This window comes from Flavisphingopyxis soli (genome assembly GCF_007995095.1).
Lineage (GTDB): Bacteria > Pseudomonadota > Alphaproteobacteria > Sphingomonadales > Sphingomonadaceae > Flavisphingopyxis > Flavisphingopyxis soli.
In genome coordinates this window covers 559898-675240 of record NZ_VOPY01000002.1, presented here as the reverse complement: position 1 = coordinate 675240, position 115343 = coordinate 559898, and the positions used below count along the sequence as shown (strand labels likewise).

Genomic DNA, 115343 nt, shown 5'->3' with positions numbered 1-115343 from the left:
GCCTCGTCTTCGTCCTCGCCGGCCTGGCCTTCAAGATCAGCGCGGTGCCGTTCCACATGTGGACGCCCGACGTTTACGAAGGCGCGCCGACGCCGGTCACTGCCTTCTTCGCCAGCGCGCCCAAGGTCGCGGCGATGGCGCTGACCGTGCGCGTCTGCATCGAGGCGTTCGGACCGACGACGCTCGACTGGCAGCAGATCATCATTTTCCTCGCGCTCGCATCGACGATCCTCGGCGCGGTCGGCGCGATCGGCCAGCGCAACATCAAGCGACTGCTCGCATATTCGTCGATCAACAATGTCGGCTTTGCATTGATCGGCCTCGCCGCCGGTAGCGAAGCGGGTGTCGCGGCAACGATGAGCTACATGGCGGTCTATGTCGTGATGACGCTCGGCAGCTTCCTGTGCATCCTGCAACTGCGCGATGCGGGCGGCGCCTATGTCGAGGATATCGCGCGGATGGCGGGTCTCGGCAAGGCGCGGCCGTGGCTCGTCGGGGCCATCGCGCTGTTCATGTTCAGCCTAGCGGGCATTCCGCCGCTGTTCGGTTTCTGGCCCAAGTTCCTCGTCTTCGATGCCGCGGTTCGCGCGGGGCTGTTGCCGCTGGCGATCATCGGCGCACTGAGCTCGGTGATCAGCGCCTTCTATTATCTCAAGGTGATCAAGACGATGGCTTTCGATGAAGCGCCCGCCGACGCGCCGCAGTGGACCGCCGAGGGCAATGCGGTCGAGACCGGGCTGATCGGCTTTACCGCCACCGCGATTTCGCCGCTCGGCTATCTTGCCATCGCGCCGCTCGCCTATCTCTCGGGCAACGCCGCGCTCGCGCTGTTTCGTTGATCGAACACCTCGCCGAGACAGATTCGACGAACCGCCTGCTGGCCGATCGTGCCGCCGAAGGTGTGCCCGAAGGCAGCTGGGTCCGCGCCGATCGACAGACCGGGGGCAAGGGGCGCCAGGGGCGTCGCTGGGAAAGCCCGCCGGGCAATCTCTATGCTTCGACGCTCGTGCGCCTGCGCGATGGCGACCCGCCCGCGCCGACGCTCGCGCTCGTCGCGGGCATCGCGATGTGGGAGGCGGTCGCGCTATCGCTTCCCGATCACGAGAGCCTCAGGATCAAGTGGCCCAACGACCTGCTGCTCGATCGGGCCAAGCTCGCGGGCATATTGCTCGAACGCCATAATGATGCGGTGATCGTCGGCATCGGGGGCAATCTCATGCAGGCGCCAGCGATCGAGGGCCGAGCGACTGCCGCGCTCGCCGATCTTGGTCCGGCGCCCGAGGCGACCACCTTTTGCGAAACGCTGGCCGACACCTTCGCGCGCGAACTTGCGACCTGGCGCGATGCCGGGTTGGCCGAAACGCGTCGCCGCTGGCTGGCGCGCGCGCTGGCGCCGGGATCGCCGCTCGGCTATCATGGCGAGGACGGCCGCCGGCACGACGGACTGTTCGAAACGCTCGACGAAAGCGGTGCGCTCGTCCTGCGGCTGGCGGATGGGAGCCGGATGACGGTGACCGCCGGCGATGTCGACCTGCTGACCGAAGGATAATTTATGCTGCTTGCCGTCGATGTCGGTAACACCAACGTCGTTTTTGCGCTGTTCGACGGCGATGCGATCAAGGCGCGCTGGCGGATCACGAGCGATCCGCGCCGGACCGGCGACGAATATGCCGTCTGGCTGCTCCAGCTGATGGAGCTCGAAGGCTTTGACCGCGCCGATGTCGGATCGGTCATCCTCGGCAGCGTCGTCCCGCGCGCGATGCACAACCTCACCGTCCTCGCCGAGAAGTATTTCGGCACAACGCCGATCGTGGCGGGGCAGGGCAGGGCCGACTGGGGCTTCCTCGTCGATGTCGACGAGCCCGCCAGCCTCGGCGCCGACCGCGCGCTCAACGCCATCGCGGTCCATGCGCAGCATCCCGGCGACGCGATCGTCGTCGATTTCGGCACCGCGACGACGTTCGATTTCATCGATTATTCGGGCAGCTACAAGGGCGGCATCATCGCGCCGGGGCTCAATCTGTCGCTCGACGCGCTGGTCGGCGCGACCGCCAAGCTGCCGCGCATCGCGATCGAGGCGCCCGCGGGCAAGAGCGTCCTAGGCCGCAATACCGAGGACCAGATGCTGATCGGCGTCTTCTGGGGCTATGTCGCGATGATGGAAGGGTTGATCGTGCGGATGCGCGCCGAAATCGGCCGCCCTGCAAAGGTCATCGCCACGGGGGGGCTTGCCGTGCTATTCGACGGAAAGACCGACCTGTTCGATCAGGTCGAGCCCGACCTCACGCTCCACGGCCTTCGGCTGCTGGCGCAGCGGGCGAGCGACTGAATTATCCCATACCCCCCGCGCTCGCAGACCGAGCGCCAGAAGGAAATATCATGACTCCCGGCAAGGAACTGCTCTTCGTCGCACTCGGCGGATCGGGCGAAATCGGCATGAACGTCAACCTCTATGGTTGCGACGGCCAATGGCTGATGGTCGATCTCGGCATCAGCTTCGGCACGCCCGAATATCCCGGCATCGACATCGTCCTGCCCGACATCCAGTTCATCGAGGACAACAAGCATTTGCTCGCCGGCATCGTCCTGACGCATGGTCATGAAGACCATATCGGTGCGCTGCCCTATCTCGCCGCCGATTTGGGCGTGCCGCTGTACGCCAACCGCTTCACCGCGGGCCTGATCGCGACCAAGCTTGCCGAGGAAGGGCTGACCAAGAAGGTCAAGGTTCACGTCCAGGACCTCGACGCCGATTTCACCGTCGGCAATTTCGGCATCCGCTTCGTCCCGTTGGCGCATTCGATCCCCGACATGTGTGCAGCATTGATCCGCACGCCCTATGGCAACGTCTTTCATTCGGGCGACTGGAAGCTCGACGAGGACCCGCAGATGGGCGAGCCGTCCTCCGAGGGCGAATTGCGCGAGATTGGTGATGAGGGCGTCCTCGCGCTCGTCTGCGATTCGACCAACGTGTTCAACGAGGATGTCTCGGGCAGCGAGGGCGACGTTCGCGACAATCTGCTCAAGGTGATCAAGGAAGCGCCCAACCGCGTCCTCGTCACGACCTTTGCCTCGAACGCCGCGCGACTGCGCACGCTCGGCTGGGTCGCCAAGCAGACCGGGCGGCAATTGTGCGTCGCCGGGCGCAGCCTCGACCGGATCATCGGCATCGCGCAGGAAAACGACTATCTTGGCGAGTTTCCCGACACGGTCGATTTCCAGACCGCGATGAAGCTGCCGCGCGACAAGGTGATGATCGTCGCCACTGGCGGGCAGGGCGAATCGCGCGCCGCGCTGGCTCGCATTGCCGAGGGCAACCACCAGCTCGCGCTCGCCGAGGACGACTGGGTCGTCTTCTCGTCGAAACAGATCCCGGGCAACGAAATGGCGATCGGCCGGATCCAGAACCGGCTCGCCGAACGCGGCATCGTCATGGTCACCGAACGCCAGGCGCATATCCATGTCTCGGGCCATCCCGGCCGCCCCGAACTGGCTGCGATGTACGAATGGATCCGGCCCGAAATCCTTGTCCCCGTCCATGGCGAGATCCGCCACATGAAGGAGCATGAGCGCTTTGGCCTGTCGCAGGGCATCCCCAAGGCGGTGTTCCAGAAGAACGGCGACGTCATTCGCCTTGCGCCCGGCAAGCCGAAGAAGATCGACGAAGTCACGGTCGGGCGCCTCGTCCTCGATGGCGACGTCATCCTCGCCGCCGACGGCCCGGTGATGAACGAGCGGCGCAAATTGTCGCTGAGCGGGCATATCTCGGCCGCAGTCGCACGCGATTCGGACGGCAATCTGGCAGGAACGCCCGAATTTCGCATGCTCGGCGTGCCCGTCGAGGACGAGCGCGAACAGTTCGTTGCCGATCTCGGCAGCGCGGTCGAGCAGGTCTTCAACCAGCGCCACAAGGCCAAAAGCAAGGGCGACGACGCGTTCCGCGAAGCGCTACGCCTCGCCGTCCGCCGCGTCGCAACCGACTGGACAGGCAACAAGCCGATCGTCGACGTCCTGCTCGTCGAGATCTGAGGCGCGATGCGACTGTAAGCGATCCTGATTTCGGCCCCTTCGCCATGGTGGCCAAGTAGAGAGAGAACACGATGCCCTGGTATTCCGCACTCGCCATTTACATCCTGTTTTGGGTTGTCTGCGCCTTCATGGTCCTGCCGATCGGGGTGCGAACTTCGGACGAGCTCGGCGAAGAGAAGGTGCCGGGACAGGCCGACAGCGCGCCAGCCAACTTTCGCCCCGGCCGCGTTATCCTGTTGACCACGGCGCTATCGGGACTGTTGTTCGGCCTGTTCTATCTCAACTTCGTCTATCGCTGGATCGAAGTGCTGGCGTTCAGCCGGACCTGACAGTAACCGCACCCGATCGGCAATCGAGCCGGTAGGTCATACCAAAGGCCCGGCTTTGTCGGCCGAGACGGGCTAGGGAAAGCCTGCCGCCTAATGAGCGGACAGGCCGGGGGTGAGTATCAGTCGCGCAGGCGTTCGATTGCCTGGGCCAGTGCGACATAGAGTTTACCCATGTCCGACGACAGCAGCGTAACGCTGAGCGCCTGGCCATCGCGCGTGCCGAGCAGCGTGCGCAGCATTGCCTCGAAATCGTGGATGTAGCGATTGACATACTCGCGGAAATCCGCGTCGTTTTCGTAATAAGCGAGGATTTCGCGCGCGTCGGTCGCATCGAGCAGGCGGACCGCGCGGCGGGTGAAAACGCCGCGATCGCCCTTCAGATATGCCGCCCAGGCGGTGTCGGTGACCTCATTCGACAGGATCTTGGTGACATCGATCGCGGTCGATTTGAGCGATTCGGTCAGCAAGGTGACGTGGCGGCTGAGACTTTCGTGATCGGCATCGCTGACCGCGGCGCGGGCATCGGCGACGCGCGCCTCGATGGCCGAGCTGGCATCCGAGATCGTGGTCATCTGCTGCATCAGCAGTTCGGTTGCCGCACGCGCCGCCTCGACCGCGCGCTGCGACCCCTGGGTGATCTCTCTCATCCGGTCGGCGACACCGGCCTCGAGCGTTTCGCTGAGGCCCTTCATCGTCGCTTCGCGCATCGTGTCGGCGGCATCGGCGACGACGCTGGCGAGCGCGGTGCGCGCGTGCGCGATCGCCTGGCCGGCGGTTTCCTTGACGCGCACCATCGCCTCGACAAGCTGCGGCGCGGCGCTGTCGGCGACCGACTGCGATCCGCTTTCGATGTCGGCGATCAGCGTTTTCATGTCGCGCAGGGCGTTGCCGTTGGCGGTCGCGAGCTCTCCCAATATGTCGCGCTGGCGTTCGGTTTCCTCGCTCTGGTTGGCAAGCAGCGCCTGCGCTTCCTTGAGCCGTTCGAGGGCGGCGTTGCCGACCGCTTCCATCGTTTCGACCGCGGGGGCGATATCGTTCATCAGCGTGCGGCTCTGGCCGATCGTGCCATCGAGTCGTGCAAGCGCGCGCGGCAGCGTCTCGTCGATCTCGCGCGCCACCGAATCGAGCGCGAGCATCAGGTCCTCCGAGCGCGACAGCAACCGTTGGGCAATGGTTTCGCTGTCCGACAGCCGGGCCGCCATCGTTTCTGTCTTGCCGCTCAGCGTCTCGATTGCCGCACCGAGCCCCCCGAGCGTGGCGGTCCAGTCCGAATCGAGCGTCGCCATCGCCTCGCGCGATTGTTCGATGCCTTGGGCAAAGCCTTCGACGATGCTGTCGGCCTGGTCGGTCTGCTCGTTCAACCGATCGCCGATCGCCGCGACGACGTCGTCGCATTCGGCAAGCCGTTCGCGGGTCGTTTCGGCCAAGCCGTCGCCCGCCGCAACGAGCCGGTCCCGCGCGCTTTCGGCTTCGCGAACCATCGCCTCGATCTCAGCGCGCGCAGAGTCGCGCGCACTCGTCAGCGCCTGCTCGATATTGGTCAACGAGGCGCCGATCGTCGCCAGCAATTCGCCCTGCGTCGCATCGAGCCGTTTGGTCAGGCCATCGCTCTGCTCGCCGAGTTCCTCGATTTGGGCGGCCAGCGCGACGGTACTGGCGGACAGCCCCTGTTCGGACTGCGCCGCAGTTTCCTCCAAGGTTGCGATCTGCGCCTGCAGCGCCGATCCGTGCTGGTGAGCGGCCAGTCCGGCCTGGCGCAGGTTCTCGGTCAGGCGCGCGGCAACCGCGTCGACCCGCGGCAGGCCCGCAAGCAGTCCCTCGACCTGATCGAATGCGCTTTTCGCGCGCTGCGCCATGGTGTCGCTGGCGCCCAGCGTTGCGGTCATTTCGCCGCGAATGCGTTCGCTTGCCTCGACGATCCGGCCGCCGACATCGATGCCCAATGCGCTCAGCCGCTCGCCGTCGTCGCGCATCTGGCGGTGGGCGAGCGCGAGCGACGCGTTGACCGCCTCGAGCTTGCTGTTCAGTGCGCCGGTTTGGCTATCGAGGTCGCGGATCAACCGGCCATAGCGGTTGGTCTCGGCAGCGCTCGACCGCTGGAAAATGAGATAGAGCGCAGCGAGCAGGATCAGCGGGATGCTCGCCGTCGCCAGTGCGCTGGCCCAGGCGGCCGCGTCGGTGAGGGCGATGTCGCCCCGCACCAGCAGCCATGCGTAGAAGCCCGTCCAACCCGCCGCCGCGACGCCGATCAGGATCGCGGCCCACGGCGTTCCAGCCCCGGTTTCCGGGGAATCGGCGTCGTCCCAGGCGGAATCGGTCCACGGCTGGCTGTCCGGTTCGGCTGGCGCTGTGGCAAAGCCTTCGTCGGATGCCGTCATGGTCGCAAGGGCGTCGCCATTGTCGCCTAGCGGAGCCGGCGCCTCGTCAATTGTGGCCGGATCGTCCATGTCGGACCCGGTCTGGTTGGAACGCGGCCATATGCCGATGATTTTGGATTCCCCTGCCATGGGCGCACTGTATCGCCTTTTGACCGGGGGCGAAACGCTAAGTTAACCACGAAACTGCTAAGGGCACGGACATGGCAGTCGAATCCACCCCGTTTAATGCCCTGCTTGCCGCAGCGGCAGGTGACGATGCCGCGTTGGCGGATGAGCTGCGCGGCTCGGTGATTGCCAGTGCGCAGGGCCATGTCGATCTGCTCCGGCGATCGCGCTGCGATGCCAACTGGATCATGTCGGCCCGACGGCTAAAGAGCCTGGCCGAGACCTTTGGTCTCGACGATCTCGTTGCGCTAGCCGATACCGCGCTCGACGGTGCCCCCGGCGACCCGCGCGTGCTGATGGACCTGACGCGGCACCTCGATCAATTATAACGCGGCGGATTGATCGGCGACACCGCCGGTAAAGTTGGGCTTGTCGATCCCATTCAAAAATGGTTCATGCCGCCCCTCATATAACAGGGGCAATCGGCTAGCCCGCGATCATTCGCACCCGCCGGACCGTTTATCGCAATTGTGCGTTAGTTGTTGGAATTCGCGTGCAGATGCGACGCGAGAGAATTTTTCAGGAGATGATTATGCGACGTATTTCTGGACGCCTGCTGGCCTGCACGATGATGGTCGGAAGTCTGGCGCTAGTGGCCACCCCTGCGATGGCCAAGGACAAGAAGAGCAATGAGGTTAAAGCGCCCGAGATCAGCACCGCATTCCGTGCCGCCGGCGAGCCGGTTGAAAAGGCGATTGCCGCCAAGGATTTCGCCACTGCTAATGCCGGGATCGGTGCGCTTGAGGCCGCTGCGGTTACGCCATATGAGAAATATGTCGCGGCCCATTTCCGCCTTCAGATCGCAGCCAGCCTCGGCGATACTGCGCAGCAGTTCAAAGCTGTCGAAACGATTCTTTCGACCGGTCAGGCCGATCCCGCCGAGCTGCCCGCGATGTATTTCTACGCAGGCAATTTTGCCTTTGCCGACGGCAAGTATGAGCTCGCCACCGAACGCCTGACCAAGGCGCTTGAACTCGGCTACACCAAGAACAACGCGCAGCTGATGCTGGCCGAATCCTACCTCAAGACGAACCGTCTCGACGAGGCGTTTGCGATTGCTCGCAAGGCGATCGCTACGGCGCGTGCGGCGGGCGAGCAGGTCCCCGTCGACTGGTTCAACCGTCCCGCAAGCGCGGCGCAGAAAGCCGGGCGTTCGGCCGATTTCATCGATTTCCTCGCGTTGCGCAACCAGTCGTATCCGACACCGGAAAACTGGCGCAATTCGACGATCCTGTATCTCCAGGCGTTCAAGCCTGAAAAGGGCACGACGCTGGATGCGCTGCGGCTGCTTGATGCCACGGGCGCGATGCAGACGCGTCAGGAGTTCTACGAATGGGCGACCGTAGCGGCCGATTCCGGCCTGCCAGGCGAATCGGTGAAGGCCTATGAGGCTGGATTGAAAGCCGGCGCGATTGCAAAATCGGATGCCGAATTCGCCAAATTGTCGAAAGACCAGGCCAGCGAAATCGCGAAGGACAAGGGCGAACTCGGCGAAGCGGAGCGTGCTGCAGCAGCGTCGGCAACCGGCAAGATTGCCAGTGCGACCGGCGATGCGTGGCTCGGTTATGGCGATTACGCAAAGGCTGTCGCAATGTATCGCCTGGCGTTGCAGAAGGGCGGTGTCGATTTGGAGGCTACCAATACGCGTCTCGGCATCGCGTTGGCGCAGTCGGGCGACGACGTTGGCGCCCAGCAGGCTTTCGCAGCGGTTACCGGCCCGCGTGCCAGCCTCGCGCGACTGTGGTCGGCCTATGTCGCCCAGAAGCTTGCTGCGTCCGCCGCGGCTACCGCGACGACTCCGGCGAGCTAAGAAACAGCAATATCCTAACGAAACGGGGCGCAGCGATGCGCCCCGTTTTGCGTTCGGCCGCGCCCGTGATCAATCGATCGGGAAGCCCGGATCGTATTTTGAACGGCGGATCGTCAGCGAGGTTTTGACGCTCGCGACATGCGGTGCGGACGTCAGCTTCGAGGTCAACAACTCCTGGAAGCTCCTCAGGTCCTGCGCGACGATCTTGATCAGGTAATCGATCTCGCCATTCAGCATATGGCATTCGCGGACCTCGGGGATCGCCGCGATATGCGCTTCGAAGGCCTTGAGCGCGGCGTCGGACTGCGACGACAGGCTGATCATTGCAAACACGGTGATCGAGTATCCGAGCGCGGTGCCATTGAGATCGGCGTGATACCCCTCGATGACACCAGCCTTTTCGAGACTGCGGACACGGCGCAGGCACGGCGGCGCTGTCAGGCCGACGCGCTGGGCGAGTTCGACGTTGGTCATGCGACCGTCGGCTTGCAGTTCACGCAGGATGGCGAGGTCGATATCGTCGAACTTTACGAAAGCCATAGGTAATTATCCCATCAAATAAGGACCCACGTAATAATTTAATTTCTGGCTTTTGCAATTGTGCCACATTGCTACGTGCGCGACGGCCCCCTATCGCAAGCAGGGCAAGCGGCCTAGAGATTATCCATTCGCTAACCAATCGGCATAGGCATAGGCAATGCGGTTCGACGACATGCTGGCGACCGTGATCGCAAGTGACCCCGCGTCACCCTTTCTGCGCCGGAACAGATGGCGCCAGATCGCCGACATAGTTGCGCAAAAAGGCGCCCTGATTGAACGCAGGATAACGGCGCGTGCGCTTGCCGAACTGGCGCGCGAACGCGAGTCGATCCCGCTTGCGGACCGCATCGCGACCGCGCACGCGCTCGCGTCGCATGCGCGATTCGCGCCGATCGTCGCGCTGTTCGCGCACGATGCTCCTGATGTTGCGCGCGCGATGTTGCGCTCGGTCAGCCTGCCAGACGCCGACTGGACGATCGTGATCCCCGCGCTCGGACCCAGCGGGCGAGCGACTTTGCGCGCGCGCGACGACCTGTCGGCAGCCGCCCGACGCGCCCTCGACGCGATGGGGCCGAGCGACATGCGGCTGACCGATACCAGCGTCGTTGCAGAGGTCGCGGTTGCCAAGGAAATCGAAGAGCCGCAGGATCAACCCGCACCCGAAAGCGACCAGATTCGCGAGCTGGTCCGCCGCATCGACGCGTTTCGCGAATCGCGCGAAAGCGTTGCCGCGCGCCGCGTCGACGAACCGCTTGGCATTCATGCCTTTCAATTCACCACCGGCCCCGATGGCGCGATCAACTGGGTCGCCGGCGCGCCACGCGGCGCGCTGATCGGCCTCGATATCGCGACCCCGGCAAGCGGCGGGCTAAGTGGGCCGGATGCCGGCGCGGTCGGCGCATTCCGTCATCGGGGCCAGATCCACGATGCGCGAATCGTGCTCCCCCCGCTTCCCGGTTTCGCCGGCAGCTGGCGCTTTTCGGCGATTCCGATGTTCGATCCCACGAGCGGACGGTTCGAGGGGTATCGCGGAACGGTCCGGCGAGCGGCCCCCGGCGAAGATGCGCGCATCGCGGTCGTCGAAGCGGCGATCGATCGCGGCGACGCCATGCGCCAGCTCGTCCACGAACTGCGGACGCCGCTCAATGCCATCTCGGGCTTCGCGCAGATGATCGAGGCTCAGATGATGGGGCCCGCGAGCGACCGCTATCGAAATATCGCCGACCGCATTGCCAGCGATGCCGCCGCCTCGCTGGCGATGATCGACAGCCTCGATCTCGCGCTGGCACCGCATGACGCGCCGGTGGACAACAATGGCGGCAAATGCACGATCGGCGAAGTTGCGTCGGCAGCGATCGGCGACCTTGCCGGTGCGGCAAGCGAACGCGATGTCGAGATCGACCTCGCCCGGGAGAATCGCGACGCGGTCGTCGGGATTGCCGCAGATATGGCACATCGTCCGCTGGTGCGGCTGGTCAGCGTGCTGATCCAGGCAGCAGATCCGGGTTCGAAGATCGCGATGGCAATCGGTGAAGGACAACAGGGGCAGGGGGCGGTGCTGGCCATCGCGCTGCCGATGCCGCTGGCGGGGCTGTCATCCGATGCCTTGCGCGATCCGCCCCATGAAGACGAGTCGGGTGCTGCGCCCGCGCGACTTGCGCTCGCCTTCGTCCTGCGGCTGGTCGATCGCGCGCTCGATCAGGTGGGCGGCACGCTGATGATGGTTGAAGATAAGCTGATTTTAAGACTGCCCGGCGATACTGCAGCCCGACGCGTCGACCAGACAATCGGCTGACAAGCGAGGGGCCACGGGTCCGAAGGGGGAACGGGTGCGGCCACAGCCAGTCTATCGCCAGGGACCCGCGATCGGTTTCGATCCCGCGCTGGGCCGTCGCTTCCTCGTTACGATCGACACCGAAGAGGATTTCGACTGGGGAGCGCCGTTTTCGCGCACCGCGCACTCGCTCGCCTCGACCGCGGCGCTGGCCGAGGGACAGACCTATTTTCATGGCGCAGGGGTCAATCCGCTTTATCTCGTCGATTATCCCGTCGCCTTTGATACGACCGCGCGCGATATCCTCGGCCGCGCCGCTGCCGATGGCGAGGCCGAAATCGGTCTCCAGCTCCATCCATGGGTAACGCCGCCGTTCGAAGAGGCAGTCAACGCGCACAACAGCTACACCGGGAACCTTCCCGCCGCGCTCGAACGCGCCAAGCTGCGCGCACTGTACGATGCGGCGGTCGAGGGTTTCGCGGTCCAGCCACGATCGTATCGTGCCGGGCGTTATGGGTTGGGGAGCGAGACGATGGCGATACTCGCAGAGCTTGGCGTTGCCTGCGACACGTCGGTGCGCGCGCATTACGATTATCGCGCTGCCGGCGGCCCCGATTACAGCACCGCGCCGCTGCGACCGTTCTGGACGGGCCCCGATAACAGCATCGCTGAACTGCCTCTGACAAGCCCGTATGTCGGCCTGTTACGGCGTTTCGGCGGTCCGCTTTTCCACAGTGTGACGGATCGTTCGCGTGTGCGATCGCTGCTGTCGCGATTGCGGCTGGTCGAACGCGTCCCGCTGACGCCCGAGGGCACGACTGCAGCCGAGGCCGTGGCGGCAATCGCCGAATGCGCCGCGCTCGATCTGCCTGTCCTCGTCCTGTCGTTCCATTCGCCGTCGCTCGCGCCGGGCAATACGCCCTATGTTCGCGACGCGGCCGATCTCGCGAAATTCTATGGCTGGTGGGACAAGGTGCTGCGCGCGTTGAGCGATCACGGCTATGCCGCCGCGTCGCTCGATCAGATCCTGTCGGCGATATGCCCGGACGGGGAAAGCTCACCGCTTGCCAAGCGCTCGCGGGCTCCGCTATCGCCGTGAGCGTTCGGGGGCGGTAAAAGTCTCTCGAACATGGGCCTGTAGCTCAGTTGGTTAGAGCTGGCCGCTCATAACGGCTAGGTCGGGGGTTCGAGTCCCTCCGGGCCCACCATAGAAATCCAGTCCGGGGGACTGGATTTCTATGGTCCGAGAAACGCATGTTTCGAGGCTCAAAGGATCCAGTCCGGGGGACTGGATTTCTATGGTCCGAGAAACGCATGTTTCGAATGCGTTGCGTAACGAACTTGAAAAGGATTGCCATGCCCGGTCTGTGGTTCGACGAAATGACGGTCGGGACCGTCATCCAGCATCCCATCCGCCGGACGATCACCGAGGCGGACAACGTATTCTTTTCGGCGATGACGCATAATCCTGCAGCTCTCCATCTCGACGAGGAATATTGCCGGACGCAGACCGAATATGGCCAGCGGCTCGTCAACAGCTGCCTGACCCTGTCGTTCATGGTCGGCATTTCGGTCGGTGAAACGACAATGGGCACCGCGGTCGCCAATCTCGGCTGGGATGAGGTGCGCTTTCCCAAGCCGCTGTTCCACGGCGATACGATCCATATCGAGACCGAGATCCTCGAAACGCGGCCCTCCAAATCGCGCCCGGGGCAGGGGATTGTCGTGTTCGAACACCGCGCCTTCAACCAGCGCGACGAGCTCGTCGGCATCTGCAAGCGCAGCGGCCTGATCCATTGCACGCCGGCCGCCTGACGATGGCGTCAACGCGCCGCCCCGAACCGCGCAGCTGGTTGTTCATTCCTGGCGACAGCGCGAAGAAGCTCGGCAAGGCCGACGACTGCGGCGCCGACGCGGTGATCATCGATCTCGAGGATTCGGTTGCCGCCGCGGCACGGCCCGCTGCGCGCGCACTGACCGCCGATTTCCTCACGCAGCGCCCGAGTGGCGTGCGCGCAAGCCAGCTATGGGTGCGGATCAATCCGCTCGACGGCGATGACTGGAAGGTCGATCTGGCCGCCGTCGTCGGTGCTCGCCCCGACGGCTACATGCTGCCCAAATGTGCCGGACCCGCCGACGTTGCCACTTTGGCCGAGGCGCTCGGTGACACGCCCGGCGCCATCCTTCCGGTTGCAACCGAGACGCCAGCCGCGGTGTTCGCGCTGGGCGATTATGCAGGTGATGCCGATCCGCGCCTCGCGGGCCTGACCTGGGGAGCCGAAGACCTCGGCGCGGCGATCGGTGCCTCGGGCAACCGCTGGCCCGACGGCAGGTTTCACGAGACGTTTCGTATGGTTCGATCGCTGACGTTGCTTGCCGCGCATGCGGCAGGCGTCCAGGCGATCGACACGCTCTACGCCGACTTCCGCGACAGCGACGGCCTGCGCGCCGATTCCGAACGCAGCGCGATCGAAGGCTTTACCGGCCGGCTCGCGATCCACCCGGCGCAGGTCGCGGTCATCAACGCTGCCTATCTCCCGTCGCCCGCCTCCATCGATGCCGCGCGGCGTATTGTCGAGGCGTTCGCCGCCCAGCCCGATGCCGGGACGATCGGCCTGGACGGCAAGATGATCGACCGTCCGCATCTCGTCCAGGCAGAGCGCCTGATCGCGCGCGCCGAGGCGTTTGCCGGGCGGTAAGGCCCGGCAAGCCCTGGCGCCGGAAAACCCGGCCCCTATTTTTTCGGCCAGGTTACCGGGAATTGCTGCTGTGGATTGAACGATCCGCCCTGGTCGGCGCGTTCGGCCGCGGCGATTTCGCTCGCCGAGAGGAACTCGCTCGGCTCGAGCGCGAAGACGTCGAGCCCGCGCGCGATCTCGGTCGCGTAAATCCGGCCCTTGTACCAATAGGCCGACCAGTATCCGCCTGTGACGAGTTGATCCTTGTCGATAGGTCCGCGATCGAAATAGGCGATTTCAAACGGATTTTTTGGATCGGTGAAATCCATCACCGATATTCCGCCCTGATACCAGGCCTGAACGAAGATATTACGTCCCGGAACCGGGATGATCGATCCGTTGTGCGCGACGCAGTTTTCCTTGTCGCCCTGCGGCGCCGAGAGTTTGTAGGTGCTGCGAAATTCGAGTTTGCCGTCGACGATTTCGTAGATCGCGTCGGCGCCCCAGTTCTGCGGATCCGATGCTCGGCAGCGCGGTCGCCCGCCGCCGCCCCACTCGTCGGTGAACAGGACCAGCGTGCCGTCGTTGTTGAATGTCGCCGAATGCCAATAGGCGAACCCCTTGTCGACGACCTCGTCGATCCGTTTGGGTTTGCGCGGATCGGAGATGTCGAAGATCACGCCATTGCCCGAACAGGCGCCCGCGGCGATGTTCTTGGTCGGGAACACCGTGATGTCGTGGCACTGGTCGGTGCGGCTGGTTTGCTGTGTATCGTCGCCATGGTCACCGCCTTGCCAGAGGCCGGCAAGGCGACCGGTCTTGGGATCGGCAAATACCGCAGGACTGTCAACGATCCGTGCCTGCGATGGATCGGCCAGCGGAATTTCGATGACGTCGATGCGGAACAACGCAGTCCGATCATCGCCGGGTACGTCGCCGATGCAGCCCGCCAGTTCGGCTTCGTCGCGCACGCGCGAGGTGCCAGAATTATAGACGATCAGCGAAGTCGCGGTTTTCTTGACGACCGAATGGGTATGCGATCCGCGACAGGTCTGGACCTGGCCGACCTGGACCGGGCGAGTGATGTCCGAAATGTCGAAAATGCGCAGTCCGCGGAAGCGCTCCTTGCTGACCTTCTCGTTGACGCCCTGCAGGCCGCAATCGGTCCGCGCGCGATTGTCCTGAACGCTCATCAAGAGCAGGTTGCCGACGATCGACACGTCGCCCTGGCCGCCGGGGCAGACGACCGAGCTGACGAGGCGCGGAACGCCGTCCTTGCCCAGGCGATAGGCATTGAAGCCATGGTAATTGCCCGCGACGAGCAGGTCGCCCGAAAAGGCCATGTCGGTGTTGGCGAACGAGAGCAGCGGGGAGCGTTCGCCGAATTCGGGTTTGTCGTCGGGTTTGGCATCTTCGGTCGGCTTGCGCGGTTGCAGTCCGCCGGGATTGGCGGGGTCGAAAAAGCCCGCCGGCTTGCCAAGCGCCGCGACGAGACGCAGGTGGCTGATCGCCTGGCCGGCATCGGTCAGCCCTGCGGCCAGCGTCGCGCGCGGGTCGTCCGACAGGCTTTCGAGCAAGGCGGTCATCCGCTCGATTTCGGCATTCTGGTCGTTCTTGACGTCGTCGGTAAATTCGAGCGTGACGGGATCATAAGCGGTCCCCGCATGGCCGAGCAGCGCATCGACCATGTCGACTGCGCCCTGGTGGTGAGCGATCATCAGCGTCAGGAACTGCCGGTCGAAGGCGGCGCCGCGCGCAGCGGCGAGGCGCGCGAGACCTTCGGCGCTGGCCATGCCCTTCATGCCCGAATGGTCGGCGTGACCCATGCCCGCCATCGCCGTCGGTTCGCCGCGATCGGCCAGCCATTTCTCCATGAATGCCATTTCATCGGCCTGGCCCTTGTCGATGCGACCGGCGACTGCGACGATTTCCGCGCGACTGGTGCGGTCACCGACCAGCGCGGCCATTTCGACCGCCTGGCGGTGATGGACGATCATCTGCTGCATGAAATCGACGTCGGCGGCGGTATATTGCTGACCGGCCAGCTTAAGCGCCTGTTCCTTGGTCACGACGCGCGGCGCCTCGCCGAGCGCGCCGGGCTGCACGATCGGTGCGCTCTGGGCAAGCAAGGGGGATGCCGAGGCCAGCAGCACCGCCGCAAGCGAGCAAGTCCCCGCGCGTGCCGTGAAAACTCTGTGCAAATCGATCATAAGTCGGCTCCCCTGTTTCTTGCGCAGCGTGGCTGACGCACATCCAGTTGGCAGTGTTCGGCAAAAGGGGAGGTTTGCCAACCCCCAATTGTCGACGGCCATGATGCGGGCACGCACAGGAGGTCATGGGGGAGAGAGCGGGGTTATGAAGGGCTAGGGGCGCGTGCTTTGCAGATGCGTCGCGCTGGACTGGCGTGGATAGCGGCGTTGCCAGCCCTCGACGCATTCGCGTCTTGGGATCATCGAAAATTCATCCTCCGGATGAACTTTCGATGATGGTCGGGGAGACAGGATTCGAACCTGCGACCCCCTGGTCCCAAACCAGGTGCGCTACCAGCCTGCGCCACTCCCCGACGCCTGCGCCCCTAGAGCGCGGCGCGGCGCGAGGCAAGCACTAGTCGGGCATTGTTGCACTCGCTTCGTTGCCGCGTGCATCTGCTTCGGCAACGCGCGCTTTGACCAGCGCCTCGGTATCCGCCGAAATCTGGCTGGCGGTCGCATCAATCTGCGCTTCGTCGACGGTGCCGCCATTGCCGCAGCCGGCAAGCACCAGGCCGAGTGCGACGATGGACGCCCGCGTCATTCGCCGTGCGGCGCTACGGCAGGGGCAAGCTCCGGGGCGTTGCCCAGAACCATCAGTGCCGCGACCCATGCCGCGACATTCTGGCGCAAGTCGGCCGGGTCGATCTTGTCGAGCGTGTCGTCGGAGGTGTGATGCAGGTCGAAATAATGCGTTCCGTCCTGGCTCAGATCGACGACCGCCGTTTGCTGTGCCTCGATGATCGCGCCGACGTCGGCGCCGCCATGCGCTTCGCCGGTCCCGCGGGTGATGCCGAGCGGTGCGAGCGCCTGTGCGACCCTGGTCTTGAGCGCTTCGTCGGCAAGGTTGAAATTGACCCGCCAGACGCGGTCGGCGCCGAAGTCGCTTTCCATCGCGAGGACATGGGCTTCGCCGCCATGCGCCTTGCCATAGGCCGCGCCGCCGAACACGCCGACTTCCTCGGCGCCGGCCCACAGCAGGCGGATCGGGTGGCGCGTGCCGCCCGCCGCCATGATCCGCTTGGCCGCCGCGGTGATGATCGCGCAGCCGCTGGCATCGTCGATTGCGCCGGTGCCGAGGTCCCAGCTGTCGAGATGGCAGGCGATAACGATCGCACCCGCCCTGGGGTCGGTGCCGGGCACTTCGGCGATGACATTGCCCGACTGCGTCTCGCCGAGCCAGCGCGGGGTCAACACGAGCTTCATCGTCACCGGCTTCCCGCGCGCCAGCATCCGCTCGAGATTCTCGGCGTCGGGCCGGCTCAGTGCGCCCGCTGCGGTCGCCGTCTGGCCGTCGGCCCAGCCGGTGTTGCCGGTATGCGGATTGCGATGAAGATCGGTGCCGACCGACTTGATCACGGTTGCAATCGCGCCCTTCGAGGCGGCGAGCGCGGGTGCGGTCCAGCGCGCGGGGCCGGCAAAGCCATAGCCCGATCCGTCCTGCGTCGGCTGCATGTTGTGGCTGATAAAGGCGATCTTGCCCTTGAGACTCCCGGCAGGCGCGGCGGCGAGATCGGCGTAGGTCGGGAAGTAGGCGATCGGGGCGGTAATGCCCTCGGGCGGCGTCGCGCCGCTGCGGCCCAGCGCGGTGATCGCCATCTTCTGCGGGAAGGGCGAGACGATCTCGGCGGTTTCGGCACCGCGCACCCAAGTCTGCATATTATAGGGTTCGATGCGGACCGATTTGAAGTCGAGGCTGTCGAGCCTGGCCTTGGCCCAGGCACGCGCACGCGCTTCGGCCTCGGTTCCCGCCATCCGCTGGCCAACCTCGGTCGTCAGGCCTTCGACGATGTCCCATGCCACCGTGTCGTCGGCAAGCGCGGCGTCGCGGGCTTCCGCGACCGCCTTGGCCGCAGTGACCTCGCCCGGCGTCGGCGGCTTGGGTGCTGCTGTCTGCGCCAGGGCGATCGAGGGGAGGACCAGCGCGAGACTGGCGACGGAGGCGACGAGCGCGAGCCTGAGTGTTTTCATGCGCGCAGTGCTAACCGCTCGAAGCCGCATTGCCAATGGTCGGTTGATGCGCGCCGCCGCCACCGCTAGGGGAGGCGGCAAATTCAACCCTCTCCGTAGCCCTGGACCGCTCGAACTGCATCACACGCGACGCACCACCGATAGTCGACCCGTTCAGCCCTACGCAAAATCGTCTGAAGGACACAGCATGGCCGCCCAATATTCGTTCGTCATGAAGGACATGACCAAGACCTTCCCCGGCGCGCCCAAGCCGGTGCTGAGCAACATCAACCTGCAATTCTACCAGGATGCCAAGATCGGCATCGTCGGGCCCAACGGGACGGGCAAGTCGACGCTGATGAAGATCATGGCGGGTATCGACAAGGATTTTACCGGCGAGGCCTGGCCCGGCGAGAACATCACCGTCGGCTATCTCGCGCAGGAGCCAGAGCTCGACGCGACCAAGACGGTCAAGGAAAACGTCCTCGACGGCATTCGTCCCGTTGCCGACCTGGTCGAGCGCTTCAACGAGATCGGCAACCTGATGGCCGAACCCGATGCCGACTTCGATGCGCTCGGTACCGAAATGGGCGAGCTGCAGGAAAAGATCGACGCGGTCGATGGCTGGACGCTCGACAACCAGCTCGAGATCGCGATGGACGCGCTGCGCTGCCCGCCGGGCGACAGCAGCGTCGAAAACCTCTCGGGTGGTGAGAAGCGCCGCGTCGCGCTGACCCGCCTGCTGCTCGAAAAGCCGGGCATATTGCTGCTCGATGAGCCGACCAACCATCTCGATGCCGAAAGCGTCGCCTGGCTTGAAAAGCATCTCGCCGACTACAAGGGCAACGTGATCCTCGTCACGCATGACCGTTATTTCCTCGACAATGTCGTCAACTGGATCCTCGAACTCGATCGTGGCCGCTATTTCCCGTACGAGGGCAATTATTCGACCTATCTCGAGAAAAAGGCCAAGCGGCTCGAGCAGGAGGACCGCGAGGACCAGAGCAAGCAAAAGGCGATTCGCGACGAGCTCGACTGGATCCGGCAATCTCCGAAAGCCCGTCAGACCAAGTCGAAAGCGCGTATCAAGGCGTTCGATCAGCTTGTCGAGAACGCCGAAAAGCGCACGATCGGCAAGGCGCAGATCGTCATCCAGTCGCCCGAACGCCTCGGTTCCAAAGTCATCGAGGCCAACGGCCTGACCAAGTCCTATGGCGACAAGCTGCTGTTCGAGAATCTCTCGTTCAGCCTGCCGCCGGGTGGCATCGTCGGCATCATCGGGCCCAACGGCGCGGGCAAGTCGACGCTGTTCCGCATCATTACCGGCCAGGAAACGCCCGACGAAGGCGCGGTCGCGATCGGCGATACCGTCCATCTCGGCTATGTCGACCAGAGCCGCGACGCGCTCGACCCCAACCACAATGTCTGGGAAGAAATCTCGGGCGGGCACGAGCTGATGACCGTCGGCAAGCAGGAAATGCAGACGCGTGCCTATGTCGGCGCGTTCAACTTCAAGGGTGGTGACCAGCAGAAGAAGGTCGGGCAATTATCGGGCGGCGAACGCAACCGCGTTCATATCGCCAAAATGCTCAAGGAGGGCGGCAATGTCCTGCTGCTCGATGAACCGACCAACGATCTCGACGTCGAGACGCTGCGCGCGCTCGAAGAGGCGCTCGAGGTTTTCCCCGGCTGCGCCGTGGTCATTTCGCATGACCGCTTCTTCCTCGATCGCCTCGCGACGCACATCCTCGCCTTCGAAGGCGACAGCCATGTCGAATGGTTCGAAGGCAATTTTGAAAGCTACGAAGAAGACAAGCGCCGCCGCCTCGGCGACGAAGCCGATCGCCCGCACCGGATGACCTACAAGAAGCTGACGCGGTAATTTCCCCCAATCAGTCCATGCCGTCTCCGATCCGACATGAAAGAGTCGTACGGCCGCGCTAGACGAGACTGCGCCACCGGCTTGTTGCGCAGGCATAACAAATCGGTGGGTGCGACTCCGATGACGGGTGTATCGCCGTCGCACTAAGCGGAACCTCTGGGTGGGGACGTGTTATGAAGATCTACGACAGCGAATATTACCGCTCGCGCGCCGAGCGCGAGGAGCGGGCGGCCGATGCGGCGGAAAGCGCGGTGATCGCCAAGGTCCATCGCGAGCTTGCCGATCTCTATCGCAAGCGGATCGACTTGCTGAGCAGGGACCTAGACGCCGTCTGACGTTCAGGCGTCGGGGACGATTTCGAAGTTCGACAGCTGCTGGGTCGCCTCGGGTACCGCCATGACATCGTCGACGCGGGCGCCGCGCGGGCCCTTTTCCGATGCGGTGAGGAATGCCTCGACCTTGTCGCTCGCGCCCTGGACAAGCGCCTCGACAGTGCCGTCCTGGCGATTGCGCACCCAGCCGAGCAGGCCGAGCCCGCGCGCCTTGCCCTGCGCCCACATGCGATAGCCGATGCCTTGCACGCGGCCGGCTATCATGACCCTGACGGCGGTTTCGCTCATCTCAGCCTCTTTACCCACATTTGCCCGTCGTCACGCCGTTCGGCGGTGAAATTGGGCACTTCGGCGATCAGGTCGGACAGGCGCGCAAAGCCGAAATTGCGCGTGTCGAAACTCGAACGGTTGCCCGCGCGCTGGCCGACTTCGGACAGCTTGGTAAAGCCACGCTCGTCGCGCTTCGACTGGCCATAGGCGTCGAGCAACAGGTCGATCAGCTCCTTGGTCACCGCGCGTTTCTTTTCGCCGCCGTGACCTTTGGGGCTGTCGTCTTCCTTGGCCGCACGGATCAGCTCGTCGACGTCGATCCAGCGGCTGCACGCCTGCTTGAATGCCTCGGGCGTCTTGGCGCTGCCGAAGCCGTAAACGGGCACGCCCGCCTGTTTGATCCGCATGGCCAGCGGGGTGAAGTCGCTGTCACTCGACATGATGCCGAAGCCATCGACGCGGTCGCGAAACAACAGGTCCATCGCGTCGATCGTCATCTTCATGTCGGTCGCGTTCTTGCCCTTGGTCAGGTCGAACTGCTGCTGTGGCTCGATGCCGAAGCGGTGGACGATATCGGCCCAGCCCTTGAGGCTCTGCTTGCGCCAGTTGCCATAGACGCGGCGGATATTGACCGAGCCCAGTTCGGCCAGGACCGTCAGTACCGGGTCGATACCCGAGGGCGACGCGTTATCGGCGTCGATCAGCAGGACGATGTTGGGTGAATTGCGGTGATCGGTGTCGGACATGGCCAGCGTCATCGCTTGGCGCCGGGAGGAAATCAACCTAATCCGTCATTGCGAGGAGTCGAAGGCGACGAAGCAATCTCCCGAGAGGGCAAAGCGTTGACCGGTTGCGACAGTATCGGGAATTCCTTGTCCTCGAACGCCCAGAACTACCGAAGCAGCTGTCGCAGAGATTGCCGCGCGGCTGCGCCGCTCGCAATGACGATTAATTTATTCGACCGGTTCGGCCGCGAAGGTGCCGCGCGTTTCGTCGAGCCGGTGGAGGATCCCGTCGGAGATCGCGAACCACGCTCCGTGCAGCGCCAGCGTACCGTTCGCCTCGGCATCGCAGACGAACGGGAAGCTGCGCAAATTGGCCAGGCTGACCCGCACCGCTTCATGTTCGACCGCACGCAGCGCGGTGCGGCTTTTTTCGCTGCCATGCTCTTCGCGGACGCGGGCCACTGCGTCGTCGAGCATGTCGACCCAGTGCGCGATGAAGCCGCCGCTGCCTTCCTCGGCATCGGCGAACGATCCGGTAAAGGCCGCTTCGCAGCCGCCGCAGGCGCCGTGGCCCATGACGACGATGTCGGCGACCTTGAGCTGGGTCACGGCGAACTCGAGCGCGGCCGAAACGCCGTGGCGACCGCCGCCCTGTTCGAACGGGGGGACGAGATTGGCGACGTTGCGCACGACGAACATCTCGCCCGGATTGGTATCGAATATCTGCGCCGGATCGACGCGGCTGTCCGAACAGGCGATAATCATCGTCTTGGGCGCCTGGCCGTCCTTGAGTTCATCCCAGCGCGCGCGCTGTTCGCGCCAGCCAGTGTCACGGAAACGGCGATAGCCCGCCAGCAGTTCGACAAATTCGGTCATGGCCGCTCATTTGCCGTCAACCGCCGCGTCGCGCAAGACTTAGGTTGAGAAGCAAGCGGACCATCGCTATCTGCGCAGGCATGAACGATCCCGCACCTGTCATCGCCGCTCCCGCCCGTCCCGAACGCCAGCGCAAACCCGACTGGATTCGCGTCAAGGCACCCGGCGGCACCGGCTTTGCCGAAACGCGCAAGCTGATGCGTGACCTCAGCCTCAATACCGTGTGCGAAGAGGCGGCCTGCCCCAATATCGGCGAGTGCTGGACCAAGAAGCACGCGACGGTGATGATCCTGGGCGACGTCTGCACGCGCGCCTGCGCCTTCTGCAACGTCAAGACGGGCATGCCGCGCGCGGTCGACCCATTCGAGCCCGAACATACCGCCGAGGCTGCGGCCAAGCTCGGTCTGAAGCATATCGTCATCACTTCGGTCGATCGCGACGACCTGCCCGACGGCGGTGCGTCGCAGTTCGTCAAGGTGATCGAGGCGCTGCGCCGGTCGACGCCCGACACGACGATCGAGATCCTGACCCCCGATTTCCGCAACAAGTCGATGGCCGCGGTCGAAGCGATCGTTGCCGCGCGGCCCGACGTCTACAACCACAATCTCGAGACCGTCCCGCGGCTCTATCCGACGATCCGTCCCGGAGCGCGCTATTACGCCTCGCTCCGCCTGCTCGAGACGGTCAAGCGGCTCGACCCGACGATCTTCACCAAGTCGGGCATCATGCTCGGCCTCGGCGAAGAGCGACTGGAAGTGCACCAGGTGATGGACGACATGCGCAGCGCCGATGTCGATTTCCTGACGATGGGCCAGTATCTCCAGCCGACCCCGCGGCACGCCAAGGTGATCGATTTCGTCACCCCGCAGGCGTTCGACGCCTATGCCCAGATCGCCCGCGCCAAGGGCTTCCTCCAGGTCGCATCGTCGCCGCTGACGCGCTCGAGCTACCATGCCGGCGACGATTTCGCCCAGATGAAGGCGGCACGCGAGGCCAGGCTGGCGGCGCAGTCCGCACGCGGCTGACGATGCCCCGCCACCACGAAACCCGGCACCTGCCGTACACGCCCGAGCAGATGTACGCGCTCGTCGCCGATGTCGGCGCCTATGACGAGTTCCTCCCCTGGGTGATGGCGGTGCGCGTGCGCTCGGACAGCGAGACCGAAATGGTCGCCGACCTGATCGTCGGCTTCAAGGCGCTACGCGAACAGTTCACCAGCCGCGTCGTCAAGCAACGGCCGAGCAGCATCTGTGTCGATTACCTCGACGGTCCGTTGAAGTACCTGCACAACGAATGGATCTTCAGCGACGACGGGCAGGGGGGCTGCGAGGTCGATTTCTGCGTCGATTTCGCGTTCAAGTCGGGCCTGTTCAACCAGCTTGCCGGGGCGATGTTCGATTCGGCGCTGCGCAAGATGATCGGCGCGTTCGAAACACGCGCCGATGCGCTTTACGGCGAAGGGCTGGCAGCACACTCGGCATCCTTGGATGGCGACAGCAGCTCGAGCGCGAACAGCGTGGCCTGACGCCGGATCGCACCGCGATCGTCGAGATCGAAGTGCATCCGTTCGGCATAGATATTGTCGGGATTCTGCCCGCGGATGGCACGGGCGAACACGACCGTCCCGACGGGTTTCTGATCGCTGCCACCGGTCGGTCCGGCAATCCCGGTGACCGCGACAGCGATATCGGCGTCCGAATTCTTGAGCGCGCCGAGCGCCATCGCCCACGCGCCGGCCAGGCTGACCGCGCCGAACGTCTCGATAATCTCCGAACTGACGCCGAGCATGCGCACCTTGGCGTCGTTCGAATAGCTGACGAAGCCCTCGGTGAAAACGTCCGAACTGCCCGATACCGCGGTCAGGCAGGCGGCGACGAGCCCGCCGGTGCAGCTTTCGGCCAGTGCCACGGTGCGTCCCGCCACGCGATTCTCGTCGATCACCCGCGCGGCGGTGTCGATCAGTTCACGTGGCAGGTTGAAGATCGGATCGGTCATATCGGTGGTTCCGTGATCTGTAAGGTAGCGATCGCCTGGGCGGCGATGCCTTCGCCTCGTCCGGCGTAGCCCAGTCCTTCGGTCGTCGTGGCTTTCACGCTGACCTGCGTTACGCTCATCTCGAGTATCTCTGCTATCCTAATACGCATGGCTTCGCGATAGGGTCCGATCTTGGGTTCCTCGCAGATGATCGTGAGATCGATCGACTGGATCGCTCCATTGGCGGCGGCAACGAGATCGCCGGCATGCTTCAGGAATCGGTCAGATCGTGCGCCGCGCCATTGCTGGTCGCTTGGCGGGAAATGTACGCCAATATCGCCCGCGCCGATCGCGCCGAGGATCGCGTCGGTCAGCGCGTGAAGCGCGACATCGGCGTCGCTGTGTCCGGCGAGTCCCCTGTCGTGCGCGATCTGGACGCCGCCGAGCCACAATTCCTCACCCGCGACGAGGCGATGGACGTCGAAACCCATGCCTGTCGCGATCCGGCGGTTGGCGCCGACCTGCGCCGCCAGCCGGGCGAGATCGTCGGGCCAGGTGATCTTGTCGAGCATCGCTGCCCCTTTGACGATACCGACACTTTCGCCCCCCTGCCGCACCATCTGCGCATCGTCGGTGGGCTCTTCGCCTTGCCAGTCGCGATGGGCGGCCATGAGCGCATCGGTGCGGAAAATCTGCGGTGTCTGGATGCGGACCAGCGCGCCGCGATCGACGACCGCGCCGAGTGCCGCATTGTCGCGCTCCGCCAGCGTGTCGGCGATTGGCAGGGCAGGGGCCGCCCCCGCAAGCTCGCCGTCGTCCATCGCGGCAATCAGCCGATCGAGAACGCGTACGGGGAGCAAGGGTCGCGCCGCATCGTGCACCATGACGAGATCGCCATCGATCGCTGCCAAGCCACTTGCGACACTCTCGCGCCGCGTGGCGCCGCCATCGGCGAATGTCAGTCCTGGTATGCCTTCGAGGATCGTGACCGCGTCGTCGCGGTTATCGGGGTGCGTTACAACGACGACCGATCCTATTCGAGGATCGCGCGCCAGCGTCTCGACGCTCCAGCGGAGCACGGGCTTGCCCGCCAGCCGCGCGAACTGCTTGGGCGCGCTGCCGCCTGCGCGCACGCCCTTGCCGGCAGCAAGGACGATCGCAGCGATACTGGGGATCGTTATGGGGGCCGTCATGCTTGCGCGCCTAGCGCAGGGCGCGCTTGCCCGCCAGAGCGAATAGGGTTAGAGGCCCGTGCCTAAATTTTGAGCAGCATATGACCAGCCCACAACCTCTTTCGACCCCGCATCCTGCGGTCGGCCCGATCCGGGTCGGCAATATCGATATTGCCATGCCCGTCATCCTCGCGCCGATGACCGGGGTGACCGACATGCCGTTCCGTACGCTCGTCCGGCGCTATGGGTCGGGTCTCAACGTCACCGAGATGATCGCCAGCCCGGCGATGATCCGCGAAACGCGCCAGTCGCTGCAGAAGGCAGCGTGGCATCCGCTCGAAGAGCCTGTCTCGCTCCAGCTTGCCGGCTGTAACCCCGATGAGATGGCCGAGGCGGCCAAGCTCAATGAACAGCGCGGCGCGGCGATCATCGACATCAACATGGGGTGTCCGGTCAAGAAGGTCGTCAACGGCGATGCGGGATCGGCGCTGATGCGCGTCCCCAAGCTCGCCGCGGCGCTGATCAAGGCGACGGTCGAGGCGGTCTCGGTTCCCGTCACCGTCAAGATGCGGATGGGCTGGGACCATGACAGCCTCAACGCACCCGAACTCGCGCACATTGCCGAGGACCTGGGTGCCAAGATGATCACCGTCCACGGCCGCACGCGTTGCCAGATGTATCGTGGCAGCGCCGACTGGTCGTTCGTTCGCTCGGTCAAGGACGCGGTTTCGGTGCCGGTCATCGTCAATGGCGATATTACGAGCATCGAGGACGTCGCGACCGCGCTCGACCAGTCGGGTGCCGACGGCGTCATGATCGGCCGCGGCTGCTATGGCCGGCCCTGGCTGCTTGGCCAGATGATGCACTGGCTGGCGACCGGGGAGCGGCGTGCCGATCCCAGCCTTGCCGAACAATATGCGCTGATCGTCGAACATTATCGCGCGATGCTCGACCATTACGGCGAAATGACCGGGGTTAATCTCGCGCGCAAGCATATCGGCTGGTATACCAAGGGGCTGACCGGATCTGCCGAGTTCCGCAATGCGGTCAACCAGGTGCCCGCGGCGGCGAAGGTGCTCGATATGCTCGAGGCATTCTACACCCCGCTGCTCGCCGGGCCCGCACCGGCGCAGGCGGCGGCGTGACGACGCTTGCCCCCGCGAGAGACGGCGAGGGCAGGCAATTCGACGCGCATCCGGTCGCGACGATGATGCTCGACCCGACGGGCACGATCATTGCGGTCAACCCTGCCGCCCAGAACCAGCTCGGACTGGCCGATCGCCAGCTCGTCGGGCGACATTTCAGCGACATCGCGCCCGATTTTGCCGGACGAGAGTATCCGGCGTCGCAGGTCATGCGCGCGTTCGACGTCGCGCTGGCGCTCCCCGGTCGCACGCTGGCGCTCGATATTCTCGCCGAGACCGACGAGGCGGGGCGGACCGTCGTCGCGCTTTTGCCAGCACGGAGTGCTGATGCAACGCGCGCCGCAGCTGCGCAGCCCTCGGCTCAGGGCGCGGCGGTGATCCTCGCCCACGAGATCAAGAATCCGCTGTCGGGCATCCGCGGCGCGGCGCAGCTGATCGCCAGCGGCACGCCTGACCCGGCGCGCTTCACGATGCTGATCTGCCGCGAGGTCGATCGGATTGCCGCGCTGATCGACCGGATGGAAATTCTCTCGTCGCAGCGCTCGCTCGATCTCCATGGGGCCAGCATCTTCCCGTTGATCCGCCATGCGCTCGATCTCGCGCGCGCGGGCTTTGCTGCCGATATTGCGATCGAGGAACGCCACGATCCGTCGTTGCCGAAGGCGTCGCTCGATGAGGATGCATTCGTCCAGATATTGCTCAACCTTGTGAAAAACGCGGCGGAGACGCTAGCCGGGCAGGACGATGCGAAGATTATCGTGTCGACCGGCTATCGCCACGGCCACAGCGCCGGGCGCGGTCCCGACGATCGCCCGCGCGATGCACCGATCATGATTTGCGTCAGCGACAACGGCCCCGGCGTCCCCGCGGCGATCCTGCCCGACCTCTTTCGCCCCTTCGCCAGCGGGCGCAGCGGCGGCACCGGCTTGGGCCTGGCTTTGGTCGACCGGCTCGCGCGCGACATGGGCGGGACGATCGAATATGCCCGCGACGACACACGAGGGCTGAGTCATTTCCGCCTGATGCTGGCGAGGGCAGAGTGAGCGGTTCGCCCCACATCCTGCTTGCCGAGGACGACAATGCGGTCGCGACGGTCATCCAGGCCTCGCTCGAAGGGGCGGGTTACCGCGTCGCATTGGCCGAAACGCGCGCGGCTCGCGATGCGATGCTGGCGGGCGCGGCATACGACCTGCTGATTACCGACGTTGTTTTTCCCGACGGTAACGGCTTCGACACGCTGGCCGACGCGCTGGCAAATACGGATGGCTGTTCGGTGATCGTCGTGTCGGCGCAGAACACGCTCGATACCGCGATCCGCGCAGCGCGGCTCGGCAGTTACGACTATCTGCCCAAGCCGTTCGATCTCGACGAACTGTTGAAAACCACCGCTGCGGCGATGCACCGCGAAGCCTCGGCGGCCGAACCGGCGCAGGACCCCGATGGCGGCGAGCAATTGCTGATTGGCCGCACGCCGCCGATGCAAGCGCTCTACCGCGTGATCGCGCGGCTCGCCGACAATGATCTCGCGGTCCTGATTGGCGGCGAATCGGGCACGGGCAAAGAACTCGTCGCGCGTGCGATCCATCAATCGGGACAGCGCGCGCAACGACCGTTCGTCGCGATCAACATGGCGGCAATCCCTCGTGATCTCGTCGAATCGGAGCTGTTCGGCCACGAAAGGGGCGCCTTCACTGGCGCGAACGCACGCACAGAGGGACGCTTCGGCCAGGCTGAAGGCGGCACGTTGTTCCTCGACGAGATCGGCGACATGCCGCTCGATGCGCAAACACGGCTCCTGCGCGTCCTCCAGTCAGGCGAATATTCGCCGGTTGGCGGGTCGGAGGTGCGTCGCTCGGACGTCCGCATCATCGCCGCCTCGCATCGCTCGCTGCCCGACCTCGTCGCCGAGGGGCGGTTTCGCGAAGACCTGTTCTATCGTCTCAACGTCGTTCCCGTCGCGGTACCCGCGCTACGCGAGCGGCGCGGTGATATCGCCGGCCTGTGCCGGCATTTCATGGTCGGGGCGCAGGATCGCGGCCTGCCCGCCAAGACGATCAGTGCAGCCGCGCTGAAACTGATCGAACGACAGGACTGGCCAGGCAATGTCCGCGAGCTCGAGAATTTTGTCTATCGCATGTGCGTGCTAGCGCGCGGTGACACGTTCGGGGTGAGCGATGTCCGCGCCCAGTTCGTCACAGCCACGGATGAGTCGGGTGGTGACGTCGACGGTATCGACGGTGCGATCGCCGGCTGGCTGGCGGATCGAGCGCCGAGCGCTACCGGCGCGCTTTATGACGACCTGCTCGCCCGAATCGAGCGGCCGTTGTTCGAGTACGTTCTGGGCGAAACCGGAGGCAATCAATTGCGCGCAGCCGAGCGGCTCGGGATCAATCGCAACACGCTGCGCAAGCGACTGGCGCGCCACGATTTGCCGTGATCGCCGCGGTGCGGTGAACCGATCGCCGCTATATCCTTTGCAAGCCCGGCAAAAGTCGTAAAAGGGCAACATGGATGGCCAAAATGCAACACCTGTCGCGCGGGCTGGCTGGCTTCACCGCACGACCACGATTTTGCAGGATCGACTTCCCCCCGCCCGCATAGTCGAATTTGTCACTCTGGCGACGATGGTCGCGATGGCGGCGATCTCCTATTTCGTCGTCATGGCCAAGGGCCAATCGGGCGCATTGCTGACCCCGCCGCTCGTCGCCGTGTTGCTCGTCGCCAATCTGGTCCCGGCGATGGCGTTGATGGTCCTGCTCGGCCGCCGGATCGCGCGGCGACGGACGCCGCATGCTCAGACCGGTCGCCACAGCCTGCACGTCCGGCTCGTCGCCCTGTTCAGCCTCGTTGCGGCGGTGCCGACGCTGCTCGTCGCGATCTTCGCCTCGTTATTGTTCCAGTACGGCGTCGATTTCTGGTTCTCCGACCGGTCGCGCGGGATGCTCGAAAATGCTGCCAGCCTGGCGCAGGGATATTACGACGAGAACGTCAACGCAGTGCGAGACAACACGCCGCAAATGGCGAAAGACCTCGCCCAGTGGAGTCAGCGCTCGCCGATCGGCAGCAGCGATTTTACCGATTATTATCTCTACCAGATGGTCGCGCGCAACCTGACGCGGTCGGCGATCATCCAGATCGGCGATGATGGCATTGCCCGCGCCCTGTCGCTGATCGATCCCGAAAATCGCGAGGCCGACAATCTTATCCCGCCCGATGTCGCCAACCGCCTCATGGCCGGCGAGGGCGTTATCGTCGTCGCCGATTCGAACCGGATTGCCGCCGCGACGCTGTTCGACCGCGAGCGCCGGATATTCCTGTACGCCAGCCGCGATGCCAATTCGCTCGGGCTCAACCAGATCGAGACCGCGCAGGCGGTGCTGACCGACTATAACGCGCTGTTCGCCCGTTCGCGTCAGCTTCAGTTGCAGTTCAACCTGTCGATCTACATCGTATCGCTGATCCTTGTCGGGTTCGCGGTCTGGACCGCGCTTGTCGTTGCCGACCGCCTTGTCCGACCGATCACCGAACTTGTCACCGCGGCGCGGCGGGTCGCGTCGGGCGACCTCGAAGCGCGCGTCGAACACAGCGCCCAGCCCGATGAGATTGGCGCGCTGTCGACCGCATTCAACCGCATGACCGAGCAACTCGGCGTCCAGACGCGCGCCTTGCTCGACGCCAACAGCCAGATCGAAAGCCGCCGCGCGCTGATCGAGGCGGTCCTGTCGGGCGTATCGGCAGGGGTCCTCTCGATCGGTCGCGACGGGCGCGTGCAGTTGCTCAATGTCGGCGCACAGGATCTGCTCGATACCGACCAGGAGCGGGCCGTGGGCCAGACGCTTGCCAGCCTGCGCCCCGAGCTTGCCGATGTCGTGGCGAGTGGCGACAAGCGGGCGATCGTCAATATCGGTTCGGGTGCCGACGAGCGGACGCTGGCCGTGCGCGTGTCGAGCGATCATCAGGGCCATGTTGTCACCTTTGAAGACATTACCCAGCAATTGACCGACCAGCGCCGCGCCGCCTGGGCCGATGTGGCACGTCGCATCGCGCATGAGATCAAGAACCCGTTGACGCCGATCCAGCTTGCCGCCGAGCGTTTGCAGCGCCGCTATGGCCGGACGATCGAAGACGACGGCACCTTTGCCAAGCTGACCGGCACGATCGTCCGCCAAGTCGGCGACCTGCGCCGCATGGTCGATGAATTTTCAAGCTTTGCGCGCATGCCCAAACCCGTCTTTCATGCCGAAAACCTCGTTGATATCGTTCGCCAGGCGGTCTTTCTTCACGAAGTTGCGCATCCGGAGATCGATTTCTCGCTCGCTTCGGCCGATGATTTGCGACCTGTGGTTTGTGACCGGCGCCAATTGACCCAGGCGCTAACCAACGTCGTCAAAAATGCGGTGGAGGCGATTCAGCGCAATCCCAAATCGTCGGACAAGACGATCGAGGTGAGCCTGGTCGAAAGCGGCTCGACGCTCGTCATCGGCGTGGCTGATAGCGGGGTCGGTCTGCCGCAGCAGCGCGATACGCTGGTTGAACCCTATATGACGACGCGCGAAGGCGGCACCGGCCTGGGCCTCGCGATCGTCAAGAAAATCGTCGAAGATCACAAGGGCACGATCGCTTTTTCCGACCGCGACGGCGGCGGCGCATTGGTTGCGATCATCTTCGATCGCGACCAGCTCGCGGCACTCGGCAGCGATGCCGACGCAACGGGTGCCGAAGACGACGAAACGCAGCAAGGAAGTTAGCCAGATGACGCTCGATATCCTGATCGTCGACGATGAAAAGGACATCCGTGATCTCGTCACGGGGGTGCTCGAAGACGAAGGCTATACCGCACGATCGGCCGCCGACAGCGACGGCGCGTTGCAGGCAATCCTCGAACGCCGGCCGTCGCTCGTTCTGCTCGACGTCTGGCTGCAGGGATCGCGGCTCGACGGTCTTGACCTGCTTGATGAGATCAAGGCGCGCGATCCGACGCTGCCCGTGCTCGTCGTATCGGGCCATGGCAATATCGACACCGCGGTTGCCGCCGTGCGCAAGGGCGCCGCCGACTTCATCGAAAAACCGTTCGAGGCCGAGCGATTGCTCCACCTCGTTACGCGCGCGACCGAAACCGAACAGCTCAAGGACGAGAACCGCCGGCTCAAGGCCCGGGTCGGGCAGGTCGACGAACTGACGGGAAACAGCGTGCCGATCAACGCGGTGCGCGCCACGCTCAAACGCGTTGCGGGGACCGGTAGCCGCGTCCTGATTTCGGGCCCGTCGGGGGTGGGCAAAGAGGTTGCCGCGCGGATGCTGCACAGCTGGAGCGGGCGCAATGCGGCGGCGTTTCACATCGTGACCGCGGCGCGCATGTCGCCCGACACCGTCGAGGAGGAACTGTTCGGGGTCGAGGAGCAGGGCGAACTGGTCCGTCCGGGCCTGCTCGAACAGGCCCACGGCGGCACGTTGTTCCTCGACGAGGTCGCCGACATGCCGCTGACCACGCAGGGCAAGATACTGCGCGTGCTGACCGACCAGGCATTTACCCGTGTTGGCGGCAGTCGTCAGGTCCATGTCGATGTCCGGATCGTATCGGGCACGTCGCGCGATCTCGAAGCCGAAATAGCGCAAGGAGCCTTTCGCGAGGATCTTTATTACCGGCTCAATGTGGTGCCCGTCATCCTGCCGCCGCTCAAGGACCGGCGCGACGATATCGCCACGCTCGCCGATCATTTCCTCGCGCGATTTGCCGCCGACCGACGGCTTGGCCCGCCAGCGCTGTCGCCCGATGCGATCGGCGCGCTCGAAGCGCACGACTGGCCGGGCAATGTCCGCCAACTGCGCAACGTCATCGAGCGGGTCATGATCCTCAACCCGGTCGAGGATCTTGGCAATATCACCGTCGACATGCTGCCGTCGGAAATCACCGGAGAAAGCGGCGAGAACGCCAACGCCCAGATGTTCATGGTCGGTGCGCCGCTGCGCGAAGCGCGCGAATCGTTCGAACGCGAATATCTGCGCGTCCAGATCAAGCGCTTTTCGGGCAATGTTTCGCGCACTGCGGCGTTCATCGGGATGGAGCGATCGGCGCTGCATCGCAAGCTCAAGACGCTCGGGATCGCGGAAATTCGCGGTGCTGCCGATGAGGATGCCACCGAGTAAGCGCGCGGCCCCTGTTAAAGTGAGCAGCGGCGACCTATACTAGGCACAGAGGCGTAACTTGCCTGTGCTGCAGCGGTGTTTGCTGCGCGCGGCCTGCCGCCATCGTTAAGGACCGACGATGCCCGATAAACAGAACAATTTGCAGGATGTGTTCCTCAATTCGCTGCGCAAGACCAAGGCGCCGGTAACGATGTTCCTGGTCAAGGGCGTCAAGCTGCAGGGTATTGTCACCTGGTTTGACAATTTTTCGGTGTTGCTGCGTCGCGACGGCCAGTCTCAGCTGGTTTACAAGCACGCCATTTCCACCGTCATGCCGACGCAGTGGGACGGTTTCGACGATCTCAACCTGTCCGCGCGGCCTGCCGGGCGCACGCCTTCGCTCCAGGAGATATTCCTCGGCGCGGTGCAGGGCGAAGAAGAGCCGGTCACGATGTTCCTCGTCAACGGCGTCATGCTGCAGGGCCGGATCGCAGCGTTCGACCTGTTCTGCATATTGCTCGAACGCGACGGTCATTATCAGCTCGTATACAAGCATGCGGTTTCGACCGTCCAGCCTCAGTCGCCGGTCAAGCTGGCGGCCGTGCCCGACGATGACGATGCCGACGATGCCGCGACGAATGACGCATCCGGGGATGACGACGCTTGAGCGCACAACCCGGCGATGAGCGCAGCGAGGTCGCGCGCGGCGCGAAAACCGCTGTCATCGTTCCCGATTCGAGTGAGGCCGGTGCCCGCGGAGGCGATGCGCGGCTCGAAGAGATTTGCGGTCTCGCCGAAGCGATCGCGGTGACCATCGTGGCGCGCGACGTATTGCGTGTCCGCACGATCCGCCCAGCAACCTATCTCGGCTCGGGGCAGATCGACACGCTCAAGGCTGACTATGCGCAGCGCGAAATCGAGCTCGTCGTCGTCGACGCCGCGCTGACCCCGGTTCAGCAGCGCAATCTGGAAGAGGCGTTCGGCGCCAAGGTGATCGATCGCACCGGCCTGATCCTGGAAATTTTCGGCGAGCGCGCGGTCAGCGCCGAGGGCCGGCTGCAGGTCGAACTCGCGCATCTTGATTACCAACAGGGGCGCCTGGTGCGCAGCTGGACGCATCTCGAACGCCAGCGCGGCGGCTTCGGATTCCTCGGCGGCCCCGGCGAGACGCAAATCGAGGCCGATCGCCGGATGATCCGCGATCGCATGGCGCGGCTGCGTCGTGAACTCGAGACGGTCAAGCGCACCCGCGCGCTCCATCGCGACCGGCGCCAGCGTGCGCCGTGGCCGGTGATCGCGCTCGTCGGTTATACCAATGCGGGCAAATCGACGCTGTTCAACGCGCTGACCGGGGGCGACGTGCTCGCCGCCGACATGCTGTTCGCAACGCTCGATCCGACGATGCGCGCGATATCGCTGCCGGGCATCGACAAGGCGATATTGTCGGACACCGTCGGCTTCGTGTCAGACCTGCCGACGCAACTCGTCGCGTCGTTTCGCGCGACGCTCGAAGAGGTGCTGTCGGCCGACCTCGTCGTCCATGTCCGCGATATCGCGCATCCCGACAGCGAACTGCAGCGCGATGACGTAATGACCGTTCTCACCGAGCTCGGCATGGATTTCGCCGGCGAGGATGCAGCGGCCTATATCGAAGTGCTGAACAAGATCGACCTCGTCGAGGACCCCGAGCGGCGCGCAGCGATTGTGGAACTTGCGGCACATAGCGTCGATAGCGCCGTCGTGTCGGCAATCACGGGCGAGGGGATCGCGTCGCTGCGCGAGGCGATGTCTGCCGCGCTGACCGCACTCAGCCCCGAATACACGCTTTCGATACCGGCCAATGACGGCCGCGCGCGCGCCTGGCTGCACCAGAACGGCGAAGTGCTTGAGGAAACCGCCGATGGCGAAGGCGGGCTGGTGGTAAGAGTCCGCCTGTCACGGGCCGATCACGCCCGCTTCACCGCGATACAGGAAAATGTCGCAGGCTAGTCCAAGGCTGGCGAATGTCTGACACATCTCGGCCATAGCGGGTTGTTCGAACACTGGCTGGATCGAACATCTCATGAAAACCCTGTCTGCATGCACGTCGCTCCTTACGCTTGCGATTCTTCTGGCGAGTGGCGCCTCGGCTCCCGCGATGGCGCAGGTCACGCCGCCGTCCTCGTCCGAAGAACCTCCTGCCGACGACGCCGCCAAGACGGCTGAGTCCGGCGACGCCCCGGCAAGCGAGACGCAGCCGGGCGATATCGTCGTGGTTGGCCAGCGGATCCGCGGCGCGGTCGACACCGACGTCAAACCCGAACTGCAGCTCAGCGAAAAGGACGTCGCCTCATACGGCGCGTCGTCGATCGGCGATTTGCTCGCGGCAATTGCGCCGCAGGTAGGAGGCGGGCGGGGGAGGGGCGGCGGACAGCCCGTCATCCTGCTCAGCGGGCGACGCATTTCGAGCTTTCGCGAGCTGCGCAACATTCCGTCCGAGGCTATCCTGAGGGTCGATGTCCTGCCCGAACAGGTCGCGCTGAAATTCGGCTATGCGGCCGACCAGCGCGTCGTCAATTTCATCCTCAAGCCCAATTTCGCGGCGGTCACGCTTGAGGTCGAGGCCGGAGCCCCGACCGACGGAGGGGGCGGATTTCACCAGCAATACGAAGGCTCGGTGGTCAAGCTGGCGCCCAACTCGCGGATCAACCTGTCGAGCGAATACAAGCGCGACAATGCGATCACGCAGGCGCAGCGCGGCATTGCGACCGTGCCCACGACCAGCGACGCCATCGACCAGACGCCCTATCGCACGCTGCAGAGCGCATCGGACGATTTCACTCTCGAAGGCACCGTCAATCGCTATTTCGGCGACGTTACTTCGGCGACGCTTAACGCCACGCTCGAGCTGGCCAGCCGCAATCCGCTGCTCGGCCTGGCGTCGGTGCCCTTCACCCAGAGCGACGACAGCGTCTTCACGCGCAGCTTTCCCGAATATGGCGCGCTCGACCAGTCGAGCCGGACGACAACGGGTCATCTCGGCGCGCTGGTCGACAGTTCGCTGGGCAAATGGAAGGGCTCGCTGACAGGCAATTACGATATCGTCCACAGCACGACCATAACGCAGCGCGGCCTCGATCCGGTCGCGGCGCAGGCTTATATTGCGGGCGGGGGCGATCTGAACGCCATCTTCCCGCCAGTTGCTCTGGTTTCACGCGATCCCGATACTGCGGACAGCAGGAACCGTACGTTCGAAATCGTCGCCAATGCCAATGGCCCGGTATTCGATACCGCCGCCGGCCCGGTGAACCTGTCGCTCGCAACGGGGTTCCAGCAGTTCAATATTCGCAGTCGATCGGTCCGCAGCGGCGCGGTTGCTACCGCCGACCTGACGCGCGGGCAAAAGAACGCGCAGGCCAGCCTCGATATCCCGCTCGCCCGCGATGGCGAAGGGGTGCTCGGCTTTGCCCGCTCGCTGTCGGTCAACGCCAACATCGCCTATCGTGACCTCAGCGATTTCGGCGGCCTGACCACCTATGGCTACGGCCTCAATTTCGCGCCGATCGACGCGGTCCAGTTCACTGCCTCGTCGTCGACCGAACAGGGCGCGCCCAGCCTGTCGCAGCTCGGCAGCCCGGTCATCGTGAATCCCAACAGTTTCGTCTTCGATTACGTCACCAATACCACCGTCGTCATCCCGACGATCACCGGCGGCAATCCTGCGCTGACCGCCGACAGGCGCAACGTTCTCGACTTCGGCATCAACGTTCGTCTCAAGAAACCCGATGGCCTGTCGCTCGTCGCCAACTACATCCGCGAGCGGAACGACAACCCGATCTCGTCTTTCCCCACGTTGACCGCCGCAATCCAGTCGGCCTTTCCAGACCGCGTCGTCCGCGATTCCGCTGGCCAACTAATCTCGGTCGATTTGCGACCGATCAATTTCCAGCGCGAAGAGACCGATCGCATCCGCGTTGGCCTCAATTATTCGAGCGGCGGTGGACGCGGAGGCGGACCGCCAATGATGGGGAGGGGACGGCCCGGTGGCGGCCCAGCTGAAAAACCCAAGCTCAACTATCGGTTTTCGCTCTACGACACTGTCTATCTGCGTGACCGGATATTCATCCGCGACGGCCTGCCCGTGCTCGATTTGCTGGACGGCTCGGCGACGGGATCGGGCGGCGGGCAGGCGCGCCATACGGTTAGCACGGACGCCGGGGCGTTCTACGACGGTTTGGGCGGTTTCCTGCGGCTCTCGTACGGCAGCGCGACCCGTGTCGATGGCGGTACCGCGATCGCTCCGGCCGGCTCGACGCTCGATTTCGGCAGCAAGTTCAACCTCGACCTGCGCGCCTTTTTCGACTTCGACCAGAAGGAAAAGCTGGTCGAGGCGCACCCCTGGCTCAAGCACACGCGCCTGCGCCTGTCGGTCAACAACCTGACCAACAGTTACCAGCGTGTCAGCGACGAGAACGGCATCGTCCCGCTCAGCTATCAGCGAGGCTTCGTCGACCCCGTCGGCCGCTATGTGGAGATCAGCCTGCGCAAGCAGTTCTAGGAAGTCCGCGACCGAGCCTGATCGTCACGTAGCGAGGCCTTGGCCTGTTCCCACAGCGTGTCGAGCGCCTCGGGCGACAGGTCGGTGAGGGCTCCGTCATGGTCGCGCTCGACCGCATTGAAGCGGCGTTCGAACTTAATGGTGGCGTCGCGCAGCGCGTGTTCGGCATCGACGCCGATATGGCGCGCATAATTGACAACAGAGAAGAGCAGGTCGCCGAGCTCTTCGTGGCGTTCCGCGTCGTTCGTGGCGGCGTCTGTTTCGGCCAGTTCCTCGACGATCTTGGCGCGCGGACCGGCGACATCGGGCCAGTCGAAGCCGGTGCGCGCGGCGCGGCGCTGGATCTTCTGCGCGCGCATCAGGGCAGGGAGGCCCTGCGCGACGCCGGCGAGCGTACCGGCATCGGCGCCGCCACGTTCGGCCGCCTTCATCACCTCCCATGCCTTGATCTGGTCGCCCGCGGTGGCGATCGCGCTACCGTCGTTGGCGGGATCGAACACGTGCGGATGGCGGCGGATCATCTTGGTGACGATTGCGTCGGCGACATCGGCGATGTCGAACGCTCCACGCTCGGATGCCATTTGCGCGTGGAAGACGACCTGGAACAGCAGGTCGCCGAGTTCGTCGCGCAGATCGGCCATGTCGTTGCGCGCGATCGCGTCGGCGACTTCATAGGCTTCCTCGATCGTATAGGGCGCGATCGACGCGAAATCCTGTTCAAGATCCCACGGGCAGCCACCATCGGGATCGCGCAGCCGCTTCATGATCGCAATGAGCTGCGACAGGGGATGGCCGGAAGCCATATGATCGTCGCTCTTGGTTTCCATCAATTAGTCCGATAATATATATTATGTAAAATACAGGCTGGTACCGGGGGTGTCACGGCGTGAGCGTCAACGACGCCCCTTCCACCCGCCATGACTTGAGCCCCGACAGGAAATTCATTCCTAGCACACCGACATCGCCAATCGCATCGCCGACCAGCACGTGATGGCCTTCTACCACGATCGATCCGACAACGAGCTGGTCAATCTTGCCGCGGCGCATAACTGCTTCGCCATTGGCGGTATCGACAAGCACCGGGTAACCGTCATTATCGACATTCAGCTTCACGCGCTCGGCAAATTCGCGCGAAACCGAAGTCGTTGTCGCGCCGCTGTCGATCAGGAAGCGTGTTGCCAGGCCGTTGACGCTGGCATTGACCCAGAAATGCCCGTCGGGATCGCGCCGGATGATTACCTCGCTGCCGGACACGCTCGCTTCGGGCGCACCGCCAAGGTCGGCGCGCGCCCGCGCCCAGACGCTGGCGAGGTCGTCGCGGAACAGAAACAGACCATAGGCAGCCATGAAAATAGCTATCCAGACCAATATGTAACGTAGCATGGCTGAGAACTTTACTCGCCTGGCAATAAGTGCGCTGCCGACCAGCACGAGCGCGCCAACATACCAGACCAGTTCGGGCCACTGATCGCCGTTCATGCCGTTACCACCAGCCCGTCATGCCCCGGGACAATGCCGCCGGGGAGGGTGTCGATCAGTCGCGCATAATCCATCGATTGATCCATATGTGTGAGGATGGCCTGTTTGGGCTGGCATCGCTCGATCGCGGCGAGCGTCAGTGCAAGGTGCGGATGCGTTGGATGCTCGCGTTCGCGCAGCGCATCAACGATCCAGGCATCAAGGCCGGAAAAGAAGGCGATCGCGTCGTCGTCGAGCGCGGAAAAGTCGGTTGCATAGCCGATCGTTCCGTCCTCGCCCACAAAGCGCAGTCCCGCGGTCGTGATCGGGCCATGCGGCAGATCGATCACGCCAACGTCGATGTCACCAACCCGCACCACGTCCTCGAGCAAGTGCGGTTCACAGGTCGCCGGATAACCCGCATTGCCCGCAAAGACATAGGCGAAGCGCCGCGTCAGGCTGTCGAGCGTGGCGCGCCGCGCGAAGCCCTGAACCGGTGTGCCGCTGACGTGATAGAGCTGCCGCAGGTCGTCGATGCCGTGGCAATGGTCGGCATGGTCGTGCGTCCAGATCACTGCGTCGACGCGGTCGATCCGGGCAGCGAGGAGCTGCCCGCGCAGGTCGGGCGAGGTATCGACCAGGATCCGGGTTGTCGCGCTTTCGACGACGATCGACGGACGGCTGCGGGTGTTGCGCGGCTCGTTCGGATCGCAATCGCCCCAGTCGTTGCCGATCCGCGGGACACCCGACGATGTTCCACAACCGAGAACGGTCGCCTTCATGCGGGCGCGGTTGCCTTGGCGAACAGGCGAAAGAAATTGGCGCTCGTCGCCTGTGCCAACGCGTCGAATTCGGTTTCGCGTAAGGTCGCGAGGAAGCGCGCGGTGTCGGCGGTATAGGCCGGCTCGCACGGTCGACCGCGATGCGGCACCGGTGACAGGAAGGGTGAATCGGTTTCGACCAGCAGCCGGTCGAGCGGGATCGTCTTGGCCGTATCCTGCAGGTCGCGCGCGTTCTTGAACGTCACGATCCCCGAAAGCGAGATATAGGCGCCCAGGTCGAGCGCCTTGCGGGCGAAATCGGCACTCGCGGTGAAACAGTGGATAACGGCGGGGAAGGCCCCCTTCCCCATCTCCTCGGCCATGATCGCGGCGGTGTCGTCCTCGGCATCGCGGGTATGGACGATTAGCGGCAGGCCGGTAGCACGCGAGGCAGCGATATGTGCGCGAAACGAGCGTTTCTGCTGTTCGCGGTCGCTGTGGTCGTAATAATAATCGAGCCCGGTCTCGCCGATTCCGACGACGCGAGGGTGGCTGGTGGAATCGATCAGGAGAGCGGTATCGATGTCGACATGGGAATCGGCTTCGTGCGGATGGATGCCGACGGTCGCCCAGACATTATCATGGCGATCGGCGGTGGCGATCACCGCATCCCACTCCGACTGGCGGGTGGAGATGTTAAGAATCGTTTTTATTCCAGCAGCTTGTGCGCGTTCGATCGCGCCAGCCTGATCGTCGACAAGACCTTCGTAATTGAGGTGGCAATGGCTGTCGACGAGCATGCGGTCAGGCCTCGACCAGCTGGAGCCGGGGGAAAACGCCGTTCGGTGCTGGCAGTTGCGTCCCGGACTCGATCGGTCGATCGAGCGCGGCGAAGTCGCGATCTCCGGCGCCGACCGCAAGCTGGTCGAGCAAGGCATCGGCCGAGCGCGGGATCGCCCAGCGCGCCATGATCGCGAGGCGACGGACCGCCTCTGCGGCGGTGTAAAGCACGGTATCGGCGCGCGCGGCATCGGTCTTGCGCAGCGCCCAGGGTGCCTGATCGGCGAAATACTGGTTCGCGGCAGACGCTGCCTCCCAGATCGCCTCGAGCGCCTGGTTGATCGCAAAACCCGCCATTTTTTCAACCGCTTCGCCGTAACAACGATTAATGGTAGCGAACAATGCCGCGTCGGCGGCGTCGGGTGAGGTTGCAGCGGGGATCGCGCCGTCGCAGTTCTTGGCGATCATCGACAGGCTGCGCTGTGCCAGATTGCCGAGATTGTTGGCCAGATCGGCATTGCAGCGCGCAACGATCGCTTCTTCCGACGCGCTGCCGTCGTTGCCGAAGCCGACTTCGCGCAGCAGGAAATAGCGGACGGCGTCGGATCCATAGCGCTCGACCAAGGTCATCGGATCGATGACGTTACCGGAGGATTTCGACATCTTTTCACCGCGATGAAGGATGAAGCCGTGGCCGAATATGCCATGCGGCAGGTCGATCCCCGCGCTCATCAGGAAGGCCGGCCAATAGACGGCGTGAAAGCGGACGATGTCCTTGCCGATATTGTGTACGCAATGTGGCCAGTAACGTGCGACCATATCGGGATTATCGGGATAGCCGAGACCGGTCAGATAGTTGGTCAGCGCATCGACCCAGACGTACATGACATGGCCGTCGCTGCCCGGCACAGGCACGCCCCAGTCGAAGCTGGTGCGCGACATCGACAGGTCGTTGAGCCCGCCCTCGACGAAGCGCCGAACTTCGTTGAGCCGTCCGGCCGGCCGCACGAAATCCGGCCGTGAATCATAAAGATCGAGCAGTTTCTGCTGATAATTTGACAGGCGAAAGAACCAGCTTTCCTCGGCGGTCCATTCGACCGCGGTGCCCTGTGGCGAGAGCTTTTCGCCGGTCTGCGCGGTAACCAGTTCGGACTCGTCGTAGAACGCCTCGTCGCGCAGCGAATACCAGCCCTCATACCGGCCGAGATAGAGGTCGCCATTGTCGGCCATCGCCTTCCACAGCGCGGTGGCGGCGGCGTAGTTGTCCGCGTCGGTGGTTCGGATAAAGCGATCATAACCGATATCCAGGCCATCGCACATTGCCTTGAATTCCGCGGTCATTTCGCGCGCATAATCGGCAACATCGCGGTCATGGTCGCGCGCCGCCTTGGCCATTTTCAGGCCATGCTCATCGGTGCCCGTCTGGAAACGGACATCCTGGCCCTGCGCCTTGCGGAAGCGCGCGATCGCATCGCTCGTGATGGCTTCATAGGCATGGCCGATATGCGGCGCAGCATTGGGATAGCTGATCGCCGTGGTGATGTAGAAAGGGGTGCCAACGGCGGGATCTGTGTTCATCGCCCTCCCCTAGCCCGCCGCGAATTGGTTGGAAAGGGCGGCCATGTCGCTGCGATGCGTCAGCAGGCGGCACAATTCGAACACCGTCAGGGCCTTGTCGGGGGACGTGGCAATCGCCGACGAGGCGATCCGGCTTGCCTCGCGCCAGCGATCGACGAGCAGCGCCGCGCCGCGGCCGTCGGCAGCGCGCGCGGCGCGCGACAACAATGTCGGGGCGAGTTCGAGAAAGGCTTCGTAGCTTTCGTTCGCGCCCTTGAGCGAAAGCGATTGTGACAGGCGCGTGGTGATCGAGAGATCGGCGTCGCCCTGTTCACCCAGGCGTTCGAGGTCGCGCCACACCGAGGCAAGATCGCTGTCGCGAAACCGCAGCGCGCGCGCCGGCGCTCCGCCCGCCAGCGCGGTGAGCGAGGCAATCGCGTCGGCCCCGGCATCGGGCATCGTTTCGCGCAGCCATGACGCCATGACGTCATCGCCAATCGCACGGAAATTCAACAATCTGCAGCGCGAGCGGATGGTTGGCAGCAATCGTCCGCTGTTGTGGCTGACGAGGAAGAAGATGGTATTGGCGGGCGGTTCCTCGAGCGACTTGAGCAGCGCATTGGCGCCGGCAGCTTCAAGGTCGTCGGCGCTGTCGACGATGATCGTTCGATAGCGGCTGATCGACGTCGTCGATGTCAGCAGCGCGCTGGCCGCGCGGACCTGATCGACCGAAATGCTCCGCGCCAACGAGCCGGTCTTTTCGTTCTCAAGGCGTTCGAGACGCTTGAATTCGGGATGTGCGCCGGCGTCGATGAGATGACTCGCGGCGCTGTCGTCGAAACCTTCGAGCGTGGTCGCCGTCCGGTCCTCCGCGTCAGCCGCCGCAGATCCCTGGGCGAGGAGGAAGCGCGCCGCGCGGAGCGCGAACGCCGCCTTGCCAAGCCCTTTTGGCCCCGCCAACAGCCAGGCGTGGTGCATCCGTCCGCCGTTCCAGGCGTCGAGAAACGCCTGTTCGGCAGCTTCGTGTCCGAGCCAGGTCATGGTAGCAGATCGGCGAGTTCGGCGACGATCCGGCGGTGGACCTTTGCTACGTCTCCTGTCGCATCGACCAGCCGCACACGGTTGCTTTCACCTGCTGCTATACTTTCAAAGGCATCGACGACAGCCTTATGATAAGCATGGTCTTTCTGTTCAAACCTGTCGCCGCCATCGGCATCGCGTGCACGCGCGCGCTGGCGCGCTTCGTCGGCCGAAAGCGAAAGCACGATCGTCCGGTCGGGCAACAGTCCGCCGCTGCCGATGGCGTGCATCGCCATGATCGCGTCGTCGCCGAGCTGCCCGGCAATGCCCTGATAGGCGCGGCTGCTATCGACGAAGCGATCGCAAATGACCCAGGCGCCGCGCTCGATCGCGGGACGGATCGTCTTTTCGACGTGATCGCCGCGGGCGGCGGCGAACAATAGCGCTTCTGGTCCTGCGCTCCAGCGATCGACATCGCCGCCGAGCAGCACTTGCCGGACCAGTTCGGCACCTGGACTGCCGCCGGGTTCGCGCGTCGCAACGCAGGCAATGCCGCGCTCTTCGAGCAGCTCCGCCAGCAGCCTAAGCTGGGTCGATTTGCCGACCCCCTCGCCGCCTTCGAGCGTGATGAAGCGCGCGGTCACGTGAAGAGCGAGGTGAATCCCACCCATGCGCGCCGGAAAAAGCCTGCTTCATCGACCGTTTCCGCCGCGACGAGCGGCATCGTCTGGACCGGCATGTCGGGGGTCCGGACGACCAGTTGGGCGATCGCGTCGCCCGCCTTGAACGGCGCCTTGACCGGGCCGTTATACGCGATCGACATCGTTACATTGGGGCTGGTTCCCGAAGGAACGGTCACGGCGAGGTTGCGCGGTGCCTTGAGTTCTACCGTCGCGCTGTCGCCCATCTGGACCTGAGCCGTGCCGACGACCGCGCCCTTGTCGAACAACGGCTTGGTCTGCCACGCGCGGAAGCCCCAATCCATGAAACGGACCGATTCCTTGGCGCGTCCCCCGAAGCTGTCGAGCCCGGCGATGACCATCACGATCCGTCGGCCATTCTGTTCGGCCGATCCGGTGAAGCCGTAACCCGCCTCTTCGGTATGCCCCGTCTTGAGGCCGTCGGCGCCGGCGACCTTGCCGAGCAACGGATTGCGGTTGCCCTGCGAGATCGCCTCGCCGCCCATCGTCTTGCCCCAGCTGAATTCGCGCAGACCGTAAAATTCGCTGTAGAGGCGCGGGAATTTTTCGATCGTCGTTGCCGCGATCGTCGCCAGATCGTGCGCGGAGCTGTAGGTTACGCCCTCGTCGGGCCAGCCCATCGAGTTGCCGAAATGGCTGTTTTTCAGGCCGAGCTCTTTCGCCTTCTGATTCATCAGCCCGGCGAACGCCTCTTCGGTCCCCGCGATCCCCTCGGCCAGAACGATGCACGCGTCGTTGCCCGAGAGCGTCACGATGCCGTCGAGCAGATTGCGAACCGAAACCTGTTCGCCGGGCGAGAGGAACATCGTTGAGCCGGCCGATGGGCCGTGCCATTTCTGCCATGTCTCGGGACGCACCGTGATCTTCTTGTCGAGCGACAGTTCGCCGCGCGAAATCAGGTCGAAAGCGACATAGACCGACATCATCTTGGTCATCGAGGCCGGCGGAATGCGGCGGTCGGCATCGCGGCTGAAGAGCACGGCATTCGATGACAGGTCGATCATATAGGCGATCGGCGCTTCGCTGTCATAAGGCGGCGCGGCAGCGCTGGCGGGAAGCGCGAGCAGCGCGACAAAAGCGGACGATGCAGCAAGACGGGAGATAATGGTCATGGGATTCCTGAGAGACGAATTGATGGCGCGCCGGATGGCGGAAACAATGGCGATCGATACCCCCTACCCGCCCGCGCGGCCAATGGTTTTTTAGTGCGAAGCCGGGCGCGGGCGGCGCGTTTCGCTCTTCATTTCGATACCTCGTCGGCTAGCAAGCCGACCGACAGCGCATAGAAATTCGAGCAGTTGTAATCGAGGATCACACGATAATTGTTGGTCAGCAGATAGGCGCGCTGGCCGGGGCCGTCGGGTTCGAGCAAGGTCGCCAGCGTATCGTCGGGCGCCCAGCGCCCTTCGGCCGGATAGACGCCGAGCGCGCGCCATTCGGCCATCGTCATCCAGCGGCTGTGTCGCTCATGCACGCGACTGCAGCGCGTCGGGACGGTCTTGTTGCCGAGGCTGGCGCGATCGAGCGAGGCGGGAACGCCGACCGGGACACCCCACGGCACGTTGGGACGCCAGCCGGCGTTGACCAGATAATTGCCGATCGAGGCGAGCCCGTCGGCCTCGCTCGACCATATTTCCTTGTCGCCGTCGCCGTCGCCATCGACCGCGAGACGCAGATAGACCGAGGGCAGGAACTGCGGATAGCCGAAAGCGCCCGCCCAACTGCCCTTGAGCGCGCTGCGCGGCACGCCGCGATCGATCATTTGCAGCGTCGCGAGGAATTCTCCCTCGAACAGGTCGCGGCGTCGGCCTTCATAAGCGAGCGTCGCGAGTGCCTGCGGCAGGTCGAAACCGCCGAGGACACGGCCGTAATTCGTTTCATGCCCATAGATCGCGACCATGATGCTTTCGGGCACGCCGGTCTGGCGTTCGATCTGTGCGAGCAGCGGACGCAGCGCGCGATATTTGGTGCGCCCATCGCTGATCCGCGCCGTGTCGACATGCGTCGCCTTGTATGGCGCGAACGGAGGAATCGGCGAGTTTGTCGATCCGCCAGGCTGGTCGCGATCGAGTTCGACGACGCGGGCATTGTAGGTCAAATTCGCAACGGTCGAATCGAACGTCGTTGGACTGATCCCCTGTGCGATCGCCTTGCCGCGCAGCGACGCCAGGTAGCTCTGGAACCCGGCATTATCCTGTGCAGCCGCCGGAAGCGCGGGAACCGCGAGCGCCAATAGCGCAATGCCAGCCTTGAGCAGCGCAGATCGGATCGTCATGGAAAGCCTCTAAATCGGTAAAAATGTTGGTCGGCACGCTTGTTACACAAAGCTTCCGCCGTGCAAACGTCCGTCTTGCCGCGATCGGCCCAATCGTGCGCGAGAGCCGATGGACGCAACGGCCCTTTACGCGGACCTGCCCCCTCGCTTAACAGGGCGCGCGTCGTGGACAGGTGGCCGAGTGGTTTAAGGCACTGGTCTTGAAAACCAGCGTGGGTTTGCGCTCACCGTGGGTTCGAATCCCACCCTGTCCGCCACCAGTATTTCCGAACCAATCCGGATCTGTCCAAGATTACCGCTAAACCTCTACAAGTAAGAGGTTTTCGATTCCTATCGAGTCCGAACCAATCCGACTATAGCCAAAGCCAAGTCGGGGTAGATTGGGGGTATTGAGATCGATGATTGGGGGTATCGCCCGCTGGACCCCAGACCGGGAAAATCGCCAGCGACTGTCCGCCCAATATCTTGACCACCCGCGCAACGTTGATGCCGCCCCCGCCCGGATCGCAGCGCGGCGCGCTACACCGCACCTTTCGGTCGGGCGGACGGCTGGCTTGCCGGTCGTGAAATCCCGCGCGGGATTGAGCGTCAGGGTCGCGATGGTCTTCATGGCTGCGTATCTTTCAGCATGGCCATGAAACCGATAGCAACCGGCTCCTGCTCATGCCCGACATCCATTCAACTGCTTTCGCGAATCATCAGTACGTCACTGGGGACCCACGACAAAAGCTCGGCCGCGCGGCTACCGATCATTGCATGGACAAGCCCGCTCCTCCCGTGCGTGCCAAGGACGAGCAGGTCGATATCGTCGGCACGCATTCGCTGATCGATAACTTCGGTCAAATCCCCTCTGACGGCCTTTGCGTTGACCCGCGAACGCACGTCCGCCGGAATTGTGGGATCGTCAATAAAGGCCTGCAATTCTTCCTCGGCCTCGGCCTGTACATCTATCGCGACGAGCTTGGAGCTCAGAACCGGTTTGTACGCCACGTGATAGACATGGACGAGATCGATCCGGGGATCGGCAAACATCTCGGCGGCATAAACCAGCGCATGGCGCGAACAGTTTGAGAGGTCGGTCGCAACAAGCAGATGGTCATAGTTTCTGCCAGGAGTGTTCTTGACGATCAGAACCGGCAGCTTGGAATGGCGCACCAAATGATCGACAGCGGTACCCAGGATATGATCGCCCATGCTGTTGTAGCGGGCAATCCCGGTCACGATCAGGTCGCAGCCGCATTGCTGCGCCGCCTCCGCCAGGGCACTGGGCACCGATCCCTGCAGCACCTTCGCCGCGATCGGAACCCCCGCCCCCGCCGACTGGCGATCGATCAAGTCCGCCATTTTCCGTTCCACGATATCGCGATCGCTCCGGCTGCCAGGAGCCACCACATGCGCCACGATGATCTCGCCGCCGAGCTGGTGCGCGAGTGAGATCGCGCGGGCGAAGGGCGCCTCGGACCGTTGGGTCAGGTCGGTGGCAACCATGATCTTGAATCGTACTTCTGTCACAGGTTTCCCTCCAGGTAAGGCGCATGATGATCGCCCTTGGCGGTCGAGCGAGGTTTGGTCGGGAGCGGCGCCGTTCGCATCACGGCGTGATCGCGACTTTCAATACGCCGTCGCGCTGGTGCGAGAAAAGCTCGTAGGCGGTTTCGATATCGTCGAGGGCGAAGCGGTGCGTGACGAGCGGGCGGGTGTCGAGCCGCCCCGACGAAACCACCTCCATCAGCCGCCGCATCCGCTCCTTGCCGCCGGGGCACAGGGTGGTGACGATCTTGTGATCGCCGAGTCCCGCGGCGAGCGCGTCGAGCGGCAGTTTCAAATCCTCCGAATAGACGCCGAGCGACGACAATGTCCCGCCCGGCCGCAACACCCGCAAGGCGCTTTCGAAGGTTGCCTGTGTCCCCAGCGCCTCAATCGCGACGTCGACCCCGCGACAGTCGGTGATCTTCATGATTTCCGCTACCGGATCGGTCTTGCTGAAGTCGACGACATGGTCGGCCCCCATCCTGCGCGCCATCGCCGCGCGCTCCGGGATCGATTCGACGGCGATGATCGTCGTCGCGCCCATCAGCTTCGCACCCGCCGTCGCGCACAGTCCGATCGGCCCCTGGGCGAATATCGCGACGCTGTCACCAATCTTGATCCTCCCCGATTGCGCACCGCCGAAGCCGGTCGACATGATATCAGGACACATCAGCACCTGCTCGTCCGTCAGACCGTCGGGCACCGGGGCGAGATTGGCCATCGCATCGGGGACGAGGAGATATTCGGCCTGCGCGCCGTCGATCGTGTTGCCGAACCGCCAGCCGCCGATGGCCTTCCAGCCATGCCCCTTTGCGCCGCCGCATTGAGAATGGAATCCGCACATCGAAGCGTAAGACGTGCCCGACGGGGTGATGGCGCCGGCGATGACCCGCTGGCCTTCCTCGTATCCCGCGACCGCCGATCCCAGTTTCTCGATAATACCGACCGGCTCGTGGCCGATCGTCAAACCGGTTTCGACCGGATATTCGCCCTTCAGGATGTGGATGTCGGTGCCGCAGATGGTCGTAGTCGTGATCCTGATCAGCGCGTCGAGCGGGCCGACATCGGGAATCGGCTTTTCACCGAGAATGATCCGACCGGGCTCGACGAAGATCGCCGCTTTCATTTTTTCGGGCATCGATCCGTCTCCTGCTTTTCGCGATGGTCATGCCTTCAAACAAGATGGCCTCGCGGGGGACGGCGAACCATACGTATTAGTGCTGAGTGGAGATATCTGCGGTCCATCGATAGGATCATGCTGACAAAGAAATATCATCTGGCTTGGTGGCCTCCATCTTGGGCCGCCTAGTGCCGCGCCTTGAAGAGGTTCAGCCCCGACTTTGCGGAGCGAACGATCAATTTATGTACCGCCTTATACAATCCACGTGCCTGAGTGCTTTGAGGGTGGACTTTCACAGACACAATAATGCGTGAATTGCTTCAGCGGCACCATGATTATTGGCAATAAATCATGACTTTACGAGTCAGGAACGCAATCTTCCAATATGGATCTACCAACCTCATTCCTCATATTTTTCGCCATTGTCCTGGCGGTGAACCTGATGCCTGCGTTCGGTCCGCCGACCTGGTCGGTCATCGTGCTGTTCGGCCTCAATACCGATCTCCCCATCGCTCCGATCATACTGGTCGGTGCCGTCGCGGCGGCGTCGGGGCGTTTCCTTCTTGGCAGCGGTTTCCGGTTGCTTGGCCAGCATGTGTCGGAAAAGACGCGCAACAACCTCGGAGCGGCGCGCACAGCGTTCGAACGCAACCGGCGCAATGGAATATTGGCGCTTATCCTGTTCGCTATTTCGCCCATTCCCTCGGCTCAGCTGTTCGAGGCGGCCGGGCTGGCGAGAATAAAGCTGCTCCCCTTCACGGTCGCTTTCTTCCTTGGCAGGATCGTTTCTTATACGATCTACGCACTGACGGCGAAGGGCTTACAGAGATCGTCATTCGGGCAGCTCCTGACCGATACGCTGACCAACCCCGTGGGCATTGCGGTTCAGGTCATTCTAATTGCCGGCTTGGTCTTGCTGACCCGGATCGATTGGCAGAAGGTCCTCGATAAGGACGATGCAGAACCGGCGAGAAGGTCGTAGATCGTCCAGATTAGGTGCACAGGCGGCGCAATGCCGGCAACCTGACGAATGCAGGTCGATAATTGAAGTGAGGAAGATATGGCCGACGCATCCTTGTCACTGACCTTTCACGGTGCGGCGCACACGGTCACCGGGTCGTGCATGCAGTTCGACCATGGCGAACAGTCGATTCTGGTCGATTGCGGCATGTTTCAAGGGTCGCGCTCGCTCGAAATGCTCAATACGGCAACATTCGAATTCGATCCCGCCCGGATAAAGGCGGTGATCCTCACCCACGCCCATATCGATCATAGCGGAATGCTGCCAAAGCTTGTGGCGCAGGGATTTAAAGGGGCGATCTGGTGCACGCAGCCGACCCGCGACCTGCTCGAGTTCATGCTCGCCGATGCTGGCCGGATCCAGGAAGCCGACGTCGCGCGGAGAAACCGTCGCCGTGACAGGGCGGGCGAAGTCCCCTTCGATCCAATCTATACCGAACAGGATGCGCTGGACGCATGGCGGTTGTGTAAAGCTGTTCCGCTCGAACAATGGTTCGAACCTGTACAGGGTTTCCGGGTACGGCTTTGGAACGCTGGCCACATCCTAGGCGCCGCGTCGGTTGAACTGGAGGCGGGTGAAGCGCGGGTCATGTGCTCGGGCGACCTTGGTCCGGACAACAAGGCCTTCCAGCGCGATCCCGACGGCCCGTCGGGTTTCGATCATGTCGTGTGCGAAGCGACCTATGGCGACCGAGCGCGCGAACATGTGACGATCGAGCAGAGACGCCAGCTTTTGGAAGCCGAAGTGCGCGCGGCCATTGTCCGGGGCGGAAACCTGATCATTCCGTCCTTCGCGCTCGAACGGACCCAGGAACTGCTGCTAGATATTGCCTCGCTCCTGCAATCCGGTTCGATCCCCAACATTCAGGTCTTCGTCGACTCCCCTCTGGCCAACAGGATTACGGGCGTTTTCGCCCAGTACGCTGCGCAGTTGGAAGACACTGGTGGGGCCAACATATTCGAGCATCCCTCCTTTCACTTCACCACCGATGTGGCCGAGTCCATTCGCTTGAATTCGATTTCGGGCGCCATCATCCTTGCCGCGTCGGGAATGTGCGAAGCGGGCCGCATCCGTCATCACCTGACCCATAATCTTCATCGCCGCGATTCGACCATCCTGTTTGTAGGTTACCAGGCTCAAGGTACGCTCGGCCGCGTCATCCTCGAAGGCGCGAAAACAGTGCGCATTTCAGGCAACGATGTCCGCGTAAGGGCCCAGATACGTCGTGTGGACAACTATTCCGCGCACGCCGATCAAGCCGAACTGCTCGACTGGATCGCCGCGCGAGGGCCGATTGCGGGCAGCCTTTTCCTCGACCATGGCGAACCCGCCGCGCTCGAAACACTGCGGCGCGAAATGCAGCAGCGCGCGCCCGAACAGTCGGTCCGCCTCCCCGAGATTGGCGAGCGTTACAGCCTGCCCCCCGCCAAGGCGGCCAAGCGGACGGCGACGGGACGAACTGAAGTGCAACGCGTTGTCGGACGCGACTGGCAGAACAGCTATGCCGATTTCATCACCGGGCTGAAGGCCGACCTTGGTCGAATTCAGGACGAACAGCGTCGGCAAAAGGCGATCGAGGACATGCGCAAGGTACTCGATTCTTACACCGCAACTATCGCCCGACATCATCCAGAACCCGAGCGCTGAGCAGCTTTGTCGGAACGCCTGGAAAGCATCAAGGCGCCCAGCGCGGGCAACGCGCCCAATACTGCCGCGATCGTCCAATCGCCTAACTTGAGCGGTTGAATTGCAAAAATGACCGCCAGCGAAGGTATCTGGTCGAACAGGAACGCCGAGCCCAGTCCGGCCCCAGCAACCACGATGGCAGCTCTCGTGCGCAAACGCGACAGTGCGAGCAGCACGACCGCAAGGCTGACGATCAGCGCAACCAGCGCCATCGCGCGGGCGTAATCGCTCGACTGCCCCGACTGAAGCGTGAGGATGAATATCGCGATGATGACCAGCGCAATGCCCGTTCCCGTTGCGGCAATCACCAGCCACGCACCGGCCCCGAAGAAACGTGCTTGGGAGGATACGCTGCGCGGGTCCAGCCGCTTGGGCGCGAGAGCCTGAAACCCCAGGATGGCGGCGGGATGGATCAACATCTCCAGCCACACGATATGCACCGGCAGATAGAGCAGCGGATATCCCAGCAGGGGAATGAGCGCCGCGCTGGCAACCAGAGGCAGGTGGATCATCAGCAAAAATGCAAAACTCATTCGCAGGTTGCTGAACAGCTGCCGCCCTTCGCCGATAGCCGTGACGATCGTACGGAAATTGTCATCCATCAGCACGATCGCTGCCACTTCTCGCGCGCTACGGGTTCCGCGCAATCCCATGGCAATACCGATGTCGGCGGCGCGCAACGCGGGTGCGTCGTTGACGCCATCGCCGGTCACCGCGACGATGCGGCCCGATTGCTGCAAGGCTTTAACGACCGACACCTTTTGGGCCGGGCTGGCGCGCGCGACGATGCTCAACCGCCTCAGCGCGGCGGGGCTTGCCTTCGCCAGCTTCGCATCGAGATCGTCGCCCAGCATGATTTCGGGTTCGTCGGCGATACCCGCATCACGGGCAATCGCGATGGCTGTTTTGGGATGATCGCCGGTGATCATGATGACTTGAATTCCGGCCTCGCGCGCCATGCTTATGGCCTCTTGTACGCCCGCGCGGACGGGATCGCTGACGGTAATCAGGCCGGCCAGACGAAACCCATCGACAGGCTCGTCACCATCCCCCCCGTCGGTCGACCAGGCGCAACCGATGACCTTCTTCCCTGTCGCGGCGGCCCGCCCTACCCGATCAAGCCAATGATCCCGCTCGGCTTCATCCATCGCGCATAAGCCGAGGACAGTTTCGGGCGAGCCCTTCATTGTCCACATGGTAGCTCCCTGTTGCCCGCGCCAGAGCGCGGTTTCTCTCCGGCGTCCTTCGGTGAAGGGGACGAAATGGTCGCGGGTCCATTCGGGCTGTCGATCCGCGGCGCGGGCAAGGATGGCCTGGTCGAGCGGGTCGCCCGAGTTGGACCGCGAGGCCATCGCGGCGACCGTCATCACCCATTCCGTTTCCACTCCGGGAGCGGCAATGGCGTCGCTGAATACCAAGCGCCCTTCGGTAATGGTTCCCGTCTTGTCCGAGCATATCGCCGACACACGACCGATATTCTCGACCGCCACCGCCCGGCGGACGAGAGCCTTGGATTTGGCCAAGCGGAACACGCCGACACCCAGGAAGAAGCTGAAGACGACCGGGAATTCTTCCGGAATGGCCGCGACCGCCAGGGTCGCCGCGCTAAGTATTCCGTCGACCAGACCGAAACCCTGCCACACCCGTACACCGGCAAGCAGCACGCACAGAGCGATCGAACAATAGACCAGTATCCGCACGAGGTCGCCGACCGCCGCTTGTAACGGGGTCCTGTCCGTCGGACCTTCGATGACCGACTGGACGATGTCGCCGTAGATCGTGTCCGAGCCAGTGAACAGGATCCGGACGTGCGCCCTTCCCGTAAGAAGACGGGTGCCGGCAAAGCACCACGACGCCTCATCGGGCTCTCCGATTCCCGAATATGCCTTTTTGGCGATCGGATACGCCTCGCCGGTGAGTGACGACTCTTCTACCTGGAGACCTTCACCAGCGACAATGACACCGTCCGCGGGAAAGGCTTCCTGGGCTGAAACGATCGCCAGATCGCCTGGCACGACGGCATCGGCTCCGATTCTGCGTTCCGCACCATCGCGCAGAACGCATGCTTCGCTGGCAAGAACGCCGGCAAGACCTGCGATGGATGCTTCGGTGCGATGGTGAAGGTAGAAGTCCATTCCCAGCAAGGGAATGATCGCCACCAACAGGACGGTCATCTCGCGGATTTGCCCCAGCAGGCCGAACAATACGCTCGTGGCGAGAAGAAACCAGATCATCGGATCGGTTGCGGCGCTGCGCACGAGCGAACCTATCGAGCGTTGAGGGCGTTCGGCAATCGCATTGTCGCCATAGCGCAGTTGAAACTGCGTCGCGGCCTCCTCGGACAAACCAAGGTTCGGCGGCGTTTCAATGAGAGTTCGTCTTTCTGGGGGAACGGTCCGCTTCATCGGTCTCGGCCCTTTCTCGTCATCGCCGTGCTTACAGGCCGGACCTCATCCATCAGATGTTCGATCGCCGCTGCGTTTTCCCAGACAAACCGACCGCTTGCGAAGGCGGTGATAAGGCTGCCCGAAACGACAGCCAGTCTGGGAAACCATGTACGATGGGCCAGGGTAACAGCTTCGGAAAGGCCGGGGAAGCAGCGGGGTTCGACAATATGGTAATGGCGTACTTGGGCTAAGGCTCGTGCCGCGACCGCATCCGCCTCGCGCAGCATGGCGAGATGCTGCGATACGCCCGATTGCGCGAGGCGGGTCAAGTCAACCAGTCCGCTGACCGAGACTTCGCCAACCGTCATCCGACAGAGCATGGCCAGACGATCGGCATGCGCGAGTAGCCGGAGCCGCGCAGCGACATGAGGGGCATTGTCGCGCAGAGCGTTGATCGGATCCGATACGCTCATCCGCCGATAGTCGCTGGACGGCCATCATCTCGCAGCAACACATAGATGGCGGGACCCAACGAGGCACGTCCTGTGCTGCGGACAAATAAAAAAGGGCGGCCCGCGAAGGCCGCCCTCTCGTTCATCGGTATCGCCGAAGCGATACGCGTGATGATTACATGCCCGAACCGGGACCGTAGGTGATTTCCACGCGACGGTTCTGGTCGTTGCGAACGCCGTCGAGCGTCTGAACGCGCAGCTGAGTCTCGCCGAAGGCTTCCGACGAAATCATGCCATCGGGTCCGATGTTGCCGACCACGGCAGTTGCCGTGCCCGTGCCGGTGGCCTCAGCCGTGATGGCAAACGTACCGCCATTGGTGATCGAGACGGGCGGGGTATCTTCAGAAATTTGAGCGGCTTCACCCGAGTCCAGATCAACAACCTCCGCAATAGGATCGGCTCCAGTCGCCGTGACACCGCCAACATTCACATCTGTGGGAAGCGTCGTGAGCGGGTTCGGTAACAGCAAACCACCGTTGATCGGAGTGGTCTGTGCGGCGACCGGTACGGCGGCGCAGATTGCGAGGATGGAGACACCCTGAAGGATGTTCTGGCGACGAGATTGCATTATTTTCATTCCCATTGTTGGAAGGGCTTGATTGAGTCGGCCCATTCAAGTGGCGCTCAAATGCATTCTCGAGAATACGTAGTAAGACGGAAGGTAGATCGACGTACTCATTAAAGCATAGCAATAATCGTCGGGATAACAGATACATGTCCGGCTGGACGATGGCGATTCACGCCCTGCGCGGTATCGATCTCGGACTTCCTGCAGGGGCCATGGTCGTCCTGCTGGGCGTCAGCGGGTCGGGCAAATCGACCTTCCTCAACATCATGGGCGGACTCGACAGCGCGACGGCCGGACAAGTTTGCTTCGAAGACCTCGAAATTACGTCGTGATAACGACGCGCTGACCGAACACGGCCGCCATCATCTGGGTTTCGTCTTCCAGTTCTACAATCTCGTCGCCTCGCTGACGGCGCGAGAGAATGAGGCGCTGATATCCGAAATCGCCGACGATCCGATGCTCCCATGGATGCGCTCAATCTCGTCGGATTGGGGCCCCTCGCCGACCATTTCGGAGCTGGCAGGCTGCAGGCGGATGTCGATGCCGACAAGAGGTCATCGCGTGCGCGTTTCTAACTGTTCATGTCAGAACGCCACCGATACGCTGCCGCGAAGCGCCAAGTCGACGCTGCCGTGGCGATCCTCGCCCGAGAGTTCCCCACCAACGGTGAAGCCCGCGACGCCGCCGAGTGCCCGAAGTCGGCCATAAGCCCCCTTTGTCGAAGCATCAGCGACCAGCGTTAAGTCTGTCCCGCCCTGGAAATGCGCAGTCGTGTCGCCAAGATCTCCGCTCAGGATTTGCCGCCAACCCCCTTCGACTTCGAACCGGAACCAGTTCTCGTCACGTTTGCGACGCCCGACAAAATCATAGCCCAAGGTCAGGCCGGAGTTGAGACCCAATTCATCGCTTTTTCGACCTTCGACAATCAAATCGAGCGCTTTGCCGCCCCCCGTTTCGCTGTAGCCATCCTCTTTGAGCCGGATATAGTCAATCGTGACCGATGGGCGAAAGAAGAAATATGCTCCACCACCTTCGCCCGACAGTCCGGCCATCGCGGTTACGAAGTCGCCGTTCCAGCTGCCTTCGATCTTTCGTTCGAGTGGCTTGTTGTCGACCGTTGCGGAGAAGGTGCGTACGCTATCGAAGTTGGCACGCCCCAGCGAGCCGCGCGCAAACCCGGTGAGCGGTCCGAAGGTCCCCCGCCAGTGTCCAGCCAGTTCGAACGTATCGGCGGCAACCCGGCTCTGAATGCCGTTTTTGTGCTGATTCCACAGATAGGCAAGGGTCGCGCCGAATTTGCCGAGCCCAGTGGCGTATTCGCCGCTCACGCTCCACGAATAGCCGTGCAGGTTATAGGCCGCCGTCTCCCCAGTATCCTTGTCGCTGCCCCAAAAAGCGAGATTGGCTGTCGCACTGAACTTTCCTTTTGTGACAAGTGGCGATGCGGGGTCAAGAAGCTGACGAGCGGTCGTTCGCGTTCCGAGACTTATTCCTTCAAACGAGCCCCCGGCATGATCGGGTAGCATTTCACCGACGGTGTATTTGAACGCGTCACCATTCGTGATTCCAAGGAACACGTTACCGATGTCCTTGTCGGTTGAAAGGGCATTGAAGACCGCATCATATGCGCTCGATTGCGAACTATTGAGATCCAATTCACCGGCTGTTTTGCGGGAGATATCGACCGCAAGCGTGCTGGTCGGTGCATTCGTGTCGAGCGCTGCCTTGAACATGTACGGGACAAGATCGGTGAGCGTTTCGAGGTCGCCAAGCCCGGTAATCGTTCCTGCGGTCAGGACATTGTAGCTGCCGACGGCATGTTCGACATCGGCCAGGCGAAGGACCAGCTTCGCTCCCTTGACGAATGTTGCATCGCCGCTGACGACATAGGCGCTTCCCGCGCCGGGCGTGTGGTTCAAGGTCGCGACCAGCACTCCGGTAGCGCCGACATTGAGCGAAGCGAAGCTTGACGGGGTTTTAAGGTCGAGCGTGCCCCCCTGAAGGTCTATCGCAAGGCCGCCGGCATTCACGATGCTGCCGGTGAACTTCGATGTGCCCATCAGCGTCAGCACATCAGCACCGCCGCCGAAATCGGCCGTGCCGTCAAAGACGGCCGTATCGGCAAGTTGCATCGCGTCGTTCGAGGCGCCGAAGGTGACACGGCCTTTCTGCACCGCATCGCCGCTCAACGAGAACTTGTCATCGCCGCCGCCGAAACGCACGTCGCCGGTCAGCGTCCCATCCTCAAGAGTCAGTTGATCGTCGCCCGCACCGAAAACGACATCGCCGGCAATTGCGGGCGCAGCGTAGCCAGACCCAACCTTGATCTGGCGAACGACGACACCGTTGCCGTTTGCAGAAACGTCGATCGCGACATTGCTGCCGGCGTCCTTGCCGCCCGATGCCGAGATCGATCCGCTGTTTTCCAAGAATGCAAGCGTGCCGCTGTGATCGACGATCGCGGTGGTCGTGCCCTTCGCGCCCGATGTGGCTGAAATCACGCCGCTATTGTAAAAGCGCGGTAATGAGGCACCGGCCGCTATGTCGAATGCCGTTGCGTGCGCGCCGACTGCATCACCCGTCGAAGCCGCAACCTTGCCAGTCCCGCGCACTTCGGGGGTCGTCGTACCGGCCGCCAGCTTGACTGCGGTGGCGATGCTGTCCTTTGACGTCGCGCCGATGGCCCCGGCGATACCGATGCCTTTTTCGATTGTTACCAGGCCACCAGTGCCACCGATCTGAAGGCCGTTGCCGTTGACGCCGGCATAGACACCATGGCCTTCCACCGTGCCATCGATCTGCAGCCCGTATCCGCTTGCCGTGCCGGCAACCGATCCGATCATGATGTCGTGCCCCTGTCCGCCGATCTGGGCTGCGGCAGCCGAGCCATAAGTGACGACCTTGGCGTTACCTTCCTTCGCGTCTTCGATGCCGTCGCCGTCCTCGTCTGCATTATTCGGGTCGGCATCCTTCGGCGCCACGGCAAGCACGATCCCGCCCTCGACGTCGCCGGCGATCACCAGAGCCGATCCGCCTTGCAGCAGGTCATCATTGTCAAGCCTGGACGCATCGCTCGGCGCGGTCTTGTAGCGATAGCCCGTCGATGAAATATCCCCCTGGACGACCAACGCACCGCCAATGTCACCGCCGAAGCGGGCAGCAACCGAATTCGCCCCTATGGCTGATACAATTCCTGCGAGGCGCACGTTGCCGCTAACCGCCTCGAGATCGACGGCGACCGAATTGTCGCCGAGGATGGTCGTTTTTCCGTCGTGGACAAAATTGCCGGTGAGCGTGCCACCCACTGTAATGCCTGCCGACTGGTTGCCCTTGACTGTGATGGTACCCGAATTGACGATATTGCCAATGTGATCGCCCTCGACGCGAATTCCGAAGCGGTTTGAACCGAGCGCGAAAGGCCCATCGAGGTCGCCATCCTTGTCGACATCGGTAGGCGTATAGGATTCATCGATCGTGATCGTCCCCGAGTTGACGATATCCGCATTGGTATTGGCCAGTGCCCGGATTCCCACCGCCCCGGTGGCATTCGATATCGTGATCGCGCCAGCATTGCTCACTTTGTTGTTGCTGTCGATCGTCACCGCAGTGCCGCCGGTCAGGACGACCGAGCCATCCTTCGTAATCGAGATCGCGTCGGGTCCTCCCGCCTTGACCGTCGAGGTGCTGAGCGGAGTGGTCTTCTTCGTCGTGATGTCTTCGGCGTGTGCGCCGGAAATCAGGAAAACAGTAAGGGCGGTCGTTGCAAGGAGGTGGCGGGACATCTGGATCTGGATCCTTTCCAATCGGGTTCGATCGGAACGACGGAGCCGTCGCCAGTCTGCCTTGAACTTTTTTCAGAATCGGTAATCGATCCCGACACGGACCGTGCGCGGATGCAGCGGCGTGATCTGCCGACGCACCTCGTCAAACGGCGTCCCTAGCGAAAAACGATTGCCACGCGCGTTCGTCACATTGGTCACGCCGAGCGTAATTCCCATCACCCGCGACCCCAAGCGGGCGGTAACGCCGCTGTCGACATAGTCGCCCTGGAGGTCACCCAGTTCGGGTCCGATGCCCAGACGCGAACGACCGATATAGCCGAGCCAGGCCCTGACGAGCACATCGCGCCCCGACGACAGGTCCTTGTGCCATTCTGCCGAAGCCCGTGCCGAGATTCCGGCTATATTCGGGATCTGACGCGCGCGGACCAACGAAAATGCTACTTGCGGATCGACCTTGCTTTGATTGACCGTCGCGCCCAGTTCGAGGCGCAGCGCGTTGGACGGCATCCATCCGGCGTTGACGGTGGCTGACCAGATCCGTCCGTCGCCGATGTTCGCGGTGCTCGGCAGGCCCGCTCCATCGATGAAATCGGCCTGGATATCTTGCCAATCGGTATAGGCCAGGTTGAAGGAAAAATCGATCGTGTCGCGTTCCGCGAGGCCGTAGCGACCGCCGATTTCAAAGGTTTGGCTATGGTCGTCGTTGAACCGTTTGACGAACTCCTGTTCGACCGAAAGCCCTCCGGGCCGAAAGCTTTCCTGATAGCGCAGGTAGAGCGATGTCCGGTCGCCCAGGCTCGCCGTGAGCGAAAGCGACGGCAGGAAGGTGATCGCGCTCCGCGCAGCCGTTACCCCCACCCGTTCCTGGGCTATGGCAGGAAGAACGTCTTCGCCTGCCCCGCTCAAATGCGACCACGTCACCCTCGCTCCAGCACTCGCCAGGAGAACGTCGCGCAGCCTGATCCCGACCTCGCCATAGACCGTTGCTTCGTCGATCGCGTTGCGAACGCCCGTCAGCACCGTTCGCTGGTCGTATCGCTCAAGGCGCCGCCGGAGCGTTGTCGTGCTGTGGATGACACTCGCCCCCGCCAGCCAGCCGAAGCCATTGCGTTCGGGCATCCAGATCCGCGTCTCGCTCGAGACCATCCGCGACCTGGTATCCTGCGTGAACGTCCGATCTTCACCGTCGTGGCTGGCGTCGTAGCGTTCCTCAAGCGACTGGCCGACCCAGCCGGTCGTGCTGCGCAGGCGCAGTGCGCCGAGCTGGCCATCCACGACCGCCTGCGCTGCGCGAAATTTCGCCATCGCGCCTTCGGGTACCGATGCCGAGTTCGTCAGGCGATCGCCCGATCGGTCGGCATACTGGCTGTCGGCAGAATCGATGTCCTGACCCAGCGCCGAGATCGACAATTGCCACTGCGGTGACAGCTTGCGAAGGATCGCCACACGCGCGGCAGCAATGTCGAGGCGGTTGGCGCTTTGCTTGCCGATATTCGGTTTGTCGATGAAGCCGCCCGTGCGGGCCAGGTCGAAAGTGCCGCGCAACGCGGTCGTCCCGTCATCCAGCGGCAGGTTGATCATCAGGCTCGCGTCGCCGCTGGGATCGCCCTCCTGCGTCGCGGAGGCCCCCAAAATCGCGCTCGCTTCAAATTCGCCGGGTCGCGGCGCATTGGGCACGAACCGTATTATGCCGCCGAGCGAGCCGGCCCCGTAAAGCGTGCCCTGCGGTCCTTCCAGCACTTCGACTTTTGCCACATCGGACAGGCGCAGATCGGGATCGGGAGAACCGTAATTGAGCCGCAGATCGCCCAGATATTGTCCCACCGTCGCCTGCGTCGGACCGGCGAAGCTGGAATCGGCAATGCCGCGAATGAACAGCTTGTTGCGCCCCGAGCCGAGATATGTCGATGACACCGAGGAGAGGCGTTCGACGATCTTGTCGGTACCTCCTACCCCACCCAGCGTCAGGTCGTGGCCGTCGATGATTGCGGTTTGCGCGGGGACGTCGCGCAGATTGACGTCACGCTTTGTCGCGGTGACGATGATCGGCGCAGTCGCCGCCGTCTCGGGCTGTGATGGCGCCTTGTATGGCGCAGGCGACCGGACAACGACAGGTCGGCGGCCGGGCTTTTTCGGTCGATCGATCAGCCGCCAGGCGTTGGGACCGACGCGCACGATGCGCGCATCGGCGGCGATGGCAATGCGACGGAGGGCTTCGCCCGCGTCGATCTGGCCATGAATTGCGGGTACAGGTCGTCGTCCCACGGTCCTGTCGGCAATCACGATGCTGGTGCCGGTCTGCAGGGCAAGCGCTATCACGGCCTCGGCGGCGGGACCGCGCGGCAACGATATGGTTCGATCACCGGCATGGGCCGGCGCGGACGACAAGATTGCGACGCCCATAACCGCCGCGCGAACGTATACGGTCAAGGCAGCGACAATCTCCAGCTTCCACCGGTTTTCGTGGCTTTGACACCCAGAAGCAATCCGAGTGTTTCTGGATGCAAGGCAATCGGCTCGATCGCAACCGAGCCTGATACGCGTTGCCCGCGCGCCGATGGGTCGACCGTGAAGTCGAGCCCCGACGCCTGCGAGAGCCGCGCCGCCACAGTGATCAGACTTGTATCGCGAAAGGTGAGCTGGCCAGACAGCCATTCGCCATCATTCGGCAATGACCGGCGCACCGAAATCGTGTCGCGCTTCTTTACAAGCCTCTGTCCCTTGCGGACGTCGACGGCTTCCGCCGCAGGGTTCAAAACGACCGCGCCTTCCGAAACGCGAAGATCAAGGCCGAGCGGCGTCTTGCCGATTTCAAACACCGTGCCGATGTCCTGAAGCCGGTCGTCGCCGACCTCGACGATAAACGGCGCATCGGGATCGTGCTCAACCGAAAACAATGCACGGCCCTCGTCCAGCCTTGCGAAACGGGGGTCGTTGCGGTCCAGGTTTATCGTCGATCCGCCGGCAAGTTGAACGACCGATCCCGAAGGCAGATTGACGGTCCGGACAACGCCTGGCTTGGTCGCGAAAGAGTACAGCACGCGGTCGGTCTGCGACATGGGCCACATCGTGAGGCCGATCACGGCGACGCCGATCGATGCAGCCACAACCATGGCAAGAACGCCTCGGCGTGTGTCGCGGCGCGGCGGAGAATAGCTCTCTTGAACATCGTCGTTTGCCGGTGCCGCCGCACCGACCAGCCTGGCTGCGCGGTCGATTGAAAAGCAGATTTCGTCATAGGCGCGCCCATGCCGCGGATCGAGTTCGAGCCAATCGGTAAAACTGTCCCATGCTTCGAACTCCGGATCCTGCGTTTGCAAGGCCCAGGTCATGGCAATTTCGTCAATTTCCCTGTCGTCAGACATTATCTGTCTCCATATGGGCTATAGACGGAATCGTTCGGGTTACGCCTTGTCACGTCGGACCCTCCATTCGTGAACTGCCCGATAAGCGGAGCGCAGGTCGCTTTCCACCGTGCTCACGCTGACCCCGAGTTGGATGGCAACCGACTTCTGCGACAGGCCATCAATGCGATGGAGGCGAAAGACCGTGCTGGCACGCGGGCCCAGGCGGTCTAGGACCGCCAAGATTCGCGTCGCCTCGTCACGCCACTGGAGCTTGCTTTCCTCGCTCGGCATGGTTTCGAGGATGGTCGTCGAGTGCCAGTCTGTGTCGCGCTTCTTGGCTGTCTGGTCGGCGCGGTAACGATCGATCATCAACCGGTTTGCAATACGGTAAAGGTAGGCGATCGGAGCGCCAACCGGTCCGATGCTAGCCTCTTTCACACGAACCCAGATTTCCTGGACGAGATCCTCCGGATCATCAGCGCCGCGAGCCCGCAAAAATCGAATTATCCGAGTCCGATTTTCTAAAAAGACCACCTCTAGTCCGGATTTGTGGTCGGGTTGATCCATAATCGAGCAGCTGACATTTCAGGATTCTCGCTGCCGCTAACGATCTGCGACCAAGCGTAGCGCAAGCGTCGCTAATATCACATCATGAGAACGCGATTCAAACCCCTTCATCAAAAATTTTAGCGTTACTCTGCTGGAGGATGTACCCCGAGCTTGAGCGGCTCAACTTCTGCTTTGCGCCCAATTCCGGACATTCGAGGAATTGCCAGGCAAGCCCAAGAGCCGACATTGGAAGTATCTCGAAAGCACGGACAGGTTTAGCTATTCTCCAGCTAATGCCAGGCATGTCTGATTGCCCCCCGTCCAGCGGAGGACATCGACATCTTCACATCCTTGAAATTCTGGGAATTCCTTCAAGGGTAAGCTCCAACCGGCCTCGACCGGCGGATACAACTTTCACGCCGAACTCCCGCTCTTGCAGCCGGCGTTTGAGCAAAAGCAGGCGCGTCTCGAGGTTGTCCTTGAAGTCCGGAAGCCTCAAATCGGGCGCGAGGCGGATTTCCCGGTTGGTGAAGTCGCGCCGTCCCTCCTCGGCAGCCTTTTCAAGCATATAAAGTAGGAGCCGCCCGGCAACGCCCTTGATGGCGTACTCATTCGCGATGAAAATGCTGCCGTCATAATCATAGAACGCGATGTCGAGGGCGCGTTCTGGCAGCGCCGGGGCGAGCGAAACCGCTACGCCTTGCTCCTCGTCCCCGTGGAGCTCGTGCCGCAAGCCAGAGGCCGCGTGATTTGCGAGCGTTTCAAGAACCGAGCAACATGGCATGTCGAAGGCGTATCGCCGGGACGATTCCAGGAACAGCACGCCGGTGACCTCGTCACTAGAAATCAAAGGCACGGCGACCTGGCTGATGGCACCGTTGAAGCGCGGAAATGCAATTTCCCGCAAGCTTGCTTCGCTATGAGTGTGGGAAACCACCGCATGAGACAATCGGTGGATGCGGCTGATATCACTGATCCGCGTCGTCTCCCGGTTGGCGGCAGCCTGGCCAATCAATCCATCACCCGCAACAACTTCCGACCCGACCCCCGAGGTTTGGTAACCGAGGCTCCCCATCACGACCAGAACCTTGCGCTTCTGTTCGACCAGAAGAATCATAGCGCGATCAGCTTGCGCAAGTGTTGCGGCAACTTCCAGCAACCGATCGAGGAACTCCTCGGTGCCTTGCGCCATGGCAAGGACGCGGGACTTTTCGGCAAGGAGGGCAACCGGGATCTGTGAAGCGTCTGACGCGTTCGTGCCTGCCTCACATGCGCGCACTTCCAGAACTTCGAAGACTTCGAGGGCGCGCAACCGCATGATGTCCGCCATGCCCACCTGCGCACTATGCGCGGTCAAATCGCGCTCGACCCGATCGAACAGCGGGCCGCGATCGTCCGAACGCCGCCAGACGATGTCGAGTGCGTATTGCCGACCAGTGCGACCGTCGACAATCATAAGCGCCGCGACAGGATTGGAGCGGATATTGGCCGCTGTCTTGGAAAGGAACTGGTTGGTCAGGGCAATGTGCCGGTCGTCGACCATGACGACCTGCGAGAGATAAGAGATGTTGGGCACGCCTTCGGCAGACCGCGTCGCGATGATTGAAGGTACCACACCTGCAAAGCAGGCCTCGAGCTGGGAAAGCGGGATCGTCATACCTTCACGCCTGCTCGCGGCCCCGGCGTCTGGACATACATCTCCTTGATCTTGAATTGAACGGTCATGGGACAATCGCTGTCGAGCCAGATTGCCACATGGTCTGGGTCGATGCCGGTCACCGGCAGGTTTGTTGCGACGAGTTTATGGTAGGCGGTGTTGGCAGAAAGGTCGTCTTCGTCCGGAATCACGACATGAGCCACACCTTTGAACTGGTAAGTCATGTAGTCTGTCGGTCGCGAACAGGTTAGCGCTGCCACGCCTCCACCCTGCAGATGGTCGGCAATCCTTGGCCAGTGTGAACTGGAATACACGACCCTCAGCAACCCGGCTTCTGCATCCACTACCCGCGCACCAACGCCGCGCGCTATCGCCAGCTCTCCTCCGTCGTCGCAGGTTCCGATAACCATCATGATCCCGCTCTGGATAAATTCGATGAGCTGCTCGTCCACGAAGTCTCCAGTGCGCACTTAGGTTTTTTTTAGTACCGCGAGCCGCTGCTTAGCAGCCATTTAGGAAGCGCCCGGACGCATCCCCTCCTAATCCTTCAACACGTTCTAGTGGAGTTGGAAATGAACCTCAATTGCAACCTTGATGGCCCGAAGGTCGCTGTTATCGGAGCAGGACCGGGCGGCATCGTCGCCGCGCGCTGGCTTCTTCGCCACGGCTGCTACCCTACGGTATTCGAAGCCTCGGCCTCGCTCGGCGGACAGTGGAACGGCGAGTGCCGCACCAGCGCCACGTGGCCAAGCTTACGAACCAACACCAGCCGCGAATTCAGCCGGTTTTCCGACCTCAGCCATGCAGAGGAAGTCCCGCTTTATCCTCGCCGCGACGACATGCTTCAGTACCTCGACCGCTATTGCGACCGGTTCGGGCTGCATGTGTTCATGCGGGTTTCTACCGCCGTGCGCAGCATTTGCAAAGAAGGCGCTCAGTGGACAGTCACCAGCGTAACCGGAGAAGGCGACCGACGCGAGACCTTTGATTGGGTGGTGATTGCATCCGGCCACGAAGCGCGTCCACAGGTCCCCGAAGTCGAAGGCCTTGGTAGTTTCTCAGGCGGACTTGGCGTCATACACAGCGCGCAATATCGCGGCGCTGATCGGTATCGCGGGCGCAGCGTGCTCGTCGCCGGCTGTTCGGTCAGTGCGTTGGAAATCGCTTCCGATCTTGCCTGGAACGAGGCTCGCGAGGTGATCTCATGCTATCGCCGCCAACGTTACGTGCTGCCCAAATTGGCTGCGGGTATCCCAATGGAAGCCCTGTTGATGACCCGCGCGGCCGCATTTTCCGGCGAAAGGCTGCCGCTGGAGGTCATGGCGCAGACATTGTCTGGTGTGATCGACGGATTGGCGGGATCGCCTGAACGCTATGGTGCCCGCAAGTCCGACCTCGATGTGATGCGTGCCGGGATTACGCAATCACAAGGGTTCCTCCCCGCGGTTGCAGAAGGGCGCATCGCGGTCGCACCATGGATCGAGTCCGTCACCGATGACCGCGTAACCTTTGCGGACGGGACAAGTCGCCGAGTGGACGGCATTGTGCTGGGAACCGGCTTTCGCCCTGATCTGCGTATGCTCGATCCGGCACTGGCCCAATCGATCCTTGCAGACGACGGTGGCCTGGACCTTTGTGGTGCCACGTTCCACCCGGCCGCGCCGGGCTTGGCCTGTCTGGGCCTCTATAATCTGGTCGGGCCGAAGTTACCGGTGCTGGAGTTGCAGGCGCGGTGGATTTCCCGTGTGATCGCGGGGGAAGTTGGTCTCCCTTCCGACTGTGAAATGACCGTCGGGATCGCGCAAGCGAAGGAGCAGCGCTTGATGGGCGCGGAACCGATGATGAACGCCACCGCGATATCGTTCGCGCGTCGGGCGGGGCTAGAACCCGACCTCCACCAATTTCCTAAGTTGGCCCGAGCTTTGCTGTTCGGCCCAATGGTTCCCGAGAGTTTCCGCCTGCAAGGGCCTGATGCCCTTGCAGAAGCCCCAGCCCGCGTGGCTGCGCTGGCAAAGGATATTTGCGGACTTGAGAGTGGCACCTTCACGCCTGAGGAAGTGGCCCAGCTCGATGCTCTTGGAGAAGCCTCTCTTCTTTAACGGAAAAATGACCAGGCAGGAAAAACTGGCGGCGCGAATGGCGTTCACCTGATCGCCAGTCTGGCTGGGTTGGCGCTGGTCATGACGGTCGGTCCGACCCCTCCACAAGGTGAGCTCCAGAGCAACTTTCAGATTTCACAGACTTCGGCCAGCTCGCCGGCAATCGCCCCGAATTCGGCCACAAGAGGCGCAACGCCCAGCCGCTATCTCTTGATCTGACGAACGGAGACTCGAATGAAGCTGCACCTTCTTTTCGCTGGGCCCAGCGCAACAGCGCCCAATGTCGGCACCGCGCGCAACAAGGTCGGACGGCCGCTCGCCCTCGCTAGAACCGGATTTAGCGGGACCCGGACCAGCCGTATCGCGGTCGAGCATGGCGGAAACGTCGATTGGCTCCACTCACTTACTGCCTGTGTCGGCTATGGATGGATGAAAATTTATAACTTCTTCCACCACAGGGGCGGCGACCGCGATGCCGAGCGGCACATATTGTGCAAACGCGTTCGGATACCATGCCGATTATATGGCGAACAGCGAAGCGGCGATTTCGCGGAGTTGCGGTGTCGCGAGTGTCGCCCGACACCTATGACAAGGCGGCGCATGCGGCGGTCGATTTCTTCGAGCGCCGCTAGAAAACAGGAAAGGAATAACATGCAAAACCGGACATTCCTTGCTGCGGTGGTCGCTGCGGCCATGGCCACGGCGGTCGCAGCCGAGATACCTCTGAGCTTTTCGGGGAGCGGCCATGTTGTGGTGCCGGTCCGGATAAACGGCGGCGACCAGCATCTATTCGTGTTCGATACAGGGGCCGAGGGATCGGCGGTTTATTCGCGCTTCTCCAGCGAAGCAAAGCTTGAATCAGCCGGACGGGAGGAAGTCGTGGGTCAGACCGGCGCCGCTTCCTTGCCACTCCGTCGCATCGCGCGGCTTGAGGTGGACGGCAGGACGTTTGGGCCTGTCGTTGCGAGCGAATTGCCTGACCGTCCCGATGGTGCGGTGATGGCGGGGATCATAGGGCTGGACATCATGGGACGCTATCTTGTCGATTTTGATCTGTCCGCCGCTCGTCTGTCTCTGCTCGACGGGGTCGAAGCCGAACAGCTGATCGCATCGCAAGGAGAGCCGGTATCCGCCCGCATCCTTACCGGTGGTCTGCTTGCCGTTCCCGTGAAGGTCAATGGGGTGGCCGGCTGGGGCATTATCGACACAGGCGCGCGCGAGTCCCGCATCAACACAAAGTTTGCCAATCTGGCGAAAGTGAAGAATGATGACGCCCGTGCCGCTATTATGGTGCAGGGGGCCACGAACACATCTTCATCGCTGCGCCCAGGCCGGACCCGGACAATACGGCTGCTAGGCCAGGAACTTAGCGATGCGCCGATTCGTATCGCTGATCTTCCCGTATTTGACGCGTTTGGTCTTGGGGATGAGCCAGCGATGATCATCGGTGCCGACTATCTCGGGCACTACCGGCTGTTGATCGACTTCCCGACCCGCCGTGTGTGGTGGCAATAAAGCTCGCTGCAGGGCTCGTACAGAAGATCGCATGCACGCTGGGATATATGTCCGCTTATCTCGCAGCTCGTCCAATTCCCGGCGGTCCCCAATCGACACATATTCCGCCTGCCGCGCCCGATACCGCGCGCATGCGGCACAGTGCGTCTAATGTCTCGTTCAACGCCTACTCGAAACGATCCTCGATGATGGTCGCCAGCGTCTTCAGCGTCGCGCCCGAACGCACCACGCCCTTCGCCGCGTGCGATGCGACGAGTGCCCCTGCTTCGTGTTTGGCACGTTCCGCGGCGTCGTCGCGTTTCGAGTCGCGTTACGCGAGAAAGTCGTCAATCGTGGGAAGCTCAGCGTCGCTCATCCCGGCAACGATATGGTTCGATCACCGGCTTCAGCGACTGAGCGCCTGCACCAGACGAGCTGGTGGCAACGCCGGGTGTCGGGAAGGATCTTCGGCTTCCGGGGGTCAAATCGGCGGAGGCGAATGACCGAGATTGGGCGCAAAGCAGACGCTCCATGGTTGGCGTTGAACTAGGGGCATGGATGGGGGTTTTCACTCTTATGCGCTAACGAATCACGTTCAGAATCAACTAGTTAATCGATATTTTCGGTTCTCACCCTGTCCGCCAGCGACCTTTTACTATGCTTGAATACACTCGATCGCTTCGCGGATTGTGAGGTCGCCTTCGATGATTTCAAACGTCGAATTTTTCACGCCTGTCGCTGTGCTGACGATCGCGAGGGTTTTGGCGACGTCCGCGCGCGTGATCTGCGCATCCTTGGCTTCTAGGTCGTGTCCTACGCGGATGTGCCCCCTTCCCTTCTCGTCGGTCAACGCCGCGGGACGGACGATGACGTAGGTGAGGCCGCTGCGTTCGAGATGGCGGTCTGCCGCCTGTTTCGCCTCTAGATACGATTTGAGCTCGTCGGGACCGTTTTCGGGCGTATCGGCCGACATCGAACTCAGCATGACGAACCTGTCGACGCCTTCGTTTACCGCGGCGTCGATAAGGTTGATCGCACCATCGCGGTCGACCGCTTCGACCGCCTTGCCGCCCGATCCGGCGGCGAAAATCACGACGTCCATGTTGGATAGGGGCTGTGCAAGCGTGTCCGGCGCGGTGACATCGGCGACGATTGCGCGGCCGCCCGCTTGCTCGACGCACGATATCTTGTCCTGCGAATGGACGAGTCCGGTCACCTCGTGTCCGGCTTCGACCAGATCGCTCACCAGCATGTTTCCGACCGCTCCGGCCGCACCTGCCACCAATATCTTCACATTCGCCTCCTGCATTGCACTTATGGTTTACAATGCATGGTTGGCGCGATGTGTCCGCACTTTATTCGGATCGAGGGCGGCTGGTGGTGGATCCTATGGGACCGGCGCTCCGCCTGCCGCCTGATACAGCCCGATCAGCGTCGTCAATCGATCTGCACGCAGCTGGACGAGCGACAGTTCGACACCGAGCAAGGCGCGCTGCGCATCGACCTGTTCGATATAGGGCGTGTAACCGGCGCGGTAGCGATTGCGGGCATGACGGAGCGCATCTGCCACGGCGGCGCGCTGCGCCGACAGCGCAACGTCCTGTTGATCGAGCCGCGAAAGGACGACCAGGCGATCCTCGACTTCGCGAAACGCATTGAGGACGGTCGAGCGATAGGCCCATGCGGCCTGGTCGCGCTGTGCGGTGGCTCCATCGAGCTGCGCTTCAAGCCGGCCGCCCTGGAAGATCGGGGCCAGCACACTCGCCCCCAGCGACCAGACCGAGATCGGGTTGGGGAGGAGGTCCGACAGGGCCAGTCCAGCGCTCGCACCCAGGTTGATCGATGGCAGGAACTGCGCGCGCGCCGCGCGCATCTGCGCATCCGAGGCCGCGATGCGATATTCGGCTGCGGCAATGTCTGGCCGCCGCCGGAGCAGCTGCGACGGAAGGATGACGGGCGCAGCGGTTTGCCTCAAATCGGCCAGCGTGCCGCCACGGCTGATCGCTTGCGGCAATTCGCCCGTAAGGACCGACAGCGCGTTCTCCTGACGCGCAATCTGCGCCTCGATCTGCGGCACCAGTTGCGCGGTTGCCTGATATTCGGCCTCTGCCTGGCGCAATTCTAGCTGCGAAGTATATCCGACCTCGGCCCGGTCGCGCGCGAATTTGAGCGCGTCACGCCGCGACTGCAGCGTCGCCTTGATTACATCGAGCCGCGCGTCGAGCGCCAGCAGCGTCACATAGCCGCTCGCGGTGGCCGCGGTGACCGACAGTCGCGTCGCTTCCCGGGCGGCCTCGCTGGCCGCCACGCCGGCTTCGGCGGCATCGATCCGGGCGCGGTTCTTGCCGAACAGATCGAGCTCATACGAGGCGCGGAAGGTGGGCTGCGCGACGATCGATTCCTGACCCTTGCCGAACGGCGATACCTCGCGGCGGACGCCGCCCTCGGCGCCTGCAGCCAGCGAGGGCAGTAACAGCGCCCGCGAACCGCGTTCGGTCGCGCGCGCTTCCTCGATCCGTGCCGCGGCAATCATGACATCCGGATTGTTGTTGCGCGCTCGCTCAACCAGGCGGGTCAGTTCCGGATCGCCGAATCCCTCCCACCATTGCGCCTCGACCGGAGCCGTTGCGGCGAGCTGCGTGCGCCATTCGAGCGGCGGTGCAACTGCAACACCCGCAGGAGCATCGGCCAAGGTCGGCGCACAACCCGCCAGGACAACAGCCGCCAAGCTGGTCGGAAGGAATGCTTTGCGCATCGTCGTCACTCCTTCACGTGCACGGTAGCGATGACCGACATTCCCGGCCCGAGGCGCTCGGCGGCCTTTTGCCCGGGGTCGAGCGTGATGCGCACCGCGATCCGTTGCGGCACCTTGACGAAATTGCCCGCTCCGGTGTCGGGTTTGACGAGGCTGAATTCGCTGCTCGCCGCGGGTGCGATGCTCTGGACGCGACCGGTCAGCTTGATGCCTCCCAGCGCGTCGACCTTGAGCGTCGCGCGCTGCCCGACGGCCATATTGGCGGCCTGCGCTTCCTTGAAATTCGCGACCACCCAAAGGTCGTCGGGGACGATATACATCAGCTGCGAGCCGGCACTGACAAGCTGACCTTCGCGCGCGGCGATCTCGCTCAACCGGCCATCGCGGGGAGCGCGAATTTCGGTCCGCGACAGCTCGAACTGGGCGAGACCCTGTGAAGCGTCGGCGCTTTTGACCTGTGCTTCAAGCGCGCCGCGCCCGACCTGGACCGAACGCACCTGCTCGACAGCGATGGCGCGTTGGGCCTGAGCCTGCCTGACGCCCGCCTGCGCCTGCTGAAGCGCCGCCCTCGCCTGATCGCGCTCGCGCAGCGACACCGACCCTTCACCGACCAGTTCGACAATCCGGTTCATGTCGGCCTGCGCTTTCTGCAAGCTGGCCCGCGCGCTGGCGACCGCGGCATCCTGCAGTTCGATCTGCGCCTGGGCCGAGCGCAAGCTCTGCTGGCTGTTGGCGAGGTTCGCCTGCTGGGCGGCGGTGTTCGCGGTTCCCTGCAAGACCTTTTCGCGGAACGGCGTGTCGTCGATCCGGGCGAGCAGGTCGCCCTTCTTGACGCGCTCGAAATCGGTCACCGGTACTTCGACAAGATAGCCTGCGACCTGCGGACTGATCACGGTGGTGCGGCCGCGGACATAGGCGTTGTTCGTCGTTTCGCCTCCGCCGTCGAACGGCGGCAGTCCCCAAGCGAACAACGCCGCCAGGACACCGACAATGATCAGCGTCGCGCCGATCGCGATACGGCGAGGCGAGCGATCGGGCGACCAGCCGGTGGCGCCCTCGTCGGATGCGGGAGCATCGTCGAGTTCGTTATCCTGGGGCGAGCCGGGGTCAATTTGGGGGTCGGTCATTGCTTGCTCCTTGCGAGCATGGCCTCGAGAAAGACCAGCTCCTTGGCGAGAGGGTTGTGTCCCCGGATGCGGTTGATCAACCACGGGATGAAGAGGACTGCGAAGGCGATCGTCGCCAGCGTCCCGATCAGGAAGAAGACATCGTTGAAGGCGAGCACGGCCGCCTCGCGACCGACCTCTTGCATGACGTTCGCGGATGCCGTTTGCTGCCGTAGGAGCGTGTCTCCCTGGATCGGCGCTACGCGCCGAACGGCGTTGCCGAGCGCGTCAACCAGTTGCGGATTGGCCAGCGTCAGCGTGTCCCCGGCGTCGATCAGATGCGTCTTGAGCCGGATTGTATGGAACGCCGACAGGATCGATATGCCGGCGAGTCCGCCGAGCGATTGGGAAAGCGAGAAAACGGCGATGAAGCTGATGACAAAGCTCGGTCCGGCGGCCAGCGCTCGCAACATCCCTTCCATCATCACCGGCCCCATGGCGAAGACGGCGGCAAAGGCGATCGCAGCCTGCGTCAAGTAAAGGTCCTGCGGGCGTGTCATCACGCCGGTTCGCGTGTCGGCAAATGCCGCTACGGCGATAACCAATATCGCGAACAGCACCGGTCGGGTCAGGTCTTTGGGATCGAGGCGAATGACCGACAGGACCATCCCGGCCAATGCCGCCCCCGCCAGAATGAAAAAATAGCCGGTCAGCTGTTCGTTGCCATATCCCAGTGCGCTGAACATCCCGCTCGCGCCAAAGCCCTGTTCGCCAACGAGTATGCGGACTGTCGCCCCGATCAGCGCCAGCGAGAGGATCGCCCGGCTCGACAACCAGCTGAGGTCGAGCATCGGGTTCTTGCGATGGGCTTCGATCAGGAACGAGCCGCCGAGGCCGATCACGGCGAGCGCGAGCGCGAGGCCGAGCCACGGCGTGTCCCACCACTGGATCCGTCCCTGGATCAGGAACGCGCAGAGTGACCCGACACCGACCACGAACAGCGTGATGCTCGGCAGGTCGAGCTTTTCGAACGTCTTTTGACGAATGCCCGGCGGTAGGCGCAGCAGGTAAACCGCTCCCAGAGCGAGCAGCGATAGGGCGAACTGGAACTGGAAAACCTTGCTCATATCGCCGTCGACAAGCAGTGCGGGGGAAATTGCGCGTGTCAGCGGGAAGGCGACCTGGACCAGACCAAGCGAGATGACCAACCCGCCGACGCGGATCGCCGCGGGCAGTCCCTGCATGAGGTAGTAGAGCGACAGAGCTGACAGGCCGCTCGCGACGATCCCAGCGACCGCGCGCGCGCCGAGCTCGGGATAATATCCTGGTTCGAGCATCTGGACGAAATTTGCCAGGACAAGACCGAGCATCGCCCAGCGGACGAACGGCTGGATCCCGAATTCCTGGCGGACACGAAACAACAGCATGCTCATGCACGCGTAGGTTGAATAGAAGGCCACGGTAAGCCAGCCCGTTTCGACCGGGGTCAACGCCATTTTTGCCTGCACCGCCGCAGCGTTGGCGAGCAGGAAGCCGTTTTGCGCTCCACCGACCAGGCCGAGGAACACGCCGATCAGCAGATAGGCCACGCGTCGGCGCGCCGGGTGATCGGGATTGGCCGGTGAGCCGGGGAGGATCGGCATCTCGTGAGGCTTGAACCGGTAGCCTCCCATATCATCGATCAATGGTTTCGCTTCAGCCATGATGGAACACCGGTTCGATCAGGACGGCATTGAGCGAGGCACGGAACTGGCTATCGTCGGCCACGCCCGCGACCATCTGGGCCAGCCGTTCGCGGCGGGCGACGGTGCTCGACGCGGCATAGACGAAATTGGCCATGCGAAACGCGCAGTGATCGCGGTCGATTGCGCCTTCATGCGCTGCGGCCTCGGCAAGTGCGACGAAGTTTTCGTGCAGCGGGATCGTCAGCGACCGGAGCAACCAATTGGTCCGCTCGTCGTCGGTCGAAAGGTCGCGCAAGAGAAAGCGCGGGACGAGCGGGCGGGCAATCAGAAAATCGATGAAGCCTTGCATCGCGCGACGAAGCGCCAGTCCGCGGTCACTCTGCGCGTCGGGTATCCGCGCGGCGTCGAGATGAGCGAGAAGCTCTTGGCTCTGTCCTGACACTATCGCCTGCCAAAGCGCGAGCTTGGACCCGAATTGATACGAGATGAGCGACACGTCGACGCCAGCATCTCCAGCGATCTGGCGCAGCGACGTGGCGTCATAGCCTTGCGCCGCGAACCGGCGCATCCCGGCGGTCAGGATTTCGGTCGCAGTATCCCTGTCGGTTTTGGTGGGCCTGCCAGGCTTGCGGGGTTTCGACATGGTTCGCTCCAAGTGGCCATGTCATTTAGGGCGCACGGATGATAATTCAATGCCTGTTTAATAAACCTTTGAATTTGATGGCGTCATTTGGAGATTGGGCTTCGCCACCTCGAAGGTTCTTCGGAACGCTCGAGTTAACTGATGAATTGTCGGTAATTTAGTCCTCCACCGACTGTTTTACCCAACTGACGATCGCACTGGCGGGCATCGCGCCGGCTTGGCGCGCGATCTCCCGACCTTTCGAAAACAGAGCCAAGGTCGGGATCGAGCGGATTTGGTACCGGCCGGCAATCGCCTGTTCGGCTTCGGTGTCGAGTTTACCCAAGCGGACATAAGGCTCAACCTGCGCCGCAGCCGCCTCGAAAGCGGGGGCCATCTGGCGGCAAGGGCCGCACCAGCTGGCCCAGAAATCGACCAGGAGCGGAATGTCGCTTTTCACCATATGGGCCGAAAAGTTTGCCGAGGTCAGTGCCACCGGATGCCCTGTGAACAGCGGCGAATGGCATTTCCCGCATGTGCCGCCCGTTCCGAGCTTCGCCACGGGCACACGGTTAAGCCCTGCGCACGAGGGGCAGGCGATGATTTTGGATTCTTGGCTGGTCATGGCGCGGTCTCCAGTTGCCGGTTCAGTCACTATCGCTGGCATACTCCTCACTCAGGCGATCAGCCACGTTGCCGACGTCGCACTGAGATCCACCTTGACTGGCAGCGTATTGGAAGTGAACCTGTGAGCAATCCACCTAGCAGTCATTGGTAGGGGTGCACCAGAACGGGGTGTCACAGTCTATCGAAGGGAAAAGAAACATGAGTTTGCACATCGGAGATACCGCGCCGGATTTCACCGTCGAAACGCAAAACGGGATGATCAGCCTGCATGAATGGGCCGGCGATAGCTGGGTATTTTTCTTTAGCCATCCGGCTGACTTTACGCCTGTTTGTACGACCGAGATGGGGCGTACGGCGCAGCTCTCCAGCGAGTTTGCGAAGCGGAACGTCAAGCCGCTCGGCCTATCGACCGATACCGCCGAAGAGCATCGCAAATGGATCAAGGATGTGAATGAGACGCAGCACACCACGCTCGAATTCCCGATTGTGGCCGATGCGGACCTGGCGGTTGCAAAGCTCTATGACATGATTCATCCAGATGAGAGCGAGACGGCAGCCGTGCGTTCGGTGTTCATCATCGACCCGAACAAGAAGGTTCGGCTCACAATGACCTATCCGATGAATGTGGGGCGAAATTTCGACGAGATCCTTCGCGTTATCGATGCGCTTCAACTCGGCGACCGCAAACGGATCGCCACTCCTGCAGACTGGCAGTTGGGCAAGGATGTTATCATCCCTCCTTCAATCACAAACGATGAAGCCAAGACACTCTTCCCGCAGGGTTGGACGGAACATCGCCCGTATCTTCGTACCCTAAAGGTCGATTGATGCGCCAAGGCGGGGTGGCCCGAAGGCCGCCCCGCCCTCGATCCCGTCGAGGTTTGAAGGAGGGCGCGCATGACGTTGACGATTGGCCTGTTGCTGGGTTTGAGCTTCTTCGCGTCGCTGCTGGCGCTGGCGTTCTTGATCTGGGCCGTTAACAATCGCCAACTGACAATCACCCAACACGACGCCTATACGATCTTTACCGAGGGCGAGGCCGGACATCCCGACGACGCCACAACCGAAGGTTCGCAGGACGAAGGGGGCGCCGCACGGGCCCATCATTTCGATACCGAGCGTGCCGGCATCGATGCAATATCGCGTCCGGCCGTGGTCACGCTCATTAGCAGCGGTATAGCATGGCTCGCTATCGGTTCGATTTTCGGGCTGATCGCGTCGCTCAAGCTTCACTGGCCTGACTGGCTTGTTGGGGAAGCATGGCTGACCTTTGGGCGGGTTCGCACATTGCATCTCAATATGGTCATCTACGGTTGGCTGTCGATGACGGGCATCGGTGTAGCAATGTGGGTGGCGCCGCGCATATTTCACACCGCGCTGCGGTATCCCAAGCTGCCGATCATTGGCGCCATCCTGTGGAATGTCGGGGTTGCGGCAGGCGCGATCGCAATCGCTTCAGGATGGAACGATGGCCAGGAGTGGCTGGAAATTCCCTGGCAGATCGACATCCTGATCGCGATCGCCGGAAGCTTCTTTGTCCTACCGCTGCTCGCGACCGCTGCTCGCCGCCACGTCAAGCATATCTACGTGACGGGATGGTATTATATCGCAGCGTTATGTTGGTTCCCCATCCTGTTCTTCATCGCGAATATCCCCTATATTTACAGCGGCGTTCAGGAAGCCACGGTCAATTGGTGGTTCGCGCATAACGTCCTGGGCCTGTGGCTGACCCCACTCGGCGTCGGCGCGGCCTATTATTTCATCCCCAAAATCATCGGCAAGCCGATCTATTCTTACAGCCTGTCGCTCCTGGGATTTTGGGCGCTGGCCCTGTTCTATAGCCAGGTCGGCATTCACCATTTGATTGGCGGGCCGGTGCCAACATGGGTGGTGACGCTTTCGATCGTCCATTCGGTGATGATGTTCGTGCCCGTCATTGCGGTTGCGATCAATCACCACGTCACTGTCGCGCGCAACCTATGGGCGCTCAAGGCCTCGGTGCCGCTGCGCTTCATCTCGCTCGGGGCGGTGATGTATACGCTGGCCTCGTTCCAGGGATCGATCGAGGCACTGCGGTCGGTCAACAGTGTTACCCATTTCACCCAGTATACGGTCGCCCACGCGCATCTTGGCGCTTACGGATTCGTGTCGTTTGTGATGTTCGGTGCCGTCTATCACATGTTGCCTCGCATCACCGGCCGCTCCTGGCCCTGGCCATCGATGATCCCTGCCCATTTCTGGCTCGTGGTTGTCGGGTTCGCGATCTATTTCATCGGGCTGACGATCGGCGGAGTGCTTCAGGGTTTTGCCATGCTCGACGTCGCCCGGCCTTTCTCCGACAGTGTGCAGGTGGTCTTGCCCTATCTTGAGATTCGGTCGTTAGGTGGCGCGGTGATGGTTGTCGGCCATCTGATTTTCGCGGCGCACTTCCTCGCGGCGCTGATCCAGCGCGATGCGCAGGCACCGGCTGCCCAGCCCCATGACACGCGATCGGCGGTGTCGACATGAACCGCATGGTCCCGCTTGCCATTCTGGCACTTGCCATCCTTGCATTTGCAACGCTGATGCTGGTGATCGCGCCCGCGATCCAGATTAGGAGCGAGGCGCCGACCCCGGGCCTGAAGCCCTATACAGCGCAACAATTGCGCGGTCGGACGCAGTATGTTGCACAAGGCTGCATCTATTGTCACAGCCAGCAGCCGCGCTCGATCGATCAGGCCCCCGATGCAGAGCGTGGCTGGGGTCGCGCCTCGGTTGCATCGGATTATGCCTATGATCGCCCTCACCTGCTCGGCACGATGCGGACCGGGCCTGACCTGTTCAACGTCGGCGCGCGCCTGCCCAGTCGCGGCTGGCATCTCACCCATCTCTACCAGCCGCGTGCAATCTTCGGCTGGAGCATCATGCCCGCCTATCCCTATCTGTTCGAGCGCAAAGAGCATGCGGAGCCGGGCGACGTCGTTATCATCCTGCCGGCCGATCGCGCGCCAAAAAAGGGGGTGATCGTGGCCAAACGCGAAGCGCTCGACCTGGTCGCCTATCTGCAGTCGCTCGATCATACGTTTCCCGCGCCAACGCGAGCGGTCCGCGATGACGGTTACGCCGAGAAAGGGGAGCCGCGGTGAAGCCCCCGCCAACTACGACCTCCGTGCCGCCAATGGAAAGCTTTGAACCCTACGAGGAGTTCAAGCCAATCCCGCTACCGGTCCTGATAATCGCGGTCGCACTCGCCTTGTGGGGAGTTTTCACGCTGCTCGACAACGGCAAGGCGGTGACGGTCGGGCGGGCCGAGCGATCCGATCAAATCGCCGACCAGCACGCCAACCGGCAGAACGGTGCCGAGCTGTTCGTATCGCGCTGTGCGACCTGTCATCAGCCTAATGGCAGCGGAGTCGAGGGAGCGATCCCACCGCTGGCCAGCTCGCCGTTCCTCAAGGCATCGCCCGAAGTCGCGATGCATATCCTGCTCAACGGGATCGACGGCCCGATCCGCGTCGGTGACGCGACATTCGAAGGCCATATGCCCAGTTTCGCGAGTGTATTGTCCGACGCCGATATTGTTCGCCTTGTAACACACGTTCGCGGGACCTTCGCAGACCGCCACGATCTCTTGACCGAGGGCGACGTTGCGACCGCGCGCTTGCTCGCGGGGCGTCGCGGGGCCTGGCAGGGCGGGCAGGAAATCGCGGCGCGGCTCGACGCATCGCTGGGACCGCAACCGCCAATGAGCTCCGCTACTCAGGCTGCCATCGATCCGATCGCCCAAAAGCTCGTTTCACAGGGCAATGGTCAGACATGGGCGTGCGCATCATGCCATGGCATGCGCGGTCAAGGATCGGCGAGCGTCCCTCGCCTGGCTGGCCTTCCTGCCGCATATATCGCCAAGCAGCTTGGCGATTACGTCACCGGGAAGCGGCGCAACGAGACCATGCAGCTTGTGGCCCGGACGTTGAAACCGCAGGACATGCGGCGGATCGGCGATTATTATTCTGTCATGCGGGCGCCGTCGAACGCACGGGCATCGCTCGGCGGGGACCTGGTTCGCGGTGAGCGCCTCGTCCTCGACGGCGACTGGGCCCGCGGCTTGCCTTCGTGCGTCTCGTGCCATGGGCCATCGACATTCGGGGTCGCTCCGAGTTTCCCGGCGCTGTCCGCCCAGCATCCCGAATATACCGCGGCCCAACTGACGGCTTGGGTATCGGGAACCCGCGACAATTCCACCGGCAGGTTGATGAACGGGATCGCGGCCCGCCTGAACGATGCGGATCGCCGCGCGGTGGCGGATTATCTGGCTACGCTTCCTCCCGTTCCAGCGCCAGCAACAAGGGGTCGAACCAATGGAAAGTGAAGAGCGCGAGCGAGTTGAAGGCGGCGAAGAGCGCGCCCGCCCGCTCATGGGACGCGGCGTCAGGACCGCCATCATCGCTATCGGCGGAGGCGCTGCGCTGTTCGTGATAGCGTCATTAGCGTTCGATGCGGGGATTTTCAGCGACAGGGGCGAGGTCCCCATGAGCCCGGACGTTGCCCAAGCCCAAATGTTCCAGCCGCCCGCCGAAACGTCCATACCCGATGGCCCGGCAGGCGATGCGGTCCGGCGCGGACAGGCGATCTTTGTCAACACCGCGTCGAACGCCGGCGATTTCGTCGGCAACGGCGTGGCTTGTGCGAGCTGTCATCTCGACAGCGGTCGCCGCGCAAATTCCGCACCGATGTGGGCGGCGTGGGTGGCCTATCCAAAATATCGTTCGAAGAACAAGCAGATCAACACGATGGAGGACCGGATAAAGGGGTGTTTCACCTATTCGATGAACGCCCAGGCATCGAAGTCGGGTGGCCCACCCCCGGCAGGCCATGCGGTATACAAAGACCTCGAGACATATATGCACTGGCTAGCAACCGGCGCCCCGACCGGTGCCAATATGCCCGGAGCAGGCTATCCCACGCTGGAAAAGACTTCGCTCGGCTATGAACCCGCCCGCGGGCAAAAGGTCTTCGTTGCAAAATGCGCTGCCTGTCATGGCGCCGACGGTGCCGGCCAGTTGGACATTAACGGCCGGATTGTCTTCCCCCCTCTCTGGGGTCCGAATAGCTTCAATTGGGGGGCTGGCATGGCGAGGGTGAACACCGCAGCAGGCTTCATCAAGGCCAATATGCCGCTTGGCCAGGGCAGCAGTCTTACCGATCAACAGGCATGGGACGTGGCCGCGTATATCGACAGTCAAGAGCGACCCAAGGATCCACGCCAGACCGGCAGTATCGAAGAGAATGCCAAGGCCAACCATGGCGGCGATAGCTATTACGGAAAGCGTATTGACGGCCGGTTGGTTGGCGTCGGCACGCCGTGATGCCCGCTGCACAAGTGCGGCCGTCCGGCGGCCAGACCGAAGCGTACCGGATATCAAAAGGTCAGTGGACCGGAACACTGCTGGAAATTGAACCCCGATAAGATTTCCGAGTCCTACGATCGGAGGATCATCCTAGTTTACACTAGTTTAATCACGTTGCGCTAATCGATGACTATGCAAAGCATGAAGCTTTCCCAGTCGCAGTTCATGCGTCAACTTGCGACCAGCGGTCTCGATCGGCCGTCGTGGTGCGACCATGGCGATGATCGTCGCAGTGCGCGCCGCGAACCCGTGGTCATCGAGGGGATCCTGCACCAGGCCAAGCTAAAGCCCGTCACGGTGACCGTGCTCGATTTCTCGCGCGAGGGGTGCTCGTTCGCCTGCGCCGGCAATTTTCGCGAAGAAGAGCCATTCTTCGTCCATATTGACGGGATCGAACCGCTCCGTGCCACGGTCGCATGGAAAGGCGACATGCGCTACGGCTGCCGCTTCGACAAGCCGATCTACCAGGCGGTCGCAAACCACATCACGTCGACGCTGTCGCGCCAGAACAACCGGCGCGATTTCCAGAAACGCGTCAACGTCATCAAGTCCTCGATCGCGCGCTAAGCGCGGCCATCGCAATCAGCCACCGCAATCAGATATGCACCGCGCGGTCGTACGCCGCGAGGACGCTTTCGTGCATCATCTCGCTGAGCGTCGGATGCGGGAAGATGCTGGTCATGAGCTCTACCTCGGTCGTTTCGAGCGTCTTGCCGACGACATAGCCCTGGATCAGCTCGGTGACCTCGGCGCCGATCATGTGCGCGCCGAGCAGCTCGCCGGTCTTGGCATCGAACACCGTTTTCACGAACCCTTCAGCCTCGCCGAGCGCGATCGCCTTGCCGTTGCCGATAAAGGGGAAGGTGCCAACCTTGAGCGTGTAACCCGCCTCCTTTGCCTTGGCTTCGGTCATGCCGACCGAGGCGATCTGCGGGTGGCAATAGGTGCAACCAGGGATATTGTTGCGGTCGAGCGCGTGTGGGTGGACGTCGGTGTTGCCCAGTTCTTGCGCAATCGCCTCGGCGGCGGTGACGCCTTCGTGGCTCGCCTTGTGCGCCAGCCAGGGGCCGGGAACGCAATCGCCGATCGCCCACAGGCCCTTCGATCTGGTGCGGCCATAGGGATCGATCTGGATGAAGCCGCGATCCATTTCGACGAGCTTTTCCAAGCCGATATTCTCGGTATTGGGGACGATGCCGACCGCGACGATGACGTGGCTGAACTCTGACTTGGCGACCTTGCCGTCTTTTCCCTTGATCGCGGCGGTGATGCCCTTGGCGCCGACGTCGATGCTCTCGACCCCTGCCCCGGTCATGATCGTCATGCCCTGTTTTTTGAGCGATTTCTCGAGGAATGCGCTGACGTCGGCATCCTCGACCGGAACGACGCGGTCGAGCATCTCGACGACGGTAACATCGGCGCCCATGTCATTGTAGAAGCTGGCAAACTCGATGCCGATCGCGCCCGATCCGATGACCAGAAGCTTGGTGGGCATTTCGGGCGGCGTCATCGCGTGGCGATAGGTCCAGACGCGCTTGCCGTCGGCCTTGGCGAAGGGAAGGTCGCGGGCGCGCGCGCCAGTCGCGACGATGATATGCTTGGCGGTGAGCTTTTCCTCGCCCTTGTCGCTTTCGACGGTCAGGCTGGTCGGCCCGGTCAGCGTGCCGGTGCCCATATGGACCGCGATCTTGTTCTTCTTCATCAGGTGCGTGACGCCCTGGTTGAGTTGTTTCGCGACACCGCGGCTGCGCTTGACGACGGCGTCGAGGTCGGCGCTGATCTTCTCGGCCGCGAGCCCGTAATCCTTGGCGTGGTTCATATAGTGGAATATCTCGGCCGAACGCAGCAGCGCCTTGGTCGGGATGCAGCCCCAGTTGAGGCAGATCCCGCCGAGCAGCTCGCGCTCGACGATCGCGGTCTTGAGGCCAAGCTGGCTCGCGCGGATCGCCGCGACATAGCCGCCCGGTCCACTGCCCAATACGATGACGTCGTAAGTTTCGGCCATAACTCTTTGCTTTCGTTCAAACCGTAGGAGTAATTTCGCGTTTTTTGCCGTCCGCGCCGATGGCGACGAAGGTGAAGCGGCCGCTGGCGACGCGGGTTTCGGTTTCGCCATCGCGTTCGCGCGCAATCGCTTCAACCGCGATAGTCATTGAACTGCTGCCCTGTTTCTCGATCACCGGATAGCAGGACAGCTCGTCGCCGACCGCCATCGCACCGGGAAAGCGCAATTCGTCCGCCGCGATCACGACCGTCTTGCCCTTGGCATGGCGCGAGGCGAGCGAGCCCGCCGCGAGCGCCATCTGGCTCATGATCCAGCCGCCGAAAACGCCGCCATAGGGGTTGAGATCGGCGGGCATCGCGGTGACGCGGATGGCGGGCGTCAACCATCCGGCTTCGGCGGGAAACGCCTCCAACAAAGCTCTAACTTCTTCGTAGGATAGTTTTCGTTTCTTGTGCCGTAGCGCTGATACGCCGCTTTGATGAATGCCCAGCGCTTGTTCAACTTGTTCGCTCTTTACGCCTTTCGAAAATAGGCGCTCTAGCAGATCGCTTGTCGAAGGAAGCATTAAGCCAACATCCCCAGCGGGTTCTCCACGAGGTCCTTGAACGCCTTCATCAGTTGCGCGCCGTCGGCGCCGTCGATGGCGCGGTGGTCGAAGCTGCCGGTGGCGCTCATGACCGTCGCGACGCCGAGCGCGTCATCGACGATATAGGGGCGCTTTTCGCCCGCGCCGATCGCCATGATCATGCCCTGCGGCGGGTTGATGACGGCATCGAACTGCTTGATGCCGAACATGCCCATGTTCGAAATGCTCGCGGTGCCGCCCTGGTATTCGTGCGGCTGGAGCTTGCCCTCCTTGGCGCGCCCGGCGAGATCCTTGACCTCGGTCGCGATCGCCGAGACCGATTTTTCGTTGGCACCGACGACGATGGGCGTGATCAGGCCGCCCTCGATGCTGACCGCGACCGAGATGTCGGCGCGGCTGTAGGCGATTAGGCTGTCGCCGGCGAAGGCGACGTTGCACTTGGGGACGATCATCAGCGCCTGTGCGAGCGCCTTGATGAGGAGGTCGTTGACGCTGAGCTTGATGCCGCGGCTTTCGAGACCGGCGTTGAGCTCGCCGCGCAGCTTGAGCAGCGCATCGATGCGGATATCGACGGTCAGGTAGATATGCGGCACGGTCTGCTTCGCCTCGGTCAGCCGGCGCGCGATCGTCTTGCGCATGTTGCTGAGTTTCTGGACCTCATGCGGAATCTCGCCGGGATCGACCGGGGCCGATTTGGACTGCGCGCGGGCTTCGACGGGCTCAGCCTGAGCGGATGTTTGCGGGGTGGCGCTTTCGACGTCGGCCTTGACGATGCGGCCGCCGGGACCCGAGCCGGTCAGCGTGGACAGGTTGACGCCGGTGTCGGCGGCAATGCGGCGGGCGAGTGGGCTGGCCTTGATGCGGTCGCCGTCATTGGATCGGGTCGGAGCCTGGCTCGCCGAAGGGGCTTCGACAGGCTCAGCCTGAGCGGATGAAGGAGTGGATGAGGGGGAAGCGCCTGATCCATCATCTGTTTGTGCCGAGCTTGCCGAATGACCGCCCTCGGTCTTTGGCGTATCGGCTGGTTCAGCCTTTGCAACTGCGCCGCCACTCGCCGCCGCTTCGGCGACGTCTTCGCCCTCTTCCGCCAAGATCGCTATGACGTCACCGACCTTGACCGCGTCGGTGCCGTCGGGGACGACGATCCTGGCGACAGTGCCTTCGTCGATCGCCTCGAATTCCATCGTCGCCTTGTCGGTCTCGATCTCTGCGAGGAGCGTGCCCGACGTCACGACGTCGCCTTCCTTGACCATCCATTTGGCGAGCGTGCCTTCCTCCATGGTCGGCGAAAGGGCGGGCATTTTAAGCTCGATGGCCATCGGCTGGCATCCTCGTAATCTGGCGGCGGCCCGGCGGTTGCGGGCGGCGATTGTTCGCGCCTTCCAGCCCGAAACGGGGCATCGGGTCAAGGCCTATGTCGGCTTCGTGCTTGCATCGTGCGCTGCGCGCGCCCAAATTTGCGTGAAGGGCGTCCCGGCAGGGACACGCGACGCCCCGAGATTGGGGGGACGCTGCATGAGAAGTTATCTGGTCGTCATCGACGAGAGCGATGAATCGGCGCTGGCGATGCGCTTTGCCGCGCGCCGTGCTGCGCGCACCGGCGGCAAGGTCCATGTCCTCGCGGTCGTCGCGCCGCAGGAATTCGTGGCGTGGGGCGGCGCGCAGGCGACGATGGAGGACGAGGCGCGCGCCCGCGCCGAGGCGCTCGTCGCCGGCGCGGCTGGCACACTGGCGCTCGAAAACGGCATATCGCCGACGATTACCGTCCGGCTGGGCAAGGACATCGACGTCGTCCGCGACGTGATTGCCGACGACAAGGAGATCGTCGCGCTCGTCCTCGGTGCCGCCGCATCGGGCAATCCCGGGCCGTTGGTGTCGCACTTCGCGGGCAGCGATGCGGGCACAATGGGCTGCCCGGTGTTCATCATCCCCGGATCGCTGTCGATCGAGGACATCGACCGCTTGAGTTAGCGGCTTTTCTTGCCCTGGTGGCGGATGTTGGCGGGGCGGCCGCGTTTGCCCTGGTTGGGCTTCTTGCTGCGCTCGCCGTCGCGCGTCTCAGCTTTACCGGTGCGTGGTCCCTTGCCGGGGCTGCGGCGCGGGCCTTTATCGGGTCCTCCGCGATCGGAGCCACCGCCGCGAGGTCCCTTGCCGGGCTTCTTGCCGTAGCGCTTGTCGCCGCCGTTGCCGGGACGTTTGCGCGGATCCTTGCGCGTTCCCTTGGGGCCGCCCTTGCCGCGCGGTGCCGATGAACGCTCGTCGCGACCGCCGCCATTGGCATCGGTCCGCTCGGGCAGTTCGAACAACAGCGATGCCTTGATCGGATCGGCCTCGACCAGCCGCAGCTTGAGCCGCTGTCCACTGGTGAAGCGGGTGCCGGTGTCGCGTCCGGTCAGCGTCTGGCTGGCCTCGTCATATTCGAAATATTCGCGGCCGAGCGAGCGCACGGGGATGAGGCCGTCGCCGCCGATGTCATCGACCGTTGCGAAGAAGCCGAAATCCTTGACCCCGGTGATCCGCGCATCGACGATCTCGCCCTTGTGGCGCGACAGATAGGCGGCGACGTAGCGGTCGACCGTCTCGCGTTCGGCCTGCATGGCGCGGCGTTCGGCATCGCTGATCGCCTGGCCGATCTTGGCGAGATCCTCGATATCGTCGCGTGCCAGCCCGGTTTTTGCCGCGATCTTGTCGTCGGCGGGCTTGCCCTGTTCGAGGCCGTAGCCATCGACCAGCGAGCGGTGGACGAGCAGATCGGCATAGCGGCGGATCGGTGAGGTGAAATGCGCGTAGCTACCCAGCGCGAGGCCGAAATGGCCCATGTTCACGGGGCCGTAATAGGCCTGCATCTGCGTGCGCAGCACCTGTTCCATGACCTGCGCCTTGATCGCTTCATTGGCGATCTTGCCGAGCACGCGGTTGAAGATCGCGGGGCGGACGACCTGGCCGAGCGCGAAGTCCACGTCGAGGGTCTTCAAATAGTCCTTCATCGCGACGAGCTTGTCGCGGCTGGGGACTTCGTGGACGCGGTACATGACGGGGCGCGCCTTGCCTTCGAGGCCCTTGGCCGCGGCGACGTTGGCGGCGATCATGAAATCCTCGACGAGGCGATGCGCATCGAGCCGGTCGCGCGCCGCGACCGAGGTGATGCGCCCGGTTTCATCGAGTTCGATGCGCCGCTCGGGTAGGTCAAGATCGAGCGGTTCGCGCTTGGTCCGCGCCGCCTTGAGCAGCGCCCAGCACGCCCAGAGCGGCCTGAGTGCGGTATCGGTGAGATCGTGCGGCGCGATGCCGTCGATCGCTGCCTGCGCGTCTTCATAGGCGATGTTAGCGGCGAGGCGGACGCGCGCGCGGGTGAAACGCCACGCGGTGATCCGGCCGTCGGCGGCGATCGTCATGTGGCAGGCGAGCGCGGCGCGGTCCTGCCCGGCCTTGAGCGAACACATGTCGGCCGAGAGGATCTCGGGCAGCATCGGCACGACCTGGTCGGGGAAATAGACGCTGTTGCCGCGCTTGCGTGCCTCGCGGTCGAGCGCGCTGCCGGGGCGGACATAGTAGCTCACATCGGCGATTGCGACGATCGCGCGGTAGCCGCCGGGGTTCTTGGGATCGTCGTCTTCGCCCGCCCAGATCGCGTCATCATGGTCGCGCGCGTCGGCGGGATCGATCGCGACGATCGGGATATGCGTCAGATCCTCGCGCTTGTCGCCGAGTGGGACTTTCGCCACGCGTTCGGCCTCGCCGATGACCGCGTCGGGAAAGACGTGGGGGATGCCGTATTTGTGGATCGCGATCTCGCTGAAGCTCTTGGGCGCGAGCGGATCGCCGAGGATCTGCTTGACCGCGACGCTTTGCTGCGGCGGGCGACCGCTGATCGCGGCAAGGACGAGATCGCCGGGCTTTGCCTCGCCAAGGTCGGAGATCGCCCAGTCGCGGCGCGCTTTCTTGTCGACCGCGCGCAGCCAGTATTGTTTCGCCTTGTTACCCGGCTGTGCGGTGACGACACCGAGGACCATTTCCTCGGTCCGCTCGAGCTTTTTCATCAGGTGCGCGACATGGCCCTTGCCGCGCTCTTCGGTGCGCGCGAGGATCCGGTCGCCGACGCCGAGTGCGCCCTTGCGCCCGCGCTGGATGACGCGAAGCATCGGCGGCGGGGTGCCTGCATCCCATTCCTCGGGCGTCGCAACGGGCTGATCGTCGTCGATATCGACGATCCGCAGCACGGTGACCTTGGGGACTTCGCCACCGGCGGTGTAGGTGCGACCGGGCGTCAGGTCGATCAGCCCGTCGTCGGTCATGTCGCGGAGCATCGCCTTCAATTTGATTTTTTCGCCGCCCTTGAGGCCGAACTCGCGCGCGATCTCGCGCTTGCCGGCGGGCTGGTGGCTCGATTTGATGAAGGCGACGACCTGGTCGATCGTCGGCATGCCGTCGGGTGCGCGTTGCTGCTTGGCCACCTTAATATGCCCGGCCGATGAGGATGCGTTCGACCGCCGCCTCGCCGGTGAAGAAACAGGTCGACCCCGCCGCATCGCTGCCCTGCGGCACGTTGCGCATCGTCAATTTGAGCGCCTTCAGTTCCTCGATGATCGCCTCGAGCCCGGCGCCGGTCGGCTTCGACCAGCTGACCTCGACCCAGCCCGGATAAGCTGCCGCATCGGCGAAATGCGCGGCGAGCGCAGCGCGGTCGGTAATGTCGCGGGTGATGTTGGCGTCAAGGCGCGTCTTGGCTTCGGCGTGCAGCTGTTGCTGGATCGCTTCGAGCAGTCCGGGCGCCGCGGCGGCGAGATCGGCGGGCGTCATCGCCTTGCTCGCGAGGCGACCGTCGTCGCCATAGAGCGCAGTGCGTTCGATGACCGTGACGAGACCCGCGGCCATGTCGCGGCCGCCGATTTCGAGGATGATCGGCGCGCCCTTCTTGACCCACGACCAGCGCTTGTTGGCGGGCTTGAGCGCGCGCTTGTCGAGATGGACGCGCAGCGGTTCGCCAAACGCACTGCCCTGTTTGAGCGAGGCGACGAGCGCGTTGCAGTAATCGAGCAGGGCCGCATCCTCGTCATTGTCGCGTAGCATCGGCACGATGACGATCTGGTGTGGTGCAATCAGCGGGGGAACGCGCAGGCCGTCGTCGTCGCCGTGCGTCATGATGACGCCGCCTATGAGGCGCGTCGAGACGCCCCAGCTTGTCGTATGCGCGAGTTCGAGCTCGCCCTCGGGCGACTGGTAGCGAATGTTCTGCGCCTCGGCGAAAGCGGTGCCGAGATAGTGCGTCGTGCCCGCCTGGAGCGCCTTGCCGTCCTGCATCATCGCTTCGATCGAATAGGTTGCGACCGCGCCAGGGAAGCGCTCATGCTCGGGCTTTTCGCCAGCGATAACGGGCATCGCGAGAACATTTTCGGAGAAACTGCGATAGAGTTCGAGGATCGCGAGCGTCTCTTCCATCGCCTCGTCACGTGTCGCGTGCGCCGTATGGCCTTCCTGCCAGAGGAATTCGCTCGTCCGCAGGAACATCCGCGTGCGCATTTCCCAGCGGACGACATTGGCCCACTGGTTGATCTTGACCGGCAGGTCGCGCCAGCTCTGGATCCAGCGCGCAAAAGCGGTGCCGATCACGGTTTCTGACGTCGGCCGGATGATCAGCGGCTCTTCGAGCTTGGCATCGGGATCGGGGACGAGCGTTCCGTCCTGCTCAATCAGGCGATGATGGGTGACAACCGCCATTTCCTTGGCGAAGCCGTCGACATGCTCGGCTTCCTTGGCGAAATAGCTCAAGGGGATGAAGATCGGGAAATAGCAGTTTTCGTGGCCTGTCGCCTTGATCTGGTCGTCGAGCAGGCGCTGGATCCGCTCCCACATTCCATAGCCCCAGGGGCGGATGATCATGCAGCCGCGCACGCCCGATTCCTCGGCCATGTCGGCTTCGGTGATGACTTCCTGGTACCAGGCCGAAAAATCGGTCGCCCGGCGGTTCTTTAACGCGTGCTTGATCATGAAACTGGAGTCCGATTGACGGGGTTATTTCTTGCTGGCGCTCGATTTCTTGAGCGCTTCGAGTTCGGCCTTGAGCCGGGCGATTTCGGCATCCTTGTCGTTGCCGTTCGCGGTTGCCTCTGTATCGGGCGCCCCGCCGCCCATCGCAGGCATGCCGAACGCGCGCGCGGCCGACTGGAACATAGCCATATTGCGGCGGGTCATCTCGGCGAGCGTGTCGCTGCCGAGCGCGCCGCTCATCGCCTGGCCGACGCGCTGCTGGTTGTCGCGAAAACTGTCCATCGTCGCGTCGAGATAATTGGGCACGATCGATTGCACGCTGTCGCCATACAGCGCGATGATCTGTCGCAGGAACTTGACCGGCAGCATAGTCGGGCCGCGCGATTCCTCTTCCATGATGATCTGGGTGAGGACGCTGTGCGTGATGTCATCGCCCGATTTGGCATCCTCGACGGTGAACTCGCGTCCTTCGCGGATCATGCCGGCGAGATCGTCGAGCGTGATGTAGCGCGACTTGTCGGTGTCGTAGAGACGACGATTGGCGTATTTCTTGATAACGATGATATCGTTGTCGCGATCGCTCTTGGAACGATGCTGCGCTTTTGCCATGACAGTCTCTTGCTGGACGGGGGTGGAAGGCCGTGGATCATTTAGCATCAAACGATGATGCACCGCAACATCGCCCGCGCCCACTGCCGCTGTTCCTCCAGATGGTCGCCGAGGTCGCACGCAGCGACCCCGCGACCGCGGCCGCCGCGCTCGACGGCTTGCAGCGATACCAGCAGGCGCCGCGGTCGGCCCAGCGTTGGCCCGACGTCCCCGGCGAGGCGATCGGACGCGCGCGGCTTCATTGCTATCGCAGCGATGGCCCGCCGGTGCTGCTCATCCCGTCGCTGATCAATCCGCCGCGCGTGCTCGACATGGCTGCGGACAATTCGCTCGCACGCGCGCTCGTCGATGCCGGGTTCGGCGTCCACTTGCTGACCTGGGGAACGCCGTGCCGCGCCGATGCTGGCGACGGCCTGAACGAGCATGTTGAACGCTATCTGTTGCCCGCAATCGAGCGGCTCGGTGGGTCGGTCCAGCTCGTCGGTCACTGTCTTGGCGGAACGCTTGCACTTGGCGCTGGAGCGGTCGCACCGGTCGCAAGCGTCGCGACGATTGCCGCGCCGTGGGACTTCGACGCCTATCCCGGCACGATGCGCGTCCGGCTGGCTCGGCTGTGGCAGCACAATCGGCATGCGCTCGAACGTGTCGGGCTGGTCCCGCTCGAATTGCTCCAGACCGCTTTCTGGGCACTCGATCCCGATCGCACCGTGGAAAAGTTCGCGCGTTTGGCAGATCCGCAACTGGATCCGGCAATGCTTGCTACTTTCGTCGCGCTAGAGGACTGGGCGAACGGCGGCGATCCCCTGCCCTATGCTGCGGGCGCCGGACTGTTCGACGACCTGTTCGGTGCCAATGCACCGGCCAATGGCGATTGGCGCGTCGCGGGAAAGCGCATCGATCCTCGACCCGATGATGTCCCCTCGCTCCATTTCGCATCGACCAGCGATCGCATCGTCCCGCTTGCCGCGGTGCCCGATTGGGGCGAGCGCCGCGATGTCGCATCGGGACATATCGGCATGGTCGTCGGGCGCGCGGCACCCGAAACCCTGTGGCAACCGCTGATCGCCTGGCTCGGCGCGCACGCCTAAAACCAGACACGGTCCCAGCGCTGGCCGAGGCCGGTCAGCAGTTCATATTGCGACATCGGCGAATTTTGCGCGAGAACGGCGAGGTCGAAGTCGATCCCGACCCAGTCGCCTTCGCGGGCATCGTCGGGCAGTTCGATCGCGATGAGGTCCATCGAGACCCGCCCGACGATCGCGCAATGGTCCCCGCGATAGGAGAGCGTCATGGAAGGCCCAAGCGAGCAGTAGAGCCCGTCGGCATAGCCTGCGTTGACGATTCCCACGGTCATCGCCGTTGGCGCGGTGAAGGTCGCGCCATAGCCGACCGTCTCGCCCGCGGTCAGCGACCGGAGCTGGAGAATTTGCGTCTCGGGATAGGCGACAGGCGTGATATTGCCCACTGCCTCGCGACGCGGAATGCCGCCATAAAGCGCCAGGCCCGGACGCGTCAGGGCAAAGGCGTATTCGTCGCCGAGGCAGATGCCGGCGCTGTTGGCGAGGCTGGCGCGCGCGCCGGCAAACTGCGCGGCAGTTGCGGCAAAGCGGTCGCGCTGACGTGCATTCATTGTGCTGTCTTCATCGGCGCAGGCGAGATGGCTCATCAGCGTGTTGATGGTGAGTCGATCAATGGCTTTGTCGCCGATGTCGTCGAGGGCAAGGCCCAGGCGATTCATGCCCGTATCGACCATGATGTCGCACGGCCGGTCGGGGCAATGCGCCAGCCAGCGCCGGACCTGGTCGAGGCTGTTGAGGACGGGCCGCGCCGGGCTGCCGACCGCATACGCCATGTCGTCATCGCGCACACCATGGAATACCGAGAGCGAGAGGCCTTTGGCGAGAGGCATCAGGGCATCGGCTTCGGCCCAGGTCGAAACGTAGAAATCGCGGCAGCCCGCCTGCGCCAGCCTTTGCATAACGTCGCGCGCGCCGAGGCCATAGCCGTCCGCCTTGACGGCAGCGCCGCACGCAGCAGCGCCGCTCTGCCGGGCAAGCCAGCGCCAGTTCGATTGCAGCGCGGCGCCGTCGAGCCGCAATCTCAGGGGCGGTTGAAAATCATCCATCGCCTGCGGATAACCCTCGCGCGCTGCGGCGTCCATCACCGTCCGCTCGTTCAGGCGGGGCTTTCGCTCGAATCGTCGAAATCGGTGGGCGGCCCCGAGGGGATACCCCACCAGCCGACGACCAGGGCAATCGCGACGAACACCCAGGTGTACCACAGGCCGGCATAGGCATTGCCTGTCTTGGCGATGATGTATCCCGCGATCAGCGGCAGGAACCCACCGAAATAACCCGCGCCGATATGATAGGGGATCGACATCGAGCTGTAGCGGATTTGCGGCGGGAACATCTCGGCAAGCAATGCCGCGACCGAGCCGTAGGTCATGCCCGACAACATACCGAGGACGAGCAGGACCGCACCGATCGCGATGAGGTTGGCGAGCGGCGGGTTCTGCGGTGAGAAATCATAACCGGCGTCCTGCAGGGCGGTTTGCAGGGCTGTGCGTCGTGCCGCCGCATCGTCCCAGGGATAACCATCGAGCGGGAGCGCCATGGAGCCAGCCGCGACGCCCAGCGTATCGCTGGTTTCGAGCGCATAGGGAACGCCGCTCGTCGTCAGGTCCTGGAGCAAGCGCCCGCAGCGCGTGGCCTGTTCGCTGGCGAAGGGATCATACCTGCAGTCGGGTCCCGACACGACCACGGGGGCCGCGCTGGCCGAATGGCTGAGCGCCGGGTTGGCAAGTTCACCCATCGCCCAGAAGGCGGGAAACAGCAGGATCAGCGCGAGGATATTGCCCCAGATGATCGGCTTCTTCCGCCCGATCCGGTCGGAAATCCGGCCCCAGACGAGGTAAAAGCCCATCGACAGGAAGCCGGCGATCCCGACGGTGATTTCGGCGACCGTCGCATCGACGCGCATCGGGCCCTTGAGGAACGACAGGCTCGAAAAGAACGCGGTGTACCAGATCGTCGTCAGGCCGGCGGTGATGCCGAACAATGCGACAAACAGGCGTTTCTTGTTGCCCGGATAGGTGAAGCTTTCGACGAACGGGTTTTTCGCCATCGTGCCCGCTTCCTTCATCGCCTTGAAGACCGGGCTCTCGCTAAGCTTGAGCCGCATCCACAGCGAGACTGCGAGCAGCAACAGCGACAACAGGAAAGGCACGCGCCAGCCCCAGGCGGCAAAATCGTCGGCCGGGATCAGATATCGACAGGCAAGCACAACCGCGACGCTCAGCGCAAAGCCGCCGACGACGCTCGCCTGGATGAAGCTGGTGTAATAGCCGCGCTTCTCGACCGGGGCGTGTTCGGCGACATAGGTCGTCGCGCCGCCATATTCGCCGCCGAGTGCGAGCCCTTGGAGGATGCGAAAGGCGATAACGATCGCTGGTGCAGCAAGGCCGATGGTCGCGGCGCTCGGGATCAGGCCGACACCTGCGGTTGCAACACCCATCAGCGTGACGGTGACGAGGAAGGTGTATTTGCGACCCAGCCGGTCGCCAAGATAGCCGAACAAGATCGCGCCGAGCGGACGAAAGCCGAAGCCGACGGCAAACCCCGCCCAGACGAGCAGCAGTTGCAAAGTCTCGTTGTCGGCGGGAAAGAAGGCCTTGCCGATCAGGCTGGCGAGCGTGCCGTAGATGAAAAAATCATACCATTCGAACACCGTCCCGATCGACGACGCGGCGATAACCAGTCTGATGTCGCGTGCGCTAGGTTCGCCCGGCGCGGGCTGTCGATCGGCCGCAATGGCTCCCTGTTCACTCATCTTCCCTCCCCCAACTGATGTGGCGAAGAGGTTATGCGCGCCGCGCGCCGCGATGCAAGCCGGACGTGTCTGTCGCGGGCAGGCCGATGACGACCCAAAATACCGCAATTGGAAAACGCCATATTAACTGTTCAAAACTAGGCATGGCGCGTGACCAGACGATTCACCTTTGGCCTTGGCGGTGCGTGGTTGCGCGCCATAATCATCGGCCTGATCTATTTCGTTGCCGCTTCGGCAACGATCATGTCGACGCGTTTCGGCGGCGGTGTTGCATTCATATGGGTGGCGACCGCGATCTTGCTCGCCGAATTATCACTGAGTTCTCCCAAGCGTTGGGTCCGGCCACTGCTCACCTGCGGCATCGCGAGTTTCATCGCCACCAGCGTTTTCGGGTTCGGCCTGTGGGCGGCAGGCCCGCTCGCCGTATTCAACCTGACTGAAGCGGTCATCGGCGCGGCGCTCTTACGCCGGCTCAACCATCGCCGTGGCCCGCTCGCATCACTCCATGACGTCGTCTCGTTCGTCGTGGCCGCTGGTATTGTTGCGCCCGCGATTTCCGGGCTGGGCGGGGCTTCGATTGCCGCGGTCCTCGGCCTCGATTACTGGTCCAACTGGGCCAGCTGGGTCGCTGGCCATGCGCTCGGTACGGTCGCGTTCGCACCAATCGTCGGCGCGGTAATGCGCAGCGACACGCACAAATTTGTGATCGGAGCGAAACGGCGGACGATCATCCAGAACGGTACCATGCTGGTGCTCATTTTCGTCACCGACGTGGCGGTGTTCTGGCACAACTCGCATCCGCTTCTGTTCCTGCCGATCCTGGTGGTGATGATGGCGACGATTTGGCGCGGCCAGTTCGGCGCGGGCGTTTCGATCGTCATGCTGGCCTTGGTCGGCGGATTCTTCACGGTCGCAGGTGCTGGCTCGACAGCGCAGACGACCGAAGCCATTGCCAGTGCGACGGTGTTTTTCCAGTTCTACCTCGCCGTAACCGTTCTCACCGTCCTGCCCGTTGCCGCCGACCTCACACGCCGCAAGCTGCTGCACGAAAAGCTGTTGGCGAGCGAGGCGCGCTATCGCCTTGTGACCGAGAATTCGAGTGACCTCATTCTCAATCTCGATCCGGACGGGACGATCCTGTACGCCTCGCAATCGATTGCCGAATTGGGCGACTACAGCGCCCGCGACCTTGTCGGCATGCGTGGTTCGGACCTCGTGCTCAAGGAGGACCGCCACGATACCAATGCGATTTTTGTCGAAGCGCTGTCGCATCCGGACCAGACGTTTACCTCAGAATTTCGTGGCGTGGGTCGAGATGGCACAACCATATGGTTCGAAATGCGCTGTCGCGGCGTGGTCGACGACGACGGTTCGATATCGGGCGTGGTGAGCTCGATTCGCGACATCGCCGATCGCAAGGTTCTCGAGGACCAGTTGACGCATGAAGCCTCGACCGACTTCCTGACCGGCCTGCCCAACCGGCGTGCCTTTATGGGCCAGCTCGAAACACTCTCGAACGATCTGTCGGCCGGCAATCGGGGATGCGTCGCGATCGTCGACCTCGATCATTTCAAGTCGGTCAACGACCGCCATGGCCACCTCGTCGGTGACGAGATTCTTCAAAGCTTTTCCCGATGCGCATCAAGCGTCCTGCGCGGGGCCGATGTGATCGCGCGCATCGGCGGCGAGGAATTCGGCCTGATATTCTACGGCGCGAGCATCGAGCAGGCGACGGCGATCTGCGAACGATTGCGCAGCCAGATCGAGGGCATGCGGTTCCACGGCGCGAGCGACGATGTTCCGATCAGGCTGACGATCAGTGCTGGCGTCGCCGAGCTCAAGCACGGCAGGCTTATCGGAGACGTATTGGCCGGCGCAGATGCCGCGCTTTATCGAGCGAAGGCGGCCGGCCGCAATCGGCTTGCGCTCGCCGCCTAACGCAGCAGGACGAGCTCTTCCGACATACTCGGGTGGAGCGCAACGGTATTATCGAAATCGGCCTTGGTCAGCCCCGCCTTGACCGCGACAGCGGCGGCCTGGAGAATCTCGGGCGCATCGGGTCCGATCATGTGCAGGCCGACGACCTTGTCGTTCGAAGCATCGACGATCATCTTGTAGAGGCTGCGTTCGTTGCGCCCGGCGAGGACATTTTTCATCGGGCGGAAATCGGACGAAAAAACCTTGATCGCGCCGAGCGTGTTGCGCGCCTCGCCTTCGGTCAGGCCGACGCCGGCAAGCGGCGGGTGCGAGAAGACGGCCGACGGAATGCAGTCGTAATCGACCGTGCTCGGATTGTTGTTGAACACTGTTTCGGCGAACGCTTGTCCCTCGCGGATCGCGACGGGGGTGAGCTGGACGCGGTCGGTAACGTCGCCGACGGCATAGATGCTCTTGATGTTCGACTGGCTGTATTCGTCGACCTTGATCGCGCCATTGTCGGCAAGTTCGACCCCGGCGGCATCGAGGCCCAGGCCTTCGGTATGCGGACGGCGTCCGATCGCGAACAGGACGAGATCGACATCGAAGCTGTCGTGTTCGGCCAGCTTGACGCCGAAACTGCCGTCCTTGTGCTTGACGATCTTTTCAAACGGGCAGTTGAGGCGGAAATCGATCCCTTTCGTCATCGATATCTGCAGCAGGCGGTCGCGCAGCGTCTCGTCATAGCCGCGCAGGATCTTGTCCGAGCGGTTGACGATCGTCACCCTGCTGCCGAGCGCATTGAAGATGCCGGCGAATTCGTTGGCGATATAGCCTGCTCCGGCGATCACGACACGCTTGGGCAGGGCATCGAGGTGAAAGACCTCGTTCGAAGAGATGCCGTATTCCGAACCGGGAAAGTCGGGCATGACCGGCCAGGCGCCCGTCGCGACGAGGATCGTCTTGGCCGTCACCGTCTTGCCGCTCGCCAGCTTCACCTCATTGGGTCCGGTCAGCACCGCGCGTTCATGCAGGATCTCGACGCCATGGCTTTCGAGCGTATCGGTATAGGCAGTATTGAGCCGGTCGACATCTGCGAGCACATTGTCGCGCAGCGTCAACCAATTGAATTTCGGCGTGCCGACGTCCCAGCCGAAGCGCTTGGCGTCTTCGAGATCCTCGGCGAAATGCGCCCCATAGACGAGCAGCTTCTTGGGCACGCAGCCGCGGATGACGCAGGTCCCGCCAACCCGAAACTCCTCGGCGATGGCGACCTTGGCGCCGAACGAGGCCGACACGCGCGCGGCGCGGACGCCGCCCGATCCGGCACCGATGACAAACAGGTCGTAGTCGAACTTGGCCAAGGTATTTTCCTCAATTTGCGTAAAACGGTCGGTCGAAGGCGCATATGGGGTGGCGTGTCTGCTTGTGCCAATCGACTTTGCCGATCAGCGCAATCGCTGCCCTGCCCACTGAGCCGGCGATGTCAGGGGGTCAGCCCGGCGAGCTTCATCAGCGCGGCAGTCGAGGGATCGATATCGCCTGCTCCCTCGTCCATCCGCCGCGCCATATCCTTGCCGAGCTCAACGCCGAACTGGTCGAAGGGATTGATCCCGAGCAATGTCGCGTTGACGAACGTGCGGTGCTCGTAAAACGCAAGCAACGCGCCGAGTGTGCGGGCATCGACATCATCAAGCAGGATCGTCGTCGAGGGGCGGTCGCCGGGATAGTCGCGCGCCCGATCGTCGGCGTTCGCCCTGCCCGTCATCAGCGCTGCGCCTTGTGCAAAGCAGCTGGCGAGCAGCATCGCGTGATGTTCGGGGGCGAGCCCGTCGCCCGCGGCAATCGAAGCGACGAATTCTACGGGTATGATATGCGTCCCCTGGTGGAGCAGCTGGAACACAGCGTGCTGCGCATCGGTCCCCACCCCGCCCCAGACGATCGGCGCGCTCGGTCGGTCGAGCGGTTTGCCGCCGCTGGTCACGCGCTTGCCGTTGCTCTCCATTTCGAGCTGCTGGAGATATGATGGTAACAGGCGCAGCCGTTCGTCATAGGCGAACACCGCGCGTGTCTCATGGCGGCCGACCTGGGCATAATAGAGGTCGGCGAAGGCGGCCAGCGCGCAGGCATTGAGCGACCAGTCGGCGAGGCGGAAATGGCGGTCGATCTCGGCCGCGCCCTCGAGCAATTCCTCGAACTCCGACCAGCCGAGCGCCAATGCGATGGGAAAACCGATCGACGACCATAGCGAGTAGCGACCGCCGACGGTCCGCGAGAAAGGCAGGATACGCGTTTCGTCGATTCCCCAGGCGAGCGCCTTCTCCGGGTCGGCAGTGAGTGCGACGAACTGGCCATAGGGATCTGCCACCCCTTCGGCGCGCAGCCATTCGAGCGCCGAGGCGGCGTTGCGCATCGTTTCGCTGGTCGTGAACATCTTCGAAGCTACGACGACCAGCGTGTAGCGGGCATCGAAGCGCTCGATTGCGTCTTCAAGTGCGAGTCCGTCGACGTTTGATACCACGGCGACGCCATAGCGGTCGCTGGCGCGATAGAGCGCGTCGATGACGAGATCGGGGCCTAGCGCCGACCCGCCGATCCCGATATGGATGATATGCCGGATCTCGCCAAGCGCACCGGCTTCCATCGCGTCGATGAGCGCACGCATCCGGACATGGAGCTGGCGCGCGATCGCGACGCTGTCAGCATTCCCTTCGCCACGCTCGGCACTGTGTTCGGCCGCGCGGCGCTCACTCGGATTGACGATGTCGCCGGCGAACAGGCGCTTGCGCGCGCCATCGAGGTCGACCGCATCGGCGAGCGCGACGAAGCGTTCGACCAGTTCGGTATCGAGGTGCGTCTTGGTAAAGTCGAAGCGGATCGCCGACTGGTCGACGACGAGCAGCTCCTGCCGGTCGGCATCGCCTTCGACCAGATCCGCGATCGGTCGCACCGCGTAATCTTCGATTGCGGTCCAGAAACCGTCGATGTCAGGCATTTTTCCTCCGGGTGCGATTTGAACCGCGGGGTTTAGCCTCCCGACCGGCGCTTCGCCAGCCATTCTCCACTGCGGGACGATCGCGCCAACAAAGGCGCTTGACGCAGGCTTGCCCTCACCTGCAATGCGCTAGCCATGACCACACGTAACGCGACCAGCCCTGCGACGGCACCGGTAAACGGCGCAAAACCAGCGCTTTCGGCCAGGCAAGAGCAGACCGATTTCCTCAAGTTCCTCGTCAAATTAGCGCTGTTCGTGCTGATCGTGAGATCGTTTCTCTTTTCGCCGTTCAGCATCCCGTCGGAATCGATGCAGCCGCGGCTGCTGATCGGCGACTATCTGGTCGTCAACAAGATGGCCTATGGCTACAGCCGCTATTCGCTGCCGTTCGGTGTACCGCTGATCCCCAGGCGCATCTTTTCCAGCCTGCCCGACCGCGGCGACGTCGCCGTCTTCAAGGCGCCGCCGACGCAGGAAGAGGACTATATCAAGCGCGTCATCGGCCTGCCTGGCGACAGGATCCAGGTGACCAACGGAGCGGTTTCGCTCAACGGCAAGCCGATCGAGCGCGTTCGCGTTGCCGATGCGATCATCCCGGTGACCGACAATATGCGCGCCGCCGCCCAGCGTGACGGGACGCTGCCGTGCTTTTTGCCGATCTATCAGGAGGTCTCGGGCGGGCGCGATGTCTGTCGCTATCCGCGCTATCGTGAAACGCTGCCCAACGGGCATAGCTACGACACGCTCGACGTCTACGATGGCGGGCCTTCGTTTCCCGACACGACGCAGGTCTATGTCGTCCCAAAGGGGCACCTGTTCCTGATGGGCGACAACCGCGATCGCAGTGCTGACAGCCGTTTCCCCGCAGTGCGCGGCCGCGGCATCGGCTTCGTGCCGGTCGAGAATCTCGTCGGCAAGGCGATGTTCACGGTGTTTTCGACCAACGGTGCGGCGCAGTGGTACAATCCGCTGAGCTGGGTCTCGGCCGCGCGCTGGGCCAGGATCGGGAAAGGGTTTTGACCCAGCAGGACCGCCTCACCGCGCTCGCATCGCGCCTTGGCATCACCACGCATGACGCGGCGCTTTATGTCGAAGCGCTGACGCACGGTTCGGGCAGCGGGCGCGATTATCAGCGGCTCGAATTTCTCGGCGACCGGGTCCTCGGCCTGTGCATCGCCGACATGCTTTACCAGCGCTTTCCCGAAGAGCCCGAGGGCATGCTGTCACCGCGGCTCAACGTCCTCGTCTCGGGCGAGATTTGCGCCGATATTGCGCGCGAAAACGATCTCGGCTCGCTCGTCATCCTCGGCAAGCAGGCCAATGACGACGGCGGCCGCGAGAGCGTCAATATTCTCGGCGACGTCGTCGAATCGCTGATCGGTGCGGTCTATATCGATCGCGGTCTCGATGCAGCGCAGGAGCTGATCGCGCGCCTGTGGGGAGAGCGCATCACCGCGCAGCATCGCGCCCCGCGTCATCCCAAGTCGGCGCTGCAGGAATGGGCCGCGGCGAACAACCGCAAGCCGCCCGAATACCGCGTGACCGAACGCGGCGGCCCGGCGCATGCGCCACATTTCACCGTCGAAGTGTCGGTCCCCAATCTCGCCAAGGCGAGCGGTGACGGCGCTTCGAAGCAAGAGGCCGAAAAGGCCGCGGCGCACGCGCTGCTTACCCAGATAGATCCGGAGGCGATGTCATGACGTCACATTGTGGGCTCGTCGCCATTCTCGGTGCGCCGAATGCGGGCAAATCCACGCTCGTCAACGCGCTGGTCGGGCAGAAGATCGCGATCGTCAGTCCCAAGGCGCAGACGACGCGCACGCGCCTGCTCGGCATTGCGATGGAGGGCGAGACGCAGATCATGCTGGTCGACACGCCAGGTATTTTCGCGCCCGAACGCCGGCTCGACCGCGCGATGGTCCAGGCGGCATGGGGCGGCGCGCAGGACGCCGACCTGCTCGCGCTCGTCATCGATGCCGAAAAAGGCATCGGCCGGCGCACCGAGCGTATCCTCAACGGCATCGTCGACCGGCCCGAGCGCAAGATCCTCGTCCTCAACAAGGTCGATGTCACGCGCAAGGACGCGCTGCTCGATACCGCTGCACGGATCAACCAGGGTGCCACGTTTGACGAGACGTTCTTCATCAGCGCGACGACGGGCGACGGCGTGGCCGAGCTCAAGACCTATCTTGCCGGCCAGATGCCCGAAGGACCGTGGCATTTCCCCGCCGACCAGGTGTCCGATGCCAGCGAACGGCTGACCGCGACCGAGATCACGCGCGAGCAACTCTATCTCCAGCTCCACGCCGAATTGCCCTATGCCAGCATGGTACGGACCGAAACCTATGCCGAGCGGCCCGACGGGTCGGTCGAAATCCACCAGCAGATCCTCGTTGCGCGCCCGACGCAGCGCGCCATCGTCCTCGGCAAGGGCGGCAGCCGGATCAAGGTGATCGGGGCCGCCGCGCGCGAGGAACTGACGCGGATCTGGGGCGTCCCCGTCCACCTCTACCTCCACGTCAAGGTCCAGGAAAACTGGGACGACAGCCGTGATGCCTATCGCGAAATGGGCCTCGACTGGGTCGAGTGATCGCGGCTCCCTCCCCCTCTTCTGAAGGGAGAGGGCCCCGTCCTATTCTGCCTTGGGAGCTTTCGTTGCGGGTGCCTTCTTGGCCGCCGGCTTCTTCGCGGCAGGTTTCTTCGCCGCGGGCTTCTTTTTCGCCGGAGCCTTCTTCTTGGCAGGCGTCTTGCGCTTTTTCTTCGCCGGGCCCTTGGCCGCGCGTTCGTCGATCAGCTGCGCCGCTTCTTCGAGCGTCAGCACGTCCTTGTCGATCGACTTGGGCAGCGTGGCATTGGTCGTGCCATCGGTGACATAGGCGCCGTAGCGGCCTTCCATCAGCTTGATCTCGGCTTCCGTGCGGGGATGCGCGCCGAGCACCTTCAACGGTTCGCGCGCGGTGCGTCCGCGCCCGACGGGGGCTTCCGCAATCTTCACGACAGCGGCGTTCATCCCGATGTCGAACACTTCCTCGGTCGTCGACAGCTTGGTGTATTTCCCATCATGCAGCAGGAACGGACCGTAACGTCCTATTCCTGCCTTGATTTCCTTGCCTGACTCGGGATGGATGCCGACTTCGCGCGGGAGCGACAGCAGCTTGAGCGCACTTTCGAGCGTCAGTTCGCCGCCAGGCAGGTCGCGCGGGATCGAAGCCCGCTTCTTTTCGTCGCCCTCGCCCATTTCGAGATACGGGCCGAAGCGTCCGACCTTCTTGGTGACGGCGAGGCCGCTGGCGGGATCGTTGCCGAGTTCCTCGGGGCCGGTGTCGGCGCCGTTGCCCTCACCGTCGGGTTGCGCAAAGCGGCGGGTGTATTTGCACTCGGGATAGTTCGAACACGCGACGAATGCGCCGAACCGGCCACCGCGCAGCGCGAGCCGTCCGTCGGCGCAGGCGGGACAGGTACGCGGGTCGGTGCCGTCATCGCGCGGCGGGAACAGGTACGACGACAGAAAGACGTCGAGCTCGGCGGTCACCTCGGACGGTTTGCGTTCCATGACCTCTTCGGTCTTGGGTTTGAAATCCTTCCAGAAATCGCGCAGCACCGCCTGCCAGTCGGCGCGGCCGCCGCTGATCTCGTCGAGCTGGTCTTCGAGCCCGGCGGTGAAGTCATAGGCGACATAGCGTTCGAAGAACCGTTCGAGGAATCCTGTGACGAGTCGCCCGCTTTCCTCTGCAAAAAAACGGTTTTTCTCGATTTTAACGTATTCGCGGTCCTTGAGGACCTGAAGCGTCGAGGCATAGGTCGAGGGACGGCCGATGCCGAGCTCCTCGAGCCGCTTGACGAGACTCGCTTCGGAATAGCGCGGCGGGGGCTGGGTGAAGCTCTGCACCGCATCGACCGACTTTTTCGCCGGCGCATCGCCGACCTTCATCGCGGGGAGCAGCGAATCGTCGTCGCTGTCGTCCTTGTCATCACGGCCCTCGGTGTAGAGCGCGAGGAAGCCGGGGAACTTGACGACCTGGCCGGTCGCACGCAGCGCGTGCTGGCCGGTGCCGTCGACGAGTTCGACCGCGGTACGCTCAAGCGCAGCAGACTCCATCTGGCTCGCCATCGCGCGCTTGAAGATGAGGTCGTAAAGCCGACCATGGTCGCCCGATCCTGCACGGTCCTTCGAAAAATCGGTCGGACGGATTGCTTCATGCGCTTCCTGCGCATTCTTCGCTTTGGTCTTGTAGATGCGGGGTTTATCGGGAACGTAGCCGCCGTCATAGCGCTCGGCGATCGCCTTGCGCGCCGCAGAGATCGCGCTGCCGTCCATCTGGACGCCGTCGGTCCGCATATAGGTGATCGCACCGTCCTCGTAGAGGCCCTGCGCGACGCGCATCGTATGGCTGGCCGAGAAACCAAGCTTGCGCGCGGCTTCCTGTTGTAGCGTCGAGGTCGTGAAAGGTGGCGGCGGGTTGCGCCGTTGCGGCTTGACGTCGACGCTTTCGACGGTGAAGTGGCCGCTCTCGATATCGGCCTTGGCGGCCATCGCATCGCCTTCGGCGCCTACCGTCAGCCGGTCGATCTTGTCGCCGCGCCAGCGCGTCAACCGAGCGACGAAGCCCTGCCCGCTCTGCTCCATCTCCGCCGAGATCGACCAGTATTCCTGCGGTTTGAACGCTTCGATCTCGCGTTCGCGCTCGACCACGAGGCGCAAAGCGACCGATTGGACGCGACCCGCCGACTTGGCGCCGGGCAGCTTGCGCCACAGCACCGGCGAAAGCGTGAAGCCGACGAGATAATCGAGCGCACGGCGCGCGCGATAGGCGTCGATCAGGTCGTGATCGAGCTCGCGCGGATGCGCGATAGCCTCGGTCACTGCCGCCTTGGTGATCGCGTTGAAGGTCGAACGCCCGACGCTCGCGGGGAGCACCTTCTTCTTCTTGAGCAGTTCGAGCACGTGCCAGCTGATCGCCTCTCCCTCGCGATCGGGATCGGTCGCGAGGATCAGGGCCTCGGCGCCCTTGGCGGCGTCGGTGATTGCCTTCAATTGCCGCGACTTGTCGGCATAGACCTCCCAGTCCATCTCGAAATTCTCATCGGGGCGAACCGAACCGTCCTTGCGCGGCAGGTCGCGGACATGGCCGTAGCTGGCGAGGACGGTGTAGCCGGGGCCGAGATATTTCTCGATGGTCTTCGCCTTGGCAGGCGATTCGACGACGACAAGTTTCATAGGGTTTTCTGTACTTTCCAGGCTCCGCAGACTGCGGCCTCACGTATACGCGCGAGGATGGTGTCGCAAATGGGCGCGCGTCAATAGGCGCAATGCACGCCTAGGCCGACAGGCTGACCCGTCCGCCGGCATGGCGTTCGAGCCGCCCGGCGAGTTCGAGTTCGAGCAGGACGGTCTGGACAGTGGCAGGCGCGCGGCCCGACTGGCGGATCAGTTCGTCGACTGCGACGGGGGTGGGACTGAGCAAGCCGGTGATCGCGCCGCGGTCGGCATCGGACGCATCGGGCGACACGGGCTCCTCGCCATAGGCGTCGCTCGGCGAGCGGGCGGCGCGCGGGTCGATCGGGCCGATACTCTCCATGACGTCATCGGCCGACTGGACCAGCGTTGCACCGTCGCGGATCAGCGCGTTGCACCCCTGCGCGCGCGGATCGAGCGGCGATCCGGGTACCGCCATCACCTCGCGGCCGAATTCGCCCGCCAGCCGCGCGGTGATCAGCGATCCCGAACGCGGCGCCGCCTCGATGACGACGGTGCCCGCGGCGAGGCCGGCAATGATCCGGTTGCGAAACGGGAAGTGGCGCGCGAGCGGCTCGGTGCGTGGTGGCTGTTCGGCGAGCAACAGCTGTTCGTTGGCGATACGTTCCTGCAGGTCGGCGTTGTCGGGCGGATAGGCGATATCGATACCGCTCGCGATGACCCCGATCGTGCCGCCCGTCCCGTCGCTGCCGCCGATCGCCCCGACATGCGCGGCGGTGTCGATCCCGCGCGCCAGCCCGCTGACGACGACCGTGCCAGTTGCGGCGAGCGCTCCGGCAAGCTCGCGCGCGAAGCGACACGCCGCCGCCGATGCATTGCGCGCGCCGACCATCGCGATCATCGGACGGGCCAGCAAGCCTGTGTCGCCGCGCAGCGTCAAGGCCGGCGGGGCGTTGTCGATCTGCGCGAGTGCGGCGGGATAATTGCGCTCGCCGAGGAACAGGTAGCGTGCCCCAGCGGCGCGAACCTGCGCCATTTCACGCTCGATATCGGCTAGCCTCGCGAGCCGCGGCGCCCTGCCCCCGCCGCGAGCGGCCAGATCGGGCAGTGCGTCAAGCGCGGCGCGGGCGCTGCCGAAGCGCGCGAGCAGCTGGCGATAGGTCACCGGCCCGATATTGGCCGATCGGATGAGCCTGAGGCGATCGACCGCTTCGTCGTTGCGGGTCGCGCCGTCGGCCATCAGGCGGCGCTGGCCCTGCTACCGCCGACCTTCGGCTCTTCACCGCGCAGCAGGCGGCCGATGTTGCTGCGGTGTTTCCACAGCACCATCAGCGCGAAGGCGAGGCCGACCGGGACGAGCTCCCAGCGATCAACGATCACCGCCGCAAACGGCCCGGCAATCGCCGCGAGCATCCCGGCGAGCGAACTAAGCCGCGTGATCGCGAGAATGACGAGCCAGGTTACGGCGTAGACGAGCCCGACCGGCCAGGCGAGCGCCAGCCAGATGCCCGCCAGCGTCGCGACCCCCTTGCCACCGCGAAACCTCAGCCAGATCGGATAAAGATGCCCGACAAAAGCCCCGACTGCCGCCAGCAGCACATCATTGGGCGAGACCGCGTGCGCGATCCATACCGCCGCGGCGCCCTTGAGCAGGTCGAACAGCAACGTCAGTGCGGCTAGGCCCTTGCGCCCGGTGCGCAGCACGTTGGTCGCGCCGATATTGCCCGACCCGATCGTGCGCAGGTCGCCCGCGCCGCTCAGCCGCGTGAGGATCACGCCAAAGGGCAGCGAGCCGAGCAGATAGCCCATCAGCAACATCGCCGCGGGGGTTTCCCAGAGCAGGTTGGTCGTCGCCATCGTTTGTAGTTTCCCCGAGTCGCCCGTTGCCGGTCATTGCGCCAGCCGTATTCCTACACCCGCTCAATGCGCTGCGGCAAATCGCGCTTTGACCAAGCGCCTCGTCCCGCTACCACGCTCGCGACATGACCGCTTCAATCCACTCCCCAGACGCGCCGATCCTGATTTTCGATTCGGGCATTGGCGGCCTGTCGGTGCTCGGTCCGATCCGCGCCCTGCTGCCGCTCGCGCCGATCGTCTATGCCGCCGATTATGCCGCGATGCCCTATGGCACCAAGAGCGAAGCGGAGATCGCGGCACGCGTCCCGGCGCTGCTCGGGCGGCTGGTCGAGCGCTTCCGTCCGCGAATTGCGGTGATTGCGTGCAACACCGCCTCGACGATCGCGCTCGACCATGTCCGCGCTGCGCTCGATATTCCCGTCGTCGGCACGGTTCCCGCGATCAAGCCCGCCGCCGCGCTGTCGCAAAGCCGCGTCATCGGCGTGCTCGGCACCGAGGCGACGGTGCGTCAGCCCTATGTCGAGCGGCTGGCGCGCGATTTCGCCGCCGATGCGACGATCCTGCGCCATGGCAGCGCTGACCTTGTCCTGGCCGCCGAGGCAAAATTGCGCGGCGAGACCCCCGACGCTGCAATCTTTGCCGACGCCATGGCCGGACTGACCGAGCAACCGGGCGGTGACGTCATGGATGTGGTGGTGCTGTCGTGCACGCATTTCCCGCTCGTAATCGACGAACTTCGCGCCGCGGTTGGACGCGACATGCACTTCATCGACGGCGGCGAGGGAATCGCGCGGCGCGTCGCCTATCTGACGCGCGACCAGGTCTGGCCTGCCGCAGCCAGCGAAGGGCGCGTGGTGTTCACCCGGCTCGACAATGCCCAGCGGCACTATAGTGCCGCGCTCGCAACCTACGGCCTGGGCGCCCCGCAATTGTTGTGACCGCGATCACCGCGCCAGTTGCGAACCGTTATCACTGGAAATTGACGCCCTTGCGCCTTATGGCGCAGCCAGCACCGGACCATAGAGTCGCATAGGCGGACCCATGAATTACGCGGATGTTTTCACCAAGGCGATCGACCGGCTCCATGCCGAAGGACGCTATCGCGTCTTTATCGACATCCTGCGCAACAAGGGTGCCTATCCCAATGCACGCTGTTTCGGCGGGCATAACGGGCCCAAGCCGATTACCGTCTGGTGCTCGAACGACTATCTCTCGATGGGTCAGCATCCCAAGGTCACCGCCGCGATGGAAGAGGCGCTGCACGACGTCGGCGCGGGATCGGGCGGCACGCGCAATATCGGCGGCAACACGCATTATCATGTCGATCTCGAGGCCGAGCTTGCCGATCTCCATGGCAAGCAGGGCGCACTGCTGTTCACCTCGGGCTATGTATCGAACGATGCGACGCTGTCGACGCTGGCCAAGATCCTGCCCGGCTGCATCGTCTATTCGGACGAGCTCAACCACGCATCGATGATCGCGGGCATCCGCAATGCCGGCTGCGAAAAGCGCGTCTATCGCCACAACGACATGGCGCATCTCGAAGAGCTGCTCGCCGCCGACGACCCCGAAGCGCCCAAGCTGGTCGCATTCGAGAGCGTCTATTCGATGGATGGCGATATCGCCCCGATTGCGGACATTTGCGACCTTGCCGACAAGTACAACGCGCTGACCTATTGCGACGAAGTTCATGCGGTCGGCATGTACGGTCCGCGTGGCGGCGGCATCACCGAACGCGATGGCCTGGCCGAACGGGTGACGATCATCGAGGGAACGCTGGGCAAGGCGTTCGGTGTGATGGGCGGCTATATCACGACCGACAAGATGATCATCGACGTCATCCGAAGCTATGCGCCGGGCTTCATTTTCACCACCAGCCTGTCGCCGGTGCTGGTCGCGGGCGTCCTCGCTTCGGTCCGGCATCTCAAGGCATCGAGCGCCGAACGCGATGCGCAACAAGCCAACGCCGCGATGCTCAAGGCGCTGTTCGCCGAGGCGGGCCTGCCGGTCATGCCATCGACGACGCACATCGTCCCGTTGATGGTCGGCGATCCGGTCAAGACGAAGAAGATCAGCGACATCCTGCTGGCCGAATACGGCATGTACGTTCAGCCGATCAATTTCCCGACCGTCCCGCGCGGGACCGAGCGGCTGCGCTTCACCCCCGGACCGACGCATGACGAGGCGATGATCCGCGCACTGGTGGGCGCTCTGGTCGAAATCTGGACGCGCGAGGAGCTGCGACTGGCTGCCTGACCGCTTCGATCAATCGCGGCAGTAACCCTCGCCGTTCTTGACCTTGAGGCACTGCGTTTTTCCTGCGAGATATTTGAGCCCGGTGTCGTTGCCCGACGCGCGGTACAGCGACAGCGTTTCGCCGTCCCGGGTGAATTTTATCCCATGCTCTGAATCGTGGCCCTCGACCGTTACCTTGTGATCAAGGTCGTACTGCATTTCGAGGCTGTAGCGTTCGGCGGTGGTCGGAGAGATGACGAGGTACATGCCTTCGACGCCGATCCATTTCCCCGCCCAACTGGCAAAGCGGTGCGTCGCATTGGCCGCCGGCGAATCTGCCTCGTTCGTCGCAGTCGGTGTGATAGTCGGATCATTGGTCGCAGGCTCGGCGGGCATTGGTACGGTATCGTTTGACGTCATGGCGTCGGGCGCGGTGTCGGCCTGATTGGCTGAAGGGGATGAGTCGCACGCAGCGAGCGTGGCGACGAGCGGAAGCACTAAGGCAAAGGCTAATGTTTTCATGCGCATTCAACGCACAGTTGACGATCGGGTTGCACCTATCGGTCGGATAGGGCCGCACAAAAGACGAGCCGATCGACATTGCCGCCCGATAGCGTGACGAGCGTGTGGCGACCGTTCGAAGCCTTGCCCGTCATGACCGCCGCCAGCGCGACAGCACCGCCGGGTTCGAGGACGAGCTGCAGCCGCTCGAACGCCAGCCGCATCGCCGCCTGCGCTTCGGCATCGCTGACCGATACCGCCTGTGCGTGGCGCGCGCGCAGGATGTCGAAGGTCAGCGGCGAGACGCGCGGCGTCTGCAGCGCGTCGCACAGTGTCTCGGGCGCATCGGGCGCAACGGGAACGATTGTGCCACCGCGCAACGAAATGCCCATGTCGTCCCAGCCATCGGGTTCGACGATCGTGACCGCGGCGCCGGGCAGACCGAGCGCGGTCCCGCTCGCCAGCCCGCCACCGCCGCAACAGGCGACGATATGATCGAAGGTCGCGCCATTGGCCTGCGCGGCGAGTTGCGCTGCCGCTTCGATGCCGAGGCTCCCCTGCCCTTCGACAACCCACGGATCGTCGAAACTCGGCACGACGGTTGCGCCGCTTTCGCTCGCCAGTGCAGCGGCGATATCTTCACGCGATTCGTTGCGGCGGTCATAGGTCACGACGGTCGCGCCGAGATCCTTGGTCGCCTGCATTTTCGCCTGCGGGGCGTCGGCGGGCATGACGATCGTCGCGGCAACGCCAAGACGTCGCGCCGCCCAGGCGACGCCCTGCGCATGGTTGCCGCTCGAAAAAGCGACGACGCCGCGCGCGCGCTCGTCATCGGACAGGTCGGTCAGCCGGTGCCAGGCGCCGCGAATCTTGAACGCGCCGATCGGTTGCAGACCCTCGGCCTTGCACCAGATCGTGACGCCATCGATAGCGAGCGGCAGCAACGGCGTCGGCGGCAGGATCGCCGCGATCTTGGCGGCGGCGCGCTCGACACCGGCGCGCGATGGCACGCGAAGCGGGGAAACAAGATCGGCTGGGCTTTGTTCTGTCATCACGTCCCCCTATAGGCGGCAACGAAGCATTGAACAGGAGGCAGATTTGGGCAAGGTTTTGGTGATTGGCGCTGGCGGCGTCGGATCGGTCGCGGTCCACAAGATGGCGATGAACGCCGAGATTTTCGAAGTGATCACGCTGGCGAGCCGTCGCCGCTTCAAGTGCGACGCGATCGCCGAATCGGTCAAGGCGCGCACCGGCGTAACCATCGCGACAGCCGAGATCGACGCCGACGACGTTCCTGCGACGGTCGCGCTGATCCGCGAGGTCGGCCCCGATCTCGTCGTCAATCTCGCGCTGCCCTACCAAGACCTCAACATCATGGACGCGTGTCTCGAGACCGGCGTCGATTATCTCGACACCGCCAATTACGAGCCGCGCGACCAGGCCAAGTTCGAATATCACTGGCAATGGGCGTATCACGACCGCTTCAAGGCGGCGGCGCTGACCGCTTTGCTCGGTTCGGGCTTCGATCCCGGCGTGACGAGTGTGTTTTCGACCTATCTTGCCAAGCACCATCTCGATTCGATCGAGACGATCGACATCCTCGATTGCAACGGCGGCGATCACGGCCAGCATTTCGCGACCAATTTCAATCCCGAGATCAACATCCGCGAAGTGACCGCACCCGCCCGCCATTACGAGAATGGCGAGTGGATCGAAACCCCGGCGCTGTCGACCAAGCAGCGCTTCGATTTCGCCGAGGTCGGCGAAAAGAACATGTACCTGATGTATCATGAGGAGCTCGAAAGCCTCGCCAAGCACATCCCCGGCCTCAAGCGCGCGCGCTTCTGGATGACCTTCGGCGACGCGTACCTCACGCATCTCGAGGTGCTCCAGAATGTCGGCATGACGCGGATCGATCCGGTGATGTACGAAGGGCGCGAGATCGTGCCCTTGCAGTTCCTCAAGGCTGTGCTGCCCGAACCGTCGAGCCTTGGCGAGACGACCAAGGGCAAGACCAATATCGGCGTCATTGCCACCGGCATGAAGGACGGCCAGCCCAAAACGGTCTATATCTGGAATGTCTGCGACCACGAGGATGCCTATGCAGAGACAGGCAACCAGGCGGTCAGCTACACCACCGGCGTTCCCGCGATGATCGGATCGGCGATGCTGCTGACGGGCAAATGGGCCGGAGACGGCGTGTTCAACATGGAGCAGTTCGATCCCGATCCCTTCATGGACATGCTGAACGAGCAGGGCCTGCCGTGGCAGGTGAAGGAACTGGACGGACCGCTGGCGTTCTGATCGCGGCAAGCAAGGACGACAGGGATATGGAAACCAAGGCCGGCGATCCGGGCGCCTTCACCCAATTCGACCTTAGCCGCGTGCCGTCGCCGTCGTTCGTCGTCGATGCCGCGAAGATCCGCGCCAATTGCGCGGTGCTGCGCGATATCGGCGATCGGTCGGGGGCCAAGGTGCTGTCTGCACTCAAGGCATTTTCGATGTGGTCGCTCGCCGACACGATCGGCCAATATCTCGACGGTGTCTGCGCCTCTGGCCTCAACGAGGCGCTGTTGGGGCGCGAATATTACGATGGCGAGGTCGCGACCTATAGCCCCGCCTACAAGATCGAGGACCTGCCGGTGATCTGCGCGGTCAGCGATCACGTCATTTTCAACTCGCCCGATCAGCTCGAGCGCCTCTCACCGATCATCGAGCGGATGAAGTCGGGCGGCGAGGATTTCGATCTGGGCCTCAGGATCAACCCCGAAATCCCGCTCGGCGAGGTGCCACGCTACGATCCCAGCGCGCCGGGATCGCGGCTCGGCTTTCCGATCTCGCAGCTGACCGACGAGCATGTCGAGATGGTTCGTGGCATCCATTTCCACAATCTGTGCGAACAGTGCTTCGACCCGCTGATGGAAACCTGGGAGCATGTGAAGGGCGAGCTTGAACCTTATTTCGATCATCTCGACTGGATCAACGTCGGCGGCGGCCACCACATCACGCGCGCCGATTACGATCGCGAGGCCTTGGTCGAATTCCTCGCCGAAATGGCCGAGGAAACGGGCTGCCAGATCTATATCGAGCCCGGCGAGGCGGTCGCGCTCGACGCAGGTATACTGGTCGGCGAAATCCTTGACGTGCACGACAATGACGGCCCCGTGGCGATCGCCGACATCAGCGCGACGTGCCACATGCCCGACGTCATCGAAGCACCCTATCGCCCGGCGATGCTCGGCGAGGAGGATGGCGGCGTCGCGACGCGGATCGGGGGGCCGTCGTGTCTCGCGGGCGACGTCATCGGCGATTACCGCTTCGGCGGCGTGCCCGAGATCGGGCGGCGCTTCGCTTTCCTCGACCAGGCGCATTATTCGATGGTCAAGACCAACACCTTCAACGGCGTGCCTTTGCCCGACATCTGGCTATGGGACAGCGAAACCGACGAACTCACGCAAATCCGCAGTTTCGGCTATGACGACTTCAAATCGCGCCTGTCCTGACCTCCGCTGATCGATCTTTGGGCAAAAAAGGGGGAGACTGGCCTTTACACTCGGTCCCCCCACCCATATATGCGCGGTCCGCTGCCCCATGGGGACTCCCAATAACCGCAAGGCAGCCTTGTCGTTTTACCTAGTTTCTGGGGGTCTCTTGAATTGCACAGCCATCACAGCGCCAAAGGTCTAGTTTCCGACCTTCGCCCGGTCGAGCCGGTCACGCTCGTCCGTCCTCACGCCGCCCGGCGTGCGGCCCGCTATTTTGTCGAGAATTTTCCCGGCAAGTCGCTTTACGCGGTCAAGGCGAACCCGTCGCCCGACCTGCTGGCGATCCTGTGGGATAGCGGCATCACGCATTACGACGTCGCCTCGATTGCCGAGGTCCGGCTCGTCGCGCGTACGCTGCCCGAGGCGACCTTGTGCTTCATGCACCCGGTCAAGGCCGAGGAAGCCGTCCACGAAGCCTATTTCAAATACGGCGTGCGAACCTTTTCGCTCGATACGCTCGACGAGCTCGACAAGATCGTCCGTGCGACGGGCGGGGCCCAAGACCTCAATCTGTGCGTGCGCCTGCGCGTTTCGTCCGATCTTGCGCAGCTGTCTCTCGCGGCGAAGTTCGGGGCCGAAGCCGACGAGGTCAAGGAACTGCTGATGGCGACGCGCCAGGCGGCCGATGCGCTCGGCATCTGCTTCCACGTTGGCAGCCAGGCGATGAGCCCGCACGCGTACGTCCAGGCACTAGAGCGCGTCCGTGCGGCGATCGTCGAGGCATCGGTCACGGTCGACATCATCGATGTCGGCGGCGGTTTCCCCTCGACCTATCCGGGCATGGAACCTCCTCCGCTGGCCGATTATTTCGCCGCGATCGACCGCACCTATGAGGACCTGCCGATCAGCTATTCGGCCGAACTGTGGTGTGAGCCGGGTCGCGCCTTGTGCGCCGAGTACAGCTCGCTGATCGTGCGCGTCGAAAAGCGCCGCGGCGACGAGCTTTATATCAACGACGGCGCCTATGGCGCGCTGTTCGATGCGGCGCATGTCGGCTGGCGTTTTCCCGTCGAATTGCTCCGCGAGGCCGAAGGCGAGGAACAGGCGTTCAGCTTCTACGGGCCGACCTGCGACGATCTCGACCACATGGCGGGGCCGTTCTATCTCCCCGCCGACGTCAAGGCGGGCGATTATATCGAGATCGGCATGCTCGGGGCCTATGGCTGCGCGATGCGGACCAAGTTCAACGGCTTCGGCAGCGATGTCGGCTACACCGTCTCGGACGAGCCGATGGCGAGCCTCTATCTTGGCGACCAGCGCCCAGCACAGGGCGCCACCGTCACCGCGTTGTTCCCTGCGGGCTGAAGCCGATTGGCGGCGATTGACAAGCGATAACGCCTGACCCACGCTCTCCCCCTGACATCAGGAGGGGAAAACTATGGTTATGCAGGCAATGTTGGGGCCGGTCGTCGCACTGGTCATGTGGTCGATGATTATCTGGTTGTGGATGTACGTGACGCGCATTCCCGCGATGCAGCGGGCCAAGATCGACGTCAAGAATCTGGTCGGCGGCAAGGGCAGCGATCTCGACCAGGTCCTGCCGCCGCAAATCCAGTGGAAAGCGCATAATTACAACCATCTGATGGAACAGCCGACGCTGTTCTACGCGATCGCGATCACGCTCGCGCTGGTCGGCGCTGCCAGCCCGTTGGCGGTCGCTTTGGCCTGGAGCTACGTCGCGTTGCGCGTCGTTCACAGCCTCGTGCAGGTAACGGTCAATCGCATCGCGATCCGCTTCGCGATCTTCGCGCTGTCGAGCCTGGTCCTGATTGCACTCACCATCGCGGCGGCACTCGCGGTTTTCTAGCGTTCGAAACGCGCCGCAAGTTCGATGTGCGTCGACCAGCGGAACTGGCCGACCGGCTGGATCGTCGTCAGCCGATAGCCGCCCGCGACGAGCACCGCGGCATCGCGCGCAAAGCTCGACGGGTTGCAACTGACATAGGCGATGCGCGGCGTCGTTGCGGCGGCGATCTCGGCGACCTGGTCCTGCGCGCCCGCACGCGGCGGATCGAGCACGACCGCGCCGAAGCGCGAGAGTTCGGCGGTCGTTAGCGGACGGCGATAGAGATCGCGATGTTCGACGAAAACCTGGCGCTGCGTCGCATTGGCTGCACCCTTGAGCGCCATCACTGCATCCCGGCCCGCCTCGCCGGCATAGACCTTGGCGCGCAACGCCAGTGGGAGGGTAAAGGTGCCGAGCCCAGCGAACAGGTCGGCGACCGTCGCGGCATCGCCGACGGCAGCGGTGACAGCGGCTAGCAGCGCCTGTTCGCCATCGGCGGTTGCCTGGAGGAAGGCATTGGGCGGAAGCGAGACTGCAACCCCACCGAAGCTGATCGTCGCGGGATCGGGCGCCCAGTGCGTTTCGGGCCCGTCACCCTGGTTGATCATCAGTCGCGCGAGCGCATGCTCGGCGGCAAAGGCCCCGATTGCCTCGATCGCCGCGAGCCCGTCGAGCTTGATCCCCTCGATCAGCATGTCGACGCCCTGGTCGGCGAGCGTCATCGACACCTGCCCGACTGCGCGCTTGGGCAGGCACGAGGCGAGCAGTCGGCGCAGCGGCGCCACAAGCGCGAAGAGTGCCGGATGGAGCACCTCGCATTGCTTCATGTCGACGACCTGGCGGCTGCGTGCCGCGTGAAAGCCGATCGTGACGCCGTTGCCCGATCGCAGCGCGGTCAGCGTCGCACGGCGGCGGGTTCGCGGCGGCGAGATATGCGCAGGCGCAACATGCTCGGCAGCGATGCCTTGCGCTTCGAGCGCGCCGATGACGCGGTCGCGGACGTAGTCGGCATAGGCGTCGTCGGACAAATGCTGAAGCTGGCAGCCGCCGCATTCGGGAAAATGGCGGCAGGGCGGATCGACATGGTGCGGACCCGGCGCGATTGTTCCGTCGGCGCGCAACAGATCGCCCGGTGCGGCGAGCGCGGCATAGCGTCCGTCGGCGGTGACGCCGTCGCCGCGTGCGGCAATGCGGATGATGGTGCCATCGGATGTGGGGAAATCGGTCACAGGCAGCGGGCGATAGCAGCCCCGAGCCGCGGCGCAAGCGCGTCGGCGATAAAAGCGGGCCCAGATAGCGATGCTGCCTCACCGTGGAGCCAGACTCCTTCGCACGCAGCAGCGAAGGTATCGTCCGATGCAGCGAGCCGCGCGCCGATGACGCCGGCGAGGACATCGCCGGTGCCTGCAGTCGAAAGCCACGGTGATCCGGGGCGTGCGACGCGGACCCGGCCATCGGGCGCTGCGATCACCGTGTCGGCGCCCTTGTGCACCACGACCGCGCCGCTCTGCCTAGCTGCCGTAACCGTCCGCTCGATCTTGCTGGCGTCCGATGTGCCGAACAGCCGGTCGAATTCGCCCGCATGCGGCGTGAGGATGCGCGGTGAGGACATCTCTGCCACCTGCACCATACCGTTTTCAGCGATCAGCGTTAGTGCATCGCCGTCGATGACGATCGGCTGGTCGGCGGCGAGAGCGAGCGAGAGACGTTCGCGCGCCGTCTCGTCACGACCGAGGCCGCAGCCAATCACGACGGCTCCGATCCGCTCGTCCGACAGGGTCTCGGCGTCGCAGCGTCGTCGGACGAGGGCATGCGGTCCGCCCGGGCTCTTGCCGCCGAGCAGCGCGACATAGCCCGCCCCGCCATGCATCGCCGCCTCGGCCGCGAGCAAAGCTGCGCCCGCCATCGCGCCGCCGACCACCGCGACCATGCCGCGCGAATATTTATGCGCATCGGGCGCGGGCGCGACGAGCTGAGGCCGCTCAAGGACCGAGACATCGCCCGCAGCCGACAGGCCGATATCGGCGAGCAGGACACGTCCGCAGTGCGCCGCGCCGGGCAACAGCAGATGGGCGGGCTTGATCGCGCCGAGCGCAAGCGTCACGTCGAACCGAGCAACGTCACCAAGGCAGCGTCCGTCGTCACTTGCAAGTCCGCTCGGAAGGTCGATCGCGAGGCTGTGCTGCGCGGCACCGACGAGGCGGGTGACGATAGCCGTCAGCGCGTCATCGAGCGGGCGCGCCAGCCCGGTACCGAACAGGCCGTCGACGATCAGCGCGGCAGGCCTGGTCTCGGGCGACAGCGTTTCGACATCCCCCGACCACCGCCGCGCCGCGGCGATGGCACCGTCGCTCTTGGGTTCACCGAGCGCCGCGATGCGGACCGCTACGCCCTGTTCGGCGAGCAGGCGCGCGGCAACATAGCCGTCGCCGCCATTGTTGCCCGGCCCGACGAGGATGAGGACCGGGCGTCCGGCCGCCATCCGCAGGGCGGTTTCGGCAACCGCGGCGCCGGCACGCTCCATCAGGCTTGCGATCGTTGCGCCAGCCTCGATCGCCGCGGCTTCGGCGTCGCGCGTCTGCGCGGCGGTCAGGATTGCGCCGGTTGGCGGGCCGATCATGGGGCCTCGGTCTTGGCGGGAACGGGGGCGGCGCCCTGGATTGTTGCGGGCAGGCGATAGCGATCGCCGCCGACCGCGACTTCGACCTCGGCATCGCCGACGATCGACACCCGCGCCGGTTCGGCGCCGTCGGCGGTGATCAGTCCGCGTCCGTCGGCGGTCATGACGAAGCGGCGAAAGCCGACATCGCCGCGGCCCAGCACGATCGTCGTGCGGTCCGAGCCCACGAGCCGCTGGAGCGTGC

The 115343-nt window shown here is 63.5% G+C and carries 100 protein-coding genes, 3 tRNA genes and 1 pseudogene (2 of these 104 running past the window's edge); 48 read left to right on the top strand and 56 right to left on the bottom strand.

The window, feature by feature from the left end:
- The 5 genes from nuoN to FSZ31_RS09815 all read left to right on the top strand — a co-directional run.
- Window positions 1-839, top strand: partial view of an NADH-quinone oxidoreductase subunit NuoN gene (gene nuoN, locus FSZ31_RS09835; protein WP_408021651.1) — the 3' portion only. Its footprint begins 634 nt before the window's first position; 839 of the gene's 1473 nt are visible here — the last part of the coding sequence; its start codon lies off the left edge, out of view; the stop codon is at window positions 837-839.
- Entirely contained in the window at window positions 836-1549 is a 714-nt protein-coding gene (locus FSZ31_RS09830; RefSeq protein ID WP_147123158.1) for a biotin--[acetyl-CoA-carboxylase] ligase, read from the top strand. The genes nuoN and FSZ31_RS09830 overlap by 4 nt, the downstream gene beginning before the upstream one ends.
- 3 nt (window positions 1550-1552) lie before the next feature.
- Window positions 1553-2329, top strand: coding sequence for a type III pantothenate kinase (locus FSZ31_RS09825; RefSeq protein ID WP_147123157.1), 777 nt, complete (start codon window positions 1553-1555; stop codon window positions 2327-2329).
- 50 nt (window positions 2330-2379) lie between these two features.
- Window positions 2380-4029, top strand: coding sequence for a ribonuclease J (locus tag FSZ31_RS09820; protein WP_147123156.1), 1650 nt, complete (start codon window positions 2380-2382; stop codon window positions 4027-4029).
- 71 nt (window positions 4030-4100) lie between these two features.
- Window positions 4101-4358 (top strand): DUF1467 family protein, encoded by a 258-nt coding sequence (locus FSZ31_RS09815; RefSeq protein WP_147123155.1) that lies wholly within the window; start codon window positions 4101-4103, stop codon window positions 4356-4358.
- Between the two features lie 119 nt (window positions 4359-4477).
- Here FSZ31_RS09815 and FSZ31_RS09810 read toward each other — a convergent pair whose 3' ends face one another.
- A complete protein-coding gene (locus tag FSZ31_RS09810) occupies window positions 4478-6865 on the bottom strand; it encodes a coiled-coil domain-containing protein (protein ID WP_147123154.1) in 2388 nt (795 codons plus the stop codon).
- Window positions 6866-6936: 71 nt separating this feature from the next.
- Here FSZ31_RS09810 and FSZ31_RS09805 point away from each other — a divergent pair, with 71 nt between their 5' ends.
- Window positions 6937-7230 (top strand): Hpt domain-containing protein, encoded by a 294-nt coding sequence (locus FSZ31_RS09805; protein WP_147123153.1) that lies wholly within the window; start codon window positions 6937-6939, stop codon window positions 7228-7230.
- 203 nt (window positions 7231-7433) lie between these two features.
- On the top strand, window positions 7434-8711 hold the full coding sequence (locus tag FSZ31_RS09800) for a tetratricopeptide repeat protein (RefSeq protein WP_147123152.1): 1278 nt from the start codon (window positions 7434-7436) through the stop codon (window positions 8709-8711).
- Window positions 8712-8780: 69 nt separating this feature from the next.
- Here FSZ31_RS09800 and FSZ31_RS09795 read toward each other — a convergent pair whose 3' ends face one another.
- Both FSZ31_RS09795 and FSZ31_RS12840 read right to left on the bottom strand, forming a co-directional pair.
- Window positions 8781-9251 (bottom strand): Lrp/AsnC family transcriptional regulator, encoded by a 471-nt coding sequence (locus FSZ31_RS09795; RefSeq protein WP_147123151.1) that lies wholly within the window; start codon window positions 9249-9251, stop codon window positions 8781-8783.
- Between the two features lie 205 nt (window positions 9252-9456).
- Complete coding sequence (locus FSZ31_RS12840) at window positions 9457-9663, bottom strand: hypothetical protein (protein WP_161595998.1); 207 nt, start codon at window positions 9661-9663, stop codon at window positions 9457-9459.
- A gap of 24 nt (window positions 9664-9687) precedes the next feature.
- Here FSZ31_RS12840 and FSZ31_RS09790 point away from each other — a divergent pair, with 24 nt between their 5' ends.
- The 5 genes from FSZ31_RS09790 to FSZ31_RS09770 all read left to right on the top strand — a co-directional run bounded on the left by FSZ31_RS09790 (window position 9688) and on the right by FSZ31_RS09770 (window position 13724).
- Window positions 9688-11046, top strand: coding sequence for a HAMP domain-containing histidine kinase (locus FSZ31_RS09790; protein ID WP_161595997.1), 1359 nt, complete (start codon window positions 9688-9690; stop codon window positions 11044-11046).
- Window positions 11047-11080: 34 nt separating this feature from the next.
- A complete protein-coding gene (locus FSZ31_RS09785; RefSeq protein WP_147123149.1) occupies window positions 11081-12124 on the top strand; it encodes a polysaccharide deacetylase family protein in 1044 nt (347 codons plus the stop codon).
- Window positions 12125-12156: 32 nt separating this feature from the next.
- Window positions 12157-12233: transfer RNA gene (locus FSZ31_RS09780), tRNA-Ile, on the top strand.
- A 148-nt stretch (window positions 12234-12381) separates the two neighbouring features.
- On the top strand, window positions 12382-12840 hold the full coding sequence (locus FSZ31_RS09775) for a MaoC family dehydratase (RefSeq protein ID WP_147123148.1): 459 nt from the start codon (window positions 12382-12384) through the stop codon (window positions 12838-12840).
- A 2-nt stretch (window positions 12841-12842) separates the two neighbouring features.
- A complete protein-coding gene (locus FSZ31_RS09770; protein ID WP_147123147.1) occupies window positions 12843-13724 on the top strand; it encodes an HpcH/HpaI aldolase/citrate lyase family protein in 882 nt (293 codons plus the stop codon).
- A gap of 35 nt (window positions 13725-13759) precedes the next feature.
- On the opposite strand, the gene FSZ31_RS09765 is transcribed toward FSZ31_RS09770, so the two are convergent.
- The 4 genes from FSZ31_RS09765 to FSZ31_RS09750 all read right to left on the bottom strand — a co-directional run bounded on the left by FSZ31_RS09765 (window position 13760) and on the right by FSZ31_RS09750 (window position 17923).
- On the bottom strand, window positions 13760-15913 hold the full coding sequence (locus FSZ31_RS09765; protein ID WP_147123146.1) for a DUF305 domain-containing protein: 2154 nt from the start codon (window positions 15911-15913) through the stop codon (window positions 13760-13762).
- Window positions 15914-16189: 276 nt separating this feature from the next.
- Window positions 16190-16266 (bottom strand) — tRNA-Pro (locus FSZ31_RS09760).
- Window positions 16267-16307: 41 nt separating this feature from the next.
- Window positions 16308-16496 (bottom strand): hypothetical protein, encoded by a 189-nt coding sequence (locus FSZ31_RS09755; RefSeq protein WP_147123145.1) that lies wholly within the window; start codon window positions 16494-16496, stop codon window positions 16308-16310.
- The gene (locus FSZ31_RS09750) at window positions 16493-17923 is read right to left on the bottom strand and encodes a M28 family peptidase (RefSeq protein ID WP_147123144.1); all 1431 of its coding nucleotides are present in this window, start codon (window positions 17921-17923) and stop codon (window positions 16493-16495) included. The genes FSZ31_RS09755 and FSZ31_RS09750 overlap by 4 nt, the downstream gene beginning before the upstream one ends.
- A 187-nt stretch (window positions 17924-18110) precedes the next feature.
- On the opposite strand from FSZ31_RS09750, the gene ettA reads away from it, so the two are divergent.
- Both ettA and FSZ31_RS12835 read left to right on the top strand, forming a co-directional pair.
- Window positions 18111-19784: an energy-dependent translational throttle protein EttA gene (gene ettA, locus FSZ31_RS09745; RefSeq protein WP_147123143.1), complete on the top strand. Its 1674-nt coding sequence runs from the start codon at window positions 18111-18113 to the stop codon at window positions 19782-19784.
- 173 nt (window positions 19785-19957) lie between these two features.
- Window positions 19958-20119, top strand: coding sequence for a hypothetical protein (locus FSZ31_RS12835; RefSeq protein ID WP_161595996.1), 162 nt, complete (start codon window positions 19958-19960; stop codon window positions 20117-20119).
- A 3-nt stretch (window positions 20120-20122) separates the two neighbouring features.
- On the opposite strand, the gene FSZ31_RS09740 is transcribed toward FSZ31_RS12835, so the two are convergent.
- The 3 genes from FSZ31_RS09740 to FSZ31_RS09730 form a co-directional block, all read right to left on the bottom strand.
- Window positions 20123-20404, bottom strand: a complete 282-nt coding sequence (locus FSZ31_RS09740) for an acylphosphatase (RefSeq protein ID WP_147123142.1) — start codon at window positions 20402-20404, stop codon at window positions 20123-20125.
- On the bottom strand, window positions 20401-21132 hold the full coding sequence (locus FSZ31_RS09735; RefSeq protein ID WP_147123141.1) for an NYN domain-containing protein: 732 nt from the start codon (window positions 21130-21132) through the stop codon (window positions 20401-20403). Before FSZ31_RS09735 ends, FSZ31_RS09740 begins: the two co-directional genes overlap by 4 nt.
- Before the next feature lie 207 nt (window positions 21133-21339).
- Window positions 21340-21987, bottom strand: coding sequence for a carbonic anhydrase (locus tag FSZ31_RS09730; protein ID WP_147123140.1), 648 nt, complete (start codon window positions 21985-21987; stop codon window positions 21340-21342).
- 80 nt (window positions 21988-22067) lie between these two features.
- Between FSZ31_RS09730 and lipA the strand changes: the two genes are divergently transcribed.
- Window positions 22068-23012, top strand: coding sequence for a lipoyl synthase (gene lipA, locus FSZ31_RS09725; protein ID WP_147123139.1), 945 nt, complete (start codon window positions 22068-22070; stop codon window positions 23010-23012).
- A gap of 2 nt (window positions 23013-23014) precedes the next feature.
- Window positions 23015-23512, top strand: a complete 498-nt coding sequence (locus FSZ31_RS09720) for a type II toxin-antitoxin system RatA family toxin (RefSeq protein ID WP_147123138.1) — start codon at window positions 23015-23017, stop codon at window positions 23510-23512.
- Here the strand turns inward: FSZ31_RS09720 and FSZ31_RS09715 are convergent.
- Window positions 23437-23982 carry a CinA family protein gene (locus FSZ31_RS09715; RefSeq protein WP_147123137.1) on the bottom strand — a complete coding sequence of 182 codons (546 nt, stop codon included), beginning with the start codon at window positions 23980-23982 and terminating at the stop codon, window positions 23437-23439. The genes FSZ31_RS09720 and FSZ31_RS09715 overlap by 76 nt on opposite strands.
- A complete protein-coding gene (locus FSZ31_RS09710) occupies window positions 23979-25154 on the bottom strand; it encodes a bifunctional 2-C-methyl-D-erythritol 4-phosphate cytidylyltransferase/2-C-methyl-D-erythritol 2,4-cyclodiphosphate synthase (protein WP_147123136.1) in 1176 nt (391 codons plus the stop codon). The genes FSZ31_RS09715 and FSZ31_RS09710 overlap by 4 nt, the downstream gene beginning before the upstream one ends.
- Window positions 25155-25234: 80 nt before the next feature.
- On the opposite strand from FSZ31_RS09710, the gene dusB reads away from it, so the two are divergent.
- The 8 genes from dusB (at window position 25235) to FSZ31_RS09670 (ending at window position 36941) form a co-directional block, all read left to right on the top strand.
- Window positions 25235-26278, top strand: a complete 1044-nt coding sequence (dusB, locus tag FSZ31_RS09705) for a tRNA dihydrouridine synthase DusB (RefSeq protein WP_147123135.1) — start codon at window positions 25235-25237, stop codon at window positions 26276-26278.
- A complete protein-coding gene (locus FSZ31_RS09700) occupies window positions 26275-27321 on the top strand; it encodes a two-component system sensor histidine kinase NtrB (protein ID WP_147123134.1) in 1047 nt (348 codons plus the stop codon). Before dusB ends, FSZ31_RS09700 begins: the two co-directional genes overlap by 4 nt.
- A complete protein-coding gene (locus FSZ31_RS09695; RefSeq protein ID WP_147123133.1) occupies window positions 27318-28715 on the top strand; it encodes a sigma 54-interacting transcriptional regulator in 1398 nt (465 codons plus the stop codon). The genes FSZ31_RS09700 and FSZ31_RS09695 overlap by 4 nt, the downstream gene beginning before the upstream one ends.
- 70 nt (window positions 28716-28785) lie before the next feature.
- Window positions 28786-31026 carry a sensor histidine kinase gene (locus FSZ31_RS09690; protein ID WP_147123132.1) on the top strand — a complete coding sequence of 747 codons (2241 nt, stop codon included), beginning with the start codon at window positions 28786-28788 and terminating at the stop codon, window positions 31024-31026.
- Window positions 31027-31030: 4 nt separating this feature from the next.
- Window positions 31031-32425, top strand: coding sequence for a nitrogen assimilation response regulator NtrX (gene ntrX, locus FSZ31_RS09685; RefSeq protein WP_147123131.1), 1395 nt, complete (start codon window positions 31031-31033; stop codon window positions 32423-32425).
- Between the two features lie 118 nt (window positions 32426-32543).
- On the top strand, window positions 32544-33071 hold the full coding sequence (gene hfq / locus FSZ31_RS09680; protein ID WP_147123130.1) for an RNA chaperone Hfq: 528 nt from the start codon (window positions 32544-32546) through the stop codon (window positions 33069-33071).
- Window positions 33068-34393, top strand: a complete 1326-nt coding sequence (gene hflX, locus FSZ31_RS09675; protein ID WP_147123129.1) for a GTPase HflX — start codon at window positions 33068-33070, stop codon at window positions 34391-34393. Before hfq ends, hflX begins: the two co-directional genes overlap by 4 nt.
- A gap of 73 nt (window positions 34394-34466) precedes the next feature.
- On the top strand, window positions 34467-36941 hold the full coding sequence (locus tag FSZ31_RS09670) for a porin family protein (protein WP_147123128.1): 2475 nt from the start codon (window positions 34467-34469) through the stop codon (window positions 36939-36941).
- On the opposite strand, the gene mazG is transcribed toward FSZ31_RS09670, so the two are convergent.
- From mazG to FSZ31_RS09625, 9 genes are all read right to left on the bottom strand, one after another.
- Window positions 36938-37768, bottom strand: coding sequence for a nucleoside triphosphate pyrophosphohydrolase (gene mazG, locus FSZ31_RS09665; protein WP_236643748.1), 831 nt, complete (start codon window positions 37766-37768; stop codon window positions 36938-36940). The genes FSZ31_RS09670 and mazG overlap by 4 nt on opposite strands.
- A 52-nt stretch (window positions 37769-37820) precedes the next feature.
- Window positions 37821-38372, bottom strand: coding sequence for a retropepsin-like aspartic protease family protein (locus FSZ31_RS09660; protein ID WP_161595995.1), 552 nt, complete (start codon window positions 38370-38372; stop codon window positions 37821-37823).
- A 44-nt stretch (window positions 38373-38416) separates the two neighbouring features.
- Complete coding sequence (locus FSZ31_RS09655; RefSeq protein ID WP_147123126.1) at window positions 38417-39181, bottom strand: MBL fold metallo-hydrolase; 765 nt, start codon at window positions 39179-39181, stop codon at window positions 38417-38419.
- Window positions 39178-39960: a TatD family hydrolase gene (locus FSZ31_RS09650; RefSeq protein WP_147123125.1), complete on the bottom strand. Its 783-nt coding sequence runs from the start codon at window positions 39958-39960 to the stop codon at window positions 39178-39180. Before FSZ31_RS09650 ends, FSZ31_RS09655 begins: the two co-directional genes overlap by 4 nt.
- A gap of 4 nt (window positions 39961-39964) precedes the next feature.
- A complete protein-coding gene (gene metG, locus FSZ31_RS09645) occupies window positions 39965-41518 on the bottom strand; it encodes a methionine--tRNA ligase (protein ID WP_147123124.1) in 1554 nt (517 codons plus the stop codon).
- Window positions 41519-41527: 9 nt separating this feature from the next.
- Window positions 41528-42538, bottom strand: coding sequence for a DNA polymerase III subunit delta' (locus FSZ31_RS09640; RefSeq protein ID WP_147123123.1), 1011 nt, complete (start codon window positions 42536-42538; stop codon window positions 41528-41530).
- Window positions 42535-43188, bottom strand: coding sequence for a dTMP kinase (gene tmk, locus FSZ31_RS09635; protein ID WP_147123122.1), 654 nt, complete (start codon window positions 43186-43188; stop codon window positions 42535-42537). The genes FSZ31_RS09640 and tmk overlap by 4 nt, the downstream gene beginning before the upstream one ends.
- Window positions 43158-44330: a D-alanyl-D-alanine carboxypeptidase family protein gene (locus FSZ31_RS09630; RefSeq protein WP_147123121.1), complete on the bottom strand. Its 1173-nt coding sequence runs from the start codon at window positions 44328-44330 to the stop codon at window positions 43158-43160. The genes tmk and FSZ31_RS09630 overlap by 31 nt, the downstream gene beginning before the upstream one ends.
- Before the next feature lie 128 nt (window positions 44331-44458).
- A complete protein-coding gene (locus FSZ31_RS09625) occupies window positions 44459-45487 on the bottom strand; it encodes a lytic murein transglycosylase (protein ID WP_408021656.1) in 1029 nt (342 codons plus the stop codon).
- A 173-nt stretch (window positions 45488-45660) separates the two neighbouring features.
- On the opposite strand from FSZ31_RS09625, the gene FSZ31_RS09620 reads away from it, so the two are divergent.
- Window positions 45661-45750 (top strand) — tRNA-Ser (locus tag FSZ31_RS09620).
- Window positions 45751-46171: 421 nt separating this feature from the next.
- On the opposite strand, the gene FSZ31_RS09615 is transcribed toward FSZ31_RS09620, so the two are convergent.
- The gene (locus tag FSZ31_RS09615) at window positions 46172-46981 is read right to left on the bottom strand and encodes a universal stress protein (RefSeq protein WP_147123119.1); all 810 of its coding nucleotides are present in this window, start codon (window positions 46979-46981) and stop codon (window positions 46172-46174) included.
- Window positions 46982-47084: 103 nt separating this feature from the next.
- Entirely contained in the window at window positions 47085-48161 is a 1077-nt protein-coding gene (locus FSZ31_RS09610; protein WP_147123118.1) for an NAD(P)-dependent alcohol dehydrogenase, read from the bottom strand.
- A gap of 367 nt (window positions 48162-48528) precedes the next feature.
- Between FSZ31_RS09610 and FSZ31_RS09605 the strand changes: the two genes are divergently transcribed.
- The gene (locus tag FSZ31_RS09605) at window positions 48529-49125 is read left to right on the top strand and encodes a VTT domain-containing protein (protein WP_147123117.1); all 597 of its coding nucleotides are present in this window, start codon (window positions 48529-48531) and stop codon (window positions 49123-49125) included.
- A 78-nt stretch (window positions 49126-49203) separates the two neighbouring features.
- A complete protein-coding gene (locus FSZ31_RS09600; protein ID WP_147123116.1) occupies window positions 49204-50811 on the top strand; it encodes an MBL fold metallo-hydrolase in 1608 nt (535 codons plus the stop codon).
- On the opposite strand, the gene FSZ31_RS09595 is transcribed toward FSZ31_RS09600, so the two are convergent.
- The 3 genes and pseudogenes from FSZ31_RS09595 to FSZ31_RS09585 form a co-directional block, all read right to left on the bottom strand.
- Window positions 50790-53255, bottom strand: a complete 2466-nt coding sequence (locus FSZ31_RS09595; protein ID WP_147123115.1) for a cation-translocating P-type ATPase — start codon at window positions 53253-53255, stop codon at window positions 50790-50792. The two genes, FSZ31_RS09600 and FSZ31_RS09595, sit on opposite strands and share 22 nt — an antisense overlap.
- Window positions 53252-53710: a metalloregulator ArsR/SmtB family transcription factor gene (locus FSZ31_RS09590; protein WP_147123114.1), complete on the bottom strand. Its 459-nt coding sequence runs from the start codon at window positions 53708-53710 to the stop codon at window positions 53252-53254. Before FSZ31_RS09590 ends, FSZ31_RS09595 begins: the two co-directional genes overlap by 4 nt.
- A gap of 154 nt (window positions 53711-53864) precedes the next feature.
- Window positions 53865-53990: pseudogene (locus FSZ31_RS09585) on the bottom strand (OmpA family protein); the annotation flags it as partial.
- Window positions 53991-54463: 473 nt separating this feature from the next.
- Between FSZ31_RS09585 and FSZ31_RS12905 the strand changes: the two are divergent.
- Complete coding sequence (locus tag FSZ31_RS12905; protein WP_201739156.1) at window positions 54464-54649, top strand: ATP-binding cassette domain-containing protein; 186 nt, start codon at window positions 54464-54466, stop codon at window positions 54647-54649.
- A 252-nt stretch (window positions 54650-54901) separates the two neighbouring features.
- On the opposite strand, the gene FSZ31_RS09575 is transcribed toward FSZ31_RS12905, so the two are convergent.
- The 6 genes from FSZ31_RS09575 to FSZ31_RS09550 form a co-directional block, all read right to left on the bottom strand.
- Entirely contained in the window at window positions 54902-58099 is a 3198-nt protein-coding gene (locus tag FSZ31_RS09575; protein ID WP_147123113.1) for an autotransporter outer membrane beta-barrel domain-containing protein, read from the bottom strand.
- Window positions 58100-58171: 72 nt separating this feature from the next.
- The gene (locus FSZ31_RS09570; protein WP_236643747.1) at window positions 58172-60418 is read right to left on the bottom strand and encodes a TonB-dependent receptor; all 2247 of its coding nucleotides are present in this window, start codon (window positions 60416-60418) and stop codon (window positions 58172-58174) included.
- 107 nt (window positions 60419-60525) lie between these two features.
- Window positions 60526-61464: a FecR family protein gene (locus FSZ31_RS09565; protein ID WP_147123111.1), complete on the bottom strand. Its 939-nt coding sequence runs from the start codon at window positions 61462-61464 to the stop codon at window positions 60526-60528.
- Between the two features lie 39 nt (window positions 61465-61503).
- Entirely contained in the window at window positions 61504-62013 is a 510-nt protein-coding gene (locus FSZ31_RS09560; protein ID WP_147123110.1) for an RNA polymerase sigma factor, read from the bottom strand.
- Window positions 62014-62338: 325 nt separating this feature from the next.
- Window positions 62339-63652, bottom strand: coding sequence for a GAF domain-containing protein (locus tag FSZ31_RS09555; protein WP_147123109.1), 1314 nt, complete (start codon window positions 63650-63652; stop codon window positions 62339-62341).
- Entirely contained in the window at window positions 63649-64104 is a 456-nt protein-coding gene (locus FSZ31_RS09550; RefSeq protein ID WP_147123108.1) for a hypothetical protein, read from the bottom strand. Before FSZ31_RS09550 ends, FSZ31_RS09555 begins: the two co-directional genes overlap by 4 nt.
- A 120-nt stretch (window positions 64105-64224) precedes the next feature.
- Here FSZ31_RS09550 and FSZ31_RS09545 point away from each other — a divergent pair, with 120 nt between their 5' ends.
- On the top strand, window positions 64225-65751 hold the full coding sequence (locus FSZ31_RS09545; RefSeq protein WP_147123107.1) for a flavin-containing monooxygenase: 1527 nt from the start codon (window positions 64225-64227) through the stop codon (window positions 65749-65751).
- Window positions 65752-65985: 234 nt separating this feature from the next.
- Window positions 65986-67266, top strand: coding sequence for a retroviral-like aspartic protease family protein (locus tag FSZ31_RS09540; protein WP_147123106.1), 1281 nt, complete (start codon window positions 65986-65988; stop codon window positions 67264-67266).
- Window positions 67267-67900: 634 nt separating this feature from the next.
- On the opposite strand, the gene FSZ31_RS09535 is transcribed toward FSZ31_RS09540, so the two are convergent.
- The 6 genes from FSZ31_RS09535 to trxC form a co-directional block, all read right to left on the bottom strand.
- Window positions 67901-68539 (bottom strand): SDR family oxidoreductase, encoded by a 639-nt coding sequence (locus tag FSZ31_RS09535; protein ID WP_161595994.1) that lies wholly within the window; start codon window positions 68537-68539, stop codon window positions 67901-67903.
- A 93-nt stretch (window positions 68540-68632) separates the two neighbouring features.
- A complete protein-coding gene (locus FSZ31_RS09530) occupies window positions 68633-70000 on the bottom strand; it encodes an efflux transporter outer membrane subunit (protein ID WP_147123104.1) in 1368 nt (455 codons plus the stop codon).
- 5 nt (window positions 70001-70005) lie between these two features.
- On the bottom strand, window positions 70006-71127 hold the full coding sequence (locus FSZ31_RS09525; protein WP_147123103.1) for an HlyD family secretion protein: 1122 nt from the start codon (window positions 71125-71127) through the stop codon (window positions 70006-70008).
- Entirely contained in the window at window positions 71124-72791 is a 1668-nt protein-coding gene (locus FSZ31_RS09520; protein WP_236643746.1) for an MFS transporter, read from the bottom strand. The genes FSZ31_RS09525 and FSZ31_RS09520 overlap by 4 nt, the downstream gene beginning before the upstream one ends.
- Window positions 72792-72801: 10 nt before the next feature.
- Window positions 72802-73434 carry a TetR/AcrR family transcriptional regulator gene (locus FSZ31_RS09515; RefSeq protein ID WP_147123101.1) on the bottom strand — a complete coding sequence of 211 codons (633 nt, stop codon included), beginning with the start codon at window positions 73432-73434 and terminating at the stop codon, window positions 72802-72804.
- Window positions 73435-73591: 157 nt separating this feature from the next.
- Window positions 73592-74038: a thioredoxin TrxC gene (gene trxC / locus FSZ31_RS09510; protein WP_147123100.1), complete on the bottom strand. Its 447-nt coding sequence runs from the start codon at window positions 74036-74038 to the stop codon at window positions 73592-73594.
- 200 nt (window positions 74039-74238) lie between these two features.
- Here trxC and FSZ31_RS09505 point away from each other — a divergent pair, with 200 nt between their 5' ends.
- The 6 genes from FSZ31_RS09505 to FSZ31_RS09480 all read left to right on the top strand — a co-directional run bounded on the left by FSZ31_RS09505 (window position 74239) and on the right by FSZ31_RS09480 (window position 79994).
- Window positions 74239-74868, top strand: a complete 630-nt coding sequence (locus FSZ31_RS09505; RefSeq protein WP_147123099.1) for a peroxiredoxin — start codon at window positions 74239-74241, stop codon at window positions 74866-74868.
- A 69-nt stretch (window positions 74869-74937) separates the two neighbouring features.
- Window positions 74938-76548, top strand: a complete 1611-nt coding sequence (locus FSZ31_RS09500) for a cbb3-type cytochrome c oxidase subunit I (protein WP_147123098.1) — start codon at window positions 74938-74940, stop codon at window positions 76546-76548.
- On the top strand, window positions 76545-77165 hold the full coding sequence (locus FSZ31_RS09495) for a cbb3-type cytochrome c oxidase subunit II (RefSeq protein ID WP_147123097.1): 621 nt from the start codon (window positions 76545-76547) through the stop codon (window positions 77163-77165). The genes FSZ31_RS09500 and FSZ31_RS09495 overlap by 4 nt, the downstream gene beginning before the upstream one ends.
- Window positions 77166-77197: 32 nt before the next feature.
- The gene (locus FSZ31_RS09490) at window positions 77198-78388 is read left to right on the top strand and encodes a c-type cytochrome (protein ID WP_147123096.1); all 1191 of its coding nucleotides are present in this window, start codon (window positions 77198-77200) and stop codon (window positions 78386-78388) included.
- Window positions 78378-79385 (top strand): c-type cytochrome, encoded by a 1008-nt coding sequence (locus tag FSZ31_RS09485; RefSeq protein WP_201739155.1) that lies wholly within the window; start codon window positions 78378-78380, stop codon window positions 79383-79385. Before FSZ31_RS09490 ends, FSZ31_RS09485 begins: the two co-directional genes overlap by 11 nt.
- A 183-nt stretch (window positions 79386-79568) precedes the next feature.
- Window positions 79569-79994 carry a PilZ domain-containing protein gene (locus FSZ31_RS09480; RefSeq protein WP_161595993.1) on the top strand — a complete coding sequence of 142 codons (426 nt, stop codon included), beginning with the start codon at window positions 79569-79571 and terminating at the stop codon, window positions 79992-79994.
- Between the two features lie 28 nt (window positions 79995-80022).
- On the opposite strand, the gene lpdA is transcribed toward FSZ31_RS09480, so the two are convergent.
- From lpdA to FSZ31_RS09465, 3 genes are all read right to left on the bottom strand, one after another.
- The gene (lpdA, locus tag FSZ31_RS09475) at window positions 80023-81432 is read right to left on the bottom strand and encodes a dihydrolipoyl dehydrogenase (protein WP_147123094.1); all 1410 of its coding nucleotides are present in this window, start codon (window positions 81430-81432) and stop codon (window positions 80023-80025) included.
- 16 nt (window positions 81433-81448) lie between these two features.
- Window positions 81449-81814: an acyl-CoA thioesterase gene (locus FSZ31_RS09470; protein ID WP_408021650.1), complete on the bottom strand. Its 366-nt coding sequence runs from the start codon at window positions 81812-81814 to the stop codon at window positions 81449-81451.
- A 182-nt stretch (window positions 81815-81996) separates the two neighbouring features.
- On the bottom strand, window positions 81997-83337 hold the full coding sequence (locus FSZ31_RS09465; RefSeq protein ID WP_147123093.1) for a pyruvate dehydrogenase complex dihydrolipoamide acetyltransferase: 1341 nt from the start codon (window positions 83335-83337) through the stop codon (window positions 81997-81999).
- A gap of 196 nt (window positions 83338-83533) precedes the next feature.
- On the opposite strand from FSZ31_RS09465, the gene FSZ31_RS09460 reads away from it, so the two are divergent.
- Window positions 83534-83989: a universal stress protein gene (locus tag FSZ31_RS09460; protein ID WP_147123092.1), complete on the top strand. Its 456-nt coding sequence runs from the start codon at window positions 83534-83536 to the stop codon at window positions 83987-83989.
- Here FSZ31_RS09460 and FSZ31_RS09455 read toward each other — a convergent pair.
- Genes FSZ31_RS09455 through phaR form a run of 3 tightly spaced genes read right to left on the bottom strand, consistent with a single transcriptional unit; the run spans window position 83986 to window position 88615 of the window.
- Window positions 83986-86442, bottom strand: a complete 2457-nt coding sequence (locus FSZ31_RS09455; protein ID WP_147123285.1) for a ribonuclease R family protein — start codon at window positions 86440-86442, stop codon at window positions 83986-83988. The genes FSZ31_RS09460 and FSZ31_RS09455 overlap by 4 nt on opposite strands.
- Before the next feature lie 31 nt (window positions 86443-86473).
- Window positions 86474-88006, bottom strand: coding sequence for a proline--tRNA ligase (gene proS / locus FSZ31_RS09450; protein WP_147123091.1), 1533 nt, complete (start codon window positions 88004-88006; stop codon window positions 86474-86476).
- Window positions 88007-88030: 24 nt separating this feature from the next.
- Window positions 88031-88615: a polyhydroxyalkanoate synthesis repressor PhaR gene (phaR, locus tag FSZ31_RS09445; protein WP_147123090.1), complete on the bottom strand. Its 585-nt coding sequence runs from the start codon at window positions 88613-88615 to the stop codon at window positions 88031-88033.
- Between the two features lie 32 nt (window positions 88616-88647).
- Here phaR and FSZ31_RS09440 point away from each other — a divergent pair, with 32 nt between their 5' ends.
- Window positions 88648-89703, top strand: coding sequence for an alpha/beta hydrolase (locus tag FSZ31_RS09440; protein WP_147123089.1), 1056 nt, complete (start codon window positions 88648-88650; stop codon window positions 89701-89703).
- Here the strand turns inward: FSZ31_RS09440 and alr are convergent.
- A complete protein-coding gene (gene alr, locus FSZ31_RS09435) occupies window positions 89700-90740 on the bottom strand; it encodes an alanine racemase (protein ID WP_147123284.1) in 1041 nt (346 codons plus the stop codon). The genes FSZ31_RS09440 and alr overlap by 4 nt on opposite strands.
- 50 nt (window positions 90741-90790) lie before the next feature.
- Window positions 90791-92446 (bottom strand): MFS transporter, encoded by a 1656-nt coding sequence (locus FSZ31_RS09430; protein ID WP_147123088.1) that lies wholly within the window; start codon window positions 92444-92446, stop codon window positions 90791-90793.
- 150 nt (window positions 92447-92596) lie between these two features.
- Here FSZ31_RS09430 and FSZ31_RS09425 point away from each other — a divergent pair, with 150 nt between their 5' ends.
- On the top strand, window positions 92597-94384 hold the full coding sequence (locus FSZ31_RS09425) for a sensor domain-containing diguanylate cyclase (RefSeq protein WP_147123087.1): 1788 nt from the start codon (window positions 92597-92599) through the stop codon (window positions 94382-94384).
- Here FSZ31_RS09425 and gor read toward each other — a convergent pair.
- Together gor and pgi are read right to left on the bottom strand one after the other, a co-directional pair.
- Complete coding sequence (gene gor / locus FSZ31_RS09420; RefSeq protein WP_147123086.1) at window positions 94381-95727, bottom strand: glutathione-disulfide reductase; 1347 nt, start codon at window positions 95725-95727, stop codon at window positions 94381-94383. The two genes, FSZ31_RS09425 and gor, sit on opposite strands and share 4 nt — an antisense overlap.
- A gap of 122 nt (window positions 95728-95849) precedes the next feature.
- A complete protein-coding gene (gene pgi / locus FSZ31_RS09415; RefSeq protein WP_147123085.1) occupies window positions 95850-97358 on the bottom strand; it encodes a glucose-6-phosphate isomerase in 1509 nt (502 codons plus the stop codon).
- A gap of 135 nt (window positions 97359-97493) precedes the next feature.
- Here pgi and lepB point away from each other — a divergent pair, with 135 nt between their 5' ends.
- From lepB to era, 3 genes are read left to right on the top strand one after another with little or no spacing between them, the layout of a single operon-like run.
- Complete coding sequence (gene lepB, locus FSZ31_RS09410; protein ID WP_147123084.1) at window positions 97494-98378, top strand: signal peptidase I; 885 nt, start codon at window positions 97494-97496, stop codon at window positions 98376-98378.
- The gene (gene rnc / locus FSZ31_RS09405) at window positions 98375-99058 is read left to right on the top strand and encodes a ribonuclease III (RefSeq protein WP_236643744.1); all 684 of its coding nucleotides are present in this window, start codon (window positions 98375-98377) and stop codon (window positions 99056-99058) included. Before lepB ends, rnc begins: the two co-directional genes overlap by 4 nt.
- Window positions 99055-99948: a GTPase Era gene (era, locus tag FSZ31_RS09400; protein WP_147123083.1), complete on the top strand. Its 894-nt coding sequence runs from the start codon at window positions 99055-99057 to the stop codon at window positions 99946-99948. Before rnc ends, era begins: the two co-directional genes overlap by 4 nt.
- 42 nt (window positions 99949-99990) lie before the next feature.
- On the opposite strand, the gene topA is transcribed toward era, so the two are convergent.
- From topA to plsY, 3 genes are all read right to left on the bottom strand, one after another.
- Window positions 99991-102576 (bottom strand): type I DNA topoisomerase, encoded by a 2586-nt coding sequence (gene topA, locus FSZ31_RS09395; protein WP_147123082.1) that lies wholly within the window; start codon window positions 102574-102576, stop codon window positions 99991-99993.
- A 100-nt stretch (window positions 102577-102676) separates the two neighbouring features.
- Window positions 102677-103795, bottom strand: coding sequence for a DNA-processing protein DprA (gene dprA, locus FSZ31_RS09390; protein ID WP_147123081.1), 1119 nt, complete (start codon window positions 103793-103795; stop codon window positions 102677-102679).
- Window positions 103795-104412: a glycerol-3-phosphate 1-O-acyltransferase PlsY gene (gene plsY, locus FSZ31_RS09385; RefSeq protein WP_147123080.1), complete on the bottom strand. Its 618-nt coding sequence runs from the start codon at window positions 104410-104412 to the stop codon at window positions 103795-103797. Before plsY ends, dprA begins: the two co-directional genes overlap by 1 nt.
- A gap of 125 nt (window positions 104413-104537) precedes the next feature.
- Between plsY and murI the strand changes: the two genes are divergently transcribed.
- Window positions 104538-105350, top strand: coding sequence for a glutamate racemase (murI, locus tag FSZ31_RS09380; protein ID WP_147123079.1), 813 nt, complete (start codon window positions 104538-104540; stop codon window positions 105348-105350).
- 103 nt (window positions 105351-105453) lie between these two features.
- Complete coding sequence (gene hemA, locus FSZ31_RS09375) at window positions 105454-106668, top strand: 5-aminolevulinate synthase (protein ID WP_147123078.1); 1215 nt, start codon at window positions 105454-105456, stop codon at window positions 106666-106668.
- A gap of 9 nt (window positions 106669-106677) precedes the next feature.
- Here hemA and FSZ31_RS12900 read toward each other — a convergent pair whose 3' ends face one another.
- Together FSZ31_RS12900 and FSZ31_RS09365 are read right to left on the bottom strand one after the other, a co-directional pair.
- On the bottom strand, window positions 106678-107175 hold the full coding sequence (locus FSZ31_RS12900; RefSeq protein WP_201739154.1) for a hypothetical protein: 498 nt from the start codon (window positions 107173-107175) through the stop codon (window positions 106678-106680).
- A gap of 29 nt (window positions 107176-107204) precedes the next feature.
- A complete protein-coding gene (locus FSZ31_RS09365; protein ID WP_147123077.1) occupies window positions 107205-108200 on the bottom strand; it encodes a threonine ammonia-lyase in 996 nt (331 codons plus the stop codon).
- Between the two features lie 46 nt (window positions 108201-108246).
- On the opposite strand from FSZ31_RS09365, the gene FSZ31_RS09360 reads away from it, so the two are divergent.
- The 4 genes from FSZ31_RS09360 (at window position 108247) to FSZ31_RS09345 (ending at window position 112500) form a co-directional block, all read left to right on the top strand.
- A complete protein-coding gene (locus FSZ31_RS09360; protein ID WP_147123076.1) occupies window positions 108247-109452 on the top strand; it encodes a saccharopine dehydrogenase family protein in 1206 nt (401 codons plus the stop codon).
- Between the two features lie 26 nt (window positions 109453-109478).
- A complete protein-coding gene (locus FSZ31_RS09355) occupies window positions 109479-110651 on the top strand; it encodes a carboxynorspermidine decarboxylase (RefSeq protein ID WP_147123075.1) in 1173 nt (390 codons plus the stop codon).
- 153 nt (window positions 110652-110804) lie between these two features.
- Window positions 110805-111998, top strand: coding sequence for a type III PLP-dependent enzyme (locus tag FSZ31_RS09350; protein ID WP_147123074.1), 1194 nt, complete (start codon window positions 110805-110807; stop codon window positions 111996-111998).
- A 73-nt stretch (window positions 111999-112071) separates the two neighbouring features.
- Window positions 112072-112500 carry an MAPEG family protein gene (locus tag FSZ31_RS09345; protein ID WP_147123073.1) on the top strand — a complete coding sequence of 143 codons (429 nt, stop codon included), beginning with the start codon at window positions 112072-112074 and terminating at the stop codon, window positions 112498-112500.
- Here the strand turns inward: FSZ31_RS09345 and FSZ31_RS09340 are convergent.
- The 3 genes in view from FSZ31_RS09340 to FSZ31_RS09330 are tightly spaced (each overlapping or abutting the next) and all read right to left on the bottom strand, a layout consistent with a single transcriptional unit that may run on beyond the window.
- Window positions 112497-113708: a class I SAM-dependent RNA methyltransferase gene (locus tag FSZ31_RS09340; RefSeq protein ID WP_201739153.1), complete on the bottom strand. Its 1212-nt coding sequence runs from the start codon at window positions 113706-113708 to the stop codon at window positions 112497-112499. The genes FSZ31_RS09345 and FSZ31_RS09340 overlap by 4 nt on opposite strands.
- On the bottom strand, window positions 113705-115099 hold the full coding sequence (locus FSZ31_RS09335) for an NAD(P)H-hydrate dehydratase (RefSeq protein ID WP_147123072.1): 1395 nt from the start codon (window positions 115097-115099) through the stop codon (window positions 113705-113707). Before FSZ31_RS09335 ends, FSZ31_RS09340 begins: the two co-directional genes overlap by 4 nt.
- On the bottom strand, window positions 115096-115343 hold the 3' portion of the coding sequence (locus tag FSZ31_RS09330) for a hypothetical protein (RefSeq protein WP_147123071.1). It continues 163 nt past the right edge of the window; only the last 248 of its 411 coding nucleotides appear in the window; its start codon lies off the right edge, out of view — the gene reads right to left on this strand; the stop codon is at window positions 115096-115098. The genes FSZ31_RS09335 and FSZ31_RS09330 overlap by 4 nt, the downstream gene beginning before the upstream one ends.

Bases quoted from the DNA above. Each gene is read 5' to 3' on its own strand.
- FSZ31_RS09825 (WP_147123157.1), top strand. From the start codon at position 1,553: ATGCTGCTTGCCGTCGATGTCGGTAACACCAACGTCGTTTTTGCGCTG.
- FSZ31_RS09820 (WP_147123156.1), top strand. From the start codon at position 2,380: ATGACTCCCGGCAAGGAACTGCTCTTCGTCGCACTCGGCGGATCGGGC.
- FSZ31_RS09815 (WP_147123155.1), top strand. From the start codon at position 4,101: ATGCCCTGGTATTCCGCACTCGCCATTTACATCCTGTTTTGGGTTGTC.
- FSZ31_RS09810 (WP_147123154.1), bottom strand. From the start codon at position 6,865: ATGGCAGGGGAATCCAAAATCATCGGCATATGGCCGCGTTCCAACCAG.
- FSZ31_RS09805 (WP_147123153.1), top strand. From the start codon at position 6,937: ATGGCAGTCGAATCCACCCCGTTTAATGCCCTGCTTGCCGCAGCGGCA.
- FSZ31_RS09800 (WP_147123152.1), top strand. From the start codon at position 7,434: ATGCGACGTATTTCTGGACGCCTGCTGGCCTGCACGATGATGGTCGGA.
- FSZ31_RS09795 (WP_147123151.1), bottom strand. From the start codon at position 9,251: ATGGCTTTCGTAAAGTTCGACGATATCGACCTCGCCATCCTGCGTGAA.
- FSZ31_RS09790 (WP_161595997.1), top strand. From the start codon at position 9,688: ATGTTGCGCTCGGTCAGCCTGCCAGACGCCGACTGGACGATCGTGATC.
- FSZ31_RS09775 (WP_147123148.1), top strand. From the start codon at position 12,382: ATGCCCGGTCTGTGGTTCGACGAAATGACGGTCGGGACCGTCATCCAG.
- FSZ31_RS09770 (WP_147123147.1), top strand. From the start codon at position 12,843: ATGGCGTCAACGCGCCGCCCCGAACCGCGCAGCTGGTTGTTCATTCCT.
- FSZ31_RS09765 (WP_147123146.1), bottom strand. From the start codon at position 15,913: ATGATCGATTTGCACAGAGTTTTCACGGCACGCGCGGGGACTTGCTCG.
- FSZ31_RS09755 (WP_147123145.1), bottom strand. From the start codon at position 16,496: ATGACGCGGGCGTCCATCGTCGCACTCGGCCTGGTGCTTGCCGGCTGC.
- FSZ31_RS09750 (WP_147123144.1), bottom strand. From the start codon at position 17,923: ATGAAAACACTCAGGCTCGCGCTCGTCGCCTCCGTCGCCAGTCTCGCG.
- ettA (WP_147123143.1), top strand. From the start codon at position 18,111: ATGGCCGCCCAATATTCGTTCGTCATGAAGGACATGACCAAGACCTTC.
- FSZ31_RS12835 (WP_161595996.1), top strand. From the start codon at position 19,958: ATGAAGATCTACGACAGCGAATATTACCGCTCGCGCGCCGAGCGCGAG.
- FSZ31_RS09740 (WP_147123142.1), bottom strand. From the start codon at position 20,404: ATGAGCGAAACCGCCGTCAGGGTCATGATAGCCGGCCGCGTGCAAGGC.
- FSZ31_RS09735 (WP_147123141.1), bottom strand. From the start codon at position 21,132: ATGTCCGACACCGATCACCGCAATTCACCCAACATCGTCCTGCTGATC.
- FSZ31_RS09730 (WP_147123140.1), bottom strand. From the start codon at position 21,987: ATGACCGAATTTGTCGAACTGCTGGCGGGCTATCGCCGTTTCCGTGAC.
- lipA (WP_147123139.1), top strand. From the start codon at position 22,068: ATGAACGATCCCGCACCTGTCATCGCCGCTCCCGCCCGTCCCGAACGC.
- FSZ31_RS09720 (WP_147123138.1), top strand. From the start codon at position 23,015: ATGCCCCGCCACCACGAAACCCGGCACCTGCCGTACACGCCCGAGCAG.
- FSZ31_RS09715 (WP_147123137.1), bottom strand. From the start codon at position 23,982: ATGACCGATCCGATCTTCAACCTGCCACGTGAACTGATCGACACCGCC.
- FSZ31_RS09710 (WP_147123136.1), bottom strand. From the start codon at position 25,154: ATGACGGCCCCCATAACGATCCCCAGTATCGCTGCGATCGTCCTTGCT.
- dusB (WP_147123135.1), top strand. From the start codon at position 25,235: ATGACCAGCCCACAACCTCTTTCGACCCCGCATCCTGCGGTCGGCCCG.
- FSZ31_RS09690 (WP_147123132.1), top strand. From the start codon at position 28,786: ATGGATGGCCAAAATGCAACACCTGTCGCGCGGGCTGGCTGGCTTCAC.
- ntrX (WP_147123131.1), top strand. From the start codon at position 31,031: ATGACGCTCGATATCCTGATCGTCGACGATGAAAAGGACATCCGTGAT.
- hfq (WP_147123130.1), top strand. From the start codon at position 32,544: ATGCCCGATAAACAGAACAATTTGCAGGATGTGTTCCTCAATTCGCTG.
- FSZ31_RS09670 (WP_147123128.1), top strand. From the start codon at position 34,467: ATGAAAACCCTGTCTGCATGCACGTCGCTCCTTACGCTTGCGATTCTT.
- mazG (WP_236643748.1), bottom strand. From the start codon at position 37,768: ATGGAAACCAAGAGCGACGATCATATGGCTTCCGGCCATCCCCTGTCG.
- FSZ31_RS09655 (WP_147123126.1), bottom strand. From the start codon at position 39,181: ATGAAGGCGACCGTTCTCGGTTGTGGAACATCGTCGGGTGTCCCGCGG.
- FSZ31_RS09650 (WP_147123125.1), bottom strand. From the start codon at position 39,960: ATGCTCGTCGACAGCCATTGCCACCTCAATTACGAAGGTCTTGTCGAC.
- metG (WP_147123124.1), bottom strand. From the start codon at position 41,518: ATGAACACAGATCCCGCCGTTGGCACCCCTTTCTACATCACCACGGCG.
- FSZ31_RS09640 (WP_147123123.1), bottom strand. From the start codon at position 42,538: ATGACCTGGCTCGGACACGAAGCTGCCGAACAGGCGTTTCTCGACGCC.
- tmk (WP_147123122.1), bottom strand. From the start codon at position 43,188: ATGGGTGGGATTCACCTCGCTCTTCACGTGACCGCGCGCTTCATCACG.
- FSZ31_RS09630 (WP_147123121.1), bottom strand. From the start codon at position 44,330: ATGACCATTATCTCCCGTCTTGCTGCATCGTCCGCTTTTGTCGCGCTG.
- FSZ31_RS09615 (WP_147123119.1), bottom strand. From the start codon at position 46,981: ATGGTTGCCACCGACCTGACCCAACGGTCCGAGGCGCCCTTCGCCCGC.
- FSZ31_RS09610 (WP_147123118.1), bottom strand. From the start codon at position 48,161: ATGCCCGAAAAAATGAAAGCGGCGATCTTCGTCGAGCCCGGTCGGATC.
- FSZ31_RS09605 (WP_147123117.1), top strand. From the start codon at position 48,529: ATGGATCTACCAACCTCATTCCTCATATTTTTCGCCATTGTCCTGGCG.
- FSZ31_RS09600 (WP_147123116.1), top strand. From the start codon at position 49,204: ATGGCCGACGCATCCTTGTCACTGACCTTTCACGGTGCGGCGCACACG.
- FSZ31_RS09595 (WP_147123115.1), bottom strand. From the start codon at position 53,255: ATGAAGCGGACCGTTCCCCCAGAAAGACGAACTCTCATTGAAACGCCG.
- FSZ31_RS09590 (WP_147123114.1), bottom strand. From the start codon at position 53,710: ATGAGCGTATCGGATCCGATCAACGCTCTGCGCGACAATGCCCCTCAT.
- FSZ31_RS12905 (WP_201739156.1), top strand. From the start codon at position 54,464: ATGTCCGGCTGGACGATGGCGATTCACGCCCTGCGCGGTATCGATCTC.
- FSZ31_RS09575 (WP_147123113.1), bottom strand. From the start codon at position 58,099: ATGTCCCGCCACCTCCTTGCAACGACCGCCCTTACTGTTTTCCTGATT.
- FSZ31_RS09565 (WP_147123111.1), bottom strand. From the start codon at position 61,464: ATGTCTGACGACAGGGAAATTGACGAAATTGCCATGACCTGGGCCTTG.
- FSZ31_RS09560 (WP_147123110.1), bottom strand. From the start codon at position 62,013: ATGGATCAACCCGACCACAAATCCGGACTAGAGGTGGTCTTTTTAGAA.
- FSZ31_RS09555 (WP_147123109.1), bottom strand. From the start codon at position 63,652: ATGACGATCCCGCTTTCCCAGCTCGAGGCCTGCTTTGCAGGTGTGGTA.
- FSZ31_RS09545 (WP_147123107.1), top strand. From the start codon at position 64,225: ATGAACCTCAATTGCAACCTTGATGGCCCGAAGGTCGCTGTTATCGGA.
- FSZ31_RS09540 (WP_147123106.1), top strand. From the start codon at position 65,986: ATGAAGCTGCACCTTCTTTTCGCTGGGCCCAGCGCAACAGCGCCCAAT.
- FSZ31_RS09530 (WP_147123104.1), bottom strand. From the start codon at position 70,000: ATGCGCAAAGCATTCCTTCCGACCAGCTTGGCGGCTGTTGTCCTGGCG.
- FSZ31_RS09525 (WP_147123103.1), bottom strand. From the start codon at position 71,127: ATGACCGACCCCCAAATTGACCCCGGCTCGCCCCAGGATAACGAACTC.
- FSZ31_RS09515 (WP_147123101.1), bottom strand. From the start codon at position 73,434: ATGTCGAAACCCCGCAAGCCTGGCAGGCCCACCAAAACCGACAGGGAT.
- trxC (WP_147123100.1), bottom strand. From the start codon at position 74,038: ATGACCAGCCAAGAATCCAAAATCATCGCCTGCCCCTCGTGCGCAGGG.
- FSZ31_RS09505 (WP_147123099.1), top strand. From the start codon at position 74,239: ATGAGTTTGCACATCGGAGATACCGCGCCGGATTTCACCGTCGAAACG.
- FSZ31_RS09500 (WP_147123098.1), top strand. From the start codon at position 74,938: ATGACGTTGACGATTGGCCTGTTGCTGGGTTTGAGCTTCTTCGCGTCG.
- FSZ31_RS09495 (WP_147123097.1), top strand. From the start codon at position 76,545: ATGAACCGCATGGTCCCGCTTGCCATTCTGGCACTTGCCATCCTTGCA.
- FSZ31_RS09490 (WP_147123096.1), top strand. From the start codon at position 77,198: ATGGAAAGCTTTGAACCCTACGAGGAGTTCAAGCCAATCCCGCTACCG.
- FSZ31_RS09485 (WP_201739155.1), top strand. From the start codon at position 78,378: ATGGAAAGTGAAGAGCGCGAGCGAGTTGAAGGCGGCGAAGAGCGCGCC.
- FSZ31_RS09480 (WP_161595993.1), top strand. From the start codon at position 79,569: ATGAAGCTTTCCCAGTCGCAGTTCATGCGTCAACTTGCGACCAGCGGT.
- lpdA (WP_147123094.1), bottom strand. From the start codon at position 81,432: ATGGCCGAAACTTACGACGTCATCGTATTGGGCAGTGGACCGGGCGGC.
- FSZ31_RS09465 (WP_147123093.1), bottom strand. From the start codon at position 83,337: ATGGCCATCGAGCTTAAAATGCCCGCCCTTTCGCCGACCATGGAGGAA.
- FSZ31_RS09460 (WP_147123092.1), top strand. From the start codon at position 83,534: ATGAGAAGTTATCTGGTCGTCATCGACGAGAGCGATGAATCGGCGCTG.
- FSZ31_RS09455 (WP_147123285.1), bottom strand. From the start codon at position 86,442: ATGCCGACGATCGACCAGGTCGTCGCCTTCATCAAATCGAGCCACCAG.
- proS (WP_147123091.1), bottom strand. From the start codon at position 88,006: ATGATCAAGCACGCGTTAAAGAACCGCCGGGCGACCGATTTTTCGGCC.
- phaR (WP_147123090.1), bottom strand. From the start codon at position 88,615: ATGGCAAAAGCGCAGCATCGTTCCAAGAGCGATCGCGACAACGATATC.
- alr (WP_147123284.1), bottom strand. From the start codon at position 90,740: ATGGATGATTTTCAACCGCCCCTGAGATTGCGGCTCGACGGCGCCGCG.
- FSZ31_RS09430 (WP_147123088.1), bottom strand. From the start codon at position 92,446: ATGAGTGAACAGGGAGCCATTGCGGCCGATCGACAGCCCGCGCCGGGC.
- pgi (WP_147123085.1), bottom strand. From the start codon at position 97,358: ATGCCTGACATCGACGGTTTCTGGACCGCAATCGAAGATTACGCGGTG.
- lepB (WP_147123084.1), top strand. From the start codon at position 97,494: ATGACCACACGTAACGCGACCAGCCCTGCGACGGCACCGGTAAACGGC.
- era (WP_147123083.1), top strand. From the start codon at position 99,055: ATGACGTCACATTGTGGGCTCGTCGCCATTCTCGGTGCGCCGAATGCG.
- topA (WP_147123082.1), bottom strand. From the start codon at position 102,576: ATGAAACTTGTCGTCGTCGAATCGCCTGCCAAGGCGAAGACCATCGAG.
- dprA (WP_147123081.1), bottom strand. From the start codon at position 103,795: ATGGCCGACGGCGCGACCCGCAACGACGAAGCGGTCGATCGCCTCAGG.
- plsY (WP_147123080.1), bottom strand. From the start codon at position 104,412: ATGGCGACGACCAACCTGCTCTGGGAAACCCCCGCGGCGATGTTGCTG.
- murI (WP_147123079.1), top strand. From the start codon at position 104,538: ATGACCGCTTCAATCCACTCCCCAGACGCGCCGATCCTGATTTTCGAT.
- hemA (WP_147123078.1), top strand. From the start codon at position 105,454: ATGAATTACGCGGATGTTTTCACCAAGGCGATCGACCGGCTCCATGCC.
- FSZ31_RS12900 (WP_201739154.1), bottom strand. From the start codon at position 107,175: ATGCGCATGAAAACATTAGCCTTTGCCTTAGTGCTTCCGCTCGTCGCC.
- FSZ31_RS09365 (WP_147123077.1), bottom strand. From the start codon at position 108,200: ATGACAGAACAAAGCCCAGCCGATCTTGTTTCCCCGCTTCGCGTGCCA.
- FSZ31_RS09355 (WP_147123075.1), top strand. From the start codon at position 109,479: ATGGAAACCAAGGCCGGCGATCCGGGCGCCTTCACCCAATTCGACCTT.
- FSZ31_RS09345 (WP_147123073.1), top strand. From the start codon at position 112,072: ATGGTTATGCAGGCAATGTTGGGGCCGGTCGTCGCACTGGTCATGTGG.
- FSZ31_RS09335 (WP_147123072.1), bottom strand. From the start codon at position 115,099: ATGATCGGCCCGCCAACCGGCGCAATCCTGACCGCCGCGCAGACGCGC.